At 57.3% G+C, this 115343-nt stretch carries 104 protein-coding genes, 1 tRNA gene and 3 pseudogenes (2 of these 108 running past the window's edge); 71 read left to right on the top strand and 37 right to left on the bottom strand.

Annotated elements, in window-relative coordinates; all coding sequences use genetic code 11:
- Positions 1-414, top strand: the 3' end of a protein-coding gene (rpsA, locus tag ACYZTK_RS07180) for a 30S ribosomal protein S1 (protein ID WP_162436111.1). 1281 nt of this gene lie to the left of the window's left edge; the window shows 414 of its 1695 coding nt (coding positions 1282-1695); its start codon lies beyond the left edge, outside the window; its stop codon occupies positions 412-414.
- A 122-nt stretch (positions 415-536) separates the two neighbouring features.
- Here the strand turns inward: rpsA and tnpC are convergent, their stop codons facing one another.
- Genes tnpC through tnpA form a run of 3 tightly spaced genes read right to left on the bottom strand, consistent with a single transcriptional unit; the run spans position 537 to position 2800 of the window.
- On the bottom strand, positions 537-2093 hold the full coding sequence (gene tnpC / locus ACYZTK_RS07175) for an IS66 family transposase (RefSeq protein ID WP_462013796.1): 1557 nt from the start codon (positions 2091-2093) through the stop codon (positions 537-539).
- 48 nt (positions 2094-2141) lie between these two features.
- Positions 2142-2477: an IS66 family insertion sequence element accessory protein TnpB gene (gene tnpB, locus ACYZTK_RS07170; protein WP_462013795.1), complete on the bottom strand. Its 336-nt coding sequence runs from the start codon at positions 2475-2477 to the stop codon at positions 2142-2144.
- Positions 2474-2800 carry an IS66-like element accessory protein TnpA gene (gene tnpA, locus ACYZTK_RS07165; protein WP_462013794.1) on the bottom strand — a complete coding sequence of 109 codons (327 nt, stop codon included), beginning with the start codon at positions 2798-2800 and terminating at the stop codon, positions 2474-2476. Before tnpA ends, tnpB begins: the two co-directional genes overlap by 4 nt.
- 345 nt (positions 2801-3145) lie before the next feature.
- On the opposite strand from tnpA, the gene ACYZTK_RS07160 reads away from it, so the two are divergent.
- The 16 genes from ACYZTK_RS07160 (at position 3146) to ACYZTK_RS07085 (ending at position 20084) form a co-directional block, all read left to right on the top strand.
- Positions 3146-3424: a hypothetical protein gene (locus tag ACYZTK_RS07160; protein ID WP_462013793.1), complete on the top strand. Its 279-nt coding sequence runs from the start codon at positions 3146-3148 to the stop codon at positions 3422-3424.
- A gap of 151 nt (positions 3425-3575) precedes the next feature.
- On the top strand, positions 3576-3872 hold the full coding sequence (gene ihfB, locus ACYZTK_RS07155) for an integration host factor subunit beta (protein WP_407004131.1): 297 nt from the start codon (positions 3576-3578) through the stop codon (positions 3870-3872).
- A gap of 27 nt (positions 3873-3899) precedes the next feature.
- Positions 3900-4136: a lipopolysaccharide assembly protein LapA domain-containing protein gene (locus tag ACYZTK_RS07150; RefSeq protein WP_462013792.1), complete on the top strand. Its 237-nt coding sequence runs from the start codon at positions 3900-3902 to the stop codon at positions 4134-4136.
- Between the two features lie 227 nt (positions 4137-4363).
- A complete protein-coding gene (gene rfbB, locus ACYZTK_RS07145; protein WP_462013791.1) occupies positions 4364-5440 on the top strand; it encodes a dTDP-glucose 4,6-dehydratase in 1077 nt (358 codons plus the stop codon).
- On the top strand, positions 5437-6330 hold the full coding sequence (rfbD, locus tag ACYZTK_RS07140; RefSeq protein WP_462013790.1) for a dTDP-4-dehydrorhamnose reductase: 894 nt from the start codon (positions 5437-5439) through the stop codon (positions 6328-6330). The genes rfbB and rfbD overlap by 4 nt, the downstream gene beginning before the upstream one ends.
- Positions 6327-7217 (top strand): glucose-1-phosphate thymidylyltransferase RfbA, encoded by an 891-nt coding sequence (gene rfbA, locus ACYZTK_RS07135; RefSeq protein ID WP_462013789.1) that lies wholly within the window; start codon positions 6327-6329, stop codon positions 7215-7217. The genes rfbD and rfbA overlap by 4 nt, the downstream gene beginning before the upstream one ends.
- A gap of 393 nt (positions 7218-7610) precedes the next feature.
- On the top strand, positions 7611-8660 hold the full coding sequence (locus ACYZTK_RS07130) for an LPS O-antigen chain length determinant protein WzzB (RefSeq protein ID WP_462013788.1): 1050 nt from the start codon (positions 7611-7613) through the stop codon (positions 8658-8660).
- 391 nt (positions 8661-9051) lie between these two features.
- Positions 9052-10197 carry a hypothetical protein gene (locus ACYZTK_RS07125; RefSeq protein ID WP_462013787.1) on the top strand — a complete coding sequence of 382 codons (1146 nt, stop codon included), beginning with the start codon at positions 9052-9054 and terminating at the stop codon, positions 10195-10197.
- 327 nt (positions 10198-10524) lie between these two features.
- Positions 10525-11238 (top strand): glycosyltransferase, encoded by a 714-nt coding sequence (locus ACYZTK_RS07120; protein ID WP_462013786.1) that lies wholly within the window; start codon positions 10525-10527, stop codon positions 11236-11238.
- A 15-nt stretch (positions 11239-11253) separates the two neighbouring features.
- Positions 11254-12288, top strand: coding sequence for a polysaccharide biosynthesis protein (locus ACYZTK_RS07115; RefSeq protein WP_462013785.1), 1035 nt, complete (start codon positions 11254-11256; stop codon positions 12286-12288).
- Between the two features lie 3 nt (positions 12289-12291).
- The gene (wbjC, locus tag ACYZTK_RS07110; protein ID WP_462013784.1) at positions 12292-13410 is read left to right on the top strand and encodes a UDP-2-acetamido-2,6-beta-L-arabino-hexul-4-ose reductase; all 1119 of its coding nucleotides are present in this window, start codon (positions 12292-12294) and stop codon (positions 13408-13410) included.
- Positions 13411-13432: 22 nt separating this feature from the next.
- Positions 13433-14563, top strand: a complete 1131-nt coding sequence (gene wecB / locus ACYZTK_RS07105; protein WP_462013783.1) for a non-hydrolyzing UDP-N-acetylglucosamine 2-epimerase — start codon at positions 13433-13435, stop codon at positions 14561-14563.
- A gap of 5 nt (positions 14564-14568) precedes the next feature.
- Positions 14569-15789 (top strand): glycosyltransferase family 4 protein, encoded by a 1221-nt coding sequence (locus ACYZTK_RS07100; protein WP_462013782.1) that lies wholly within the window; start codon positions 14569-14571, stop codon positions 15787-15789.
- Between the two features lie 45 nt (positions 15790-15834).
- Positions 15835-16431 (top strand): sugar transferase, encoded by a 597-nt coding sequence (locus tag ACYZTK_RS07095; RefSeq protein WP_462013781.1) that lies wholly within the window; start codon positions 15835-15837, stop codon positions 16429-16431.
- Positions 16432-16606: 175 nt separating this feature from the next.
- Entirely contained in the window at positions 16607-17785 is a 1179-nt protein-coding gene (locus tag ACYZTK_RS07090; RefSeq protein WP_462014870.1) for a DegT/DnrJ/EryC1/StrS family aminotransferase, read from the top strand.
- A gap of 304 nt (positions 17786-18089) precedes the next feature.
- A complete protein-coding gene (locus ACYZTK_RS07085) occupies positions 18090-20084 on the top strand; it encodes a polysaccharide biosynthesis protein (protein WP_462013780.1) in 1995 nt (664 codons plus the stop codon).
- A 502-nt stretch (positions 20085-20586) separates the two neighbouring features.
- Here the strand turns inward: ACYZTK_RS07085 and ACYZTK_RS07080 are convergent.
- Positions 20587-23652 carry a family 78 glycoside hydrolase catalytic domain gene (locus ACYZTK_RS07080; RefSeq protein WP_462013779.1) on the bottom strand — a complete coding sequence of 1022 codons (3066 nt, stop codon included), beginning with the start codon at positions 23650-23652 and terminating at the stop codon, positions 20587-20589.
- Positions 23653-25107: 1455 nt separating this feature from the next.
- Here ACYZTK_RS07080 and ACYZTK_RS07075 point away from each other — a divergent pair.
- Positions 25108-26184, top strand: a complete 1077-nt coding sequence (locus tag ACYZTK_RS07075; protein ID WP_462013778.1) for an EpsG family protein — start codon at positions 25108-25110, stop codon at positions 26182-26184.
- Between the two features lie 350 nt (positions 26185-26534).
- Here ACYZTK_RS07075 and ACYZTK_RS07070 read toward each other — a convergent pair whose 3' ends face one another.
- Positions 26535-27206: an aspartyl/asparaginyl beta-hydroxylase domain-containing protein gene (locus tag ACYZTK_RS07070; RefSeq protein ID WP_462013777.1), complete on the bottom strand. Its 672-nt coding sequence runs from the start codon at positions 27204-27206 to the stop codon at positions 26535-26537.
- Positions 27207-28863: 1657 nt separating this feature from the next.
- On the opposite strand from ACYZTK_RS07070, the gene ACYZTK_RS07065 reads away from it, so the two are divergent.
- Together ACYZTK_RS07065 and ACYZTK_RS07060 are read left to right on the top strand one after the other, a co-directional pair.
- Entirely contained in the window at positions 28864-29898 is a 1035-nt protein-coding gene (locus ACYZTK_RS07065; RefSeq protein ID WP_462013776.1) for an MraY family glycosyltransferase, read from the top strand.
- 32 nt (positions 29899-29930) lie between these two features.
- Positions 29931-30312 (top strand): annotated as a pseudogene (locus tag ACYZTK_RS07060) (polysaccharide biosynthesis protein); the annotation flags it as partial.
- Between the two features lie 306 nt (positions 30313-30618).
- Here the strand turns inward: ACYZTK_RS07060 and ACYZTK_RS07055 are convergent.
- Positions 30619-31050 carry a MaoC family dehydratase gene (locus ACYZTK_RS07055; protein ID WP_462013775.1) on the bottom strand — a complete coding sequence of 144 codons (432 nt, stop codon included), beginning with the start codon at positions 31048-31050 and terminating at the stop codon, positions 30619-30621.
- Positions 31050-31712 (bottom strand): acetyltransferase, encoded by a 663-nt coding sequence (locus tag ACYZTK_RS07050; protein WP_462013774.1) that lies wholly within the window; start codon positions 31710-31712, stop codon positions 31050-31052. Before ACYZTK_RS07050 ends, ACYZTK_RS07055 begins: the two co-directional genes overlap by 1 nt.
- A gap of 303 nt (positions 31713-32015) precedes the next feature.
- Between ACYZTK_RS07050 and ACYZTK_RS07045 the strand changes: the two genes are divergently transcribed.
- The 3 genes from ACYZTK_RS07045 (at position 32016) to fabF (ending at position 34656) form a co-directional block, all read left to right on the top strand.
- The gene (locus tag ACYZTK_RS07045; RefSeq protein WP_462013773.1) at positions 32016-32351 is read left to right on the top strand and encodes a ComEA family DNA-binding protein; all 336 of its coding nucleotides are present in this window, start codon (positions 32016-32018) and stop codon (positions 32349-32351) included.
- A gap of 213 nt (positions 32352-32564) precedes the next feature.
- Positions 32565-33359, top strand: coding sequence for an SDR family NAD(P)-dependent oxidoreductase (locus tag ACYZTK_RS07040; RefSeq protein ID WP_462013772.1), 795 nt, complete (start codon positions 32565-32567; stop codon positions 33357-33359).
- Positions 33360-33381: 22 nt separating this feature from the next.
- Positions 33382-34656 (top strand): beta-ketoacyl-ACP synthase II, encoded by a 1275-nt coding sequence (fabF, locus tag ACYZTK_RS07035; protein ID WP_462013771.1) that lies wholly within the window; start codon positions 33382-33384, stop codon positions 34654-34656.
- Here the strand turns inward: fabF and ACYZTK_RS07030 are convergent.
- Positions 34653-35210 (bottom strand): TetR/AcrR family transcriptional regulator, encoded by a 558-nt coding sequence (locus ACYZTK_RS07030; RefSeq protein WP_462013770.1) that lies wholly within the window; start codon positions 35208-35210, stop codon positions 34653-34655. The genes fabF and ACYZTK_RS07030 overlap by 4 nt on opposite strands.
- Before the next feature lie 204 nt (positions 35211-35414).
- Between ACYZTK_RS07030 and ACYZTK_RS07025 the strand changes: the two genes are divergently transcribed.
- Complete coding sequence (locus ACYZTK_RS07025) at positions 35415-36266, top strand: urea carboxylase-associated family protein (protein ID WP_462013769.1); 852 nt, start codon at positions 35415-35417, stop codon at positions 36264-36266.
- A gap of 64 nt (positions 36267-36330) precedes the next feature.
- On the opposite strand, the gene ACYZTK_RS07020 is transcribed toward ACYZTK_RS07025, so the two are convergent.
- The 3 genes from ACYZTK_RS07020 to rfbC all read right to left on the bottom strand — a co-directional run bounded on the left by ACYZTK_RS07020 (position 36331) and on the right by rfbC (position 38872).
- Positions 36331-36498: a DUF2897 family protein gene (locus ACYZTK_RS07020; RefSeq protein ID WP_462013768.1), complete on the bottom strand. Its 168-nt coding sequence runs from the start codon at positions 36496-36498 to the stop codon at positions 36331-36333.
- A gap of 220 nt (positions 36499-36718) precedes the next feature.
- Positions 36719-38083 carry an ethanolamine permease gene (eat, locus tag ACYZTK_RS07015; protein ID WP_462013767.1) on the bottom strand — a complete coding sequence of 455 codons (1365 nt, stop codon included), beginning with the start codon at positions 38081-38083 and terminating at the stop codon, positions 36719-36721.
- A gap of 243 nt (positions 38084-38326) precedes the next feature.
- The gene (gene rfbC / locus ACYZTK_RS07010) at positions 38327-38872 is read right to left on the bottom strand and encodes a dTDP-4-dehydrorhamnose 3,5-epimerase (protein WP_462014869.1); all 546 of its coding nucleotides are present in this window, start codon (positions 38870-38872) and stop codon (positions 38327-38329) included.
- Between the two features lie 331 nt (positions 38873-39203).
- Between rfbC and kdpF the strand changes: the two genes are divergently transcribed.
- The 6 genes from kdpF to ACYZTK_RS06980 all read left to right on the top strand — a co-directional run bounded on the left by kdpF (position 39204) and on the right by ACYZTK_RS06980 (position 47281).
- Positions 39204-39293: a K(+)-transporting ATPase subunit F gene (gene kdpF / locus ACYZTK_RS07005; RefSeq protein WP_007899818.1), complete on the top strand. Its 90-nt coding sequence runs from the start codon at positions 39204-39206 to the stop codon at positions 39291-39293.
- 8 nt (positions 39294-39301) lie between these two features.
- Positions 39302-40996 (top strand): potassium-transporting ATPase subunit KdpA, encoded by a 1695-nt coding sequence (gene kdpA / locus ACYZTK_RS07000; RefSeq protein WP_462013766.1) that lies wholly within the window; start codon positions 39302-39304, stop codon positions 40994-40996.
- A 10-nt stretch (positions 40997-41006) separates the two neighbouring features.
- Complete coding sequence (gene kdpB / locus ACYZTK_RS06995) at positions 41007-43064, top strand: potassium-transporting ATPase subunit KdpB (RefSeq protein WP_462013765.1); 2058 nt, start codon at positions 41007-41009, stop codon at positions 43062-43064.
- A gap of 163 nt (positions 43065-43227) precedes the next feature.
- The gene (gene kdpC / locus ACYZTK_RS06990) at positions 43228-43773 is read left to right on the top strand and encodes a potassium-transporting ATPase subunit KdpC (RefSeq protein WP_462013764.1); all 546 of its coding nucleotides are present in this window, start codon (positions 43228-43230) and stop codon (positions 43771-43773) included.
- Between the two features lie 121 nt (positions 43774-43894).
- Entirely contained in the window at positions 43895-46546 is a 2652-nt protein-coding gene (locus ACYZTK_RS06985) for a DUF4118 domain-containing protein (RefSeq protein ID WP_462013763.1), read from the top strand.
- A gap of 36 nt (positions 46547-46582) precedes the next feature.
- A complete protein-coding gene (locus tag ACYZTK_RS06980) occupies positions 46583-47281 on the top strand; it encodes a response regulator (RefSeq protein WP_462014868.1) in 699 nt (232 codons plus the stop codon).
- Positions 47282-47404: 123 nt separating this feature from the next.
- On the opposite strand, the gene ACYZTK_RS06975 is transcribed toward ACYZTK_RS06980, so the two are convergent.
- Entirely contained in the window at positions 47405-48451 is a 1047-nt protein-coding gene (locus ACYZTK_RS06975) for a patatin-like phospholipase family protein (protein ID WP_462013762.1), read from the bottom strand.
- Between the two features lie 222 nt (positions 48452-48673).
- Between ACYZTK_RS06975 and ACYZTK_RS06970 the strand changes: the two genes are divergently transcribed.
- From ACYZTK_RS06970 to ACYZTK_RS06960, 3 genes are all read left to right on the top strand, one after another.
- Entirely contained in the window at positions 48674-48952 is a 279-nt protein-coding gene (locus ACYZTK_RS06970; protein WP_462013761.1) for a hypothetical protein, read from the top strand.
- Between the two features lie 46 nt (positions 48953-48998).
- Positions 48999-49766, top strand: coding sequence for a CHAD domain-containing protein (locus ACYZTK_RS06965; RefSeq protein ID WP_462013760.1), 768 nt, complete (start codon positions 48999-49001; stop codon positions 49764-49766).
- 432 nt (positions 49767-50198) lie between these two features.
- On the top strand, positions 50199-50996 hold the full coding sequence (locus ACYZTK_RS06960; protein WP_462013759.1) for an acyl-CoA thioesterase: 798 nt from the start codon (positions 50199-50201) through the stop codon (positions 50994-50996).
- A 15-nt stretch (positions 50997-51011) separates the two neighbouring features.
- Here ACYZTK_RS06960 and ACYZTK_RS06955 read toward each other — a convergent pair whose 3' ends face one another.
- Both ACYZTK_RS06955 and ACYZTK_RS06950 read right to left on the bottom strand, forming a co-directional pair.
- Complete coding sequence (locus ACYZTK_RS06955; protein WP_462013758.1) at positions 51012-51377, bottom strand: terminase; 366 nt, start codon at positions 51375-51377, stop codon at positions 51012-51014.
- 200 nt (positions 51378-51577) lie between these two features.
- A complete protein-coding gene (locus ACYZTK_RS06950; protein WP_462013757.1) occupies positions 51578-53059 on the bottom strand; it encodes a methyl-accepting chemotaxis protein in 1482 nt (493 codons plus the stop codon).
- A 177-nt stretch (positions 53060-53236) separates the two neighbouring features.
- Here ACYZTK_RS06950 and ACYZTK_RS06945 point away from each other — a divergent pair, with 177 nt between their 5' ends.
- From ACYZTK_RS06945 to ACYZTK_RS06910, 8 genes are all read left to right on the top strand, one after another.
- The gene (locus ACYZTK_RS06945; protein WP_462013756.1) at positions 53237-53767 is read left to right on the top strand and encodes a hypothetical protein; all 531 of its coding nucleotides are present in this window, start codon (positions 53237-53239) and stop codon (positions 53765-53767) included.
- 70 nt (positions 53768-53837) lie between these two features.
- On the top strand, positions 53838-54029 hold the full coding sequence (locus ACYZTK_RS06940; RefSeq protein WP_028622263.1) for a PLDc N-terminal domain-containing protein: 192 nt from the start codon (positions 53838-53840) through the stop codon (positions 54027-54029).
- Between the two features lie 282 nt (positions 54030-54311).
- A complete protein-coding gene (gene speE, locus ACYZTK_RS06935; RefSeq protein ID WP_462013755.1) occupies positions 54312-55187 on the top strand; it encodes a polyamine aminopropyltransferase in 876 nt (291 codons plus the stop codon).
- A 219-nt stretch (positions 55188-55406) separates the two neighbouring features.
- The gene (locus ACYZTK_RS06930) at positions 55407-55640 is read left to right on the top strand and encodes a hypothetical protein (RefSeq protein WP_462013754.1); all 234 of its coding nucleotides are present in this window, start codon (positions 55407-55409) and stop codon (positions 55638-55640) included.
- 213 nt (positions 55641-55853) lie between these two features.
- Positions 55854-56195 carry a ribonuclease E inhibitor RraB gene (locus tag ACYZTK_RS06925; protein WP_045058964.1) on the top strand — a complete coding sequence of 114 codons (342 nt, stop codon included), beginning with the start codon at positions 55854-55856 and terminating at the stop codon, positions 56193-56195.
- A gap of 427 nt (positions 56196-56622) precedes the next feature.
- Positions 56623-58032: a circularly permuted type 2 ATP-grasp protein gene (locus tag ACYZTK_RS06920; protein WP_462013753.1), complete on the top strand. Its 1410-nt coding sequence runs from the start codon at positions 56623-56625 to the stop codon at positions 58030-58032.
- A 12-nt stretch (positions 58033-58044) separates the two neighbouring features.
- Positions 58045-58995, top strand: a complete 951-nt coding sequence (locus ACYZTK_RS06915; protein WP_247294345.1) for an alpha-E domain-containing protein — start codon at positions 58045-58047, stop codon at positions 58993-58995.
- Complete coding sequence (locus ACYZTK_RS06910; RefSeq protein WP_462013752.1) at positions 58992-59801, top strand: transglutaminase family protein; 810 nt, start codon at positions 58992-58994, stop codon at positions 59799-59801. The genes ACYZTK_RS06915 and ACYZTK_RS06910 overlap by 4 nt, the downstream gene beginning before the upstream one ends.
- 186 nt (positions 59802-59987) lie before the next feature.
- On the opposite strand, the gene ACYZTK_RS06905 is transcribed toward ACYZTK_RS06910, so the two are convergent.
- A complete protein-coding gene (locus ACYZTK_RS06905) occupies positions 59988-60809 on the bottom strand; it encodes a c-type cytochrome (RefSeq protein ID WP_462013751.1) in 822 nt (273 codons plus the stop codon).
- Positions 60810-60904: 95 nt separating this feature from the next.
- Positions 60905-61117 carry a hypothetical protein gene (locus ACYZTK_RS06900; protein WP_462015009.1) on the bottom strand — a complete coding sequence of 71 codons (213 nt, stop codon included), beginning with the start codon at positions 61115-61117 and terminating at the stop codon, positions 60905-60907.
- Positions 61118-61476: 359 nt separating this feature from the next.
- Here ACYZTK_RS06900 and ACYZTK_RS06895 point away from each other — a divergent pair, with 359 nt between their 5' ends.
- The 3 genes from ACYZTK_RS06895 to ACYZTK_RS06885 all read left to right on the top strand — a co-directional run bounded on the left by ACYZTK_RS06895 (position 61477) and on the right by ACYZTK_RS06885 (position 65674).
- Positions 61477-62682 carry an acetyl-CoA C-acetyltransferase gene (locus ACYZTK_RS06895; protein ID WP_462013750.1) on the top strand — a complete coding sequence of 402 codons (1206 nt, stop codon included), beginning with the start codon at positions 61477-61479 and terminating at the stop codon, positions 62680-62682.
- Positions 62683-62707: 25 nt separating this feature from the next.
- Complete coding sequence (locus ACYZTK_RS06890) at positions 62708-64852, top strand: 3-hydroxyacyl-CoA dehydrogenase NAD-binding domain-containing protein (RefSeq protein WP_462013749.1); 2145 nt, start codon at positions 62708-62710, stop codon at positions 64850-64852.
- A gap of 93 nt (positions 64853-64945) precedes the next feature.
- Positions 64946-65674: an amidotransferase gene (locus ACYZTK_RS06885; RefSeq protein WP_462013748.1), complete on the top strand. Its 729-nt coding sequence runs from the start codon at positions 64946-64948 to the stop codon at positions 65672-65674.
- A 125-nt stretch (positions 65675-65799) separates the two neighbouring features.
- Here the strand turns inward: ACYZTK_RS06885 and ACYZTK_RS06880 are convergent, their stop codons facing one another.
- The 3 genes from ACYZTK_RS06880 to ACYZTK_RS06870 form a co-directional block, all read right to left on the bottom strand.
- Positions 65800-66774 carry a magnesium and cobalt transport protein CorA gene (locus ACYZTK_RS06880; protein WP_462013747.1) on the bottom strand — a complete coding sequence of 325 codons (975 nt, stop codon included), beginning with the start codon at positions 66772-66774 and terminating at the stop codon, positions 65800-65802.
- A 145-nt stretch (positions 66775-66919) separates the two neighbouring features.
- Entirely contained in the window at positions 66920-67642 is a 723-nt protein-coding gene (locus tag ACYZTK_RS06875) for a 1-acylglycerol-3-phosphate O-acyltransferase (protein ID WP_462013746.1), read from the bottom strand.
- A gap of 215 nt (positions 67643-67857) precedes the next feature.
- Entirely contained in the window at positions 67858-68547 is a 690-nt protein-coding gene (locus ACYZTK_RS06870; RefSeq protein ID WP_462013745.1) for a crotonase/enoyl-CoA hydratase family protein, read from the bottom strand.
- 308 nt (positions 68548-68855) lie between these two features.
- Here ACYZTK_RS06870 and ACYZTK_RS06865 point away from each other — a divergent pair.
- A tRNA-Ser gene (locus tag ACYZTK_RS06865) sits at positions 68856-68945 on the top strand.
- Between the two features lie 126 nt (positions 68946-69071).
- On the opposite strand, the gene ACYZTK_RS06860 is transcribed toward ACYZTK_RS06865, so the two are convergent.
- Positions 69072-69491, bottom strand: a complete 420-nt coding sequence (locus ACYZTK_RS06860; RefSeq protein WP_462013744.1) for a type II toxin-antitoxin system YafO family toxin — start codon at positions 69489-69491, stop codon at positions 69072-69074.
- A 6-nt stretch (positions 69492-69497) separates the two neighbouring features.
- Entirely contained in the window at positions 69498-69644 is a 147-nt protein-coding gene (locus tag ACYZTK_RS06855; protein WP_462013743.1) for a hypothetical protein, read from the bottom strand.
- A gap of 161 nt (positions 69645-69805) precedes the next feature.
- Between ACYZTK_RS06855 and ACYZTK_RS06850 the strand changes: the two genes are divergently transcribed.
- The 6 genes from ACYZTK_RS06850 (at position 69806) to ACYZTK_RS06825 (ending at position 73789) form a co-directional block, all read left to right on the top strand.
- Positions 69806-71137 (top strand): serine hydrolase domain-containing protein, encoded by a 1332-nt coding sequence (locus ACYZTK_RS06850; protein WP_462013742.1) that lies wholly within the window; start codon positions 69806-69808, stop codon positions 71135-71137.
- 143 nt (positions 71138-71280) lie between these two features.
- Positions 71281-71469, top strand: a complete 189-nt coding sequence (locus tag ACYZTK_RS06845; protein WP_462013741.1) for a hypothetical protein — start codon at positions 71281-71283, stop codon at positions 71467-71469.
- Positions 71470-71780: 311 nt separating this feature from the next.
- A complete protein-coding gene (locus ACYZTK_RS06840) occupies positions 71781-72152 on the top strand; it encodes a hypothetical protein (RefSeq protein ID WP_045058977.1) in 372 nt (123 codons plus the stop codon).
- Between the two features lie 109 nt (positions 72153-72261).
- Positions 72262-72732: a glycine zipper domain-containing protein gene (locus ACYZTK_RS06835; RefSeq protein ID WP_462013740.1), complete on the top strand. Its 471-nt coding sequence runs from the start codon at positions 72262-72264 to the stop codon at positions 72730-72732.
- Between the two features lie 28 nt (positions 72733-72760).
- Positions 72761-72928: a hypothetical protein gene (locus ACYZTK_RS06830; protein ID WP_163005296.1), complete on the top strand. Its 168-nt coding sequence runs from the start codon at positions 72761-72763 to the stop codon at positions 72926-72928.
- 165 nt (positions 72929-73093) lie between these two features.
- Entirely contained in the window at positions 73094-73789 is a 696-nt protein-coding gene (locus ACYZTK_RS06825) for an HAD-IA family hydrolase (protein ID WP_462013739.1), read from the top strand.
- Positions 73790-73850: 61 nt separating this feature from the next.
- On the opposite strand, the gene ACYZTK_RS06820 is transcribed toward ACYZTK_RS06825, so the two are convergent.
- On the bottom strand, positions 73851-74597 hold the full coding sequence (locus ACYZTK_RS06820; RefSeq protein WP_462013738.1) for a 3-oxoacyl-ACP reductase family protein: 747 nt from the start codon (positions 74595-74597) through the stop codon (positions 73851-73853).
- Between the two features lie 126 nt (positions 74598-74723).
- On the opposite strand from ACYZTK_RS06820, the gene ACYZTK_RS06815 reads away from it, so the two are divergent.
- The gene (locus tag ACYZTK_RS06815) at positions 74724-75647 is read left to right on the top strand and encodes a LysR family transcriptional regulator (RefSeq protein ID WP_462014867.1); all 924 of its coding nucleotides are present in this window, start codon (positions 74724-74726) and stop codon (positions 75645-75647) included.
- 127 nt (positions 75648-75774) lie between these two features.
- Here ACYZTK_RS06815 and ACYZTK_RS06810 read toward each other — a convergent pair whose 3' ends face one another.
- Together ACYZTK_RS06810 and ACYZTK_RS06805 are read right to left on the bottom strand one after the other, a co-directional pair.
- Positions 75775-76503 (bottom strand): aspartate/glutamate racemase family protein, encoded by a 729-nt coding sequence (locus ACYZTK_RS06810; RefSeq protein WP_462013737.1) that lies wholly within the window; start codon positions 76501-76503, stop codon positions 75775-75777.
- Positions 76504-76557: 54 nt separating this feature from the next.
- Positions 76558-77298: a phosphoadenylyl-sulfate reductase gene (locus ACYZTK_RS06805; protein ID WP_462013736.1), complete on the bottom strand. Its 741-nt coding sequence runs from the start codon at positions 77296-77298 to the stop codon at positions 76558-76560.
- 173 nt (positions 77299-77471) lie between these two features.
- On the opposite strand from ACYZTK_RS06805, the gene thrH reads away from it, so the two are divergent.
- Entirely contained in the window at positions 77472-78089 is a 618-nt protein-coding gene (gene thrH, locus ACYZTK_RS06800; protein ID WP_462013735.1) for a bifunctional phosphoserine phosphatase/homoserine phosphotransferase ThrH, read from the top strand.
- 111 nt (positions 78090-78200) lie between these two features.
- Here thrH and pabB read toward each other — a convergent pair whose 3' ends face one another.
- From pabB to rloA, 4 genes are read right to left on the bottom strand one after another with little or no spacing between them, the layout of a single operon-like run.
- A complete protein-coding gene (pabB, locus tag ACYZTK_RS06795) occupies positions 78201-79538 on the bottom strand; it encodes an aminodeoxychorismate synthase component I (RefSeq protein WP_462013734.1) in 1338 nt (445 codons plus the stop codon).
- 7 nt (positions 79539-79545) lie between these two features.
- A complete protein-coding gene (locus ACYZTK_RS06790) occupies positions 79546-80532 on the bottom strand; it encodes an alpha-L-glutamate ligase-like protein (protein ID WP_462013733.1) in 987 nt (328 codons plus the stop codon).
- Positions 80532-82067: an osmotic stress tolerance membrane protein RloB gene (gene rloB / locus ACYZTK_RS06785; RefSeq protein ID WP_462013732.1), complete on the bottom strand. Its 1536-nt coding sequence runs from the start codon at positions 82065-82067 to the stop codon at positions 80532-80534. The genes ACYZTK_RS06790 and rloB overlap by 1 nt, the downstream gene beginning before the upstream one ends.
- A gap of 5 nt (positions 82068-82072) precedes the next feature.
- Entirely contained in the window at positions 82073-82609 is a 537-nt protein-coding gene (gene rloA / locus ACYZTK_RS06780) for a retropepsin-like aspartic peptidase RloA (RefSeq protein WP_462013731.1), read from the bottom strand.
- 302 nt (positions 82610-82911) lie between these two features.
- Here rloA and ACYZTK_RS06775 point away from each other — a divergent pair, with 302 nt between their 5' ends.
- The 6 genes from ACYZTK_RS06775 (at position 82912) to prpD (ending at position 91472) form a co-directional block, all read left to right on the top strand.
- The gene (locus tag ACYZTK_RS06775) at positions 82912-83631 is read left to right on the top strand and encodes a GntR family transcriptional regulator (RefSeq protein ID WP_462014866.1); all 720 of its coding nucleotides are present in this window, start codon (positions 82912-82914) and stop codon (positions 83629-83631) included.
- Positions 83628-84518 carry a methylisocitrate lyase gene (gene prpB / locus ACYZTK_RS06770; protein ID WP_462013730.1) on the top strand — a complete coding sequence of 297 codons (891 nt, stop codon included), beginning with the start codon at positions 83628-83630 and terminating at the stop codon, positions 84516-84518. The genes ACYZTK_RS06775 and prpB overlap by 4 nt, the downstream gene beginning before the upstream one ends.
- 150 nt (positions 84519-84668) lie before the next feature.
- Positions 84669-85796 carry a bifunctional 2-methylcitrate synthase/citrate synthase gene (prpC, locus tag ACYZTK_RS06765; RefSeq protein WP_462013729.1) on the top strand — a complete coding sequence of 376 codons (1128 nt, stop codon included), beginning with the start codon at positions 84669-84671 and terminating at the stop codon, positions 85794-85796.
- 171 nt (positions 85797-85967) lie between these two features.
- Positions 85968-88562 carry a Fe/S-dependent 2-methylisocitrate dehydratase AcnD gene (gene acnD / locus ACYZTK_RS06760; protein WP_462013728.1) on the top strand — a complete coding sequence of 865 codons (2595 nt, stop codon included), beginning with the start codon at positions 85968-85970 and terminating at the stop codon, positions 88560-88562.
- Between the two features lie 56 nt (positions 88563-88618).
- Positions 88619-89809 carry a 2-methylaconitate cis-trans isomerase PrpF gene (gene prpF / locus ACYZTK_RS06755; RefSeq protein ID WP_462013727.1) on the top strand — a complete coding sequence of 397 codons (1191 nt, stop codon included), beginning with the start codon at positions 88619-88621 and terminating at the stop codon, positions 89807-89809.
- A gap of 178 nt (positions 89810-89987) precedes the next feature.
- Positions 89988-91472 carry a 2-methylcitrate dehydratase gene (gene prpD / locus ACYZTK_RS06750; RefSeq protein ID WP_462013726.1) on the top strand — a complete coding sequence of 495 codons (1485 nt, stop codon included), beginning with the start codon at positions 89988-89990 and terminating at the stop codon, positions 91470-91472.
- Between the two features lie 223 nt (positions 91473-91695).
- On the opposite strand, the gene ppsR is transcribed toward prpD, so the two are convergent.
- A complete protein-coding gene (gene ppsR / locus ACYZTK_RS06745) occupies positions 91696-92514 on the bottom strand; it encodes a posphoenolpyruvate synthetase regulatory kinase/phosphorylase PpsR (protein WP_462013725.1) in 819 nt (272 codons plus the stop codon).
- Positions 92515-92688: 174 nt separating this feature from the next.
- Here ppsR and ppsA point away from each other — a divergent pair, with 174 nt between their 5' ends.
- From ppsA to ACYZTK_RS06705, 8 genes are all read left to right on the top strand, one after another.
- Positions 92689-95064: a phosphoenolpyruvate synthase gene (ppsA, locus tag ACYZTK_RS06740; RefSeq protein ID WP_462013724.1), complete on the top strand. Its 2376-nt coding sequence runs from the start codon at positions 92689-92691 to the stop codon at positions 95062-95064.
- Between the two features lie 291 nt (positions 95065-95355).
- Positions 95356-96345 (top strand): alpha/beta fold hydrolase, encoded by a 990-nt coding sequence (locus tag ACYZTK_RS06735; RefSeq protein WP_462013723.1) that lies wholly within the window; start codon positions 95356-95358, stop codon positions 96343-96345.
- A 121-nt stretch (positions 96346-96466) separates the two neighbouring features.
- Positions 96467-96958: a ribonuclease E activity regulator RraA gene (rraA, locus tag ACYZTK_RS06730; RefSeq protein ID WP_462013722.1), complete on the top strand. Its 492-nt coding sequence runs from the start codon at positions 96467-96469 to the stop codon at positions 96956-96958.
- A 27-nt stretch (positions 96959-96985) separates the two neighbouring features.
- Entirely contained in the window at positions 96986-97981 is a 996-nt protein-coding gene (locus ACYZTK_RS06725) for a zinc transporter ZntB (RefSeq protein ID WP_462013721.1), read from the top strand.
- A gap of 63 nt (positions 97982-98044) precedes the next feature.
- Positions 98045-98293, top strand: coding sequence for a CrfX protein (locus ACYZTK_RS06720; protein ID WP_462013720.1), 249 nt, complete (start codon positions 98045-98047; stop codon positions 98291-98293).
- A gap of 2 nt (positions 98294-98295) precedes the next feature.
- A complete protein-coding gene (locus ACYZTK_RS06715; RefSeq protein WP_007916401.1) occupies positions 98296-99120 on the top strand; it encodes a mechanosensitive ion channel family protein in 825 nt (274 codons plus the stop codon).
- An 88-nt stretch (positions 99121-99208) separates the two neighbouring features.
- Positions 99209-99799: an RNA polymerase sigma factor SigX gene (gene sigX, locus ACYZTK_RS06710; RefSeq protein WP_045060998.1), complete on the top strand. Its 591-nt coding sequence runs from the start codon at positions 99209-99211 to the stop codon at positions 99797-99799.
- Positions 99800-99906: 107 nt separating this feature from the next.
- The gene (locus ACYZTK_RS06705; protein WP_462013719.1) at positions 99907-100941 is read left to right on the top strand and encodes an OmpA family protein; all 1035 of its coding nucleotides are present in this window, start codon (positions 99907-99909) and stop codon (positions 100939-100941) included.
- A gap of 112 nt (positions 100942-101053) precedes the next feature.
- Here the strand turns inward: ACYZTK_RS06705 and cobA are convergent, their stop codons facing one another.
- The 7 genes and pseudogenes from cobA to ACYZTK_RS06670 form a co-directional block, all read right to left on the bottom strand.
- A complete protein-coding gene (gene cobA, locus ACYZTK_RS06700) occupies positions 101054-101827 on the bottom strand; it encodes a uroporphyrinogen-III C-methyltransferase (RefSeq protein WP_462013718.1) in 774 nt (257 codons plus the stop codon).
- Between the two features lie 10 nt (positions 101828-101837).
- A complete protein-coding gene (locus ACYZTK_RS06695; RefSeq protein ID WP_462013717.1) occupies positions 101838-104552 on the bottom strand; it encodes a nitrate reductase in 2715 nt (904 codons plus the stop codon).
- A gap of 23 nt (positions 104553-104575) precedes the next feature.
- Positions 104576-105784, bottom strand: a pseudogene (locus tag ACYZTK_RS06690) (NAD(P)/FAD-dependent oxidoreductase); the annotation flags it as partial.
- Between the two features lie 363 nt (positions 105785-106147).
- On the bottom strand, positions 106148-107818 hold the full coding sequence (locus ACYZTK_RS06685; RefSeq protein ID WP_462013716.1) for a protein kinase domain-containing protein: 1671 nt from the start codon (positions 107816-107818) through the stop codon (positions 106148-106150).
- A gap of 7 nt (positions 107819-107825) precedes the next feature.
- Positions 107826-109037, bottom strand: a complete 1212-nt coding sequence (locus ACYZTK_RS06680; protein WP_462013715.1) for a nitrate/nitrite transporter — start codon at positions 109035-109037, stop codon at positions 107826-107828.
- Between the two features lie 327 nt (positions 109038-109364).
- A complete protein-coding gene (locus ACYZTK_RS06675) occupies positions 109365-109940 on the bottom strand; it encodes an ANTAR domain-containing response regulator (RefSeq protein WP_045061004.1) in 576 nt (191 codons plus the stop codon).
- A gap of 16 nt (positions 109941-109956) precedes the next feature.
- Positions 109957-111168, bottom strand: a complete 1212-nt coding sequence (locus ACYZTK_RS06670) for a CmpA/NrtA family ABC transporter substrate-binding protein (RefSeq protein WP_462013714.1) — start codon at positions 111166-111168, stop codon at positions 109957-109959.
- 237 nt (positions 111169-111405) lie between these two features.
- On the opposite strand from ACYZTK_RS06670, the gene ACYZTK_RS06665 reads away from it, so the two are divergent.
- The 3 genes and pseudogenes from ACYZTK_RS06665 (at position 111406) to ACYZTK_RS06655 (ending at position 113390) form a co-directional block, all read left to right on the top strand.
- Positions 111406-111813, top strand: a complete 408-nt coding sequence (locus tag ACYZTK_RS06665) for an InvB/SpaK family type III secretion system chaperone (protein WP_462013713.1) — start codon at positions 111406-111408, stop codon at positions 111811-111813.
- A gap of 140 nt (positions 111814-111953) precedes the next feature.
- A pseudogene (locus ACYZTK_RS06660) lies at positions 111954-112283 on the top strand (winged helix-turn-helix domain-containing protein); the annotation flags it as partial.
- A gap of 87 nt (positions 112284-112370) precedes the next feature.
- Positions 112371-113390 carry a quinone-dependent dihydroorotate dehydrogenase gene (locus ACYZTK_RS06655; protein WP_462013712.1) on the top strand — a complete coding sequence of 340 codons (1020 nt, stop codon included), beginning with the start codon at positions 112371-112373 and terminating at the stop codon, positions 113388-113390.
- 296 nt (positions 113391-113686) lie between these two features.
- On the opposite strand, the gene rmf is transcribed toward ACYZTK_RS06655, so the two are convergent.
- Positions 113687-113902, bottom strand: a complete 216-nt coding sequence (gene rmf, locus ACYZTK_RS06650; protein ID WP_003223300.1) for a ribosome modulation factor — start codon at positions 113900-113902, stop codon at positions 113687-113689.
- A 529-nt stretch (positions 113903-114431) separates the two neighbouring features.
- On the opposite strand from rmf, the gene rlmKL reads away from it, so the two are divergent.
- Positions 114432-115343, top strand: partial view of a bifunctional 23S rRNA (guanine(2069)-N(7))-methyltransferase RlmK/23S rRNA (guanine(2445)-N(2))-methyltransferase RlmL gene (gene rlmKL, locus ACYZTK_RS06645; RefSeq protein WP_462013711.1) — the 5' portion only. It continues 1359 nt past the right edge of the window; only the first 912 of its 2271 coding nucleotides appear in the window; it begins with the start codon at positions 114432-114434; its stop codon lies off the right edge, out of view.

Below are 115343 nucleotides of genomic sequence, written 5' to 3'. Positions count from 1 at the left end.
CGCGAGCGCATCTCCCTGGGCATCAAGCAACTGGAAAGCGATCCGTTCTCCGAGTACGTTCAAGAGAACGACAAAGGCGCAATCGTTAAAGGCATCGTGAAAGAAGTTGACGCTAAAGGCGCCATCATCACTCTGGCCGACGATATCGAAGCGACTCTGAAAGCCTCCGAAATCAGCCGTGACCGCGTTGAAGACGCGCGTAACGTTCTGAAAGAAGGCCAGGAAGTAGAAGCCAAGATCATCAGCGTTGACCGCAAGAGCCGCGTAATCCAGCTCTCCATCAAGTCGAAAGACGATGCTGAAGAGAAAGAAGCAATCCAAAGCCTGCGCGACAAGCCAGCGACTTCGGAACCTGCTGCTGGTCCTACCACTCTGGGCGACCTGTTGCGTGCACAAATGGAAAAACAGAACTAAGTTCTGTCCTACCATAGAAAAAGGGCGACTTCGGTCGCCCTTTTTTGTGCCTGCGATTTGGTGAGGCGCGCGATCCCCAGAACATCCCCGACCCCTGTCAATCCTCTGTAAGCGAACGGGCATCACACCTTACAAACCGGTTCCCAGTTATGCAGCAGTAGCTCGGCAATCGCGCTCATCTTCTGTGTCGGCAACCGCTCCAGCACATCCTTCAGATATTCATACGGATCATGCTCATTAAGCTTGGCCGACTGAATCAAACTCATCAGCGCAGCCGCGCGCTTGCCGCTGCGCAGCGAGCCGGCAAACAGCCAGTTTTTGCGACCGAGCGCCCACGGGCGTATCTGGTTTTCGCACCAGTTATTGTCGATGGGCACGTCCCCATCATCGAGGTAGCGCGTCAGCGCCGCCCAGCGTTTGAGGCTGTAATCCAACGCTTTGGCGATGGCTGAGCCGATAGGTACCAGCTGGCGTTTTTCGCTCATCCAGGCATGTAACGCATCCGCGATGGGCGCTGCTGTTTGCTGGCGTATTCGCTGGCGTTCAACCGCCTCCAACCCCTGCACCTCGCGCTCGATGTCATATAGTTGTGCGAAGTAGTGCAGCGATTCCTCGGCGATCTGGCTTTTGTGCGTTGCGTGCAAGTCATAAAACTTGCGGCGTGCGTGAGCCATGCAGCCCAGCTCGGTCACACCGCCTTCAAAACTGGCCTTGTAACCGCCGAAATCATCACACACCAACTTGCCTTTCCAGTCCTGCAAGAAGGCACGAGCGTGTTCGCCAGCGCGGCTGGGACTGAAGTCGTACACCACGGCGCTAATGTCGGCGAACGAGGTGGTCGCGTAGGCCCAGACGTAAGCGCGGTGGGTTTTTTTAGCGCCTGGCGCGAGCATTTGTACCGGCGTTTCGTCGGCGTGCACGACGTTGTGATCCAGCAGTACTTCACGCAGGGCATCAACCAGTGGCTGCAGTTGCACGCCGCAGGCGCCGACCCAGCTGGCCAGGGTTGAGCGCGGGATAGCGAGCCCGGCACGGGCGAAGATTTTTTCCTGGCGATACAGCGGCAAATGATCGGCATACTTGGCGATCATCACTTGGGCCAACAGCCCGGCAGTCGGGATGCCTTTGTCGATGACGTGAGCCGGAACGGGTGCCTGGATCAAGGTTTCGCACTGGTTGCAGACCCATTTCCCGCGGACATGGCGTTCGACGGTGAATACGCCGGGCGTGTAATCGAGCTTTTCGCTGACGTCTTCGCCGATGCGCTTGAGGGCGCAACCGCATGGGCATTGAGTGTTTTCGGGTTCGTGATGGATCAGCGTGCGCGGAAATTCGGCAGGCAAGGCGGCGCGCTTGGGTGGCTGACGCTTGGGTGCAGGCTCAGCTTCGGGTGTCAGCGTTTCAAGCTCGGTCTCGATGGCGGCCAGATCGGTTTCCAGCAAATCATCCAGCAAACTGGCCTGAGCCGGACTGAACGACTCGGCACGCTTGGCGAACCGGTGGCGTTTGAGTAAGGCGATTTCGTGAGTGAGCTGCTGGTTGCGGGTTTTGTGGTGCAGCAGCGCTTTATCGAGTGTTTCAACCTGCTTATCCAGATGCTCGACGCGCTGGAACAACTGCGCAGCCAGGCTGCGCAGTTGTTCGGGGTTAAGTTGAGCAAGAGAATTGGCAGAAATCATGGGCTGATTCTGACCAAAATACTGTTGAGTGTATGTCAGGCATTTCCTTTAAATCATTCGGATTGCTCCGTCAGACCCGAGCCGCTGCCAAGGCAAACCGATCACCAACGCCTGCAGCTGCTCGGAATTGAGCTCCAGCTGCGAACCGTGCCGAGTGCCAGGCCAGACAAATCGGCCCTGGTGCAGGCGGCGTGCCGCCAGCCAAATGCCCTGACCGTCGTGCACCAGCACTTTCATGCGGTTGCCGCGCCGATTGGCAAACAGATACGCGCAGTGCGGCTGCGCCGCACCAAACACCGCCACGACGCGGGCCAGCGCTGTATCAGTGCCGGCGCGCATGTCCATGGGCTCGGTGGCCAACCAGATTGAATCGACGCGGATCATTGCAGCAGATCTCGCAGAAAAGCAGAGCATGCCGCTGCGTTTTCTGCCGGCCAACTGACAACAACTGAGCCTTTTGTATGAGGTATTTCGATCCTGATCATGGCAGGAAGGACTTGAGGTGCCGATGGCGATGCTCTGACCGGGATGAACGCGGTTTGCAGCGCCAGAGATTTTTGCGTCTGCACGCGAATCCATTTATGGACGAGGTTGGCATTGAGGTTGTGGGTCAACGCGACATTGGCAATTGAGTTGTCGGGCTGGGCGCACTCGGCAATGACTTGGGTCTTGAAGGATTTGGAATAGGAACGGCGTTGTTGTGGCATGGGCGTCCGCTTAAAAAGGCTAAAGATGGTGTCCACTTAAATTTAGGTGGACACCATCGCCTTAAGCGACGGCGTCAGAAAGGTGTGTTGGCCGGACGGTTACAATCCTCTTTCGATCTAATCCTATTCTCCGAAATCTCCCCGATCCCCCGTAGGAGCTGCCGAAGGTTCGGGCCGCGTTCGGACGATCTTTTGATCTTAACCGTCCTTGGCGTAACTGCGGCTGAACCAACACTATCCCCAAATTGTCTCTTTCTTTAACAGGATCAATCGCTTATTTGCAGCTACTCTGAAGCACAAGGCGCAAGCGCCCTCCGGTAGGGTGCCTGACTAAAAAGGAAGTGCATGAACAAGCTCATGGTCGCCATAGCAGTACTGGCACTGGCAGGCTGCACCACCAGCGCCAAGACCCACGCAGTACGGGGAGTCAGCGGTATCGAGATTGACTGCTCCGGCCTGGGTTCCGGCTGGGAAAAATGCCGCAAGCGCGCCGACAAGGAATGCAAAGCTTCAGGCTACAAGGTAATCGTAAGGTCCGATGACGCCAAAGACGAGGACGAATACCCATTCGGCTTCAACCCGGCAGGCTACCTGACACGCACCATGCTGGTGATCTGCAGGTAACCGACCAGAGCTCCAGTCAGCTGTAGATGCCCGGAAACAGGGCGACTCCAAGCCGGTAAAGATATGTCAAACCTTGGACTGTTCAAATAGCTCCGAGCATGCTAAAACCTTTGAAGCGCTGATCTAGCTGCTTGAAAAAGAAGGGAAAAATATGACGAAGTCGGAGTTGATCGAACGAATTGTCACCCATCAAGGGCTGCTCTCATCCAAGGATGTGGAGCTGGCCATCAAGACCATGCTTGAACAAATGTCCCAATGCCTGGCTACCGGGGATCGTATTGAAATCCGGGGTTTTGGTAGCTTCTCTCTGCATTACCGTGCGCCAAGGGTAGGGCGCAATCCGAAGACCGGGCAGTCGGTTAGCCTGGATGGCAAGTTCGTTCCGCATTTCAAGCCGGGGAAGGAGCTGCGGGATCGGGTTAATGAGGATGAGGAGGAGGGGGGTTGACGGTCTTTGATTTTCAAGGAGTTGCTGATGCGTAACTTGAAGCGAGTGGTTCTGGCAGTATTTTGCCTGTTGCTGGTTCTGGCAATTCTCGCGTTCGTGCTGGAGAATCAGCAATCTGTTTCCTTGTTGTTCCTAGGCTGGTCAGGTCCGCAATTGCCCGTTTCACTGGCGATGCTTTCTGCCCTCCTGCTGGGAATGTTGATCGGCCCCTTCCTGGGTTGGTTCATCAAGCGAAAATCCATACGTGCCAAATATCCTGGTTAGCACGTCTCGTGTCGAAATATGTGTTTTCCTTTAGCCACTGCTTGTCTACATCCATTAGTAAAAACGTCATTAAGCTGTAAAATGCTTCGCTTGTCCGAAAGCGGCTGGTTCCGAGGTCGGGCGGACTGACTCTGCAAGTAGCCTCGGGTCATTGCCGGCTTTTGCATTCATGGATTAGACAGTGCTCGGTTGGCGGCCCTGTCAGTAACTCAAGGGTATGTTTTCGCGTGAAAATTCTAGTAACCGGCGGCGCCGGATTCATTGGTTCGGCGGTAATCCGTCATATCATCTCCAACACTTCCGATTCTGTCGTGAATGTGGATAAGCTCACTTATGCGGGCAACCTTGAATCCTTGGCAGGGGTCAGCCAAGACTCCCGGTATGTGTTTGAGCGCGTTGATATCTGCGACCGTGAAGAAGTCGACCGGGTTTTGCGCGAGCACCAGCCGGACGCCATCATGCACCTGGCCGCAGAATCTCACGTCGATCGTTCCATCTCCGGTCCGTCTGAATTCATCCAGACCAATATCATCGGCACGTATACCTTGCTGGAAGCCGCGCGGCACTACTGGATGTCGCTAGAAGACACGCGTAAAGCCAGTTTCCGGTTCCATCATATTTCGACAGATGAGGTATATGGAGACCTGGAAGGCCCCGAAGATCTCTTTACCGAGACGACGCCCTACCAGCCAAGCTCGCCGTACTCCGCCAGCAAGGCCAGCTCCGATCACCTGGTCCGTGCATGGGCGCGCACCTACGGTTTGCCAACACTGGTGACCAATTGCTCGAACAATTACGGCCCTTGCCACTTCCCTGAGAAGTTGATCCCGCTGATCATCCTCAATGCGCTGGAAGGCAAACCGCTGCCTGTGTACGGTAAAGGTAACCAGGTCCGTGACTGGCTATACGTCGAGGATCACGCGCGCGCACTGTACAAAGTCGTCACCGAAGGTGTGATTGGCGAGACGTACAACATTGGCGGGCATAACGAAAAGCAGAATATCGAAGTGGTGCACACCTTGTGCGCATTGCTTGATGAACTGCGTCCTGACTCCGCACATCGTCCCCACGCCAGCCTGATCACCTACGTCCAGGATCGGCCTGGCCATGACCAGCGCTATGCAATCGATGCCAGCAAAATCCAGCGCGAGCTGGGCTGGACTCCGGAAGAAACCTTTGAAACCGGCATCCGCAAGACGGTCGAATGGTACCTGGGCAATACCGAATGGGTAGAGCACGTTAAAAGCGGAAGCTACCAGCAGTGGATCGACCAGAACTACACGGACCGCTCGAGCAAAGCATGAAGATCCTTCTTTTGGGCAAAAATGGCCAAGTCGGATGGGAGTTACAACGCTCCCTCGCTCCACTGGGTGAGCTGATCGCACTGGATCGCCAAACGCATGATGGTTTGTCGGGAGACCTGTCTCATCTCGACGCATTGCGCGCGACTATTCGGCAGGTCAAACCTGACTTCATCGTCAATGCGGCCGCGTACACCGCCGTGGACAAGGCAGAGACCGAAACCGAATTGGCGGACACAGTGAATGGTCTCGCGACCCGGGTCATGGCTGAAGAAGCCGCGGCCATGGGCGCCTGGCTTATTCACTATTCCACGGATTACGTCTTTAACGGGGACGGCTCAACTCCCTGGCTGGAAACAGATGCTGTCGCTCCCGTGAATCATTACGGATCCAGCAAGTTGTCGGGAGAGCAGGCGATCACAGCTTCCGGATGCAAGCACCTGATTTTCCGTACCAGCTGGGTCTACGGCGCTCGCGGAAACAACTTCGCCAAGACTATGCTGCGTTTGGCTAAAGATCGCGAGACGCTGAATGTAATCGCGGACCAGATCGGCGCACCCACGGGTGCCGATTTGATTGCAGATGTGACGGCGTTGGCTATTCAGAAGGTTGTTCAGCGCCCTGAGCTGTCAGGCCTTTATCATTTGGCCGCTGCTGGTGAAGTGTCATGGCACGGCTACGCACGTTATGTGATCGATTTCGCGAAAGCCAATGAGCAGGAGCTTGTTGTCAAGTCGGTGGGTCCTATCGACACGATCGCCTACCCAACACGCGCGCGTCGGCCTTTGAATTCACGACTGAACACTCAGAAGCTGCGTGATAATTTTTCTCTACACTTGCCGGATTGGCAAAGTGGTGTAACTCGAATGCTTAGGGAAGTTCTGAACAAATGACCACGATAAATCGTAAAGGCATCATCCTCGCTGGCGGCTCGGGAACCCGATTGCACCCCCTGACGCTTGGTGTTTCCAAGCAGATGTTGCCAATCTACGACAAGCCGATGATTTTCTATCCATTGTCGGTGCTGATGCTTGCAGGGATGCGGGAAATCTTGATCATTTCAACGCCTGAAGATTTGCCCTGCTTTCGTAAGTTACTGGGTGATGGCAGCCAGTATGGCGTTCAGTTGACCTACGCTGAACAGCCTAGCCCGGACGGGTTGGCACAAGCGTTCATTATCGGTGAAGAGTTCATCGGCAAAGACCCTTGCTGCTTGATCCTCGGCGATAATATTTTTTATGGTCAGCATTTCTCGGACAATCTTCGTTCGGCCAGTACCCAGCAAGTCGGCGCGACTGTATTCGGTTATCACGTGTCGGATCCGGAGCGTTTTGGGGTGGTGGAGTTTGACGCTTCAGGCAAAGCCCTCAGCATCGAAGAGAAGCCGCTCAAGCCAAAATCCAAATATGCGGTAACAGGCTTGTATTTCTACGACAACGATGTCGTTGAAATCGCCAAGAACATTAAGCCCTCCGAGCGTGGTGAGCTGGAAATCACTGACGTCAACCGTGCTTATCTCGAACGCAAGACACTTAAGGTTGAAATGCTCGGTCGTGGCTTCGCCTGGCTGGATACCGGCACCCATGACTCCTTGCTGGAGGCCAGTCACTTTGTGCATACCATTGAGCAGCGGCAGGGGCTGAAAGTGGCTTGTCTGGAAGAAATTGCTTACAACAGTGGGTGGATCACTTCGGCGCAGCTGGGCGTTCAAGCAGAGGCGCTGAAAAAGACCGGCTATGGCCAGTACTTACAGAAGCTGCTGGATTCGCCTTCTCGATAACTCGAGCGCATAAATTTTCTATGCGTTCGATTGTAGGGGGCATGGCTGGATGTTCTCGAAGGGGAACTTGAAAGATTAAAACAATATTTTGTTTGCGAGTTTCAACCAGCCTTGTCCTCGACAAGCCATCACTTCAGGTAGCGAGCTATGTTGGTGCTGACGATGATGGTCGGCCCAGCTTAGTCCGCTCCAGGTTACCGGTTTGAAGATTCAGCTAGGTGTAGAGTTAAGTGGCGAATAGTGGGCTTCCAAAAGTGACTTTTCACACCCTGCTAATGGCTTGTAGCCTGGCGGAACATTCGGCAGTCGTTGCGATGAAGTGTATGGGTAGAATGCTGAGAGATAGAAGTTCGCGTCTAGTCCACTATGAAAATAAAATAGGTTAAGTTTGGTATGACTAATACTCACGAATCGACGCAACGTACGAATGAGCTTGATCTTTTTGATCTGGTTGCGGCGTTATGGGCTCAAAAAGCCTTGATCATCGGCTTTGCGCTGATCGGTGCCGTTGCAGCAGGCACGTTTGCTTTTTTGACCAAACCGGTTTATGAAGCGCGCGGTTATCTGCTGCCACCTACCGCGAATGGTATCGCGAATTTTAACTATGGCCGAACAATCGGGGCAGAGCTAGTACCTTATTCGATTAAAGATGTGTACGAGGTATTCGTTCGTAACCTGCAGAGCGAGGCGCTACGACGAAGCTTTTTCTACGAAGTTTATTTGCCCTCGCTGCCGGAGGCTGAGCGTGCCGGATCGCAAGACCTGCTTTATGCCGAGTTTTCAAAAACGTTCACCGTTGCGCTTCCGAGCAAAGAACAACCAGATCGGTATTCGGTCACCGTTCAGGGCGAAGATCCCGCTTTAGTAACCGGTTGGGTCAGCGATTTTTCAGCTCGGGCAGGTGCCGCTGCAAAAATGGAAATGATCAGCAACGTTACCCGCGAAGCGGAAGTCCGAGCACGTAATCTTGGTCAGCAGATCGCCACTTTGCAGGAGACCGAAGGTCGAATCCGACAGGATTCCATCAGCCGATTGCGCGAAGCGTTAACAATTGCTGAGGCCATTGGTTTGCAAAATCCGCCCATCATCTCTGGTGATCTATCTGCTGAAGTTTCTGCTGGGATGGATGGTAAATTGACTTACATGCGTGGCAGCAAAGCGTTGAGGGCAGAAATTGAAAATCTGGAAACACGCAAGTCGGATGATCCATTCATCGGAAACTTGAGATCACTGCAAATCAAAAAAAGCTTTTATGAGGATTTGAAGGTAAGTCCTGATGCTGTTTCTGTGTACCGCCAGGATGGCCCTATTGAACGCCCGGATAGCCCGATAAAACCGAAAAAGAAGTACATCATCTTGCTAGGTGTTGTCTTGGGTGGTGCACTAGGGTTGATGGTAGCGTTGGTTCGCAATTTCATGCTTGTTCGCAGGGGGCGGGTTTAACTCTGCTGAGTTCATCCGGGTATAACGCAACGAAATTCGTGGCAGTTGGAGTGATGGAGGGGATGAGTATCATGTCGCCGAAGTCACTCCACTCGGGGTTCGAAAAGGACTGTTGCCTGAAGCATTGAGAGGCACTCAGCGCGTTAACGGTAGATCTTTAGGCGGTGGGGTGTTACGAGAAATATAAGCCCGTTTCAAGTTACTGGTAATCACAGCACAAAATTTAATATGCATGATGTTCTATCCATATTGCCGTGTGTAGATACTCGGATTTTTTATCCTAAATTCCGAAATGGTGTTTGAAATGATAGTCATTTATAAAAATGGTAGTAATCAGTGCTAAGTATATTTGCAAGGTGTATTGGTGCTAAAGCCGCTCGCGTGGCCACATATGATTAATTTTATATATGCATTTCTCACAAATGTTTTTTTTAGTGCGCCTTCCATATTTTTGGTAATGGTTACCTCACACTTTGGAAGTTACAGCGACGCAGCTTTGTTAGGGGTCTCTTTCTCTATTTGTGCGCCTGTACAACTGTTTTTTTCCATGCAGCACAATGTTTCAATACTGAGTGGCCAACTAAATTTTAGAGACTCATTGCGCACACGTTTTTTGCTGATAATCCCATTTTTGCTATTGGGATTGGTCGGCTCTTTTTATTTTTCGACGCAAATTATTTTTTGTTTTTTTCTTTATAGGTGCGCAGAATTTATATACGAGCCAATTCTTTGCGAGGGTCTCAGGAAGGGCAGCTATAATGATGTGTTTAAACAGACGCTTTTCAGGTTTGTGCTATTTTCTTCTATAATATTTTCCATTCTATACGCTGGGATGGCTCTAAATGTCGCGCTGTTCATAGTTAGTGTGGTGTTTGCCATCCTCACTTTGAAATATGTTTCAGTGGCTTTCACTGGGAGTGTGGCGTCTTTTAGTGGATATGCTTTAGGCGCAGCTGCATTTCTTTCGAGTGTTATCGTGAATATACCTAGGTATTTCGTCGCCACAGCAGATCCTTCGTTTGCAGCTTTCTATTCGAATATGTTGACTTTGGTTTTGGGCGGAGGGCTTCTGTACGGTGCATTCAACAACTATTTCTTCCCTAGATTAATTGCATCAGGTTGTAAGGGCGCAGTGAGGTTTTTGAACCTTTCAGCTGCGATGTTTGCTGTTGGTGTCTTGGTGTCGTGGCTGATGTTTTCCGGTGCCGTTGTCCCTAAACTATTCTTAAATGTCTTTTTAGGTGAAAAATATCTAATTTATTATGAGTTGGTTATCGGTTTCGCATTTTTTTATTTTGTTATGTACTTTCATGCGGTTTTAAATTTCCTGTTCGTATACCTTGGTTTGGCAAAAACCTATATGGCTTCTCTAACTGTGTATGGCATATGTATGACATCTTTCATTTTTGCCGCTAATAAGTTTCACTTTTTTGATTTTAGTGGGTTAGTTTGGATAGTTGTTGGGTTTGGTGTTTTCTATGCGGTCATTTGTTACGTGTTTCTGATTGTCAGGCTTCAGAGTAAGAGTCAGGCTTGATGAAGGTTTTTTGACTCGGCTTTCCGGTGATGTCAAAAGGCTTTCCTGTTGGATTGCTTTATTTGTTAGCGTGATGAAGCGTGAGATCCATGGGGCCTGAGCCATAGTGGCGGTTATGCCGGGTGAGGAAAAGCCTTGCATTGGCTTCTGGGTTTGTGTTTATGCTTTTTATAGCTATAATGTTAGTAACTAACGAGTTTTTCCCCAGGTGGCGAATGTGATCAGAATAGTGTAGCCAAATTTAGAAAGGGCGCTCTTCCGGACCGGCTCATTACGTTGATAATTGGGTGTTCTGGTTTCTTTATTGGGTGTTAACTAGGAATAAATATGTTTTCGGTTAGCGTTTGCTTAGCTACTTACAATGGGGCTGAATTCATCAGGGATCAGCTAAGTTCAATACTTGAACAAATTCCGGAAAATTCTGAAGTTCTGATTGGTGATGATGGTTCGAAGGATGACACACTTCGTATTGTTGAAGAGTTTGATGATTCAAGAATCAGGATTATCAGAAATACAAAGAATCTTGGGTATATAGGTAATTTTGAAAATTTGATTGGTGAAGCATCGGGTGATTATATTTTTTTGAGTGATCAAGACGATCTATGGCCGGTGGGTAGGGTCGACAAAATGATTTCTGCAATGAAAAATTCGAATAGCTTGCTGGTTGTGGGCTGTCTGGAATCATTTGTAGATGATGTTCACTCACGTGAGTTTTTTTGTGGCTTTGACCATACGAGAAATTGTACTCCTTACAAGAATATATTTGAGGTTTTTATCGGGCGTAGCGCTCCGTATTTCGGTTGTGCCATGCTGTTGTCGAAAAAAATTAAACCCTTTCTGATCCCTTTTCATTCTAAGGTGATCAGTCATGATATTTGGATAGCTTTTGTTGCAAATAGACGTAATTCAGTCGTTCATTTGAACGAAACGGTTACGTTAAGACGTATTCACGGTACTAATCTGACCAATAATAATCGTGGTTTTTTTGATAAAATCAAAATCCGGTTTGTCTGGTTAGTAGCTATTTTTCATATCATTTAATAAAGAGGGTAGGCCGTGTTTGACAATAAGACACTACTGATAACCGGCGGAACAGGTTCTTTTGGCAACGCTGTGCTCAAGCGATTTTTAGATACCGACATCACTGAAATTCGTATTTTCAGCCGCGACGAGAAAAAGCAGGATGACATGCGCAAGCGCTATGCCAGTCCGAAACTGAAATTTTACATCGGCGATGTGCGGGATTATCAGAGTATATTGAATGCTAGTCGTGGCGTGGACTTCATTTTTCATGCCGCGGCGCTCAAGCAGGTGCCATCCTGCGAATTTCATCCGATGGAGGCTGTCAAAACCAATGTTCTTGGTACGGAGAATGTTCTTGAGGCGGCGATCCAGAATCAAGTTAAACGGGTAGTTTGTCTGAGTACTGACAAGGCTGTGTACCCGATCAATGCTATGGGTATTTCCAAAGCCATGATGGAAAAGGTCATGGTTGCCAAATCCCGTAACGTGGATGAAACCAAAACGGTGATTTGTGGGACGCGCTACGGCAATGTCATGGCTTCGCGTGGGTCCGTTATTCCTTTGTTCATTGGTCAAATTCGTGCTGGCCAACCGCTATCCATTACAGATCCAAGCATGACGCGCTTCATGATGACTCTCGCGGATGCCGTCGATTTGGTTCTGTATGCGTTTGAGCATGGCAACAACGGGGATCTATTCGTTCAGAAGGCTCCCGCCGCGACTGTTGAGACTCTTGCTCTCGCTCTTACATCCATGCTGGGCCAGCCTGAACATCCTATTCAGATTATCGGTACCCGCCACGGCGAGAAACTTTACGAGGCGCTTTTGAGTCGGGAAGAAATGGCCTGCGCAGAGGATATGGGCGAGTACTTCCGAGTGCCGCCGGATCTTCGGGATCTGAATTACAGTAAATTTGTCGAGCAAGGCGAAGAGAGAATTTCTACCATGGTGGATTACAACTCGCATAACACTGAGCGCCTGGACGTTCAGGGGATGCAGAGTCTGTTGCTGAAACTTGATTTCATGCGTGCAATTCAGCGCGGCGAATTCGCGACACCCGAGGAATAAAGCATGAAAGTATTGATCACCGGTGCCAATGGTTTCGTTGGTAAGAACCTAATAGCTCATCTGCGTGAGCGAGAAGACGTCGAGGTGCTGCGATTCTGTCGCGAAGATAATATCGCCAGTCTGCATTCGCTCGTATCAGAGGTGGATTTCGTTTTCCACCTAGCCGGTGTCAATCGCCCTCGGGATGTTGAAGAGTTCAAAATTGGGAACGCCGATCTCACTCAGGCGTTATGCGCAGCGGTCGCCGCGAGTGGGCGTAAAATTCCACTGCTTTACACCTCCTCAATTCAAGCTGAATCGGCCAATGCTTACGGGGATAGTAAGCGCGAAGCTGAAGATGCTCTGCTGAATCTTTCTAACACATTAGGCAGTAGTGTGCATCTTTACAGGCTGCCAAACGTATTTGGAAAGTGGGCTCGACCCAACTACAATTCGGCCGTGGCGACTTTTTGTTACAATATTGCAAATGGTTTGCCTGTCACTATCAACGACGCGAACGCTGAAATTTCACTTGTTTATATCGATGACGTTGTAAGCAGTTTTATTTCTGTAATGGACGGACGGTTGTCCGGTAACCCTTTTGTAAATATAAAATCAAAATACTCTATAACTGTTGGTGATCTATCGGCACAAATTTATGCCTTTAAAGAGAGTCGGCAGTCTATGATAGCCGAGCGGGTCGGCACTGGCCTAGTGCGAGCTTTGTATTCAACCTATCTCAGTTATTTGCCGCCCGAAGAGTTTACTTATGAGGTTCCCAAGCACGGAGATGCCCGAGGCGTTTTCGTGGAGATGCTCAAGACCAAGGATTCCGGTCAGTTTTCTTATTTTACTGCGCACCCGGGTATTACTCGGGGCGGCCATTATCATCATACCAAAACAGAAAAGTTTCTGGTTATCTTCGGCAAGGCCTGCTTTCGATTTCGCCATATAATATCAGGTGAATTCTATGAGTTGTTCACCGATGGAGAAATACCTAAAGTTGTAGAGACCGTGCCCGGTTGGAGTCATGACATTACCAACGTTGGTGATAGTGAAATGATTGTCATGTTGTGGGCAAACGAGATTTTTAATCGTGAGTTTCCGGACACCTACACTATGCCAGTGGGCACCGAAGTCTGATCGTATTTGGATGAGAATTACAATGAAAAAGTTGAAAGTCGTCACTGTCGTAGGCACCCGCCCCGAAATCATTCGCTTGTCGCGTGTCATCGCTTCGCTAGACAAGTATTGCGATCATGTGCTGGTCCATACAGGTCAAAATTACGATTACGAGTTGAATGAGATATTTTTTCATGACCTCGGGATCCGCAAACCGGATCATTTCCTTAACGCTGCGGGCAATACCGGGGCAGAGACCATAGGCAATGTGATTATTAGTGTCGACCGCGTCCTGGCCGAGATTGAACCAGAGGCTCTTTTGGTTTTGGGAGATACAAATAGCTGCATGGCAGTCATTCCTGCCAAGCGCCGCAAGATTCCGACTTTTCATATGGAAGCGGGTAATCGTTGTTTTGACATGCGTGTTCCTGAAGAAATCAACCGGCGTATTGTTGATCACACTGCGGATATCAATCTCACTTACAGCACGATCGCTCGGGATTATTTGCTGCGCGAAGGTCTTTCGCCTGACATGGTCATTAAGACCGGTAGCCCGATGTTTGAAGTGCTCAATTATTACCGTGAAGGCATTGAAGCGTCGGATGTACTGGTTCGTCTAGGCTTGGAGAAGAGCAAGTTTTTTGTCGTTAGTGCACACCGCGAGGAAAATATCGACTCCGATAAAAACTTTGGCAAGCTAGTCGAGGTTTTGAATTCGGTGGCTGAGCATTACGGCTATCCCGTGATTGTTTCAACCCACCCACGAACTCAAAAACGAGTCGATGCCTTGGGTGCCAAGTTCCATGAGAATGTTCGCTTGCTAAAACCACTCGGATTCAAAGATTACAACAAGTTGCAACTTGACTCCAAGGCAGTCCTTTCTGACAGCGGTACGATCAACGAAGAATCCTCCATTCTCAACTTCCCTGCCCTGAATATTCGGGAAGCTCATGAACGTCCAGAGGGCATGGAAGAGGCTGCAGTAATGATGGTTGGACTTGAGGTCGAGCGGGTGATGCAGGGTTTGCAGGTGCTGGAAAGCCAGGATCGTGGCGAAGAACGTACGCTTCGACTAGTAGCGGACTACAGCATGCCCAATGTAGCTGAGAAAGTGGTTAGAATCATTCACAGCTATCGTGATTATATCATGCGGACTGTTTGGAGAAGGTACTGATACGAATGGCTATTCGTGTTTTAATGTTCACTCAGTGGTTTGATCCTGAGCCCACATTCAAGGGGCTTGTTTTTGCTCGTGAGTTGGTTGCGCAGGGTTTTGAGGTAGAGGTTGTCACCGGGTTTCCAAATTATCCCGGTGGTAAGTTGTACCCTGACTATAAGATGAAACTCTTACAGCGCGAAGTCATTGACGGCGTCCAAGTGACGCGCGTACCACTTTACCCTAGCCATGGGCAGAGTGGTGTCGGCCGACTTCTCAACTACATCAGCTTTGCAGCCAGTATTTTGCTTTATGGCCTCTTTCGAGCTAAAAAACCGGATGTCATTTATGCCTACCATCCTCCATTGACGGTAGGTATTGCAACTGCGCTAGTCCGTTTTTTTCGACGCGTGCCCGTGGTATACGATGTTCAGGATATGTGGCCGGACACGCTCAAAGCCACAGGGATGTTTTCCAACGAAAAGCTCCTGAAAGTCGTCTCCCGCGTCTGCGATTGGGTATATGCTCACGTTGATCAGATTGTTGTATTGTCACCTGGTTTCAAACGGCTATTGATCGAGCGAGGAGTGCCTTCGCAAAAAATCGATGTCATATATAACTGGTGTGCCGAAGATTTGGTTTGTTCCTCCTCTAGTAATCCACCGGCCAATTTTCCAGAGACTTCGGCGTTTCGAATTCTGTTCGCTGGAAATATGGGTAAGGCGCAGTCGCTTGATACTGTCATTGCAACGGCGGAATTGTTGCAGGAAAAAGGGAGTGAAGTAGCGTTTATTTTTTTGGGTGGGGGAGTTGAAACCGCTAGGCTGGCAGCACTTGCGAAAAGCAGGAGGCTTGATAATGTGTTCTTCCTGCCTGCTGTTCCGATGTCCGAAGTGGGAGGATATCTATCCAGCGCCGATGCGTTGCTGGTGCATTTGAAGAAGGATCCGTTATTCACTATCACTATTCCTTCTAAAACTCAGGCGTACATGGCGGCCGGTAAGCCGATATTGATGGCGGTAGATGGTGATGCCGCCGATCTTGTACGCGACGCCGAATGCGGAGTTGTCAGCGAATCAGACAATCCGCAGGCGCTTGCGGGAGCGGTCCAGGACTTGATAGATGTATCGGTACAAGGTCACAAGCAAATGGCTGAAAACGGATTGGAATTTTATCATAGAGAGCTGTCCCTTAAAGTTGGTGTCAAGCGTTTTGGTGAACACTTCAAGCGTTTATCGAAATGAACTCCAAAGCTTTCGTCCCAACAACTTTTCTTTCAAGGACCTCTGATGTCAAAACGCTTCTTTGATATTGTGGCTTCGGTAGCCGGGTTGATTGTCTTGTCTCCCGTGATCGCGATCGTCGCATACCTGATTCGCAAGCGATTGGGATCACCGATTTTGTTTCGACAGGTCAGACCGGGGCTCGATGGCGAACCTTTTGAGATGGTTAAGTTTCGCACTATGCGGGATGCGTTTGACGCCAACGGCAACTCGTTACCCGATTCTGAGCGAATGACAGATTTTGGGAGATTTCTTCGATCCAGCAGTTTGGATGAGTTGCCAGAACTGTGGAACGTCATCAAAGGGGATATGAGTTTAGTAGGGCCTCGCCCACTATTGATGGAGTATTTGCCTCTGTACGATGAAGTGCAGATTCGCAGACATAATGCGCGGCCCGGGGTTACCGGATGGGCACAAATAAATGGTCGTAATGCATTGTCTTGGGAAGAGAAATTCAAACTTGACGTTTGGTATGTAGAAAATCAATCGCTGTGGCTCGACCTGAAAATAATTTTCCTCACTGTCAAAAAAGTCTTGATCAGGGATGGCATCAGCGCTGAGGGGGAAGTGACAATGACTCGGTTCACCGGTTCAAAAAAATGAAGAGGCTGTACGCTGAGGCTGGAGCCGGGTTGATCTGCGATATCTCTGATAACATGACGGTCGCCGCTCGACAGATTGGAAGATCCTGAGTGATTGGCTATCGGATGCACGTGACTGATTGGCTGTCGTCGATTGCCGACGATTCATTAATAATTATGGCTGGCAGGTAAAAACCGTGTTGAATACCCCATTTTCTCCTTGGCCTTCGTTCACTGAGGAAGAGGCCGATGCCGTCCGCGACGTTGTGCTTTCCAATAAGGTCAACTACTGGACGGGGCAAGAGTGCCGCGAGTTTGAGAAAGAATTCGCCACGTGGGCAGGCACTGAATATTCCGTCGCACTGGCGAATGGCACTGTCGCACTTGACCTCGCACTGATTGCGCTGGGAATTGGGCAGGGTGACGAAGTCATCGTCACGCCTCGCACTTTCCTCGCCTCGGTTTCCAGCATTGTCAATGCCGGTGCTATCCCTGTCTTCGCCGAGGTCGACCGCGATACCCAAAACATTACTGCTCAGACTATCCAGGCCGTATTGACCCCCCGTACTCGGGGTATTATTTGTGTTCATTTGGCCGGCTGGCCGTGTGATATGGATCCAATCATGGAGTTGGCAGCACTTCATGATATCAAGGTAATCGAAGATTGCGCCCAGGCTCATGGCGCGAAGTACAAGGGACGCCCTGTAGGTTCCATTGGTCATATAGGTGCTTGGTCGTTCTGCCAGGACAAAATTATGACAACAGGGGGGGAGGGGGGGATGGTGACAACCAGCAACCGCGATCTCTGGTTGAAAATGTGGGCATTCAAAGATCATGGCAAGAGTTGGGAGGCTATTTACGAACGAGAGCATCGACCAGGCTTCCGCTGGTTGCATGAGAGTTTCGGCACAAACTGGCGGATGCTGGAAGTGCAAGGGGTCATAGGCCGGATACAGCTTCGTCGCATGGCGCAGTGGCGTGTTGGGCGAATCGGTTACGCTGAACGTATTTGGTCGCAGGCTCGCAAGCTTAAGGGTCTGCGTGTTCCAGTGGTTTCCGAAGACTTTGAACACGCTGCCTATAAATGTTATGTGTTCGTAGAGCTGCAGCATTTAAAAGCTGACTGGAACCGAGACCGTATCCTGTCCGAGATTACTGCTCTCGGCGTTCCATGTTTTTCAGGTTCTTGCTCGGAGGTTTACCTCGAGAAAGCGTTCGACGATACGGGCTGGCGTCCAGAAGTAAGCCTACCCATTGCGAAAGAGCTGGGTGAGACAAGCTTGATGTTTTTGGTACATCCGACGCTGACTGAGGCCGAAATAGAAAAGACCTGCGAGGTGATTCGCATTGTTATGCAGCAAGCCGTGAAACCGTAGCCTGTTTGTGGTCTCACAATTCTATTATGGTGTGAGTCGGTTCTGGTAGGAGGGAAAGGGGTATGGCGAAAATTTGTCTGATATTCGCACAATCTGACCCCCTCCTCACGTTTCCGTATTTCCAGTAGCGGCGGTCGAGGTCTGTATTCCTTGCGCCCCCTCATGAAGTGATTTGGTTCTCTTGTGGTGTTACCGGTATCAGTGCTCTGAAGCAGATAAGATTTTTCCACGTTACGAGTGCGTCGGAGACGTACACTCGTCAATACGATCAATAGGTGAGCGGTTCGAGGTGGACGACGGGGTTATGGATAAATTGCGCAAACTGTTGCTTGGACTGCCACGGCGTCAAAAACGGCTCCTTCAGGTTACGGTCGACGTCGTTCTAGTATGGGCCGCGTTGTGGTTGGCATTTCTGGTTCGCCTTGGTGTTGATGACATGGTTAATCCACTGATCGTCCATTCCTGGCTTTTCTTATGTACCCCGCTAGTCACAATCCCCTTGTTTATCCGGTTTGGCATGTATCGCGCTGTAATGCGGTACTTCGGCAACGATGCGCTTATCGCGATCATCAAGGCGGTCAGCTTATCGTCATTAATTCTTGGCGTAGTTGTTTATTGGTATAGTAACCACCAAAATGTAGTCCCGCGCTCGATCATTTTCAACTATTGGTGGTTGAGTCTGATCATGATCGGTGGACTTCGCATGGCAATGCGCCAGTATTTCTTGGGCGACTGGTTCAGTGCGGCTCAGCATGTCCCGTTTACCAATCGGGACGATGGCTTGCCAAGAGTTGCCATTTATGGCGCGGGCTCAGCCGGTAACCAGTTGGTCGCTGCCTTGCGTATGGGGCGTATCATGCGTCCGGTCGCATTTATCGATGACGATAGCGGGATTGCCGATAGAGTCATCTCCGGATTGCAGGTCTATAAACCTAAGCATATCCAGCAGATGATCGATACCACTGGGGCTCAGGAAATCCTGTTGGCTATCCCGTCTACTAACCGAGGCCGGCGTCGCGAAATTCTTGGGTTCCTTGAAGGTTTCCCACTCCACGTCCGGAGCGTTCCCGGTTTCATGGACCTGGCCAGCGGACGGGTAAAGGTTGATGATATCCAGGAAGTAGATGTTGCGGACCTTCTGGGCCGGGATGCGGTTCCGGCTCGGAGTGACTTACTAGAACACTGCATCAAGGGGCAGTGCGTGCTTGTTACCGGGGCCGGGGGCTCAATCGGTTCAGAGTTATGTCGGCAGATTCTAGCTCTGAAACCAACAACGCTCCTGATGTTCGAGCATAGTGAGTTCAATCTGTACAGCATCATGTCCGAACTAGAACAACGGATTGCCAGGGAGTCCTTGTCGGTACGTTTACTTCCCATTCTCGGTTCTGTGCGCAATCCGGAGAAGTTGCTGGATGTGATGAAGACTTGGCATGTAGACACTGTTTACCATGCCGCCGCGTACAAACACGTACCGATGGTAGAGCACAACATTGCCGAGGGTGTTTTGAACAATGTTATTGGTACGCTCAACACCGCCCAAGCTGCGCTGAAAGCAGGCGTTGCGAATTTTGTCCTCATCTCGACAGACAAGGCGGTGCGACCTACCAATGTCATGGGCAGCACCAAACGCTTGGCTGAATTAACCCTGCAAGCACTCAGTCGAGAACTGGCCCCGGCATTGTATGGTGAAACCTCCAATATCTCGCATGTGAATAAGACGCGCTTCACTATGGTCCGTTTCGGTAATGTACTGGGTTCGTCTGGCTCGGTCATACCGTTGTTTCACAAGCAGATAAAGTCCGGGGGGCCGCTGACCGTCACCCATCCGAAGATTACTCGCTATTTTATGACCATTCCTGAGGCAGCGCAGTTGGTCATTCAAGCGGGTTCCATGGGGCAGGGCGGTGATGTTTTTGTCTTGGATATGGGTGAGCCCGTGAGGATCGCCGAGCTTGCCGAAAAGATGATTCATTTGTCCGGCCTGAGCGTTCGCTCGGAGAAAAACCAGCATGGCGACATCGCTATCGAGTTCACTGGACTGCGTCCGGGCGAGAAGCTCTACGAAGAGCTGTTGATAGGCGATAACGTGGCGGCCACACAGCACCCGATGATCATGACTGCCAATGAGGATCACCTCTCTTGGGATTTACTCAAGATCAAGTTGACCGAATTGGTCGCTGCAGTGGATCAGGATGACTATGCGCGCGTTCGCCAACTCCTGCGCGATACGGTCAGCGGCTACACCCCCGACGGGGAAATTGTCGACTGGATCTACCAGCAACGCCGCCTCGAACCCTGATAGTTTCACATCGAAAAACCGACACACTTGTGCCGGTATCATCTCATCGGCTCACTTTAAACGCATTTTCGCAAGGTTGATTACCCCATGCGGCAAGCACCAGCAACGATCGCTGATCAGAGGCGTGATCGGTTGCTGGGGAACGCGGGCGTCCACTGCGAAGGGGGGCTCAAGAGCCAGGTTGGGAGTCGGCAAGCCAGTCCTGGGGTTGGGTGCAAGCCAGTGGGCATTAATTCAACGGCGGGCTGCCACCAACTGTCGGCGAGGAAACGCTAGACGCGCTTGCAGGCCTGCAGATCTTTGACGGACGTCATGCCATCAGTGCTGGTGACCCGTCGGGGACCTCGCTCAGAAAGACGAAATCCCGGTATAGGCTGCATCCTTGGCACCGACCCGATCCGGTCTTTTTGTACTTGCCTGGCAGTGGCCTGCTTCGGTAAGCCTGATCAGGCTAGCTAGAACTAAGGAGTTCTGAAGCAGCGCCTGTCAAAGCCCTGGTTACTCAATGCATGGTAAAATGGTAGTCTCCGGAACCCGCCTCATAGACCGAATATCCCGGCTCAGTACGGACGAAGTTTGCGCCGTCGCTTTGAACGGTTCCTCCTTTGTTTGGTACCCAGATTTCCGCGCTTGTGTTCACCGGGACACTGACAAAAAGCCTCCCGTGATCACTTCTTTTCCAGCGCACGGCAATCGTCCCGAAACCCGACTCATAACGGACATTGGCTGAACGCAACTCGCCCCCTGGGACAGGTTTGACAATAAAACGTCGAAAGCCGGGCGCAGTGGGACGTATACCGGCAATGTTCTGGTACATCCATTCTCCAATCGACCCGTAGGCGTAGTGGTTGAATGAGTTCATTGCCTTGTCTTGAAAGCTGCCATCTGGCCGAATTCCGTCCCAACGTTCCCACATCGTGGTAGCACCTTTGCTTATCTGATAACCCCACGATGGATAGCTATTTTGAAGCAGCAGGCGGTACGCCACGTCGGCATGCCCTGCTTCCGATAGTGCGGGTAGCAGACGAGGTGTACCGAGGAAACCGGTAGACAGATGCCAGTCCCTGTCCTTGATCAATTGAACCAATCGATCTGCAGCAGACTTCCGTGATTCCGCCGGCAAGAGATCCATCGTCAGCGCTAGTGCGTAGGCCGTTTGCGTGTCAGACTTCAATCTGCCGTCTGCAAGGACAAACTCACGATTAAATGCATTTCGAATATTCGCATAAAGATCTGCATAACGACGAGAATCCTTGTTAAGCGCGCTGGCAACTTTTTCGAGGGTGTGAGCGCTTTCAGCGAAGAATGCTGTCGCAATCAGATCTTTCGACGTCTCATCATCTACGTTCATCCAGTCACCGTACCCGTTACTGGGACGAACATAGTCCGTACTGTTATTTTTGAGATACGAAAGCCAACTGTCCATTGCTTTGTAGTTTTGCTCGAGTATACGCAGGTCTCCATATCGCTCATACAAGGTCCATGGTACTGATATACCGGCGTCACCCCAACCTGCGTCAGCGTTTTTTATTCCCTGAAGAGTAGGTGCAATATCGGCAAAAGCTCCGCTAGTCGATTGAGTATCACGCAAATCAGTCAGCCATTTTTCCAGAAAGGATAACGTGTGCATATTGTATGCGGCTGTGCCAACAAATGCTCCGAGGTCCCCCGTCCACCCTAAGCGCTCATCTCGTGCAGGTGTGTCCATTGGAACCGAAAGAAAGTTCCCACGCTGACTCCATACGACGTTCCGTTGCAATTGATTCAGCATCGGCACACTCGTATCAAAGGAGAAAGTCAATGGCATTGCTGTGCGCAGCACACGACCGACTATTTCAGGCTGAGACGTTGCTCCGCCAACTTCGACATATCGGAAGCCATGAAACGTAAATGTAGGTTCAAATTTCTCCTTCCCCTTCCCGTTCATGATGTACTGGTCTGTTGACTTCGCAGTGCGAAGGTTTTCCGTATACAAGGTACCGTCGGTATTTAAAACCTCACTGTACCGAAGCGTAATAACTTGCCCAGCCTTCCCGCGGCCGCGGAATCTTACGACACCCACCATGTTTTGACCCATATCGTAAATGTAGGTGCCGGGCTTGGTTTGCGTAACCTTTACAGGCTTTATCTCATGATCGACGCGAATCGGAGGGTCGACCTGCGCCACCAGGGAGGCTGCCGAATTTGGACCTACCAGGACCTGTTTCCAGTTTTCGTCATCGTAGTTCGGTAAATTCCAGCCTGGTGTCGTCAATCGGGCATCGTAATTCTCGCCCATTATCAGATCGGAGTTAACAATTGGCCCAAGTGAGCTCTTCCAACTGTTATCTGTCACGATTTTTTCGCTGCTACCGTCCGTATATTGCAATTCGAGTTGCGCGAGCAGGTAAGGCAATTGGCCGTACTGGTTTGGACCCAATGATCCAACATGCCCGGCGTACCAACCGGGACCCAGATCGACTCCGATAGCATTCCGGCCCGCGTGGACCAAGTTTGTCACGTCGTAGGTTTGATATTGAACTCTCTTTCGATAGTCGGTCCAGCCAGGTGCGAAATAATCAGTGCTTACAAATTTTCCATTTATCTGAGCTCGATAAAGCCCGAGGGCAGTGATATACAACCTGGCTTGTTTAACTTCCTTACGGGCATCAAAATCTCGGCGCAGTTGAGATGTCAGCCCATCAGGTTCTCGCGAACCACTGATTTCCCATTTTGTCTTGCGGTCTCCTGCAATTTCAATTGCATTAGCATAGGCTTCTCCAAACGCATAAGTGCTGTCTGGATAGGTGTACCAACCCGCGTCGCCTACTAATTCAGATTGTTCGAGATAAAATTTCCCAGGTGGAAGGGGGTTGTCGAGCTTCAGGGTTGCCCATTCATTATCCGTGTGGTTGACAATGCGGCGCTTGACCACTACTTCACCTTGGGGACCGTTTTTTCTTAGCACGAGAGTAAAGCTGGTATTTTTGGTCTTGAAGGTCGAGACCTCTGCGCTTACTGACGCGATTGAATGATCGGTAGTAAAACTCTGGCCTTGACTTTCCCCTGGCTTGAGTTGGGACGCAGTCGCGGGAAGTTGAGATTTTATGAGATCCGGGGGTACGGGTAACAGGCCACCACGGCTGATCCATTGTGCCTTCCAATCGGTAGCGGTCAACAGCCCCATTTCCCACCACGAGGGTTCGCTCCACTTAGATGGCTGGCCCTGAGCGTCCCAGATGCGAACTGTCCAAGAGTACTTCGTCCGTGAATTCAGTGGGGGGCCGGCATACGGAACAAACTGCGACTGCTCGTCGGCGATCTTGCCACTGTCCCACACATCTGCGTCACTTAGTTTCTCCGGGCTTGATGCAACTCGGATTTGATAGAAGGTCTGTTTCTGGTTACGCTCTTTCGACGTAATAACCCAACTGAATCTTGGGGTCGGCGTGTCAACACCAAGCGAAGTTTTGGCATTTTCGATAGAAATCCGTTCGACTTTCACAGACTGTGTGGCGCTCAAAGAAATACTACAAAACCACAGAGTGGTTGCGAGTAGTGAGACGGAAACAAGTATTCTATTTTTCATTTGCTAAAAAGTTATCTCGACCGCCGACCTGATTGATGCGCCTGGTACCAGACGCGCTGTGGAATGCGAGGAATGGCCTTTGAGTACATTGAGGTTTTCCAGAACCGCAAGTGCTTGAGTTCGACCAGAGGCTCCCGCTCCCCCTGTCAGTTGCTCATTGGCTGGCGCCTTGGGCAACAGAGCAGAGAAAAGAGTAGCACGACCGTCGCCCGTTGGCGGGCGAAAACCCGTTCGGGCTCAAGTGGGCCAAACGAGGCGGCCTTGAGGCAGGCATGTACTACTGATCGATCACATATGGACTTAGCTTGTAGTAGGTTGGTGAATTTCGACAATAGATGTATCCATATGTCCTGGGTAACTCGCCCGCAATCTTCAAAGTGCTCATTCAACAGGAGTTATGGTCGACCAACCCGGACACTGGATTTAGTCTTTCCTCGGCAACAGCGAAGGCAACCCGTCGTTCAATTGAGGCAGCTCTTTCCTGCGAAAGGTGGCATGAAAAGCTGATTAATGTCGAGCGGTGCCCGGCCGGTAGCGTTCCGTTTTATGATTGCGAGAGAAGCGTTCCATTGGCTCACTGTCGTGGCAGTACCCTCTTCGACTCATGCTCTGGTTGAAGCAGAGCGCCACCGTCGATGGAAGCTAAATTCGACCGGCAAATTGACTGACCCCTGGCCTGGGTGAAAGAGTGCGTACCGAGGACGGTTCTGCCCATCCAATTTTGCGTGGATGCCATCAACGCGCTGATCCCTAGTCATGACAGGGTTCAACATGTGAGTCCTGTACCTTTTGGGAAAAAGAAACTAAATCGGGTCATTGCGAGCCGAGCTCAAGCAGTTGGTTGCCGCCGATAGCATCAGGCGCATTGAAGACGGTCCCTCCATCTGACAGAAACCGCTCGCCCAGCTTCCGTTAGGACAGGGACCTGAATGTGGAGAAGCGGTCTGATCGTCAATTTTGTGATAGTCATGCTGAACGACCTGCGACACAATGTCCTCCGAGCTCGGGTTACCGAGCCCAAACCATACTCGGTCCGACCATTCAAGCTTACGGCAAGAGAGGTAGTTGCGTGGAGCTACACAAACAACCTATGCCAGGCGAGCACAAATCCATACCATGGTCACTGCTACCCGGTCCGGTTAGTAAAGCAGCTCATATTTTAAATAAACAGACACGAAGAAGAAAAAATGTAGATGAAAATCTTAGTTACAGGTGGAGCTGCTTTTAATGGTTCTGTGGTCACTCGTCATGTCAGTGTGGCACTAGTGACCGCGTGGTCTCTCTTGGAAAAAGACCTATACCGGCAAGAGAGAATTATGGGCTCCAGTCAATAACAAATTGCTGAATTTTTATATTTGTTTTTATTTGTTGACTTTTTATTATCAGGTTTAAGGTGGGGCAAGTGAAGTGATTGCATATTTTTCAATTAGCTTGACGTTGTGGATTCTGTTTTTGATGTCTATAAGCTTGGGGCGGGATAGTCGAGCTTTAGATTTTTTTGCGTTGTTGCTGTTTGTTTTATTTGCGGGTCTCAGGTTTGAAACTGGTAATGATTGGCTTATTTACAAGCAGGATTACGAACTGATTCAAGTTTCTGATTTTTTCGCATATGCTAAAGCGTCTACATTTGAGCCGCTATATTTGGCCGCTACATTCGTGAGCAGCCAGATTGTAAGCTTTCAAGTTTTTTTGTTTTTAGTATCTGTCTTTAACGGCTTTGTTCTTCAAAGGTTTTGTAGGTTTTTTGGTGCTGGATTCTCTGGCGTTGGAGCTATTTGTTTTTGTTGGACGTACTTGGCAACAAATATGGCGACATTAAGGTTTTCGCTGTCGACTTCAATGGTGCTGCTTGCGGTGTTATTTTGGCTTGAAAGGCATAGGTTTAAATCTATATTTATCAGTTTTTTGTCTGTTGGTTTTCATACTTTTTCGGTTGTATTTGTGCCTTTATTGCTGTTGTCCGAAGTTAAGTTAAAGGCGGGCCTAGCTTTTCTAACTTTGTCGGCTGGCGTTCTCTTTGGTTTGAGCTTTAATTATCTAGTGGGTTCGGGGCTGTTTTCTTACATTCCTTTCTCTGAGAAGTTGTTGTTGTATACTGAAAATCAATCTCCGATGTCCATCGGTTCGTTGTTATATGTGGTGTTAAATGGTTTTTTTATGATTTGCTTATTTAGGGATAGAATTGAGTCAGAATTGTTGAATCTGGTAAGGTGGAGCACACTTATACTGCTTTCCCTTCAGGTTGGTATGTGGTTTTTACCCGTCTTTTGGAATAGATATCAGGTTATCACCGTTGCAATTCAGGCGGTTTATGTTTCATTCAAGTTTGTAAAGCGTGGGTTTATGTTGGAAACCTTTATTCTAATGGTTATATCGTTAGCGGTTTTGGCGAAAAACTTTCTGGATCCTGCTTTTATCGCATATGTGCCTTATCAGAATGTGATCTCCCAAACTTTGAGTGCTACTAAGGGGGATGGAGAGCAACGATTTAATGAGGCTCTCGATGCTCATATAGAAAGAAATATAAAATGATTGTGCAAAAGTGGCAAAGGAGTTTAAGTTTTTTATTAAGAGGGAGGGGGTTATGAGTTGCATTTGTATTTCATAATTATATGACAGAATTGGCTAGTTATTTGAATCAGGATTGAGGTCGTCACGGAATTCATCGAAACGATCGTAATTTTGTTCAGCCGACAACTCTCTGATGCCGGAGGGACGGCTAGGTTTGAGCACTGAGAGCAAGTTTTGATGAGTTGTGTGGGGTGCTTGCTGGAATTAAGGTCGTTGAAAAAATCCGACCCTATTTGCATCGAGGCGGATCATTCGATCAGAAATGATCCGTATTGATTAAGTCATGTGGTACAGCAAGCAGGTGGCGCTGTTTACTCTACCTTCTGTTTTCCAAGAAATTTCCATTTTACAAACTTCTTAAGCATCCTCATCTGTGCCATAAAGTACTTCGGGTCTTTCCAGATATTTATGCCAACGGATTTTAGTAAGTTTATACCAAGGATGGCAAAGAAATAAACGTCGTGAAGCTTTCCGCGAATGTTTTTTTCCGGGAGTTTGGTTTTTACAGATTCATTGATGTTGCATTCAATGACGATGTGAACTCTCGTTTGGCTGCTCTCATTTCTTACTTCGTGCAAGTAAGATGTGTCAAGCGCCCACAGTTCATCATGAGACATCATCACTCGTTTTTTTGAAACGTTGAAAAAAACTTTGTCATTGGTAATGATCGGAACGTGGAAGCGTATCCTCGCGTTGCTCGACGCTCCGGTTAGATCGCGGTGGGCATGTAGCACGGCTCCGGGAGACAAGTAATAAAATACGCAAACTCCACTCTGATCTGCACCAAGAAAATCATATATTTTTTGCATGAAGGTATGAGTTTTCGGGTCTAGATCTATTTTATGCCATTGTATGCCTGCGTACTTTCCTTCAGCGTGTACATTCGCTTTGTTTATTTCCAATTCTTGGGCGATTTTTTGAATTTCTAACAGTTTTTCTTCGCCAAAGAAATTTTTCGCTATAAGGAAACTTCCGGAATTCATGCTCTGTCCTTTCCGCGTTCTACATGTAAGTGGTTGTTACGTTTGCGAATGTATGTTGATGTTTTCTAAGCTTAGTTTACTTGCAGGTGGCTTGCAGATCTTGTGTTGTGAACAGTAAAATCCTGCTTTCCATCGGAAGTAACCTAAGGCTACTGAATTATTGCCATAATGCAAGCCATTGTGCTATACGGTTCATCATCCCGGCACGACTGCCCTCGTAATGATCGGTGATGCATTGCCTCAACCTCCAATGACATTTTCCTATCAACCTCTGGACGTGACCCGTTCCACTCATATCTCTGGGGCGATAGTGCCTGGCTCCCAGGCGTAAGGCCGCTTACGGGTACCAGATGTCCTCTGTCGAGTGGGTCTGAGCAACGCGCTCGAGGAATAGTTCGCGAATTCCTGCTTTGCATCATGCTGGTACTGACTCATTCGGCTTCACCATGATGCGACCTCCCCACGAGTTGCTGAGTGAGCGTGCTAAACCGCGCGGGACGCGCATCAAAGCAGGCAATACCGTTATGCAGGTCCCAGTCAGTTAAGGGTCAGTCGGCAAACGTCAAGATTTCTGAGTGGTCTGTTGCCGTTGGATCGATTTCCTATGGACGCTACCTCATGCTTTTGATTGAGCATGGATGTTGGTCTGCCTGAAGACAAATGATATGTTCGAGAAAATAGTTTTTGATATGAACCCGCTGAGTAGGCCGTGGCCTATCCAGTTTCGGGTACAAACTACGTGCTGACTAGGTCAACGGCAGCGCTTTGCGGATAGCGAAGGCCACAGGGGATTTTCTGGCACTATGGGCTACTCCGGAGTTGGTCATTGCACTGCTGTTCTGCATGGAGCATAGTGCCTGTCAGTCCAGATATTGGCGGTATTGATGGTGCCACGCCTTGGAGGAGCGCACTCGCCGGTATGGAAATTTTTATACATGCCCTCGCTCGAGCTCATGTAATCAATGAAACAGAAGTTGACCCCTTGGCGGTTTACATAAAGATCAACGTATAGGGGACTTTGAATCTCGCACACCAAGCAGCTTGTGCGGGTGTCCGGCGCTTCATTTAGGTCAATGGAGAGAGTACTGATTACGGTATTGCCTACACATCCAGGGGATGTACCAGCCCCTGCGGAGCCATACGTTCCGAGAAGGAAGCCGAAGCGCAGTTGCGTGAACGTCTGTCGAGTCAAGATGGATGTCGTGCTTATTAGGTCCGTACTGGTGTATGGACCTAGAGTCAAGCCTAACATTTGGAGTATTCTGCACTGCTTGGATAAAGGCAATTCGCTGCATTTCGGGGCGATTGATACTCGCAGTTTTGTCGCTTTGGAGGATCTAGTGGATTTGATTTTCACATGTAGTGGTCACCCAACGGCTGCTAACCAAACAGTCCTGGTCAGCGATGGTGAAGATATTCCCACAACCGAATTGCTACGCAAGGCAGCGTTTGCCCCTGACAGGGAGGCTCGTCTTGCGCCAATTCCTTCCTTCCTTCCTTCCTTTGTTGTTCGTGGAGTCGAAGGGGTGCTGGGTCGGGAGGTTTTCAAGCCGATTATGTGGCTCTCTACATGTAGACATATACGAAACGCGCTACTTGCTGGGATAGTCGCCGTTAATCTCTGCTCAGCGAAATATGTTCGGGAAAGAAAAAAACTATGATGTATTGGTGGTTAATTCCTGTGGTTACGAGTTGTTCTCTAATATTAACAGCTGTATTTCGAACGTACGCCTTGGCTCGAAGCATTGTGGATGTTCCCAACGCTCGCAGTTCTCATTTAATATCTACCCCGCGGGGTGGCGGCGTTGCTATTGTAATCACATTTTTGTTGGTTCTTTCGTTTCTCTCCCCGACTCAGCTGGTGGATTTTCCACTATTAATCGCCATCGGTGGCGCCGGGGGGTTGGTTGCTGTTGTAGGTTTTATGGATGATTACCGTCATGTCGCTGTAGCTTGGCGACTATCAGCGCATTTTTGCGCGGCCGCCTGGTCATTATTCTGGCTGGGAGGTTTTCCTCCCATCAATGTCTTCGGATTCGTTGTGGATTTGGGGTGGCCGGGGCTGATTCTGGGGGCGTTCTATCTCGTTTGGATGCTCAATCTTTACAATTTCATGGATGGAATTGATGGAATTGCCAGTATTGAGGCGATTTCGGTATGTTCGGGTGCATGCCTCCTGTATTGGCTAATGGGGTTCGAGAACCTAATTTGGGTTCCCGGCATATTAGCTTCGGCGGTTGGAGGGTTTCTGTTCTGGAATTTTCCCAAGGCCCACATTTTCATGGGGGACGCAGGAAGCGGTTTCCTGGGGGTCGTATTTGGTATCATCTCCATTCAGGCTGCATGGATTGCTCCGCAGTTTTGGTGGGCTTGGCTTATTTTGTTAGGAGTGTTTGTTGTCGACGCAACCTTCACGTTAATTCGTCGCTTGGTCTGCGGTGACAAGATTTACCAAGCCCATCGTAGTCATGTCTATCAAATTGCATCGCGCAGGTATGGAAAGCATGTACCAGTCTCTCTCGCTGTTGGAATTATCAATATTGTCTGGCTACTGCCCATTGCGCTTTGCGTAGCTTACTTTCGATTAGAAGGTGTACTGGCGCTTATAGTCGCCTACACACCTCTTCTGATATTGGCAATAAAATTTCACTCGGACGAAAAATCGGAAAACAACCAGTCCCTTGAAAACTGATTTATCTGGCAGTAATTGGTGCAGTCGCAGAGTTTGTCTTCGACGCGGGGGAGTCCGTCAAAATTGTTGAACTTGCTAAAAAGATGATCTCTTTATCGTTTTATCGTTTTATCGTTTTATCATTTGTTAGAAAAAAGCCAGCACGGTTATATTTCTATCGAGCTCGCTGAGTTGTGTCTTGGTAACAAGCTCGACGAAGAGTTGTTGCTCGGCGACAACGTCAGCGATACTTAGCATCCAATGATCAACGGTGCAAACGAGGATCATCGGGCATGGGATGTGATCAAAGTGAAGTTGGCAGAGTTGCTTGAGGCCTTGGGGCCGGACGATTGTTCACGTATCAGGAAAATCCTTCGCGATACCGTTAGCGGTTATACACCCGATGAAGATATTGTTGACTGGATCTACCAATAGCGGCGACTCGAACCCTGATTTGTAATTGAGCAATAGACTCCCGATTCCAGGGGGGCATGTGCGTGCGGTATCACTATGGTCAGGAATAGAGTTATGTTAGTAACGAATATATTAGGTATGTATGGCACGTATTATATTAATCAGGCCAGCCAAACGGTTGTTGAACTCGATAGTAGCTTTCAGGTTATATCTTCCAAAAAAATTGTCAGAAAGTTCCGCCAAGCTGGTGTTGGTTAGCGTTGCCTGGTCTTTATAAAAGTGTAGAAGCGATATTTGAAATAGACACCCCGCGTTCGCGGGGTGTTATCATTTAATTGGAATGAAGATTTCTGCAGAGCCAGTAATTACCTTTTTTCCTTTGACCCTGCAAGTCGTTTCAAAGAATACGCGTCTTTTCTCTTGGTCAACCCTCGTTACAATAACTTCTGCCGTCACGGTGTCATCTATATAAACGGGTCTTAAAAAGTTAAGGTTTTGTGATACGTATACACAGCCAGGGCCGGGAATCCTCATTCCGAATATTGCGGAAAAAAAGCCGGCAGACATTAAACCATGTGCAATTCGTTTTCCAAATCGGGATCCAGCAGCATATTCGCTGTCAACGTGTACCGGGTTATGGTCGCCACTGATCCCGGCGTAGGCCTTGATGTCAGCATCTGTTATCGTCTGGGAATAGCTAGCTTTCATCCCTACTTCTATTTCATTGATGGGAACCGAAGCTAAAGTGAAGTCTGCCATTAGCTGCCGAGCCCCTTGCGGAGTGGTTTTGCTGGGTTCCCTACCATTACGGCTCCGGCGGGGACACTCTTGGTCACAACCGCCCCCATACCAACCACCGCGCCTTCGCCTATCACTATGGGCTTTTCTGGCGTGCCTTGTTTAATTATGGCTCCTGTGCCTATGTATGCGTGGTCTTCAATGATTACGTTACCGTTGCACTTTACCCCAGGTGCGAAAGTTACGAAATCGCCAATTACACAGTCGTGGGCAACGTAGGAATAGATATTGGCGTGGAAAAATCTACCAATTTTAGCGTTCGAGGTAACTGTGGTGAATGGGCACAAAATTACGCCGTCATCGATTGTGTTTTCGTCGAGGACTACACTATAGATTGAGGTTATCGCAAAGGGTTTTATACCGCTAGAGATCATATCTGTAGCTATTTCTTCACGAACTTTACTGTTGCCGATAGCGATGTTGAAAAATTTATCTACAGCGGGAGTCGCTTTAAACTCCTCTGTGGTCATAACTTCAATGCCATTAACATTGGTTACGTTTGAGCCGTCATCGACAAATACAATTCGGCATTTGTCACTGGGCGCAGTGCGAATGAGCTCACGAGCAAGCGGCAGCACTTCACGACCAAAACCTCCGGCCCCAATAATTGCGTAAATAATCATGTATTCTCCTATTTTGATAGCTTACAACTGACGGCCCGCTTTCAGAACCCTGCAAATATACACGAACCGGATCATGATGGTCTCTCGGGACGAGGGAATCGCTGAATCTTGTCGTTCGGTATCGGTGGCTCTGGAGGGAATCGGGTATTAAAAACGCAATCTCCATTTTTGGTTCATTAGAACACTCGCGATTGTTTCACATCCCGCAACAGACACATTTTTGACAGCTTCCGTACATCGCCTAAATTTGGGAGGCAGCTTCGGAAAAGCTGCTTTCTTAATCGATCACATGGAGCTTCAACTATGCGTACTGGCTACCTTTCCTCCCTGGTTTTTGCCCTGCTCACCAGCATCTCCCTCAATACCAATGCTGCTCCGGCACCTAAGGCCGAGACTAGCGCCACCCCCGCGATTCAGGAGGTATCCTCCAAGCCACAGGCCGTAAAAGTCGATCTGAACAAAGCAGATGCGACGACTCTTCAGCGCGACCTGGTCGGGGTAGGCGAAGCAAAGGCACAAGAGATTGTTGCGTATCGTGATATGAATGGCCCTTTCGCTGCGGTGGACGAATTGCTGGAGGTCAAGGGCATCGGGAAGGCAATTCTGGATAAGAACCGCGAGAGGCTGGTGGTGAACTAAGCTAATAAGTCCCCATTGAAGGCCGGTCGTTGACCGGCCTTTTTGCATCTGGTCACTGGGAGAAATTGTCTCCTTCCGCCCGTCTGCTTATTTAAGATTGCGGCTATCATACTAACATAAAATTATGCCTATAATAAAATGCCGGGCCACATAAAAACGTTCGTCGTGGGCCTCTCCCTAGTCACTCTTGAATCCCTCCACAGGAGCAAACCGATGACATCTCCCCAACCCCAAGGAAAAGCCCTAATCACCGGAGCCTCTTCCGGCATCGGTGCCATCTACGCCGAGCGCCTAGCCGCCCGTGGCTTCGATCTGCTGTTGGTTGCCCGCGACCTGGAACGCCTCGAAGCCGCGGCCACCAAGCTACGCGATGCCCACGGCATTCAGGTCGAAGTCCTTAAGGCGGATCTCACGCAAAAAGACGACGTCTTAAAACTCGAACAGCGCCTGCGCAGCGACTCCAGCATCACCCTTCTGCTAAACAATGCCGGCGTCGCAGCGGATGGCCTGCTCGCCAATTCCGACCTGGACCAGCTAGAGCGCCTCATCCAGCTCAACATCACGACCGTCACCCGCCTGGCTTCAGCGGCAGCCGCCGGTTTCGCCAAGGCAGGCCGCGGCACGATCATCAACATCGCCTCCGTCGTCGCGCTGTTCCCCGAGCGCTTCAACGCGACCTACAGCGCCAGCAAGGCTTATGTGTTAAGTCTGACCCAGTCCCTTAACGCTGAATTAGATGGTACCGGCGTCAAGGTCCAAGCCGTATTGCCAGGCGTAACCCGCACTGAAATCTGGGAACGTTCCGGTATCGACGCATCGCAGATTCCTACGGATATGGTGATGGAAGCGGGGGAGATGGTCGACGCGGCGCTGTCCGGGTTGGACCAGGGCGAACTCATCACCATCCCTTCGTTGCCGAATGCGGCCGATTGGGATGCCTTTGTAGCGGCGCGTCATGTGATGGCGCCGAATTTGTCCAAGAGCAAAGCTGCCGCACGTTACAAGTGAGGCGACTTGAGGTGTTTGCGGTATGAATGATCGTCGAGTTGTTGTGACAGGAATGGGGCTGGTGTCGCCTTTGGGCACTGGCGTCGAAGCGGTATGGGCGCGTCTGTTGGCAGGGCGTTCGGGACTGCGCAATTTGCCGGAAGGTGTGGTTGCCGATTTGCCGACCCGGGTCGGTGGTGTGGTGCCGTTGCTGGCGGATGATGCCGAGGCGGGGTTCGATCCGGATCGCGCGACGCCGCCCAAGGAGCAGAAGAAGATGGACCGCTTTATCGTGTTCGCGATGGAAGCGGCGCGTCAGGCGCTGGAGCAGGCGGGGTGGCAGGCGTTGGATGCCACTGCGCAGGAGCGCACGGCAACCATTATTGGCTCGGGTGTTGGTGGTTTCGGCGCGATTGCCGATGCGGTTCGCACCACTGACAGTCGCGGTCCTCGGCGGTTATCGCCGTTCACCATTCCGTCGTTCCTGGTCAATCTTGCTGCAGGTCATGTGTCGATTCAGCATGGCTTCAAGGGGCCCTTGGGTGCTCCGGTGACAGCGTGTGCGGCCGGGGTGCAGGCGATTGGTGATGCGGCGCGGCTGATTCGCAGTGGTGAGGCAGATATTGCGGTGTGTGGCGGGGCGGAGGCGGCGATTGATCGGGTGAGTCTCGCTGGTTTTGCCGCCGCGCGGGCCTTGTCGAGCGGTTATAACGATACGCCTGAACGTGCATCGCGGCCGTTCGACAGTGGCCGTGATGGTTTTGTGATGGGTGAGGGGGCGGGTCTGCTGGTAATCGAGTCCCTGGAGCATGCGTTGGCCCGTGGGGCCAAGCCGCTGGCGGAGCTGGTCGGTTATGGCACCAGCGCGGATGCTTATCACCTGACCGCCGGCCCTGAAGACGGTAGCGGTGCGCGCCGAGCGATGTCCCTGGCGTTGGCGCAAGCCGGAATTTTACCGGAGCAGGTGCAGCACCTGAATGCTCATGCGACTTCGACTCCGGTGGGGGATCTTGGGGAGCTGGCGGCGATCAAGTCTTTGTTTGGTACCGAGAACAGGATAGCTGTGACTGCGACCAAGTCCGCGACTGGGCATTTGCTCGGCGCGGCAGGCGGCATCGAGGCGATCTTCACGTTATTGGCGATTCGTGATCAGGTGGCGCCGGCGACGTTGAATTTCGATAACCCGGACCCGGCCACTGAAGGGGTGGACATCGTTCATGGAGAGGCGCGGCCGATGGCCATTGAATACGCATTGTCCAACGGCTTCGGATTCGGTGGAGTGAATGCCAGCGTGCTGTTCAAGCGCTGGCAGGATTAGTCCTGGGACTGTTTCAGGTGATCGCGTGTGACGTCGAGGATCCGCTGCGCCAGCTGTGGATTTTCGACGCTACGCGATAGTAGGAGTGCGCCGACCAGCGTCGACATGATGACGATGCTGCGAGCATCGACGTGCTCGCCTTCCAGGGTGCCTTGTACCTGTTCAAGCCGGGCATTGAGCACGGCATCGGTAGTCGGGCTTGGCTGTCCACGCAAGCCCAGTTCCGAGGACATGGTCGGCAGCGGGCAGCCCTGATGCGGCGAGGACTGGTGCCACTCGGACAGGTAGCTGTCGATGAACGCATCCAGTGGTCTTTCCTTGGCAAACAACATGGCGCAATGCGCGTCGAGTTCTGCGCCAGCAGCCTGCAAGGCTTTTTCGACCAGTTCGTCCTTGGAAGCGAAGTGTGAGTAGAAGCCGCCGTGAGTCAGTCCCAGTGCTTTCATCAGCGGTTGCAGGCCGGTTGCGCCAATGCCGTCACGTCGGAAGCGGGCGGCGGCTTCCTTGATGATGCGTTGATGGGTTTGGGCTTTGTGATCCTGCGAGTAACGCATCTGAAATCTCCACGGCAATGCGTCATCTTAACCAAGGAAGCTTAGATGGTGACTGTACTTCTATTTCTAAAAAAGCACGCAGATGCTTCGAAGCATGTGCGAAGTGTCGGTAACTTGGCATGAATAGTGATTACTCGGCTGCAGACTTGTAACCACTCTGGACCGCCAAACGTGCGCGGTTCTTCTTGATCGAGGATTCGTGCCATGTACAAAGATTACCCGGCGGCCTATCAGGTCAGTAAAGGCGCGGCTTTGCAGGTGGACACCACCTTTTACAATCGAATCCGCGAGGCCAGGGACGGTCGAACGCTGATCGAGCAGTTTGAAGTACCGATTCGCACTGGGCGTGCTTGGCATGTGCCTGCCGGGCATGTGTTTCGAGTTACCACACCAGTCGGGCCGCAAGTGGGTGATTTTAACGTCTGGAACGCCAACGATCCGCGCGAACGGCTGTGGGCGGCGCGGACTCGGCAGTTGCAAGGTGCACATGTCAGTACGCATGACCGCTTGTGGTCGAACCTGCCTTTTTTACGGCCATTGGTGACCATCACCGATGACAGCCTGGCTGGTTACGGCGTCGACGAACACGGTGGTCGTTTGCACGACTTGCTCGGCACGCGCTGTGATCCTTATGTGAACAAGATGCTCACGGGCGAAGACTTCCACCACCACTGCCACTCGAACCTGACTCGCGCAGTGTTACCCCATGGGCTGACCGAGTTTGACGTGCATGACGTGTTGAATATTTTCCAGTGCACTGGTCTCAATCATGACGATATGTATTTTATGAAAGCCTGTCCGGCGCAGAAGGGTGACTACCTGGAGTTCTTCGCGGAAATTGATCTGCTGTGCGCGTTATCTACTTGCCCGGGTGGCGATCTGTCGCTGGCGATGTGGGGGCCGGATGCGCAGGATCCACTAAGCGTGTGTCGCCCGCTTGGGGTTGAGATTTATCGTTTGGACGATGAGTTACATGAGGGCTGGAGTCAGCCGGAGCGGGCGTCCTACAACGGGATGCACGGGTTGCATATCGCCAAGGCAGATTGGGAAAAGTAGCTTAAAAAAGATCGCATCCCCCGGGTAGGAGCTGCCGAAGGCTGCGATCTTTTGATCTGTCGATTCAGCGGTCCTGCGCATCCTTCGCATCCATTTCCGCATTCCGCTCAGCGACGCGTTTACGTTGCTCTTCGGTTAGATCGACCTTGTTGGCGGTGTCACGCAACATCATCAAACCGCCGACGATCGAGCCGATTGCAACGACCAGAATCAACCAGGCATACCAGGGCATAGGGCTCTCCTTGAGGGGCAGGCCGGCAGGCGGATTTCGCCGGCCGATCGTGCATACCACTTTGAGCGATTTATATTCGCAGTGGTTCCATTGTATGCCTGTTATGGCCGGTACATATCCCGTAGGAGCTGCCGCAGGCTGCGATCTTTTGATCTTAAGTGCCTGTGACGATGCCAAGATCAAAAGATCGCAGCCTTCGGCAGCTCCTACAGGGGTTGCGTTAGAGCCCGGTTAGCATCGCGTCGGCAGGCGCATCGGCGCGCAGTTGCGCGGTCAGCATGAAGTACACGAACCCAACCGCCATGAAGCCCAAGAAGATCATCCCGATCAAGGTGTTGAACCACGCCATCGCCACCAGGCACACCACCGCCAGCAACAGCGCAATCATCGGCACCAACGGATAGCACGGCGCGCGGAATGTGCGCTCAAGGTTGGGCTCGGTTTTGCGTAGTTTGAACAGGCTGAGCATGCTCATGATGTACATCACGATAGCGCCGAACACCGCCATGGTGATCATCGCGGCCGTCAGCGTCATGCCGCCGAGGTTGATCAGGCCGTCGCTGTAGATCGCCGCGATGCCGATCACGCCGCCGGCGATGATGGCGCGGTGGGGTGTCTGGAAGCGCGACAGTTTCGCCAGGGATTTTGGCAGGTATCCGGCTCGTGCCAGGGCGAAGAATTGCCGCGAGTAACCAAGGATGATCCCGTGGAAACTCGCCACCAGGCCGAACAGGCCAATCCACACCAGCATGTGCAGCCAGCCGGAGCTTTCGCCGACTACGGTTTTCATGGCCTGGGGCAGCGGATCGTTGATGTTGGACAAGGTGCGCCAGTCGCCCACGCCGCCGGCGAAGAACATCACGCCCATCGCCAGCACCACCAGGGTCAGGATGCCGCTGATGTAAGCTTTGGGAATCGTGCGTTTGGGGTCCTTGGCTTCTTCGGCAGCCATCGCGGCGCCTTCAATCGCGAGAAAAAACCAGATGGCGAAAGGGATTGCCGCGAACATGCCGGCGATGGCTGGGGCGCCGAAGACATCGGAACCTGCCCAGCCATTGAGTGCGAAGTTGCTGAAGCTGAAAGCGGGCGCGACGACTCCCATGAACACCAGCAATTCGGCGACCGCCAGTACGCAGACGACCAGTTCAAAGGTCGCGGCCAGTTTGACGCCTAAGATGTTCAGCCCCATGAATACGATGTACGCACCGACTGCGGCGTGTTTTGGATCAAGCGCGGGAAATTGCACATTCAGGTAGGCGCCAATTGCCAGGGCAATGGCCGGTGGCGCGAAGACGAATTCGATCAGCGTCGCCAGCCCGGCGATCAAACCGCCTTTTTCACCGAAAGCACGCCGGCTATAGGCAAATGGCCCACCGGCGTGGGGAATGGCGGTGGTCAGCTCGGTGAAACTGAAGATGAAGCAGGTGTACATGGTGGCGACCATGAAGGAGGTCACCAGGAAACCCAGCGTACCCGCCACGCCCCAGCCGTAGCTCCAGCCGAAGTACTCGCCGGAAATCACCAGCCCGACTGCGATGCCCCACAGGTGCAGCGTGCCGAGTGTGGGTTTGAGTTGTATGTTCATGCGCTTGCTCCCTGAACGGTTTGGAAAGCTCGGGGGAGTGCGTGTGCAGTGGGCGTGCCATTGGCGCAAAAGCGGTCGTAAAATGCCGAAAGCTGTCGTATTGGGTATGTTGGGGAGGTGTGAGTGCGCCAGTGGAGGGCATTGGGGGGCTTTTATGCCGCCTTGTTGAGCGGGTTCGTATTCAGGGGCAGATCGATAAATTCGAAGCGCCCGACAGGATCGGGCGCATTTGGTCGCAGGAATTTAGGAAAAGACTTCCGCTTCGTTGAAAAAGGCTGCTGCCTGATCTTTGGCCGACAGCTGTGGTGTTTCATCCAGCTGCCAGTCAATGGCTAAATCCGGGTCATCCCAACGGATACTGCGCTCGGCGGATGGAGTGTAGTAGTCGGTAGTCTTATAAAGAAACTCGGCGAATTCACTCAGTACTACAAACCCGTGGGCGAAACCCTCTGGAACCCAAAGCTGGCGGTGGTTCTCTGCGGACAGGCGAACAGCGACCCATTTTCCAAAATGCGCTGAGCTACGGCGAATATCCACGGCAACGTCGAGTACTTCACCCACGGTCACGCGAACCAATTTGCCCTGGGTGTTCTCCAGTTGGTAATGCAGGCCACGTAACACGCCCTTTTGAGAGCGTGAATGGTTGTCTTGAACAAATTGCTTATCCACACCGGTTGCTGCTGTAAAAGCTTTGGCGTTAAAGCTCTCGTAAAAGAAACCCCGCTCATCACCGAAAACCCTCGGTTCGATGATGACTACACCAGGTAGATCGGTGGTAACTACATTCAAGTTATTTCCCCTGCAAATACGTTGATGGTCGACATTCTCACCCAAAATGCCGGTCGTGCGCGAGCGGAAGTGCAGACAGTCCATCGCTCATCCCCACAGTCCCGAAGCTTCCGGCTGCAGCTCGTTGAATGCTCCAGCGGCGAGGGAAGACTGCTACCGCATGCGTGGCTTTAGTGCTCCAGTGAGTTCATTGCCTGGCTGTAACGCCGCCATAACCCCACTCTTTACACTTTCTTTATCCCCCACAACCCCCCTCGATCTCGTTCCTTTACGCCCTCCCTGCCGACAATACCTCCACACGCGGCAATACGCCGTAACACGGAGAACTTCCATGAGCGTTCTGGATGGAGTGTCACTGCTGCTGGCAGTGGGGCTGTTCATTTATCTGTTGGTTGCGCTGTTGCGCGCGGACCGGAACTAGGAGCGGGTATGCACAGTTATGACTATTGGCTGATCCTCGCGTTCTTCGCCGTGGTACTTATCCCGGCGCCGTTTCTCGGGCGATTCTATTACAAGGTGATGGAAGGGCAGCGCACCTGGCTGAGTCCGGTGCTCGGGCCGGTGGAGCGTGGTTGTTATCGGGTGGCGGGGGTGGATCCGCAGGTCGAGCAGAGCTGGCAGAAGTATGCGCTGGCGCTGTTGGCGTTCAACCTGGCGGGTTTTGTGCTGTTGTTCGCGATCCTGTTGTTCCAGGACTATCTGCCGCTCAATCCGCAGCAGTTGCCGGGCCAGGAGTGGACTCAGGCGTTTAATACTGCCGTGAGCTTCATGACCAATACCAACTGGCAGTCGTACAGCGGCGAAGCGACGCTCAGTTACCTGAGCCAGATGGTCGGCCTCACGGTGCAGAACTTTGTCAGTGCCGCCACTGGCCTGGCGGTGCTGGTGGCCTTGTGTCGCGGCATTGGGCGCAAGTCGACGAAAACCCTGGGTAACTTCTGGGTCGACATGACCCGTGCCACCCTCTATGGCTTGCTGCCGTTGTGCCTGCTGCTGGCGCTATTCCTGGTGTGGCAGGGTGTGCCGCAAACCTTCGCTCACTATGTGAATGCGCTGACGATGCAGGGTGTCGATCAGGTCATCCCGCTGGGTCCGGCGGCCAGCCAGATTGCGATCAAGCAGTTGGGCACCAACGGCGGTGGCTTCTTCGGGGTCAACTCGGCGCATCCTTTCGAGAACCCGACGGCGTGGAGCAACCTGTTCGAGATGGCTTCGATCATCCTGATTCCGGTGGCCTTGGTGTTCACTTTCGGCCATTACGTGAAGGACCTGCGTCAGAGCCGCGCGATCATTGCCTGCATGCTGGCGCTGTTCCTGATCGGTGGCGCCACTTCGATGTGGGCTGAGTATCAGCCGAACCCGAGCCTTAACAACGCTGCGGTCGAACAGACCGCTCCGTTGGAAGGCAAGGAAGCACGTTTCGGCACCACGGCGACAGTGCTCTGGTCGGTGACCACCACTGCGGCGTCCAACGGCTCGGTCAACGGGATGCACGACAGCCTCAATCCGTTGAGCGGCATGGTTGCGCTGGTCAACATGATGGTGGGCGAGGTGATTTTCGGTGGAGTCGGTGCCGGGCTTTACGGCATGTTGTTGAACGTGCTGATCGCGGTGTTTTTGGCGGGGCTGATGATCGGCCGCACGCCGGAATACCTCGGCAAGAAACTGCAGGCGCGGGAAGTGCAGTTGCTGGTGGTGACCTTGCTGGTGATGCCGGTCGGCGTGCTGGTGCTGGGCGCAATTGCGGCCAGCCTGCCAGGGCCGGTGGCAGCGGTGAGCAACCCGGGGCCGCACGGTTTCAGCCAGTTGCTGTACGCCTACACCTCGGCGAGTGCCAACAACGGCTCGGCCTTTGCCGGCTTCGGTGCCAACACGCCATTTCATAACCTGATGCTGGGTCTTGGCATGTTGATCGGTCGCTTCGGCTACATCCTGCCGGTGCTGGCACTGGCTGGCAGCCTGGCGATGAAGAAATCCGCGCCGGTCAGCCCGAACAGTTTTCCGACCCATGGCCCACTGTTCGTGACCCTGTTGACGGTGACCATTTTGCTGGTCGGCGGCCTGACCTTTTTGCCGACCCTGGCGCTAGGGCCGATTGCTGAACATTTGAGCCTGGGTTTCTAAGGAGCTGATGATGAATATGCCCGCAACCAAACCGGCTGCCGTGAAGGCACCGGAACAACCGAAAACCGCGATCTCGGCGCTCTGGCGCCCGGCGCTGGTGCAAGCTTTCGTCAAGCTCGACCCTCGGCAATTGCAGCGTGCGCCGGTGATGCTGGTGGTCGAACTGACCGCGATTCTGACCACCGTGCTGTGCTTCATTCCGGATCCGGCGGTGCCGACTTTTGTCGCCGCGCAGATTGCCCTGTGGCTGTGGTTCACCGTGCTGTTTGCCAACTTCGCCGAAGCTTTGGCCGAAGGTCGCGGCAAGGCTCGGGCCGACAGCCTGAAGGCCGGTAGCGAAGGCCTGAGTGCCCGGCGCAAAACTGCCGATGGCAGCTTTCAAATAGTGCCCGCCACCAGCCTGCGCAAGGACGACGTGGTGCGTGTCGAAGCCGGGGAAATGATCCCCGGTGACGGTGAAGTCATCGAAGGCATTGCGGCGGTCAACGAGGCGGCGATTACCGGTGAATCCGCGCCGGTGATTCGCGAGTCTGGCGGTGATCGTTCGGCAGTGACTGGCAACACGCGGCTGGTGTCGGACTGGTTGCTGGTGCGCATTACTGCCAATCCAGGGGAGTCGACACTGGACCGCATGATCGCCCTGGTCGAAGGCGCCAAGCGCCAGAAGACTCCAAACGAAGTGGCGCTCGACATCCTGCTGATCGGCCTGACGCTGATCTTCCTGCTGGTGGTCGTGACCTTGCAGCCGTTCGCCCACTTTGCCAACGGCAGCCTGCCGCTGGTGTTCCTGGTGGCGCTGTTGGTGACGCTGATTCCCACCACCATCGGCGGCCTGTTGTCGGCCATCGGCATCGCTGGCATGGACCGCCTGGTGCGCTTGAATGTGATCGCCAAGTCCGGTCGCGCGGTGGAAGCGGCGGGGGACGTGCACGTTTTGCTGCTGGACAAGACCGGCACCATCACCTTCGGCAACCGTCGCTGCACCGCTGTTTATGCGGCACCTGGGGTGAGCAGCAGGGAGTTGGCCGAGGGCGCGCTCTTCGCTTCGCTGGCCGATGACACGGCGGAAGGCAAGTCCATCGTCGAGTACCTGCGTGGCCTGCATGCGCAACCGGAGCCCGCGGCCGAGACGCTGACTGGCGTGCCGTTCAGTGCTGAAACGCGGCTGTCCGGCGTTGACTATCAGGGTCGTGTTTACCGCAAGGGTGCGGTGGATTCGTTGCTGGCGTTCGTTGGCCTGCAACGCGCCGACCTGGCACCGGCACTGTCCCGGGAAATCGACAAGATTGCGCAGAGCGGTGGCACGCCATTGCTTGTCTGCGCCGACGGCAAGTTGCTCGGTGCGATTCACCTCAAGGACGTGGTCAAGCCCGGCATCCGCGAGCGGTTTGCCGAGCTGCGCAAGCTGGGGATCCGCACGGTCATGGTCACCGGCGACAACCCGCTGACGGCGGCGGCGATTGCGGCCGAGGCCGGCGTCGATGATGTGCTGGCTGAAGCCACGCCGGAGAAAAAACTGGCGCGCATCCGCCATGAGCAGAACGACGGTCGACTGGTGGCGATGTGTGGCGACGGCGCCAACGACGCCCCGGCGCTGGCCCAGGCCGACGTCGGCATGGCGATGAACGATGGCACCCAGGCGGCACGCGAGGCGGCGAACATGGTCGACCTCGACAGCGATCCGACCAAGCTGCTGGACGTGGTGCAGATCGGCAAGGAACTGCTGGTGACCCGCGGTGCGCTGACGACCTTTTCCATCGCCAACGACGTGGCCAAGTACTTCGCGATTCTGCCGGCGCTGTTCGCCACGATCTACCCGCAGTTGGGCGTGCTGAACATCATGCACCTGAGCAGTCCGCAGAGCGCGATTCTCTCGGCGATTGTGTTTAACGCGTTGATCATTGTGGTGCTGATTCCGCTGGCGCTGCGCGGTGTGCGGGTGCAGGCGGCGAGTGCGGCGGCGTTGTTGCGGCGCAATCTGTTGATCTATGGGTTGGGCGGGATTGTGGTGCCGTTTGTGGGGATCAAGGCGATCGACATGCTGTTGACGGCGTTGCATCTGGTTTGACCGCTCCTGTGGGAGCCAGCCTGCTGGCGATGGAAGTCAACGATGACGCGTTTTGTCTGGATGGACGCGTCGTCCTCTGGTTTTTCGCGAGCAGGCTCGCTCCTACAGGGGGTAGTTGGCTTGCGAACCACATATTTTGTTATCCGAATTCGAGGATTTAGAAATGTCCACAATGATCCGCCCGGCCCTGAGCCTGCTTGTCCTCATGACCCTGATCACAGGCGTCGCCTACCCCTTGGTGGTCACCGGTGTAGCCCAGGTCGCATTTCCCGACCAGGCCAACGGCAGCCTGATCCAGGACGCCAGCGGCAAGGTGCGGGGCTCTGCACTGATCGCCCAGGATTTCACCGGTGACGCCTGGTTCCATCCACGACCTTCCGCCGGGGCCTTTGCCACGGTATCGAGCGGCGCCAGCAACCTTTCGCCGAGTAACCCGGCGCTGGCTGCGCGGGTGATCGAGGAGGCGAACAAACTGTTGGTGCCCGGCCAGGGGCCGGTGCCCCTGGCGCAGCTGACCACTTCCGGCAGCGGCCTCGATCCGCACTTGCCTCCGGCGGCGATTGCCTATCAACTGGCGCGAGTTGCGGCGGCGCGTAATTTGCCGGTGTCCACGGTTCAACAGTTGCTGGAGGCGCATATCGAGCAGCCGCTGATTGGGCCGCCGGTGGTGAATGTGTTGGCGCTGAATATTGCGTTGGATAACCTGTAGATCAAAAGATCGCAGCCTGCGGCAGCTCCTACAGTGATCGTGGCGGTCCCTGTAGGAGCTGCCGCAGGCTGCGATCTTTTCAAGGCAACCCCCCATTCCAAGTCGAACAAGGCAATCACAGATGAGCAACTCCGGCCGAGCCGACGCACTGTTAGCCGATCTACCCCGCGATGGCCGTGGCCGGCTCAAGGTTTTCCTCGGCGCCGCCCCCGGTGTCGGCAAGACCTACGCCATGCTGCAAGCCGCGCACACTCAGCTGCGCCAGGGAGTAAAGGTGCTCGCCGGGGTGGTCGAGACCCACGGTCGCGCCGAAACCGAGGCGCTGCTCGGTGGTTTGCCCCAGCAGCCCCTGGTGCGCTCGGAATACCGCGGCGTCCTGCTTGAGGAAATGGACCTCGACGGCCTGCTCGCGGCCAAACCCAAGCTGGTGCTGGTGGACGAACTGGCCCACAGCAACGCCCCCGGCAGCCGGCACGCCAAGCGCTGGCAGGACATCCAGGAACTGCTCGCCGCCGGCATCGACGTGTACACCACGGTCAACGTCCAGCACCTGGAAAGCCTCAATGATCAGGTGCGCGGCATCACCGGCGTGCAAGTGCGCGAGACCTTGCCGGACTGGGTGCTGCAGGAAGCCTATGAGCTGTTGCTGATCGACTTGCCGCCACGGGAACTGCTCGAGCGTCTGCGCGACGGCAAGGTCTATGTGCCGGAGCAGGCGCGGGCGGCCATCGATGCTTTTTTCACCCAGACCAACCTCACCGCCCTGCGCGAACTGGCGATGCAAACCGCTGCCGCCCAGGTCGACAACGACCTCGCCCAGGGCTATCGCCAACTGGGCCAGGATGCGCCAGCCGTGCGCGGGCGCTTGCTGGTCGGGGTCGATGGCGATGAGCAGGCCGAGCGCCTGGTGCGACATGCCAGCCGCGTTGCTCAGCGGCGCCATCTGCCCTGGAGCCTGGTGCATGTGGACAATGGCAGCGCGCGCGACGAGCAGGCACGCCTGCGCTTGCAAAGTGCCCAGCAACTGGCGGAGCGCCTGGGCGGCGAGGTGGTGTTGCTGCGTGCCGGCGAGGTGGCGAAGACCTTGATCCAACACGCGGGCGAACGCCGCGCCAGCCTGGTGCTGGTCGGTCAATCCCGGCAGCGTTGGCGGCGGCGCATGCTCGGTGGGGGCCTGGCTTCACGCCTGCTGCGCAATGCGCGCGGGCTGGAAATCAACGTCCTCGACAGCGAGCATGCGCTGCATTCGCCACGCCCGCGTTCGACCCCGCCACTGGTGTGGTTCGACTATGCGTTGGCGCTGGTCGCGACGCTGCTCGCCAGTGCCCTGGCCTGGGCTGTGGCGAGCGTCCTGCCGCTGCCGAACATCTCGCTGGTGTTCCTCGCGGCGGTGTTGCTGGTGGCGGTGCGCAGCAGTCTCGGCCCGGCGCTGGCCTGCGCGGCGATGTCGTTCCTGACCTATGATTTCCTGTTCATTCCGCCGAATTTTTCCTTCAATATCCAGCGCGAAGAAGACGTGCTGACCCTGCTGTTCTTTCTGCTGATGGCGGCGCTTACCGGCAACCTTGCGGCGCGTCAACGTCAGCAATTGCAGGCGCTGCGCGATACCCAGGAAGAGACCAGCGAACTGCTCGATCTGTCGCGCAAACTCACTGCCGCTACCGACCGCCAGGCAGTGGTCAGCGCAGCGGCGCAGCACCTCAATGGCTGGAGCGATGTGCAACTGTGCCTGCTCAATCGTGATGGAACGGCGGGCTGGAAAGTCGAAACCGGCGGCCCGCTGAGCTTTTCCGAAGCCGAACGCGCCGCTGCCGACTGGGCCTGGCAACACGATCAACCGGCGGGCGCCGGCACTGGCACGTTGCCGTCCGGGCGCTGGTGGTGGTGGCCGCTGTCGGTCGAGGACGGACCTCTGGCGCTGCTCGGCGTCTGTGCCAAAGAGGGGCACACCCTGAGTGGCCAGCGCCGACGCCTGCTGACAGCCTTGAGCCAGCCACTCGCTCAGGCGCTGGCCCGGGCGCAACTGGTTGAAGACCTGGAAGCCGCGCGCCTGCATGGCGAAACCGAGCAGCTGCGCAGTGCCTTGCTTGCATCGGTGTCCCACGATCTGCGCACGCCGCTGACCTCGATGCGCGGCAGCATCGACAGTCTGCTGGCATTGGGCGAAGCGATCCCGGTGGACGATCGCCGCGAACTGCTCGAAGGCACTCGCGACGAAGCCGAACGCCTGGATCGATACATTCAGAACCTGCTGGACATGACGCGCCTGGGTCACGGTGCCTTGAAGCTGGCGCGGGACTGGGTGTCGCCGGCAGACATCGTCGGTAGTTCGCTCAATCGCCTGCGCGCGGTGCTGGCGCCGCTGCAGGTGAGCATCGATGTGGCGCCGGAGTTGCCGTTGCTGTACGTCCACGCCGCGCTCATCGAACAGGCACTGGTCAATGTGCTGGAAAACGCCGCGCGTTTTTCCCCGGTTCACGGCCGCCTGCAATTACGCGCTGGCGTGGTCGACAGCGAACTGTTCTTCTCGGTCAGCGATGAGGGGCCGGGCATCCCGGAAGAGGAACGAACGAAGATTTTCGACATGTTCTACACCGCTGCGCGCGGTGATCGGGGCGGGCAGGGCACCGGGCTCGGCCTGGCGATCTGCCAGGGCATGGTAGGCGCCCATGGTGGTCGGATCAGTGTCACGGACGGCATCGAAGGGCGTGGAACCTGCATTACCCTGCATCTGCCGCTGCAAGATCAACCGGATGTTGAAAGTGAAGCCTGATAACCTCTGGATTTTCCCATGCCGCGATCAGAATTCATGAGCCAGACCACGACCATTTTGGTCATCGATGACGAACCGCAGATCCGCAAGTTCCTGCGCATCAGCCTGGTGTCCCAGGGCTATAAAGTACTGGAGGCCGGGACCGGCACCGAGGGCCTGGCGCAGGCCGCGTTGAGCAAGCCGGACTTGCTGGTGCTCGACCTGGGGCTGCCGGACATGGATGGCCAACAGGTGCTGCGCGAGTTTCGTGAGTGGTCGACGGTGCCGGTGCTGGTGCTGTCGGTGCGTGCCAGCGAGGGGCAGAAAGTCGAGGCGCTGGATGGTGGCGCCAACGACTACGTGACCAAGCCGTTTGGCATCCAGGAGTTCCTTGCACGAGTGCGCGCGCTGTTGCGCCAGGCGCCGGCGGGAGAAGCGCAGCAGGCGGCGCTGAGTTTCGGGCCGCTGACCGTGGACCTGGCTTATCGTCGGGTGCTGCTCGATGGCGCCGAAGTTGCGTTGACCCGCAAGGAATACGCGGTGCTGGCGCAACTGGCTCGGCATCCAGGGCGGGTCATTACCCAGCAGCAGTTGTTGAAGGATATCTGGGGGCCGACCCATACCGAGGACAGTCACTATTTGCGCATTGTGGTGGGGCATCTGCGGCAGAAGCTGGCGGATGACCCGACCCGGCCGCGGTTTATATTGACCGAGGCTGGGGTTGGGTATCGGTTGTTGGGTGGGGACAGCCTTTGATGTCTGTGTTGGATTTTCAGGCCCCATCGCGAGCAGGCTCACTCCTACAGGGGTAAAGGGCACACACCTCTGTAGGAGTGAGCCTGCTCGCGATGAGGCCCTTTGCTTCACTGCAGAAACAACTCAGGGCTCCCGCGACTGCTCAGCTTCATAGCGATCCAGCGTATCGCGCGCAATCTCCCTTCCCAGCGCGATCAACTCCGGCGCCTTGTAGAACTCGAAAAACCGGCACACCCGCTTCGGCACGTTGATCAGGATGTCCGGCGGATACCCGGCGATCTTGTACTGCGCCAACGAAGTCTGCATCACCTCGAAACTCTGGTTGATCAGATCCAGCAGCGACGCCGGCCCGACGTTGTCGATGATGAACGAACCCGTGGCGGACTTTGGGGCCCCTCCGGCTTCCGGCGCGGCGGCCGGTTGCTGCGCCTCAGGCTCGGCGGATTCGATCCAGGGGTTGATGTCCGCCGCTTGCGCTTTCAGCGCTTGCTCTTCCAGCACCAGCAGTTGTTCGGCCTGCTTGCGCCGGAACGGCAACTTCGAACCCAGCGAGTTCACCAGGCTGTCGAATCGGCTCTTGAACGCCGGCGGACGCGGGATCACCGGCAGCTGATAATGCCGCTGGTTAGTCGAATTGAGGTTGACCGCGATGATCAGGTCGCAATGGCTCGACACCACCGGCACGATCGGCAGCGGGTTGAGTATCCCGCCGTCGACCAGTACGCGGTTGCCCTGCATCACCGGGGTGAACAGGCTGGGGATCGCTGCCGAGGCGCGCATGGCCTGGTGCAGGCAGCCTTCCTGGAACCAGATTTCCTGCTGGTTGGTCAGGTCGGTGGCCACTGCCGTGTAGGGAATTCGCAGGTCCTCGATATTGATCTCACCGACGATCTTGCGGATCTGCCCGAAGACCTTTTCGCCGCGAATTGCCCCCAGGCGGAAACTGACGTCCACCAGGCGCAACACGTCGAGGTAATCCAGGCTCTCGATCCAGTCGCGATAATCATTGAGTTTGCCCGCAGCATAGATCCCGCCCACCACCGCGCCCATGGAACAACCGGCGATGCAGGCGATGTCGTAACCCCGCCGCTCGATCTCCTCGATGACACCGATATGGGCATAGCCCCGGGCGCCACCTGACCCCAGTACCAGTGCGACACGCTTTTTCATGAATCGCCCTCGTCTGACAAGGTTCAACAATGCACCCAACGAGGGGCGTGCTTCAATCGGCAAAGTCGCTCTGGCAGGCGAAGACGTCGTTTTTTCGACACTCAATGGCGGCGCAGGGTTATCTTCACCAGCGCGGCAGTTTCAACAAGCCGGTCAAGGCACTTTTCAAGCGCCAGACCGTCTTACCTGCACGACTGTTTTTCTATTTTTGAGGTGTGAGTGATGAAAGCCTGGATCTGTGTACCCTTGATTGCCCTGGCACTGGCCGGTTGCGCCGGCAAGACCGCTTACCGCGACAGCTGCGGTAGCGGCATCGACGCGGCGTGGCACGAGCTGGACTTGGCCAAGGCGGAAGGGTTTGCCGGCACCGTCAGTTACTCCAAGGCGCTGTCGCTGTTGACCGGTGCGAAGACTCAGCAGCAGTTTGAAGCGTTCGAAGGCTGCACGCAGAAAGCCGAGAAGGCGCGCTTTTATATTCGTGAGTCTCGCGCCGGGCGTTGAGGCATGATGCACGGCACAGGCAGTATTCGATAAAAAGGAGCAAGCGATGTCTGGGTTGGTTGATCGGTTGGTGGCTCATGTCATGGGCCTGGAAGTCGGTTTGATGGCGAGTCAGGCGCGCCTGGAAGCGCGCACCGACCCGGAGGCCCTGCACGAACTGCGCACCACGGTTCGCCGTCTGCGCAGCCTGCTGCGGCCGTTGCGTGGTTTGCCGGGCGTCGAGCAGCTGGAAGCGGCGGCGTCGCGGGTCGGCGACCTGACCACGCCGATGCGTGATCGCGAGGTGCTGGCGGCGTACCTGCTCGCGCACGATCAACCTGAAGCGGCGCAACGGCGCATGGCGCAAATGGCCCAGGCTTATCCGGCCGTGGCCGCCAGCACCGAGCTGGCGCAGCTGCTGCAGATGCTCGACGCCTTTCCGCGTTTCTTGCGCGCGTCCCAGCGCCAGGGCCTGCTCAAGGGCTTGCGCCAGCGCATCGAAAAACGCCTGGCGAAGCAGTGGGAGAAACTCGATACCGCCCTGCACGATCCCGCTCACGACCGCCATCGGCTGCGGCTGCTGATCAAGCGGGTGCGTTATGGCATCGAGGCCTATCCGGAACTGGACCGCCTGCCCAAGGCTGCGCTGCCGCGCTTGAAAGCGGCGCAAGGTGCGCTGGGCGACTGGCACGATTGCTGGCAGTGGCTGGCGCGGGCAGAGCAGGAAGCGGATCTGCAGCCATGCGTTGCCACCTGGCAGACCACCATGGCCAAGGCCGAAAGCCGTGCGGACCGGGTGCTCGACAAGCTGAGTGGGGCCTGCTTCAAGTCCTGAGCTCCACACGCCGCGCTACGCTGTGATATCTCGCTTATGTTGCACTGCACTGCACTGCACTGCACTGCACTGCACTGCACCGCACCGCTCTGCGCTGTGATATGTCGTTGACGTTGCACTGCACCGCTCTGCGCTGTGATATGTCGTTGACGTTGCACCGCACCGCACCGCTCTGCGCTGTGATATGTCGTTGACGTTGCACTGCACCGCTCTGCGTAGGAGCTGCCGAAGGCTGCGATCTTTTGATTTTAATCTTTTGATCTTCGGCGTTATTAACGGCGTCGAAGATCAAAAGATCGCAGCCTTCGGCAGCTCCTACGGGGGGACTGCGTGTATCCGGCTTATCTGTCAGGGGATTTGGCTGGAATAAGCGCTGTATCGCCGCCCACCTCTGGTTAAGATCCCTGCATCCCCATCTGCTCCGAGGTCTTCATGCGCTTTTCCGATCTGCTCGACGCTGTTCGCAGCCAACCTCTGGAGCTGTCCATTCCGGCCGAATGGGCCCAGGGCCGGGCCAGTTTCGGTGGCCTGGTTGCCGCTTTGCAGTACGAGGCCATGCGCGCTCAGGTGCCGGCCGATCGCCCGGTGCGTTCGCTGGCGATCACCTTTGTCGGGCCGGTGGAGCCGGATGTACCGGTGAGTTTTGAAGTCGACGTGTTGCGCGAAGGTAAGGCCGTCAGCCAGGTGCTCGGTCGGGCCATGCAGAGAGGTCAGGTGGTAACACTCGTCCAAGGCAGCTTCGGCGGATCGCGCCCATCGGAGGTGGCGATTAATGCACAGCCGGCACCCGAGATGAAACACTGGGATGACTGCCAGGAGCTGCCGTACATCAAGGGCATTACCCCGGAGTTCATGCGCCACCTGGCGATGCGCTGGAGCGTCGGCGGGCTACCGTTCACCGGCAATACCTCGCGCCAGATGGGTGGTTGGGTACGCCTGCGCGGGGACGTCAAGGAAGAGCCGATCACCGAGTCGCACATCCTGGCATTGGTCGATGCCTGGCCGCCAGCGCTGCTGCCGCACTTGAAGAAACCGGCGATGGGCAGCACGCTGACCTGGACCATCGAATTCGTCCAGCCGCTGCTGGAACTGAGCACGCTGGACTGGTGCAAGTACCTGGTGGAGATCGAGTACGCGGCAGACGGCTATGGTCATGCGGCGGCCAAGCTGTGGAGCAATGACGGTCAATTGATCGCCATGAGCCGGCAGACAGTCACGATTTTCGCCTGATCGACTTTCGCCGAATCAATGCCGACGGTGGCGCTCCCGCCAGGCGCGCCACCAGCCCCCGCTGAGGAAGAACCGCGGAAAAGTCACGAACTGCTCGACCAGCAGGCGCGACATGGCGTCTTTGCGATCGGTGAAGGGTTCAGATGCCTGTTCTTCCAGGGTATGGCCATGGCGCTGCAATGCCAGGGCGGCGAGCAAGCCGACGACGCCGATGGCGAAGTTGACGAAGCTCAGGCCGAACACTCCCGTCACAATCAGCAGGAACGCGAGGATGAACAGCGGGACCGCGATCAGGTGCAGCACCAGATTGGTCGGGTGCTGATGATTCCCGGGGTACGCCCGCCATTGCCAGGCGGGGAGATTGGGGTGACGTTTGCCCATGATGCTGATCCTCGATCCGTGTTGAACACATGATTGAAGGATAGGCCTGGCGGAGCGGGGCGGCGAATGGAGGTTGGCTATCAGGGTGATAGGGGAAGGTTCAAGATGTGTATTGATCATGATGCCGCCATCGCGAGCAGGCTCACTCCTACAGGGGAATGCGATCCTCTGTAGGAGTGAGCCTGCTCGCGATGGGTCCCTCAAAGTTTCAACTGCCCGATAGCCTTGCTCAAAGCCCCAGCCAGTTCAGCCAACTCATTACTGGTAGTCGCCGAACTCACCGTCTGCTGCACCGTGTTCTCCGTCACATCACGAATACTCACCACCGCCCGATTCATCTCCTCGGCCACCTGACTCTGCTGCTCCGCCGCCACCGCAATCTGCGTGTTGCTCTCGCGCATCTGCGCCACCGCGCTGGTGATCTGCGCCAGCGCCGCGCCGGCTTCCTGGGCCTGCTGCACACAATCGTCGGCCTTGATCGAGCTGTCCTGCATGAAGTCCACCGCGTCCCGCGTCCCGGCCTGCAACGCCGAGACCATCACTGTGATCTCATCGGTCGATGCCTGGACACGCTTGGCCAGGTTGCGCACCTCATCCGCCACCACCGCAAAACCCCGGCCCATTTCCCCGGCCCGTGCCGCTTCGATGGCCGCGTTGAGCGCCAGCAGATTGGTCTGCTCGGCGATGCTGTGGATCACCCCAACCACGCCGTTGATCTTCTGGCTGTCCTCGGCCAGGCGTTGAATCATCTCGGCGGTCTGCTGCACACCGCTGGACAACCCGGCAATCGACAGCTGCACGCGGCTGACAACCTGCTGGCCACTACCGGCCAGGGTGTCGGCGGTTTGCGAGAGGTCGCGGGTAGCGCCGGCGTGCTGGGCGATGTGATAGACCGTCGCAGTCATCTGGTTGATGGCGGTGGCGGCCTGATCGGTTTCGCTTTGTTGGCCGAGCATGCCGTGGCGGACTTCGTCCATGCTCGATGCCAGCCGCGCTGCACCGTCATCCAGTTGGCGGGCGGTGCTGGCGACGGTGTTGACCACTCGCTGGTAACCGGCCTGCATCGCATTGAACGCGCTGGCCATCTGCCCGACCTCATCGGTACAGGCCAAGGGCACGCGGGCCGACAGGTCGCCGGTTTTTTCCACATGCAGCATCACGTCTTTCAAGGTGTTGAGCTGGCTGAGCAGAAAGCGGATCAACAATTGCGAGGCGCCGAGCATGGCCAGCATCAGGATCAACACCGCCACCGCGTAGTTGGCAAAACGCTCACCGAACACTTGGGTCAGGCTCGGGCCATGGACGATGACTGCGACTTTCTGGCCGTCGCTGCGGCTGAAGACTTCGGCGCCCATCAGCGGGTTATCGCCGAACACTGGCATCGAATTGATCTCGACCCAGCCATTGGCATCGGCCAGCGCCGTCAGCGGTTGCTGGTCGAGCACCGGTGCCTGTCCGCGCTTAAAGGTCAGCAGGTTATCGGCAGTCGGCAACGGCTGCCCGGCGGGCCAGGCATTTAACAGGCGTACCTGGGACTGGGCCGATTCCTGGGCCGCATGGCTGCGCGCCTGCTGTTCCAGTTGCACGGCGTACAGCACCAGCAACAAAGTGGTGACGAAGGCGACGGCATTCACCGCCCAGAATTTGTATTTCAACGAGATGTTGCTAAGCCAGGCACCCATGGAGGTCTTCTCTGATAGCGGAAACAATTATGGCAAGGTGCCATTATTGTGCCGTGATCGGGCAGGGCGGAACTTGATGTGGGTCAAGGTTCGTGGCCAGCCCGAAGACAGCCATTGCCCGGCGGAATGCGCTATCCTGCGCGCCTTAAAATTTCCCTCGCTACAGGATTCCGCCCCATGAAAGCCGCACTCGTCGAACTCATCAGCAAAATCAGCTCCGGGTGCATGAGCGATGACGAAATCCTCAAGGTGGCGGACGAAGCGGCCCAGGCCTACGCCGACCCGCAGGCATTCCTGGCGGCCAATCCGGACATCAACTACGACGACACCTTCCCGATTGCCTTGGGTGAGTGGGTAGTCGTCGGCAGCCTGCCGGAGACCGTGCTGTTCCAGGCGGACACCTACATGGACCTGTTCGCCCAGATCGTCGCCTCGTTCGGCCCGGGTGTGGATTTCAACATCAAGCCCAAGCAGCTGGCCAAGACCGAAGCCCTGACCGCACTCAATCGTATCCAGGTACAGATGGGCGCCATGAACAAGGAAAACGGCGGCTACACGCTGCTGAACTTCAGCCAGTTGCTCGACGACGAGATGCAGGTGGTGCTGGTCTACGGCAATGACCTGCCGCGTGTCCTCGAGTTGTGCGCCGAGGTGGGCATTGCGGCGGCACCGTCCCTGGAAGCCCTGAAAGTTGCTATCCACGTTTAACGCAATAATACGGAACCCTGGCGAAGGCCGACTATCCTAAGAGTGCATACCACTCTTAGGGAGCGTCACCATGGGTTCCACGTTCAACGGCCTGATTGGCCTGATTATTCTCGCCCTGGACATCTGGGCCATCATCAACGTGCTGAAAAGTGGCGCCAGCACCGGCATGAAAATTGTCTGGGTGTTGTTGATCCTGCTGTTGCCGGTCCTCGGCCTGATCATCTGGGCCATCGCCGGGCCGCGGGGTAATGTGCGGATCTGACCTGGTTTCGAACTCCACACCTCTACCCTGTGGGAGCGGGCTTGCTCGCGAAGGCGGTGTGTCAGCCGATGATAATGTCGACTGACACACCGCCTTCGCGAGCAAGCCCGCTCCCACATGGGTCCCGGTTTGTGTTCAAAAATGTTCTCTTCCTGAGGAAGGTTCGACCTGTCATCTCCCGCGTCGTAGAATGCGCGCCTTTCCCGGGCAATCGAGTACCTCGATTGGCCATCATGGGCGGGTAACCGTCCGTTGCCACCCGCATTCATCGGAGCACTTCCCATGAGCACCACCCCTACCAGCGAATACCTGGAAACCCTCTACGAAGGCTACGGCCAGCGTTTTCGCATGGAAAAACTGCTGCACGAAGTGCGCACCGAACACCAGCACCTGGTGATCTTTGAAAACCCGCGCATGGGCCGGGTGATGGCGCTGGACGGCGTAATCCAGACCACCGAAGCCGACGAATTCATCTACCACGAAATGCTCACCCACGTGCCGATCCTGGCCCATGGCACCGCCAAGCGCGTGCTGATCATCGGTGGCGGCGACGGCGGCATGTTGCGTGAAGTGGCCAAGCACCGTAGCGTCGAGCACATCACCATGGTCGAGATCGACGGCACCGTGGTGGAGATGTGCAAGGAATTCCTGCCGAACCACTCCAAGGGTTCGTTCGATGATCCACGCCTGAACCTGGTGATCGATGACGGCATGCGCTTTGTCGCGACCACCACCGAAAAGTTCGACGTGATCATTTCCGACTCCACCGACCCGATCGGTCCCGGTGAAGTGCTGTTCTCGGAAAACTTCTACCAGGCTTGCCGTCGCTGCCTGAACGAAGGCGGCATCCTGGTGACGCAGAACGGCACCCCGTTCATGCAGATTGAAGAAGTCAAAACCACTGCCGGGCGCCTGCGCAGCCTGTTCCCGGACTGGCATTTCTATCAGGCCGCCGTTCCAACCTACATTGGCGGCTCGATGACCTTCGCCTGGGGCGCGACCGATACCCGCTATCGCAAACTCTCCCGTGAAACCCTGCAGCAGCGCTTCGCCGGCAGCGGCATCATCACCCGCTACTACAACCCGGAAATCCACATCGGCGCGTTCGCCTTGCCACAGTACGTGCTGCAGGCGATCAACAAGCCAAGCAACGATTAAAGATCACCCATAATTCCTGTGGGAGCAAAGCTTGCTCGCGATAGCGGTCTTTCAGTCGACATTGATATTGACTGGGAAGACGCTATCGCGAACAAGCTTTGCTCTCACAAGGTTTTGTGTTGTTTTTCATAGCCCGTGCAGTAATTCGTTGAACGATCACCCCATGCAAAAGTCCAGATAGATGTAAGCCCACTTGCGGGTTTTATCGAGGAGGCACTGATGCAAAAGTGGAAAATCACTTTCGTGGATGATCACGGTGAAACAGTCGACGAAGTCTTCGAGTGCGAGGAATGCCCGGACAACGAGCATGCCGCCAAACTCATTAAGGCTCGTTTGCTGCCTGTCGCCGCCGAACTGGATCTGAATGATCTGGAAGGGCGCACCGATGATGCGAGCGTCAAAAGTCTCAAGGCACAGAACAGCATACAAATCCTCGGCATCACTCCCGTCTGATACAACTCCTGTCACATTCAAACCAGGCCTTGGCAGCTGCTCGGTCAAAGGGCTACTCTGCAAGCGAGATCAGCGATTGGATCGCTAAGGTCTGGTCTTGTCAGCTACATGCTTGTATCCCACCGGCAACCTGGTTGCCGCATCGCCCTCACCATTCGGCTGAGGGCGTCGGGAGTACGGAAAGTCTATCCAGCGGATCGAGGAGGACGTTTCATGAGCACAGCCTATCAAGAAGACATCAGCAGCAGCGTGCTGCGCCGCATGAAAGAGGGCGGTTTCGACTTTTCAAAATTTCATCCCATCGAGTTCTACGCGATTTTCCCCGACGAGGAGCGGGCCCGCAGGGCAGCAGGTCATTACCGTGGTGAGTCCTTGAACGCGCAGATCAGTGTGCGCGACGACGGCGCCTGGGCGCTGGAACTGAGCAAGGTCATGTACGCCACCTACGATGACATCGGCGATTTCGAGCAGGGTTTTGAGGCAGTGGTCGAGCCTCTGGGCGGCATCATCGAAGGATGGGGCGTGAAGCAGGAGGTACGAGGGCGACTCGCATAACATTATGAACAGCAACAACACTCAGCAACGGCTGACCCTTGGGTTGGCCGTTTTTCGTTGGGTGGAATGCGTTCCCCGTAGGAGCTGCCGTAGGCAGCGATCTTTTGATCTATTTTTGATTCACAACATTTCACAACGCAAAAAAAAGCCGCCAAAACAGGCGACCAAAAGGGAAGTTCGATGAGCTTTTCAGCGAATGTGCCAATTATCCTTATCGACAGCCGGGCAGTGAAATCAACTCTGACTATGCTGGTGATAGCGACAGCATTGCTTCGCAATGGAGCGGGGGCGATCGGGTTGGAGCGTTTGCCGCACAGGATTGGTGCGGTGTTTTCACAGCAAATATCCAACTGATTGATATCAAAGCGTTTATGCCGATGGCACGGGCCTTGCGATGCCTAGATGTCCGGGTGACAAGGAGTACGGCATGATCCGCACCTATTTTGATGAAATGTACGATGCCGACGGCCAGGTCCGTCCGCATTACCGGGAGTTTGCCCGGTGGTTGGCGGAGACGCCTGACGAGCTGCTGGCCCAACGCCGACGCGAGGCCGATCTGCTGTTCCATCGAGCCGGAATCACCTTCACCCTCTACGGTGATGAGCAGGGAACAGAGCGCCTGATTCCTTTTGACACTATTCCGCGCAGCATCCCCGCCAGTGAGTGGCGGATTGTCGAGCGCGGCTGTATCCAGCGGGTCAAGGCGTTGAACATGTTCCTCGCCGACCTCTATCACGAACAGCGCATCATCAAGGCCGGGATTATTCCGGCGGAGCAGGTGCTGGCCAACGAGCAATACCAGTTGGCGATGCAGGGGCTCGATCTGCACCGGGATATCTATTCCCACATCTCCGGCGTCGATCTGGTGCGCGACGGCGACGGCACGTACTACGTGCTCGAAGACAATCTTCGTACACCGAGCGGCGTCAGCTACATGCTCGAAGACCGCAAGATGATGATGCGACTGTTCCCCGAGTTGTTCTCGGCCCAGCGCATAGCGCCCATTGACCACTATCCGAACCTGCTGCTCGACACCCTGAAAAGCTCCAGCCCGATCGATAACCCGAGCGTGGTGGTGCTAACCCCTGGGCGCTTTAACAGTGCGTTCTTCGAGCATGCGTTCCTGGCCCGGGAAATGGGGGTTGAGCTGGTGGAAGGTGCAGACTTGTTCGTGCGCGACGACAAGGTGTTCATGCGCACCACCGACGGGCCCAAGGCAGTGGATGTGATCTACCGTCGCCTCGACGATGCGTTTCTCGATCCGCTGGCGTTCAATCCGGATTCGATGCTCGGCGTGCCAGGGCTGTTGTCGTCCTACCGCTCGGGCAATGTAGTGCTGGCGAATGCCATCGGCACCGGAGTGGCGGACGACAAGTCGGTGTACCCGTTTGTCACCGACATGATTCGCTTCTACCTGGATGAAGAGCCGATCTTGAAGAACGTTCCGACATTCCAGTGTCGTAATCCCTCGGAACTTTCCCACGTGCTGGCCAATCTTCCAGACCTGGTCGTCAAGGAAACCCAAGGCTCCGGCGGCTACGGAATGCTGGTCGGGCCGGCCGCGACGGCGGCGGAGATCGAGTCGTTCCGCGCACGCATCAAGGCCAAGCCCCACGCCTACATCGCGCAACCGACCCTGTCGCTGTCGACCTGTCCGACCTTTGTCGAAAACGGCATTGCGCCACGCCACATCGACCTGCGTCCGTTTGTCCTGTCCGGCCGCGAAACCCGGGTGGTACCCGGTGGCTTGACCCGTGTAGCGCTGCGCGAAGGTTCCCTGGTGGTGAATTCCTCCCAGGGCGGTGGAACCAAGGACACCTGGGTAGTCGAGGATTGAAGGAAGCTTGCCATGTTAAGTAGAACTGCCTCGGATCTGTACTGGATGTCGCGTTACCTGGAGCGGGCGGAAAACCTCGCACGGATGCTCGACATCAGTTATTCGCTGTCGCTGATGCCCCAGGATGGTCGCGGCGACGGCCTGCACGAACTGGCCATGCCGCTGCTGATCACCGGCACCCTGGAAGATTACCTGGAGCGCCACGGCGAGCTGCATGCCGAACGGCTGCTGCATTTCTTCGCCCTGGACGCCGCCAACCCGGCCAGTATCTACAGTTGCCTGGGCGCTGCGCGGGCCAGTGCCCATGCGGTGCGTGGACGAATCACCGCCGACATGTGGGAAAACATCAACGCCACCTGGCTGGAAATTCGCGGTATCGCCGACCAGGGTTTGAGTCGCTATGGCATGAGCCGTTTCTGCGAGTGGATCAAGGAACGTTCCCACCTGTTTCGCGGCGCGTCCTACGGCACGATCATGCGCAACGACGCCTTTCGTTTCATTCGTTTGGGCACCTTTATCGAGCGGGCTGACAACACCCTGCGCCTGCTCGACGCGCGATACGAAATGGCTGGCGATCAGGCGGAAGCGGTCAGCGATGGCACGGCGCACGCCTACTACCAGTGGAGTGCGCTGTTGCGGGCCTTGTCTTCATTCGAAGCCTACACCGAGATTTACCGCGACGCGCCCGGCGCCCGGCATGTCGCCGAGTTGCTGCTGTTGCGCGCCGATGTGCCGCGCTCCCTGCGCGCCTGCACCGAAGAGATCGACCAGATTCTTGCCCAGCTGCCGGGCGCCAATGGCCGACCGGCACAACGCCTGGCCGCCGAAATGGACGCGCGCCTGCGCTACACCGGCATCAACGAAATTCTCGACGAGGGCTTGCACGCCTGGCTGACCGAGTTCATCCCGCTGGTGCGCCAGTTGGGCAACGCCATTCACAGTTCCTACCTGGAGGCTGCATGAGACTTTCCATTAGCCACGAGACCACCTATCACTACGAAGATCAGGTGCGGGCGAGCATCCAGTACCTGCGGCTGACTCCTCACGACAGCGAGCGCCAGCACGTGCTCAGCTGGCAACTCGACCTGCCGCGCCCGGTGCGCGCGCAACTCGATCCGTTCGGCAATATCCTGCATGTGCTGACCATGGACGAACCCCATGAAGCCATCATCATCGGCGCCCGTGGCCAGGTCGACATCGACGAGCTGCGCGAAGCCGAACATGAAAGCCAGTCGGCGCTGCCGTTCCTGCGGTTCACTCGCCTGACCGAACCCGATGAAGCCTTGCGCGCGTTCGCGGAAAAACAATGTAAGAAGCGTCGCGATCGCACGGCGTTGATCGACCTGATGCACGGCCTTAATTCACACATGACTTACACCCCGGGTTCGACCGAAGTCGATACCTGTGCAGCCACGGCCTTCGCCGGGCGCTCGGGCGTGTGCCAGGATCACACCCACGCCTTCCTCGCCTGTGCTCGCAGCCTGGGGATTCCGTCGCGTTATGTGTCAGGTTATTTGTACAGCGAGAACAGCGAGCACCTGGCCAGTCACGCCTGGGCCGAAGCCTGGCTTGACGACGCCTGGTACAGCTTCGACGTGACCAACGAATTGGCACGGCCCGAGCGTCATCTGAAGCTGGCGGTAGGCCTGGACTACCTCGACGCCTGCCCGGTACGCGGGATGCGCCGGGGCGGGGGCAGTGAACAGATGCACGCGAAGGTGTTCGTCTCACCGACGCCGCTGCCGCTGTTTTCGGTTCAGGAGCAGTAAGCCGGAACACCAACAACCAACTGTGGGAGCGGGCTTGCTCGCGAATGCGGTCTATCATTCAATACCAATGGCGACTGACACACCGCTTTCGCGAGCAAGCCCGCTCCCACATTGTGTTCAGCATTGAACATCGATCCCTGTAGGAGTGAGCCTGCTCGCGATCACGCCGGCCCAGGCTCCACAACGCTAAGGCTTAACCTTGCGCCCAGCCATATGCCTCAAATACCCCACCAGCATCTGCAGATCCCCATCCGGCAGCACCTGCGCACTAAACCCCGGCATCTTCGCCTGAGGCCACTGGCGCAAACTCTGCGGATCACGGATATAGCGCAGCAGAAAATCCGCCCCGAAATACTCAGTCGGATTAAACGGAATATTCAGGTCCGGCCCGAACTGCGCATCCCCCGCACCGTTCAACCGGTGGCACGCCAGGCAATTCTTCTGAAATAGCGCAAACCCCAGGTTCACCGGATCGTCCGCCTTCAGTCCTGGATCGGGTAACAGAGCAGGGAAGCGCTTGGCCACGGGTGCCAGCTGCTTGATGCTCGCCACTTGAAATGGCCATTGCTCGGGGCTGATGTTGCCCGCTTGCGGATCCGTCCACACCAGGTAAAACGGTCCCGCGCTGTGCTTGCCCGCCGATAGCCCGGGCCACGGTTGAGTCGGGTCTTCGATCGCCAGCCAGGCTCTTGCGCCCTGTTGATTGAGCAGCGGTGCGGCGGCCAGCTCGGCGGCAAAACCATCCAGCGCCACTGCCTGCAGATGGTCGTCAGGCTTGATCCCGGTCAGCAACGCAGCCAGGGGCACCGCTTGATAGCTCATATCGCGCTTGTAGGAAACGTCATTTTTGATAGTGATGGTCTGGACCAGCGGGTGCTTGAGCAACTCCTCGGTCAGCCAGGTGCGCGGGTTCGCGCCCAGCTGCAGATCCAGCTGTGCGGCGTAGAGAGGCGTGCTGAGCAGCAAGGCCCCGAGCAGAATGAGCGTTCTCAAATGATCGCCGTCCATGTCGTGGAGAGTGGTGCAAAGGTTGGCACACCCCGGCTGGCCCGGGTAGCGAGTCAGTCACATTTTAACGACGGCGATAATACATGGCGCTTAAGTCAGCCGATCACCTTGGTCAGGTTCGGCAAAATCAACAACAGCGTGGTGGCGAAAAGAATGAGTCCGGCTTGACGTACTTTCGATTGTTTGAACATGGCTTGACCGCCTTTATTGTTATTTCCTGATGCCTGCCTGCAAATATCCATGACGGCAGACGCTGCACTTCCTGTCCGACGAGCGCCTCGGCAAAACCCGACGACAACTTCGTACATGTTCACCTTAGGGCCCGCGTGGGCTGTGGCTTAGATCTATTTCATATGGTGTTCTGTTAATCAGCTATGAAAAATGCATGAGGCCTATTGCCAGCTTCTTCGGCGCCCGTTTGCTAGACGGTTCGCTGACCTGAATCGGTTAATCCAGTAGCTGACTACCGTTCGTCTGAGCGTGTGGGTCAATGCGGGTGAGCGATGTGGTCATTGAATCTGCTGGCGCTCGGCATATGGTTGTGGCTGACAAAAGATCAAAAGATCGCAGCCTTCGGCAGCTCCTACAGTTTGAATGCGGTCCCCATGTAGGAGCTGCCGAAGGCTGCGATCTTTTGATCTACCAAACCGTAACCAGCGAGGACGCCATGACCGAAGCTCTGATTTTCGAAGCGTTACGCACGCCCCGGGGCAAAGGCAAGGCGGATGGCGCCTTGCACAGCGTCAAGCCGGTCAACCTGGTGGCTGGGCTGATGACGGCATTGCAACGACGCACGTCCCTGGACACCAGCCAGGTCGATGACGTGGTACTGGGTTGCGTGACGCCCATCGGTGATCAAGGTTCGGACATCGCCAAGACTGCAGCGCTGGTGGCGGATTGGGATATCAGCGTGTCCGGGGTACAGATCAACCGGTTCTGCGCATCGGGCCTGGAGGCGGTCAATCTCGGAGCGATGAAAGTGCGTTCCGGTTTTGAAGACCTGGTAGTGGTAGGCGGCGTCGAATCCATGTCCCGGGTGCCCATGGGCAGCGACGGTGGCGCCTGGGCACTGGACCCGCAAACCAACTTGCACACGCATTTCACTCCGCAAGGCGTCGGCGCCGATCTGATTGCCACCCTGGAAGGATTCAGTCGTGAACAGATCGACGCCTACGCGCTGCACTCCCAGCAAAAGGCGGCGCGGGCCCGGGGCGATGGTTCGTTCAGCAGATCCCTGGTGCCGGTGCAGGATCAGAACGGCATCGTCTTGCTCGACCACGACGAATTCATTCGCGCCGATTCGACTCTGGAAGGCCTGGGCAAGCTCAAGCCGAGCTTCGAAATGATCGGTCAGATGGGCTTCGATGCTACGGCGCTGCGGGTTTATAGCCATGTGGAGCGGATCAACCATGTGCATACCCCGGGCAACAGCTCGGGCATCGTCGATGGTGCGGCGCTGATGCTTATCGGCTCTGAAGCCAAGGGCCGGGCGCTGGGCTTGCAGCCCCGGGCGCGGATCGTCGCCACAGCGGTGACCAGCACCGACCCGACCATCATGCTCACTGGCCCCGCGCCTGCCACCCGCAAGGCGCTGGCGAAGGCCGGGTTGCGGGTCGAGGACATCGATCTGTTCGAGGTCAACGAAGCGTTCGCCTCCGTGGTGCTGAAGTTCATCAAGGACATGGCCATCGACCCGGACAAGGTCAACGTCAATGGCGGCTCCATCGCCATGGGCCACCCGTTGGGCGCCACTGGCTGCGCGATTCTCGGCACCTTGCTCGACGAACTGGAAGCCCGCCGGTTGCGCTACGGCCTCGCGACCCTGTGCGTCGGCGGCGGCATGGGCATTGCCACCATCATCGAACGCCTCTGAGCCCCCGACTTCAAGGAAACCCGTCATGACCGAAGCGATTCGTTACGAAAAGGGCCAGGACCAGATCGTCGTCCTGACCATCGATATGCCGGGCCAGAGCGCCAACACCATGAACGCGGTGTACCGCGCGGCCATGGCCAGCTGCGTCGAACGCCTTGTCGAAGATAAAGCGTCGATTGCCGGCGTGATCATCACCTCGGCGAAGAAGACCTTCTTCGCCGGCGGCGACCTTAATGAACTGATCAAGGTCGGCAAACCTGAGGCCAAGGCCTTCTACGACAGGGTGCTGACCCTCAAGGCGCAGCTGCGCACCCTGGAAACCCTCGGCAAACCGGTGGTCGCGGCGATCAATGGCGCAGCGCTGGGTGGCGGTTGGGAAATCTGCCTGGCGTGCCATCACCGTGTGGCGCTGGATAATCCCTCGGTGCAACTCGGCCTGCCCGAAGTGACCCTGGGTCTGCTGCCGGGCGGCGGCGGAGTGGTGCGCATGGTGCGCATGCTCGGGATTGAGAAAGCCTTGCCCTATCTGCTGGAAGGCAAGAAGGTGCGGCCGCAACAGGCGTTGCAGGCGGGTCTGGTCGATGAGCTGGCGCAAAGTCTGGAAGAGCTGCTGAGCAAATCCCGGGCGTGGATCCTGGCCAATCCGACGGTCGTACAGCGCTGGGATGTGAAGGGCTACCAGATTCCCGGCGGCACACCCTCCAACCCGAAAGTCGCGCAGATGCTGGCGATTGCGCCATCGATCCTGCGCAGTAAAACCCAGGGCTGCATGCCCGCACCGGAAAAAATCCTCTGCGCGGCAGTGGAAGGCGCGCAGGTGGACTTCGATACCGCGCACCTGATCGAAACCCGCTACTTCACCGAATTGACCACCGGCCAGGTGTCGAAGAACCTGATCGGCACCTTCTGGTTCCAGCTCAACGAGATCAATGCCGGCGGCTCCCGGCCACAAGGTTATGCAGCCGTCACCACGCACAAGGTCGGCGTCCTCGGCGCGGGGATGATGGGCGCGGGTATTGCCTTTGTCAGCGCATCGGCAGGCATCGAGGTGGTGCTCAAGGACATCAGCCTGGCGGCGGCGCAGAAGGGCAAGGCGCACTCGGTTGCGTTGCTCGACAAGAAAGTCGCTCGCGGACAGATGGCGTCCGAGCAGCGTGAAGCAATTCTGGCGCGGATTCACCCGACCGAATCAGATGCCGATCTGACCGGTTGCGACCTGATCATCGAAGCGGTGTTCGAGGATCGTGAGCTGAAAGCCAAAGTGTCCTCGGCGGCGCAGAAAATCGTCGGCGCCGAGGCGGTGATTGCTTCCAACACTTCGACCTTGCCAATCAGTGGCCTTGCCACCGCAGTGCCCGACCAGACCAAATTTATCGGCCTGCATTTCTTCAGCCCGGTGGAGAAAATGCCCCTGGTGGAAATCATCAAGGGCGCCCGCACCAGCGATGCAACCTTGGCGCGGGGGTTCGACTTCGTCCTGCAAATCAACAAAACCCCGATTGTCGTCAACGACAGCCGTGGCTTCTTCACCTCGCGGGTGTTCGGCACCTTTACCAATGAAGGCATCGCCATGCTAGGCGAGGGCGTCAGCGCGCCGATGATCGAAACCGAGGCGCGCAAGGCGGGCATGCCGATCGGCCCGCTGGCGATTTCCGACGAAGTCTCCCTGAGCCTGATGAGCCATATCCGCCAGCAAACTGCCAAGGATCTGCAAGCGGAAGGCAAACCGTTGCCCGAGCATCCGGCGTTCGCGGTAATAGACCTGCTGCTCAATGAGTACAAGCGTCCTGGCAAAGCTGCCGGCGGCGGTTTCTACGAGTACCCAAGCGGCGGCCAGAAGTATCTGTGGCCCGAGCTCAAAACCCGCTTTGAAAAAGTCGACGGGCAGATTTCACCCAAGGACGTGCGTGACCGGCTGCTGTTCGTGCAGGCGATCGAAACTGTTCGCTGCGTGGAGGAGGGCGTGCTGACTTCAACGGCGGATGCCAACATCGGCTCGATCTTCGGCATCGGCTTTGCGGCCTGGACCGGTGGTGCGTTGCAGTTCATCAATCAGTACGGCGTGCAGGATTTCGTCGCCCGCGCGCAGTACCTTACCGAACAATATGGCGAGCGATTCGCGCCGCCGGCACTGTTGCTGGAAAAAGCAGCTCGCGGGGAGACGTTTTAGGGGACCGATCACGCCTATGGGGCTTGCCTTGTCACGGTGTTTCGAGGCAGGCTCTGGGTGTGCATTATTCCCATCACGTGTCAGGTATTTTTTATGTCGTTACGCATCTGCATTCTGGAAACCGACATCCTGCGTCCGGAACTGGTCGATCAATATCAGGGTTACGGGCAGATGTTCCAGCGTCTGTTTACTCAGCAACCGATCGCCGCCGAGTTCACCGTCTACAACGTGATGCAGGGCGAGTATCCGGTGGATGATCAGACTTTCGATGCTTATCTGGTCACCGGCAGTAAAGCCGATTCATTTGGCACCGACCCCTGGATTGAAACCCTCAAGGCTTATCTGCTGAAGCTGTACGAGCGCGGCGACAAGTTGCTCGGCGTGTGCTTCGGTCATCAACTGCTGGCGTTGCTGCTGGGTGGCAAAAGCGAGCGAGCCACTCAGGGTTGGGGAGTCGGCACCCACAACTACAAACTGGCGGCCAAGGCGCCGTGGATGAGCCCGGTAGTGGAAGAGCTGACGTTGCTGATCAGCCACCAGGACCAGGTCACCGCGCTACCGGAAAACGCCACGGTCATCGCCTCCAGCGATTTCTGCCCGTTTGCCGCGTATCACATCAACGATCAGGTGCTGTGCTTCCAGGGGCATCCGGAATTCATCCACGATTACTCGCGGGCGCTGCTGGATATTCGCCAGCAGGCACTGGGTGAGCAGATTTATCAGAAGGGTGTAGCGAGCCTTGAGCATCAGCACCACGGCGCCACAGTGGCGGAGTGGATGATGCGGTTTGTGGCGCATAAGCCGCAGGCGAAGGCGGTTTAAAGAGTAGTCCGCTCCCACATTGATCATCATTGTGGGAGCAGGGCTTCACACCAATCTTTACTGTGGAGCAAGGACTGTGGGAGCAAGGCTTGCCCGCGATCGAGTGCGCAGCACTCGCCTTGCCCCTACAACCATCCCGACTTCTTGAAACTCGCCCACAAACTCACACACCCCACCGCAATAAACCCCAGCACCGCAAAATACCCGTAGTGCCAGGTCAGCTCCGGCATGTTCTGGAAGTTCATCCCGTATATCCCGGCCACCGCCGTCGGAAACGCCAGAATCGCTGCCCAGCCGGCAAACTTGCGCTGCACCACACTCTGACGCGACGCCTCCAGCAACACCCCGACCTCGATGGTCTGGCTGGCAATGTCTGCCAGGGTCGACAGGTCTTCCATCTGCCGCGTGACGTGGATCTGCACGTCGCGAAAATAGGGACGCATGTTCTTGTCGATAAACGGGAAGCTCAGTCGCTGCAGCTCCTCGCCAATCTCCACCATCGGCGCTGCATAACGCCGCAGGCGCACTACATCGCGACGCAGGCCATGGAGCTTCTGGATATCGCGTTCATTCAGCGCGCTGCACAACACATTGCGCTCCAGCTCATCGATCTCGGCATGAATCGCTTCGCCCACCGGCTGGTAGTTTTCGATCACGAAGTCGAGGAGGGCGTAGAGGACGAAATCTTCCCCGTGTTCCAGCAGCAACGGACGTGCCTCACAGCGTTGCCGGACGTAGGCGTAGGACGCCGAATGGCCGTTGCGTGCGGTGATGATGTAGCCGTTGCCGGCGAAGATGTGGGTCTCGATGAATTCGAGCTTGCCCTGTTCATCGCGGATGGGCGAATAGGTGACGATAAACAGCGCATCGCCGAAGGTTTCGAGCTTGGGCCGGCTGTGTTTTTCCAGGGCGTCTTCAATGGCCAGTTCGTGCAGGTTGAACTGGCGTTGCAGGTTGGCCAATTCCTGGGCGTCGGGTTCTTCCAGCCCGATCCACACGAAGTGGTCAGGTTTCGCAGCCCAGGCTGCCCCTTCGTCGAGGGTGATGTTGGTAACTTTTTTCCCGGCGCTGTAAACCGCAGCAGCAACAACTCTACCCATGGTGTTGGTTCACTTTTGGTTGGCAGGCAGTGGGCAGCTTAGCCTGTAGGAGCTGTCGAGTGAAACGAGGCTGCGATCTTTTGATCTTGCTGTGTACATATCCATTCCTGCGGTAACGGATATGTACCCCAAAAAGTCAGCCAAATCACCCCGCCAAAATCTGCCGATCCATCACAGCAATACACTCGCGCATCTGCTCCCGACATTGCTCAATCAACGCCGGCATATCATCCAGACTCAATCCTGCCGTAGGAATCGCCGGCAAAGAGCGAATCAAAATCTTCCCGCTATTCCAGCGATTCAAGCGCATATGCTTCACATAAGTGCTCACACATACCGGAACAATTGGCACCCCAGCCGCAATCGCCATCTGAAAGGCGCCTTTCTTGAAAGGCAACAAATCCTCCCCCAGATTGCGCGTGCCTTCCGGAAACACCCAAATAGAAGTGTCTTCATTCTGCAGAGTGTGAGTAGTCTTCAGCATCGACTGCCGCGCCTTCTGCGCGTTGCCGCGGTCGATCAGCACATTCCCGGCCAGCCAGAACAACTGACCGAACAGCGGCACCCACTTCAGGCTCTTCTTGCCAATGCACACCGTACGGTGCGGCACCACGTTACCGAACACGAACAGATCGTAGTTGGACTGATGATTGGCAATGATCACGCAGCTCGCCGGCTTGTCCATCAACGGGCCGACTTCAGCCTTGACCCGCAGACGCAGGATGCACATCGCCGGCCATGCATAGAGGCGGGCGCACAAGCGGCTGTTGTCCGGGTTGAACGGTCGGCACAGGCCGAGGAGCACACCCAGCACACCGGCGAGAACAAAGTGCAGACCCATCAATAACATACGAAACACGAACAGCATTTAAAGGCCCCACCGGGACAAAAGGTGGCGCAGTGTACGGATGTGCACTGTTTTCGGCAATTGCTGCTATAGAGGAGGTAGATAGGCGATGTTTGAGCGCATGTTTCCGACTTGGACGTCAGACGCGATCTAGAGCCGTTGTAGGATTTTTAACAGACAAAGTAAGAAAAACCCGACACGAGGGTCGGGCTTTTCAGTCACACAGATTCAGGGGGTTAACCCATATGTTGCTGATCCAGGACGATCGCGTTGTCCAAAGTCTCCAGCAACGCTTTGCGCACTTTCAGCTTGGTGTTCTTGTGGGCGGTCATGTTGATCTTCTTCAACTGCCGCGCTGCGGCGAGCGCAGCACCTTGCAACTCATCGGCAGAAACCACCACGTCAAGGAAACCGGCGTCAACGGCACTTTGCGGATTGAACATCTCGCCATTGATCACCGAGCGGTGGAACGCCGACTTGCGCAAGCGATCACGAGCCAGCTCAATACCGGCATGGTGCATGGTCATGCCGATCTGCACTTCGTTGAGGCCGATGCTGAATGCACCCTCGACACCAATGCGGTAATCCACCGACAGCAACAGGAAAGCGCCCTTGGCCACCGCATGTCCAGGGCACGCTACGATCACCGGGAAAGGGTGGGCCAACAGGCGGCGAGCCAGCGTCGAGCCCGCTGTCACCAACGCCACGGCTTCCTTGGGACCGGAGGTCATGACCTTCAAGTCATAACCGCCCGAAAGAATCCCCGGCGTGCCCGTGATGATCACCACCGCGCGATCAGTCACCGCCTGATCCAGCGCAGTGTTGAAAGCGGCAATCACGTCTGGCGAGATCGCATTGACCTTGCCATTGCTAAGGGTCAGGGTCGCGATACCGTCTTCGAGGTGGTAGGAGATCAACTCACTCATGACGCTATTCCTTGTATGAAAGATGAAGCAGACGTTACCCACCGCCGTAGGCCAGGTAAAGCGCCGTGACTGACCGGCCGGTCACCCTGGCGTGGAGCGCAACGCTTGGCCAGCCACTGCTGCCACACCTTTGCCTCTATATAGAAGGGTGCACGAAGCCAGAGATTGGCAGGTTTGCCATGGCCTGCCAGCCGTCAGGACAACTAAATCCCTAAGCGCATGAAAATTCTGAAAAAAATATTTGCCATCGGAAAAGCTTTCGACTACATTAGCGCGCCTCGACAGACAGAACATGTTTGAAGAGATACGGTGAAGTGTCCGAGTGGCTTAAGGAGCACGCCTGGAAAGTGTGTATACAAGAAATTGTATCGAGAGTTCGAATCTCTCCTTCACCGCCACATTCGATGTAACCAAGACCCCTGATTTTCCTTGAGAAAGTCGGGGGTTTTGGGTTTTTAGCGTCCGGAAAAAGACCAGCGAGGAGAGGGCGCTCGCTCGTGCGGAGGAGTTTGCGGCCGCTTCAGTCAGGCATCATCAAGATCCGGGCAGATCAATTTACCCAGAATCCACGGCTCAACGATCTGACTATGGATATTGCGCAGATAAGATCCCCACTCCACCCTGCTGTGGGCGTCCGGGCCGAGCACGGTCAGAAGCAGATACTCATCGCGGAAATCGTCGTACGCGTATAACAGCCAAAAATCATTATCGGGATCATTCACCAGAGTGGTGCGATGGTACTGGCTGCGTGCCTTGGCCCAGCTTTTCTGCATTTCCAGGCTGCTAGCCAGATGGATGTGATGCATGTCGGTCAGATCGAGCGCTTCGTCTCTACCGAAGATGATCGGAAGCTCTCCGTATACTTTGTAATTGTAGAAGTGCGCGGAGTAGTTTTGCCAATTGCCGATTTGCTGGAATAGTGCGGAGACCTTTACCGACGACATCCAGGCTTACTTGGAGACCGGCAGCTTGCCAGTGACGACGAACGCCTCAAAGGCTTTCTGCCCGTCACGTGCGGCCTGTCGGACGTCCAGATACGTCAGCTCGCGGCTGACTACCTTTTTGCGCGGTTTGTCGGCTTTTTTTGTGGTGGCCATGGAAGCCTCCGGGGTGGGTGTATTCATGCCTGAAAGCTTATGTGATTAATCATTCCTGAGCAAACAGGTCAGTTGTATCTGGTTGCATCTGATGCCAATCGCGATTCCACAGATGTGCTGTTAACATCCAAAGGCCCACCTTTCGAATGGACTCGACACTCATGTTTTTCCCCAACACCATCCACCCGAAGATCGGCAAGTCCGCAGCGGCATTGCTGATCTCGATCCTCCCAGCCCTGGCCGTCGCATCCCCGCCAACCCAATTCCCTGACGCCGCCGCCAGCGACCCCGCCAAGCTCGGCTGGATGGTCGGCTCGCCGCCCCCTGCGGATCGCACCGTACGCTTTGCCGATGGCAGTTACTTCCAGTTCCCGGCGATGCGCTGGAGTGTTTCGAACTTCCGGCAGCTCATGCCCACCGTCAATGTATCCCGCGGGCCTGGCGCACCGGTTGCGCTGGAGTCGGCATTGCGCCAGGACATCGATGCGCTGAGCTTCAGCCCGCTCGGTACGCAGGAGTCGATGACCTGGGAGCAGTCGTTGGCGGCCACTTATACCGATGGGATCGTGGTGCTGCAGCGCGGCAAAATTGTCTACGAGCGCTATTTTGGCGTGCTCGACTCGCAAGGCCAGCATGCGGCGATGTCGGTGACCAAGTCCGTGGTCGGCACACTCGGCGCCACTCTGGTGTCCGAGGGACAGATTGATGAAGACAGGCGCGTGGTCGAATACGTGCCTGAGCTGGCGGGTTCCGCATTTGCCAATGCAACGGTGCGGCAAGTCCTCGACATGACCACCGGGCTCAAATTCAGTGAGGATTATGCCGACCCGAAGGCTGATGTCTGGGCGCATGGCCGGGCGGGCAGCCCGTTGCCTTTTGCCAAGGAGTACACCGGGCCGCGCAGTTACTTCGAGTTCCTGCAGACGGTGCAGCCGCAGGGCGAGCACGGCGCAGCATTTGCCTACAAAACGGTTAATACCGATGTGCTGGGCTGGATCATCGCTCGGGCGACCGGTCGTAACGTGGCGCAACTTTTATCCGAGCGCATCTGGAGCCGTCTGGGCGCGGAGCAGGATGCGTATTTTACCGTGGACTCCATTGGCACCCCGTTTGCGGGCGGGGGATTAAACACCGGGCTGCGTGATCTGGCCCGATTTGGCGAGATGTTGCGCAACGACGGCCGCTTCAACGGGCAACAGATCGTGCCCAAGGCGGTGATCGATGACATCCGCCGCGGCGGCGACAAACAGGCGTTTGCCAAGGCCGGTTATGACTTGCTCAAGGGCTGGAGCTATCGCTCGATGTGGTGGGTGACGGACAAGCAGGGTGGGGCGTTCATGGCGCGCGGGGTTTATGGCCAGCGCATTTATGTCGACCCGAAGGCCGAGCTGGTGATTGTGCGTTACGCCTCCCATCCGGTGGCGGCCAACGCTGCCAATGATCCGGTGACGCTGCCGGCGTTCGAGGCGCTGGCTCGGCATTTGACCCGTTAGGCCGTTGGTCCATTCGTCGGGCGTAGTGTGATCTGAATGACAAGTCCAGTCGTGACCGACTAGTCTCAAAATCCTTGGTGATCGATATGTTTCGGGCAAATAGGGCTTGCCGGTGTCGATCCCGCTTTTGAAGGGGCGAAGTTATGACTGAACCGTATCTTGAAGACGACGGGGCCGAGTTTCCGATCAACAATTGCGTGCAGTGTGGCCAGACCGAATACGTGGCCAGCTTTGGTGAAGACAAACTCAAGGTTGGCAAGATGAAATCCATGGTGAGCCAAGGCCCCAAGGCCAAGTTTTTACCCAAGGTTGCGGCATCCTCCAAAAAATAACTGACCCTCTTGCAAGCCCCGCAATAGCGGGGTTTTTTACGGCCGCGAAAAACTTTTGTGCAGACGTGTTTAACCGCAAAAACTTTCACAAGTTTTTCACAAGGGCTTACGTACTCTCAGCTCATCCGTTAGAAAGCAACTCCTGGCCCGTCTCCCCAGCGGGCTTTTTTTTGCCTGTCATAAAACCTTTTGCAAAATCGCTGTCCAACCGTCGCTATTTCAAAGAACGGAGGGATATGTGTGGACGTTTCCTCCGCTGGGGCATTCAATGCCCGGGTTTCGGTTTCTCCCTATTTTTTGAGGTTTTTGTCATGCGTTTAACACTGCCTGCTTTGGTTCTAGGTCTTTTCGTTGCTCAAGGTGCAATGGCGGCCGGCGACGGCACTGCTGCAATCGGTGGCGGCCTGGGCGGCGCGTTGGGTAACGTGGTCGGGCAGAGCATGGGCGGCAGCACCGGCGCAGCAGTTGGCGCCGGCGTCGCAGGCGCAGCGGGCAGTGCAGTGGCCGCACGTAAAGGCAGCCGCACCAAGGCCGCGATCGGCGGTGGTGTTGGCGCGGCGGGCGGCTCGGTGATCGGCAACAGCCTGGGCGGCAAGACCGGTTCGACGATTGGTGCAGGCCTGGGTGGCGCATTGGGCGGCGGCGTAGGCAGCAACCTTGGTAAAGGTCACAAGCGTCACTGATCCTCGTTGATCAGCTAAAAAGCCCGGCTAAATGCCGGGCTTTGCGTTATGAACGTTTCTCTCTGAAATGGCTCAAATCCGTTACAACCCCCAATAAGCGAGGTGCACCATGACATCGAAATCCGCAAGCAAAGTGAGCGACTGTCGTCGTCAAGGTTTGACGTTGTCTGCATTGGTACTGGGATTGATGGTCACCCACGGAGCCCAAGCGGCTGGCGACGGCACTGCCGCGGTCGGCGGCGGACTCGGTGGTGCGCTGGGTAATGTTGTGGGGCAGCAAATGGGCGGCAGCACCGGCGCCGCAATTGGCGCTGGCGTGGGTGGCGCGGCCGGTAGTGCGGTGGGTGCACCCAAGGGCAGTCGCACAGAAGCTGCGATTGGCGGTGGTCTGGGTTCTGCTGGCGGCTCGGTGATCGGTAACAGTCTGGGCGGCTCGACCGGCTCGACCATCGGCGCGGGCCTTGGTGGCGCGGCGGGTGGTGCCGTCGGCAACAATCTCGGTACCGACGACGGTGGTTCCCATTCCAATAACAGCCATAAGCACAAGAACAAGAACAAACATAAGAACAAACATCGCTAATCCACCCGGCCCATGCGAGGTATGACCCATGACTCCTGAAACCGAAGGCAAGGAAGAAAAAGGCCCAAGCGGACTGCCGTTTATCAATGATCCGGGGAATGAAGACCCCGGCTCGCTGATGGACGACGCTACGGTACCGCTCAATGATTCAGATGAGGCGGACATGGAGTACGAAGAGGACGAAGACGAGCAGTAGCCCTTCGACCGGTTAACGGCCTCCAAAGAATAATTTGGAGGCCTGGTACGTGCCGAAGACAGGCCCGTGCAACATTGCTGAACCCTTTAATCCGCCGCAGTTAAAGTGATACCGTATTGTTCCATGATGTTTGTGAATAAAGCCCCTGAATACGGATCAGATGCGATGAATGCACCGCTGAACGAATTCGGCCCGATCAAGGCCGTGATCTTCGATATGGACGGCTTGTTGCTGGACACCGAGGGCATCTACACCGAAGTGACGTCGATCATCGCCCAGCGCTATGGGCGTACTTTTGATTGGAGCATCAAACAGCACATCATCGGGCGCGGCGCGGGCGATCTGGCGCGTTATGTGGTTGAGGCGCTGGACTTGCCGATCACCGCCGAAGAGTTCCTGCGGGTTCGCGAACCCCTGATGCGCGAGCGTTTTCCAGGGGCGTTGGCGATGCCGGGCGCCCAAGAGCTGGTTCGGCATTTGAACGCGAACAACATCCCGATTGCGGTAGGCACCAGTTCTTCGCGTCAGTCGTTCGGTCAGAAAACCACCCTGCACCGGGAGTGGTTTGATCTGTTCGATTTCATCGTGACGGCAGACGATCCGGAAGTCGGCGCGGCCAAACCGGCGCCGGACATCTTCCTGACTGCAGAGCGGCGCCTGGGTGTCGATCCGGCCGATTGCCTGGTGTTCGAAGATTCGCCATTCGGCGTTACGGCGGCAAAGGCGGCGGGCATGACGGCGATCGCCATTCCCGATGCGGCAATGGCTGACGAAAAATACGCACATGCCGACGGGATTCTTCGCACACTGAAAGCGTTCACGCCGAGTGCCTGCGGTTTGCCGGCGTTGCAATGGGCGTAAATCTACACGCATGAAAAAGCCGGCCCCCTGTTCAAGGGTTGCCGGCTTTTTTCTGCCTCTATCAGGCGCCAAAACCGCCGTCGATGGTCAGGCTGGCACCAGTGATGTAGCCGGCTTCGGAGCTCACCAGGTAGGCAACGAAACTGGCGATTTCATCAGCTTCACCGTAACGGCCTACCGCCATCAACGGGATCAGGCTGTCGGCAAAGTCGCCCTGGGCAGGGTTCATGTCGGTGTCGACCGGGCCTGGCTGTACGTTGTTGACGGTGATCCCGCGTGGGCCGAGATCACGCGCCAGGCCTTTGGTCAGGCCGACCAGTGCAGACTTGCTCATGGCGTATGGGCCGCCACCGGCGAAGGGCATGCGATCGGCGTTGGTGCTGCCGATGTTGATGATGCGACCGCCTTCGGTCATGTGTCTGGCGGCGGCCTGGGTGGCGATGAACACGCTGCGCACGTTGATGGCCAAAGTTTGGTCGAAATCTTCAAGCTTGAAGTCTTCCAGCGGCGCAACGGCCAGTACACCCGCATTGTTGACCAGGATATCCAGGCTACCGAAGGCTTCGACGGTGGCGGTCACGGCGTTGCGAATGGCCTCGGCGTCGGCACTGTCAGCCTTGATGGCCAGGGCCTTGCCGCCTTTGGCAGTGATGCTGTTCTGCAGTTCTTCGGCTTTTGCGGTGGAGCTTACGTAGGTGAAGGCAACGGCTGCGCCTTCAGCGGCCAGGCGTTTGACGATGGCAGCGCCGATGCCGCGAGACCCGCCTTGAATCAACGCCACTTTGCCGCTGAGGTTCTGAGTAGTCATGTCTATCTCCAAAGTCGCCGTGGCGAGATGCCCCGGTTGATGGAGCCTAGTATCGGATCAGGATTGCACACTGAGTAGCCGGTAATTGCGATAGTCTGTGTAAACCAGAAGTTTATAATGGTTCCTATGGAAACCTTCAGCAGTATCGAATGCTTCGTGCGCAGCGCCGAAGTCGGCAGCTTCGCCGAGGCCGCGCGGCGCCTGAGCCTGACACCGGCTGCGGTGGGCAAGAGTGTCGCCAAGCTGGAAGCACGGCTGGGCGTGCGTCTGTTTCAGCGCAGCACGCGCAGCCTGACGTTGACCGAGGCCGGCCAGCTGTTTCTCGGTGAGGTCAGCTCCAGCCTGCACACTATCCAGAATGCGGTGGCCAACCTGGCCAGTGCCGAGGGGCGTCCGGCGGGCACGCTGAAAGTCAGCATGGGCACGATGTTCGGTCGGCTGTACGTGGTACCCATGCTCGGCGAGTTTCTGCGGCGGTTTCCGGCCATTAACCCGGATTGGCATTTCGATAACCGTCAGGTGGACCTGATCGCTCAAGGGTTCGATGCGGCAATTGGCGGGGGTTTTGATCTGCCTCAGGGCGTGGTCGCCCGCAAGCTGACGCCGGCGCATCGGGTGTTGGTGGCGTCGGCTGACTACCTGGCGAGCCGGGCGCCGATTATGGAGCCTGAAGATCTCGGGCCTCACGAGGGCATTCTGATCCGCTCACCGCAAACCGGTCGGGTGCGCTCCTGGCAGTTGACCAGTCGCACCCGGCAGCACAGTCCCTTGGTGCTCAAGGCGCGGATGACCATGAGCGATTCGGAAGCGGCCTGCGCGACGGCAGTTCAGGGTTTGGGCATTGCCCTGGTGAGCATGCCATTCGCGGCGGGGTATCTGGAGGCGGGGACTTTGCAGCGGGTGTTGCCGGATTGGTACGTGGATGATGGCAATATTTCCATCTATTACGCGGAGCATAAATTGTTGCCGGGCAAGACCCGGGCGTTTGTAGATTATGTGATTGAGCAGTTTTTGGAGCAGGGGTTGGTGGGGCGGTTTAGTGCTGTTTGAGCAAGGCTTGCGACCGAGGTGTGGCTATCGCGGGCAAGCCTTGCTCCCACAGAGGCTCGAACGGCTGCTCCCACAGAGGCGCATCATTTGTGGGAGCAAGGCTTGCCCGCGATGGGGTCAACTTGGTCTACCGACCAAGCCGCCCCGGCCAGCCAATGATCTTCTTCGGCCGCGGAGTCGCATAGGTCCGCACCTTGGAAGTCGACAGCCCCAGCCGCACCAGGGATTCGGCGATGGTCACCGCTGCGGTCACACCATCCACCACTGGCACCCCGGTGCGCTGGCGGATCTGCTCGTCCAGCCCGGCCATCCCGCCGCAACCCAGGCAAATCACTTCGGCCTTGTCCTCAAGCACCGCCAGTTCCGCCTGGCGCACAATCGCTTCCAGTGCGCGCTGCGGGTCCGCTTCCAGGTCCAGCACTGCCAGCCCGCTGGCTCGCACCGACGCGCAGCGGTCCCACAAGCCAGAGAGCTTCAGGCGATCCTCGATCAGCGGCACCGTGCGATCCAGAGTAGTCACTACTGAATAGGCATGGCCGAGGAACATCGCGGTACTCGCCGCTGCGTCAGTGATGTCCACCACCGGCACATTGAGCAGCTCTTGCAGCCCTTCGCGGCCGTGCTCGCCGTAACCGGCCTGGATCACTGCATCGAAAGGCTGATCGTAGGACATCACCCGGTCCATCACGGCGATGGCAGCCAGGTAACTTTCGAAATTACCCTCCACCGACTCGGCGCCAAAGTACGGGGTCAGCCCGATGATTTCAGTGCCCGGGGCGGCAACCGCCTGGGCCGAGCGAGCGATTGCCTCGGTGATGGACTCGGTGGTGTTGACGTTGACCACGAGAATGCGCATGGGAAATCCTTATAGCAGGTGGTTCTGCGGTCCGATCTTCGTCAAGGCTTGGGGTCAGTCCTTGGATTTACCAATGATATTCCCCGCATGCAATCCGCATTCTTTCTGCGTCGCCTCTTCCCACCACCAACGCCCCTCGCGCTCATGCTGGTTCGGCAGCACTGGGCGGGTGCAGGGTTCGCAGCCGATGCTGATAAAGCCGCGCTCGTGCAGGCTGTTGTACGGCAGTTCAAGCATGCGGATGTAGCCCCAGATCTCTTCGCTGGTCATCTGCGCCAGCGGGTTAAATTTGTACAGGGTGCGTTCCGGGGTGGAGAACGCAGTATCGATCTCCATTACGGCCACGGCGCTGCGGGTGCCGGGGCTCTGGTCGCGACGCTGGCCGGTGGCCCAGGCACTGACGCCGGACAACTTGCGCCGCAGCGGTTCGATCTTGCGGATGCCGCAGCATTCGCCATGGCCATCCTTGTAGAAACTGAACAGGCCTTTTTCCTTCACGAAGGGTTCCAGTTTCGTGTAGTCCGGCGACACCAGTTCGATCTCGATCTTGTAGTGTTCACGCACCTGATCGATGAAACGATAGGTTTCCGGATGCAGGCGGCCGGTGTCGAGGCTGAACACCTTGACGTTCTTGTTCAGCTTCCAGGCCATGTCCACCAGCACCACGTCCTCGGCGCCGCTGAAGGATATCCACAGGTCATCGCCGAACTCGGCGAACGCGAGTTTCAGGATGTCCTGGGCGGATTTGTTGGCATAGGTCGTGGCGAGTTCCACGACATCGAACGATGGGCTCATCAGGGCGGCTTCCTACAGGTCGGTGGCGCTGGGCGCTCTATATGGGGCTGATGGTAACAAAATCCGGCAAGTACTGGCGCGCCCTGTGCGTTGCACAGCCCCGTGCGAGTGGTTAGAGTTCGGCAGTCTTTTTGCTCGCTCGACTCAATAATCACTACAAATCGGAGTGTCTTGTGGAAATTGCATGCCTGGATCTTGAAGGGGTACTGGTTCCGGAAATCTGGATCGCCTTCGCCGAAAAAACCGGGATCGAATCCCTCAAGGCCACCACTCGGGACATTCCCGACTACGACGTGCTGATGAAGCAGCGCCTGCGGATTCTCGACGAGAATGGCCTGAAGCTGTCCGACATCCAGGAAGTGATCGCCACGTTGAAGCCGCTGGAAGGCGCAGTGGAGTTCGTCAATTGGTTGCGTGAACGTTTTCAGGTGGTGATCCTGTCGGATACGTTCTACGAGTTCTCCCAGCCGCTGATGCGGCAGTTGGGTTTCCCCACGCTGCTGTGCCATCGCCTGATTACCGATGATTCCGGGCGGGTGACGAGCTACCAGCTGCGCCAGAGAGACCCCAAGCGCCAGTCGGTGCTGGCGTTCAAGAGCCTCTACTATCGGGTGATCGCGGCGGGGGATTCGTATAACGATACGACGATGCTGGGCGAGGCCGATGCGGGAATCTTGTTCCATGCGCCGGACAATGTGATCCGCGAGTTCCCGCAGTTCCCGGCGGTGCATACGTTTGAGGAGTTGAAGCAGGAGTTTATCAAGGCTTCCAACCGGGCCCTGAGCCTGTAGTCGACTGTCCGGACGCCCTCGCGGGCAAGCCTTGCTCCCACAGATCTTGGGGCGGACCACAGCTGTATGTTCAGCACAAAACTGTGGGAGCAAAGCTTGCTCGCGATGCTTCTAGAGGTTTTGCAGGGTATCGAGCAGCACTTTCACCTTGGTTATCGACTCCGCATACTCGCCCTGCCACTGCGAGTCCGCGACGATCCCGCCGCCGCCCCAGCAACACACCTGCCCGTCTTTGACCAGCAAACTGCGAATCGCGATGGAGCTGTCCATCTCGCCGCGCACGTCCAGGTACAGCAGCGAGCCGCAATACAAGCCACGCCGGGTCGGTTCCAGCTCGTCGATGATCTGCATCGCGCGGATTTTTGGAGCGCCGGTGATCGAGCCGCCGGGGAAGCTGCCGGCGATCAGGTCCAGGGCGTCGCGGTCTGCGGCCAACTCCCCGGTGACGCTGCTCACCAGATGGTGCACGTTCGGGTAGCTTTCCAGGCTGAACAGCTCCGGGACCCGCACCGAGCCGATGCGACAGGTGCGCCCGAGGTCGTTGCGCAGCAGGTCGACGATCATCAGGTTTTCCGCGCGGTCCTTTGGGCTGGCGAGCAGTTCGGCCGCATTCGCCAGGTCTTCGGCTTCAGTCTGGCCGCGGGGGCGAGTGCCTTTGATCGGTCGGGTTTCAACCTGGCCCTGGCTCACTTTGACGAAGCGCTCGGGTGAGAGGCTCAGCACCGCACCGCCGTCAGGCAGGCTCTGGAAACCGGAAAATGGCGTCGGGCACGCCCCGCGCAGTGCGCAGTAAGCCGCCCAGGGATCGCCCTCGTATCCGGCGCGGAAGCGCTGGGCGAAGTTGACCTGATAACAATCGCCGGCCTGGATGTACTGCTGGATGCGTTCCAAGGCCTGGCGATATTGCTCTTCGCTCAAGTCCGCTTGCATCGGCGCGGTCAGTTTGAATGGAGCGACCGGTTCGGCAGCAGGCTGGTTGAACAGTTCGATCAGGCGCAGGCGTTCACTGTCGGCCAGCGAGGGGTGGAACACCAGTTGGCTGGTCGACAGCTGATGGTCACTGATCAGCGCCCAGGCATACAGGCCGAAACGCGCATCGGGCAATTGCAGGTCGTCCAGGGCCTTGCTCGGCAGCTGTTCAAGGTGTCGGCCGAAATCGTAGCTCAGGTAGCCGATCAGTCCGCCGGCGAAAGGCAGGTCGAGCGGCGTTGATGCTTTGCCCAGGTGTGTGAGGTTATCGCGCAGGCGTTGCAGGAAATCGTTGCCGTTTTCCTCAGGCAGGACTGCCAGTTGTTCCAGCGGCCAGGCGCTGAGCAGGTCATAGCGACCTCGATCGGCAGTGGGTCGGCCGCTGTCGAGCAGCACCGCGCCCGGGGCATGACGAATGGCCGCGAAGTAGTCGGCGGGATTGGCGCGATAGGGTAATGGGTGTACGGAGCAGGTCAGCATGGGGGGATCAGCCCTCGACCGGTGGAATATGCCCAAACATCTCCTGCACAAACGCCACGCGCTCTTCGACCGTCTCGGTCACGCCGCGGGCCTTCAAGTCTGCCAGCCGTGCCTCGACCGCATGGGTGCGCAACGTCAGCCCGCAATCGTTGGCGATCTGGATGTTCAAACCCGGTCGGGCATTGAGCTCGAGAATCAGCGGGCCTTTTTCCTGGTCGAGCACCATGTCGACGCCGATGTAACCCAGCCCGCACAGCTCATAACAACCCGCCGCGAGTTTCATGAAGCCATCCCAGTAGGGCAACTGCACGCCATCGACCGCGTTGGTGGTGTCGGGGTGTTTGGTGATGATGTTGTTCAGCCAGGTGCCGCGCAGCGTCAGGCCGGTGGCCAGGTCGACACCCACGCCGATGGCGCCCTGGTGCAGGTTGGCCTTGCCGCCAGACTGGCGGGTCGGCAGGCGCAGCATGGCCATTACCGGGTATCCCATCAACACGATGATGCGGATGTCCGGCACGCCTTCGTAGCTGATGCTCTTGAAGATCTGGTCCGGGATCACCCGGTATTCGATCAGCGCCCGGTCGCGGTGACCGCCCAGGGAGTACAGGCCGGTGAGGATGCTGGAGATATGGTGCTCGATTTCCTCATGGCTGATGATCTTGCCGGACACCGTGCGATAGCGCCCCTCGAAACGGTCGGCAACCACAATAATGCCGTCACCGCCGGCGCCCTGTGCCGGTTTCACCACGAAGTCGGTGCGCCCGCCGATGATCTCGTCGAGCTTGTCGATTTCCTTCTCGGTGGAGATCACGCCATACAGCTCCGGTACGTGAATGCCGGCAGCGATCGCACGTTCCTTGGTGATGATCTTGTCATCGACAATCGGGTACAGGCTGCGCTTGTTGTACTTGAGCACGTAGTCCGCGTTGCGCCGATTGATGCCCATGATGCCCCGGGCTTCCAGGGCCTTCCAGGTCTTCCAGAAACCGAACATCAGGCGTCAGCCTTCTTCAGGAACGCCTTGAAGCGCACCAGTTCGGTCAGGCGGTAGCCGCGATAACGACCCATGGCCAGCATGAAGCCCACCAGAATCAGCAGGATCGCCGGGAAGGTGAACACGAAGTACACCAGCTCCGGCACGCTCATGATCAGGTGCGCCAGGGAGGCGGCGAACAGGGTACCAATCGCCACTTTCATGGCATGGCCGCCACCACGTTCTTCCCAGGTGATCGACAGGCGTTCGATGGTCATGGTCAGGATCACCATCGGGAACAGCGCGACCGACAGCCCGCGTTCCAGGCCGAGCTTGTGGCTGAACAGGCTGATTGCTGCAATCAGCACCACCACGAACGTCAGCACCACCGACAGCCTCGGCAGCATCTGCAGCTTCAGGTGTTCAAGGTAGGATCGAAGTGACAGCCCCAGTGCGGTGATGATGGTGAACAGGACGATGCCGAAGCCCAGCTGCGTCTCCCGGAAGGCCAGGGCGATCAGCACCGGGGTGAAGGTGCCGAGGGTCTGCAGGCCGATCAGGTTGCGCAGGATCAGGATCACCAGCACGCCGATCGGGATCATCACCATGATCATGAAGGTTTGCTGGGTCTGCAGCGGCAGGCCGTACAGCGAGTATTCGAGGAAGTTGGCGTCGGTGTTTTCATCCGTCAGCTTGGCCAGGCGAATGGCGTTCATTTCGCTGTTGTTCAGGCTGAAGGTGACGTTGGCTTTCTTGCCGCCATCGACGGTGATCAGGTTTTCATCGCCGGTCCACCACAGCAGGCGGTCGGTCGGCAGGCCCTGTTCGCCGGTTTCCGGGTTGAAGTACAGCCAGTCGGTGCCGTTGAAGCTGCGCAGCCACAATTCAGGGGTTTGCGGCTGGTCGGCCACCAGGCGGATGGTGTGCACCTTCTCGATCGGCACGTGGGCGATGGACAGCAGCGTTTCGACGATCCGCGCCTTGTGCACGGTGGACGGATCGCCGCCCAGCAGCAGTTTCACGTTGTCGTCGTTAACGTTGTTGACGCGCTTGATTGCCTCGCCAATAAAGGTCTCGACGTCCGCCGAATGCTGGCGAATCGGCGCGAGCAGGGCTTCAACGGCGATTTTTTCCGGGCCTTCGACGACGATGCTGTCGCGGAAAGTCGGGCCCTTGATCTTGGCTTTCTCACCGGTATAACGCTTGGTCAGCACCAGGCGGTAGTAAAGCGTCTGGTTGCCCTTGGCCCGGCGCGCAGACCAGGTGACCTTGCGGTTGCCGTCAACGCGGTTGACCGCCACGCCATAGTTGTTGGAGATGAAACTCTCGTTGAGGCTCACGTAGTCGCGGCTCAGCGGTGGCACGAACATCTGGATCTTGACCGGATCCTTGGCACTGGCGACGAACTCGACTTTGGCGTCGATGTTCCACAAGTCGTCGGTGGCGTCTTCGGTCACAGGAATGCCGAGCACGAAAATCTGATAGGCCGTAACTGAAATGCCCAGCACCACCAGGATGGCGATCAGGATTTTCAGATGGAGGGTAAGAGCGCGCATTGGAATTACTCTGCGGTATGTGCGTCGGTGGCGCAGGCGGGTTTGCCAGCAGCGTATTTAAGACTGGGATCGACCAGCGCGTCGAAGCGTTTCAGTGCTTCGGAGCCGATCAGGAGCGGGAATTGGAACGCACTTCGGTCGGTTAGGTTCACTTCGATGCTGCGTAAAGCCGAACCCATGCAGATATCCAGCTCGATCACCGGACGTGCAGTGTAGTTCTTGCCCTCTTCGGGGTCGAAGTCGCCAGCGCGACGCTTGATCTTGCTGACGCGGGCCAGTGGCCGTTCGATCGGATGCGAGTGCGCGGTGTCGATGGCCAGGTAAAAGCGTACCCAGGATTCACCGTTGCGCTTGAAGCGCTTGATGTCGCGGGCACTCAACGAGGCAGTCTTCGCGCCGGTGTCGAGCTTGGCCGCCACTTCGAGGTCGATGCCATTGAGGGACGCGTATTCGTTGAGGCCGTAAACGGTCTTTTCCCCCGCGACGGCAGCGCCGGGCAGGCAAAGTAGACAAAGAAAGGTGGAGAAGGGCTTGAGTCTCATAAATCCTGGGGCGCAGCGGTCCGTGTATCGATTCTAGGCCCTGGCATCGCTGCGCAAGCTCCCTCGTACGCCCACCATCTTTTGATGACAGGCAGTGCAGATGTCACAAACAAATGCGGGCGGCATTCTAGCACGGTGGTTTTATGGCGCCAGCGCTGGCAGGGGGCTATAACCTTTAGTGCCGCTTCAGAGTGTTACGAGCGCTTATTAGACGATTGTCGACAATATCCATATTTCCTTTGACTGTTACTGCGCTATTCGCTAGTTTTTGCGGCATCAGCTTTCAAGGTGTCGACAATATGCTGGATCAACTCGATCCCCCGGTCATAACGCAGGACGATTCGGAGACATTGTCCGAGAACGTCTTCCGGCGTATCCAGGCGGCCATCGTCAAGGGTGAGATCGCCCCGGGCAGCAAGATCTCCGAGCCGGAGCTGGCGCGCACCTATGGCATCAGCCGCGGTCCGCTGCGCGAGGCGATCCATCGCCTGGAAGGCCAACGCCTGCTGGTGCGCGTGCCGCACGTCGGTGCGCGAGTCGTTTCGCTTAATCACGCCGAGTTGCTGGAACTCTACGAAATTCGCGAGTCTCTCGAAGGCATGGCCTGCCGCCTGGCAGCTGAACGCATGACCCTGGAAGAAATCGACGAGCTGCGCCGGGTCCTCGAAACCCATGAGCGCGACGAAGCGTTCCAGGCCGGTATCGGTTACTACCAGCAGGAAGGCGATTTCGATTTCCACTACCGGATCATCCAGGGCAGTGGTAACCGCACCCTGACGCAGATGCTCTGCGGCGAGTTGTATCAACTGGTGCGCATGTACCGCATGAAGTTCTCCACCACGCCCAACCGCCCGCACCAGGCGTTCGCCGAACACCACCGAATTCTCGATGCCATCGCCGACCGTGACGGTGAACTGGCCGAGTTGTTGATGCGTCGTCACATCGGCGCCTCCAAACGCAATATCGCCCGTCACTACCAGGACGGCGCCAATAAGACAGCCACTGAACGAGGTGAGTCATGAGTTCCAACAAGAGCACTCCAGGCCAGCGTTTCCGCGATGCGGTCGCCAGCGAGCATCCGCTGCAAGTCGTCGGCGCGATCAACGCCAACCATGCATTGCTGGCCAAGCGCGCCGGTTTCAAGGCCATCTACCTGTCGGGTGGCGGGGTAGCGGCTGGCTCCCTCGGTGTGCCGGATCTGGGTATTACCGGCCTGGATGACGTGCTGACCGACGTGCGCCGCATCACCGACGTCTGCGACCTGCCGCTGCTGGTGGACGTGGACACCGGTTTCGGTTCCTCGGCGTTCAACGTCGCCCGTACCGTCAAGTCGATGATCAAGTTCGGCGCCGCAGCGATTCATATCGAGGACCAGGTCGGCGCCAAGCGCTGCGGCCATCGTCCTAACAAGGAGATCGTGTCGCTGCAGGAAATGGTCGACCGGATCAAGGCCGCCGTCGATGCCCGCACCGATGACAGCTTCGTGATCATGGCGCGCACCGACGCCCTGGCCGTCGAGGGCCTGGAGTCAGCTCTGGATCGCGCTGCGGCGTGCGTCGAGGCGGGCGCCGACATGATCTTCCCCGAAGCCATCACCGAACTGGAGATGTACAAGGTGTTCGCCAACCGCGTGAAAGCGCCGATCCTGGCCAACATCACCGAATTCGGCGCAACGCCGCTGTACACCACCGAGCAGTTGGCCGGCGCGGATGTATCGCTGGTGCTGTATCCGCTGTCGGCGTTCCGTGCGATGAACAAGGCGGCGGAAAATGTCTACACCGCGATCCGTCGCGACGGCACGCAACAGAACGTCATCGACACCATGCAGACTCGCATGGAGCTCTACGATCGCATCGATTACCACACGTTCGAGCAGAAGCTTGATGCGTTGTTTGCTGCTAAAAAATGAAGATCAAAAGATCGCAGCCTCGTTTCACTTGGCAGCTCCTACGGGAATGTCGTCGAACGTGGTCGATGTAGGAGCTGCCGAAGGCTGCGATCTTTTTGGCATTAACCAAATTTGCCGATTCCCTAACAAATTCAAAAATTGGAGACAGCAATGGCCGAAGCAAAAGTACTCAGTGGCGCCGGGCTCCGTGGTCAGGTTGCCGGGCAAACCGCACTGTCCACCGTAGGCCAGTCGGGCGCTGGCCTGACCTATCGCGGCTACGACGTTCGCGAACTGGCAGCTGACGCGCAATTCGAAGAAGTGGCGTACCTGCTGCTTTACGGCGAACTGCCGACCCAGGCACAGCTCAATGCTTACCAGGACAAGCTGGGCAAGCTGCGTGACCTGCCGCAAGCGCTGAAAGAAGTGCTGGAACGCATCCCCGCCGACGCCCACCCGATGGACGTGATGCGCACCGGCTGCTCGTTCCTGGGCAACCTCGAACCGGAGCAAGACTTCTCCGAGCAGCACGACAAGACCGACCGCCTGCTGGCCGCTTTCCCGGCGATCATGTGCTACTGGTATCGCTACAGCCACGACGGCAAGCGCATTAGCTGCGTGAGCGACGAGCCTTCCATCGGCGGGCACTTCCTGCACCTGCTGCACAGCAAGAAGCCGAGCGAACTGCACGTCAAGGTGATGAACGTGTCGCTGATCCTCTACGCGGAACACGAGTTCAACGCCTCGACCTTCACTGCGCGGGTGTGTGCTTCGACCCTGTCCGATCTGTACTCGTGCATCACTGCCGCCATCGGTTCGCTGCGCGGCCCGCTGCACGGTGGTGCCAACGAAGCGGCGATGGAAATGATCGAGCGCTTCAGCTCGCCGGAAGAGGCAATCAAGGGCACCCTCGGCATGCTCGAGCGCAAGGACAAGATCATGGGCTTCGGTCATGCGATCTATAAGGACAACGATCCGCGCAACGAGGTGATCAAGGGCTGGTCGAAAAAGCTCGCCGAAGAAGTCGGTGACACCGTGTTGTTCCCGGTTTCCGAAGCGATCGACAAGACCATGTGGGAGCAGAAGAAACTGTTTCCGAACGCCGACTTCTACCATGCGTCGACGTACCACTTCATGGGCATCCCGACCAAGTTGTTCACGCCGATCTTCGTCTGTTCGCGCCTGACCGGCTGGGCGGCGCACGTGTTCGAGCAACGCGCCAACAACCGCATCATCCGCCCGAGCGCCGAGTACACCGGCGTCGAACAGCGCAAGTTCGTGCCAATCGAACAACGCTGAATGGTGGGGGGCAGCCCCGATCCGCAATCCCTGTAGGAGCTGCCGCAGGCTGCGATCTTTTGATCTTGATCTCAAGAAAACAAAGTCAAAAGATCGCAGCCTGCGGCAGCTCCTACAGGGGATCGGCATGAAAACCCACCTTCTGAAAATACCGTGACCGAGTCCCTGACGATGAACACTGAATTCCGCAAACAGCTGCCCGGCAGCCATCTGGATTACTTCGACGTCCGTGCGGCTGTCGAGGCCATCCAGCCTGGTGCCTACGACACCCTGCCATACACCTCCCGCGTCCTCGCCGAAAACCTGGTGCGTCGCTGCGACCCGGCCACGCTTACCGAATCCCTCAAGCAGTTCATCGAGCGCAAACGCGACCTCGACTTCCCGTGGTTTCCCGCCCGCGTGGTGTGCCACGACATTCTCGGCCAGACTGCACTGGTCGACCTCGCCGGCCTGCGCGACGCCATCGCCCTGCAAGGCGGTGACCCGGCGCAAGTCAACCCGGTGGTGCCGACTCAATTGATCGTCGACCACTCCCTGGCGGTCGAGCGCGGTGGTTTCGATCCGGAGGCGTTTGAGAAGAACCGCGCCATCGAAGACCGGCGCAACGAAGACCGTTTCCACTTCATCAACTGGACCAAAAAAGCCTTCAAGAACGTTGATGTGATCCCGCCTGGCAACGGCATCATGCACCAGATCAACCTGGAGAAAATGTCTCCGGTGATCCAGGTGCGCGACGGTGTAGCGTTCCCCGATACCTGCGTCGGCACCGACAGTCACACCCCGCACGTCGATGCGCTGGGCGTGATCGCCATCGGCGTCGGTGGCCTGGAAGCCGAGAGCGTCATGCTCGGACGTGCGTCGTGGATGCGCCTGCCGGAAAGCGTTGGCGTCGAGCTCACCGGCAAGCTGCAACCGGGCATCACCGCCACCGACATGGTGCTGGCCCTGACCGAGTTCCTGCGCAAGCAGAAAGTGGTCGGCGCCTGGCTGGAATTCTTCGGTGAAGGCGCATCGAGGCTGACCCTCGGCGACCGTGCAACCATCTCTAACATGGCCCCGGAATACGGCGCCACCGCAGCGATGTTCTACATCGACCAGCAGACCATCGACTACCTCAAACTCACCGGTCGTGAAGACGAGCAGGTGCAGTTGGTCGAGCACTACGCCAAGACTACCGGTCTGTGGGCGGACAGCCTCAAGCACGCCCAATACGAGCGCGGCCTGAGCTTCGACCTGTCGTCGGTGGTGCGCAACATGGCCGGCCCGAGCAACCCGCACGCGCGGGTTGCCACATCGGATCTGGCTGCCCAAGGCATCTCTGGCCAGTGGACCGAAGTGCCTGGCCAGATGCCAGACGGCGCAGTGATCATCGCCGCCATCACCAGCTGCACCAACACCAGCAACCCGCGCAACGTGATCGCCGCCGGCCTGTTGGCGCGCAACGCGAACAAGCTCGGATTGACCCGCAAGCCATGGGTCAAATCGTCCCTGGCCCCGGGTTCGAAAACCGTCGCGCTGTACCTCGACGAAGCCGGGCTGACCAGTGAACTGGAGCAACTTGGTTTCGGCATCGTCGCCTTCGCCTGCACCACCTGCAACGGTATGTCTGGCGCACTCGATCCGGTGATCCAGCAAGAGATCATCGACCGTGATTTGTATGCGACCGCTGTGCTCTCCGGCAACCGCAACTTCGACGGGCGGATTCACCCGTACGCCAAGAATGCGTTCCTCGCTTCGCCACCTTTGGTGGTTGCTTACGCCATCGCCGGGACCATTCGTTTCGACATCGAAAAAGATGTGCTGGGCGTGGTCGACGGCAAGGAAATCCGCTTGAAGGACATCTGGCCAAGCGACGAAGAAATCGACGCAGTGGTGAAAGCCTCGGTCAAGCCGGAGCAGTTCCGCCAGGTCTACATCCCGATGTTTGCCATCCACGAAGACACCGGCCCGAAAGTAACGCCGCTGTACGACTGGCGCGAGATGAGCACCTACATTCGTCGCCCGCCGTATTGGGAAGGTGCGCTGGCCGGCGCGCGTCCGCTCAAGGGCATGCGCCCGCTGGCGGTGCTGCCGGACAACATCACCACCGATCACCTGTCGCCATCGAACGCGATCATGCTCGACAGCGCCGCCGGCGAATACCTGGCAAAAATGGGCTTGCCGGAAGAAGACTTCAACTCTTACGCGACTCATAGGGGCGACCATTTAACTGCGCAACGTGCAACCTTCGCCAACCCGAAACTGTTCAACGAAATGGTCCGGGAAAACGGCAAGGTCAAGCAGGGTTCCCTGGCGCGCGTCGAGCCCGAAGGCCAGGTGATGCGCATGTGGGAAGCGATCGAAACCTACATGGAGCGCAAACAGCCGCTGATCATTATTGCCGGTGCCGACTACGGCCAGGGTTCGTCCAGGGACTGGGCGGCCAAGGGCGTGCGCCTGGCCGGAGTGGAGGCGATTGCCGCTGAAGGTTTCGAGCGCATTCACCGCACTAACCTGGTGGGCATGGGCGTGTTGCCGCTGGAGTTCAAGCCGGGCACCGACCGTCACACCCTGGCGATCGATGGCAGCGAAACCTATGACGTGCTTGGCGAGCGCACACCGCGTGCCGAGCTGACGCTGGTGATTCATCGCAAGAACGGCGAGCGCGTCGATGTGCCGGTGACTTGCCGCCTTGATACCGCTGAAGAAGTGTCGATCTACGAGGCCGGGGGCGTGCTGCAACGCTTCGCCCAGGACTTCCTCGAAGAATCGGCAGTCGCCGTCTAAAACACGCTGTGCGGGCCGGGGATTTTCAGTCCTCGGCCCGCCTTACAGGAGCACCAATGGCTCACGTACCGCAAATTAAAATCCCTGCCACGTACATGCGCGGCGGCACCAGCAAAGGCGTGTTTTTCAGCCTCAAGGACCTGCCCGAAGTCGCACAGATTGCGGGCCCCGCTCGTGATGCCTTGCTGCTACGGGTGATCGGCAGCCCCGATCCGTACGACAAGCAGATCGACGGCATGGGCGGCGCCACTTCCAGCACCAGCAAAACCGTGATCCTGTCGAAAAGCATCAAGGCTGATCATGACGTCGATTACCTGTTCGGTCAGGTGTCGATCGACAAGCCTTTTGTCGACTGGAGCGGCAACTGCGGCAACCTGTCGGCAGCGGTCGGTTCGTTCGCCATCAGCAACGGCCTGGTCGACGCCAGCCGCATCCCGCACAACGGCGTGGCGGTGGTGCGCGTGTGGCAAGCCAACATCGGCAAGACCATCATCGCCCATGTGCCGATCACCAACGGCGAAGTCCAGGAAACCGGCGATTTCGAACTCGACGGGGTGACCTTTCCGGCCGCTGAAGTGCAGGTCGAATTCATCGATCCGGCAGCGGAAGAAGAGGGCGGCGGCGGTTCGATGTTCCCTACCGGCAACCTGGTGGACGACCTCGAAGTACCCGGCGTCGGGACGTTCAAGGCGACCATGATCAACGCCGGCATCCCGACCATTTTCGTCAACGCGCAAGACATCGGCTACACCGGCACCGAGTTGCAGGGTGCGATCAATGGCGAGCCGAAAGCCCTGGCGATGTTCGAGACCATTCGTGCCTACGGTGCACTGCGCATGGGCCTGATCAAGGACCTGAGTGAAGCGGCCACCCGGCAGCACACCCCCAAGGTCGCCTTCGTTGCACCGCCGGCGGACTACGTGGCGTCCAGCGGCAAGGCGATCAAGGCGGGCGATGTCGACCTGCTGGTGCGTGCGTTGTCGATGGGCAAGTTGCACCACGCGATGATGGGCACGGCGGCGGTGGCCATCGGTACGGCGGCGGCGATTTCCGGCACGTTAGTGAACCTCGCTGCGGGCGGCACCGAACGCAATGCCGTGCGCTTCGGCCATCCGTCCGGCACCTTGCGCGTCGGCGCCGAGGCCAGCCAGGTCAACGGCGCATGGACCGTCAACAAAGCCATCATGAGCCGCAGCGCGCGGGTGTTGATGGAAGGTTTCGTTCGCGTGCCGGGTGATTGTTTCTAGATGCACACCCCCCCGTAGGAGCTGCCGAAGGCTGCGATCTTTTGATCTTGCTCTTAAAAAACAAGATCAAAAGATCGCAGCCTTCGGCAGCTCCTACGGGGAACGCATTCCAAAAATAGTAAAATTTAGTCCTGAACAGACGTCCCCATCAACGAACCACCTCACGAGTGAATCGAACATGAGCGCCAACGTCGACCAGAACAACCGCCCCGACTACGACAGCGTCCTGCAGGACATCGCCGACTACGTCCTCAACTTCAGGATCGAATCCCCGGAAGCCCTCGACACCGCCCGCAACTGCCTGATCGACACCCTCGGCTGCGGTCTCCTGGCCCTGCGTTTCCCCGAATGCACCAAGCACCTTGGCCCAATTGTCGAAGGCACCGTTGTGCCGTTCGGCGCCCGGGTGCCGGGCACCAGCTACCGTCTCGATCCCGTCAAGGCCGCCTGGGACATCGGCTGCATCGTGCGCTGGCTCGACTACAACGACACCTGGCTCGCCGCCGAGTGGGGTCATCCGTCCGATAATCTCGGCGGCATCCTCGCGGTCGCCGATCACCTTTCGCAAAAGCGCCAGGCCAATGGCGATGCACCTCTGACCATGCGCGCAGTCCTCGAGGCCATGATCATGGCCCACGAAATCCAGGGCGTGATCGCCCTGGAAAACTCCTTCAATCGAGTCGGCCTCGATCACGTCATCCTAGTCAAAGTCGCCTCGACCGCCGTCACTGCCAAACTCATGGGCGCCAATCGCGAGGAACTGTTGTCCGCCTTGTCCCACGCCTTCGCCGATGGCCAGACGCTGCGCACCTACCGGCATGCGCCAAATGCCGGATCGCGCAAATCCTGGGCCGCAGGCGATGCCAGCAGTCGCGGAGTGCGCCTGGCGGATATCGCCATGCGCGGCGAGATGGGCATTCCCGGAGTGCTGACGGCCAAACAGTGGGGTTTCTACGACGTACTGTTCAGCCACACCAACAACGATCTGGCGCTGAAACCCGAAGACAGGCGCGCTTTCAGTTTCTCGCAGCCCTACGGCAGCTACGTCATGGAAAACGTCCTGTTCAAGATCAGTTTTCCCGCCGAATTCCACGCGCAAACCGCCTGCGAAGCGGCGGTGACCCTGCATCCCCAAGTGCGAAATCGCCTGCACGAAATCGACCGCATCGTCATCACCACCCATGAATCGGCGATCCGCATCATCTCCAAGGTCGGCCCGCTGGCCAATGCCGCCGATCGCGATCACTGCATCCAGTACATGACCGCCGTACCCCTGGCATTTGGCAATCTGGTGGCGGAGCAATACGAAGACGATTTCCACGCGGCGCATCCGATCATTGATGTGCTGCGCGAGAAAATGGTTATCGTCGAAAACCCGCAGTACACCCGTGAATACCTGGAGGCCGACAAGCGTTCCATCGCCAATGCGATCCAGGTGTTTTTCAAGGACGCAACCAGCACGCCGAACGTGGTGGTGGAGTACCCGATCGGCCATCGTCGTCGACGTGTCGAAGGTATTCCGTTGCTGGAGGACAAATTCAAGGCCAATCTGGCGACCCGGTTCACTGGGCAACGCAGCGAAGAGATTTTCGCGTTGTGCAAGGATCAGGTAAAGCTGGAAGCGACACCGGTGAACCGGTTTGTGGATTTGTTTGTTATCTGATGGACCGCGTTATCGTTCATCGCGGGCAAGCCTTGCTCCCACAGGGTTTAGTGGTGCAAGCCTTGTTCCCACAGGGCTTAGTGGTGCAAGCCTTGTTCCCACAGGGTTTAGTGGTGCAAGCCTTGCTCCCACGGGGTTTTGTAGTGAATGCAAAGTCTGCGAACAACAATACTCTGTGGGAGCAAGGCTTGCCCGCGATGGCAATAGAGCAGGCGCCACAAGGTTATTTGAAACGCCGCTCAACCCCTTTCTCCACGAGGATCTTCGCGGAGATCTCTTCAACGGAAAAGTGCGTGGAATTGATGTGCGCAATATTTTCGCGACGGAATAGGTTCTCCACCTCGCGCACTTCGAATTCGCACTGGGCGTAACTCGAATAACGGCTGTTGGGCTTGCGCTCGTTGCGGATCGCGGTGAGGCGGTCGGGGTCAATGGTCAGGCCGAACAGTTTGTGCTGGTGGGCGCGCAGCGCGGCGGGCAGCTTCAGGGCTTCCATGTCGTCTTCGGTCAGCGGGTAGTTGGCCGCGCGGATGCCGAATTGCATTGCCATGTACAAGCAGGTCGGAGTCTTGCCGCAGCGCGAAACGCCTACCAGGATCAGGTCGGCCTTGTCGTAATAGTGCGTGCGGGCGCCGTCGTCGTTGTCCAGGGCGAAGTTGACCGCCTCGATGCGTTCCATGTAATTGGAGTTGGTGCCGATCGAATGGGATTTGCCGACGGTGTAGGAAGAATGCTCGGTCAGTTCCTGTTCCAGAGGCGCCAGGAAGGTCGAGAAAATGTCGATCATGAAACCATTGGAGGTCGCGAGGATCTCACGAATGTCCTGATTGACGATGGTGTCGAAGATGATCGGCCGGAAGCCGTCAGTTTCGGCGGCTTTGTTGATTTGTTGTACCATGGCCCGCGCTTTATCCACGTTGTCGATGTACGGTCGCGTGAATTTGCTGAAGGTAATGTTTTCGAACTGCGCCAGGAGGCTTTGGCCCAGGGTTTCGGCTGTGATGCCGGTGCCGTCGGAAATAAAGAAAGCAGATCGTTTCATTTGCACCTTGGGCCTTAAGCTCGTGACGATTCTTGGATATGATAGGCGCGATTTGTCGGCCGCCAATGGCCCGCATTCTCACTTATTTTCCAGGTCCAGGCCATACAGCTGGCAAACGCTCCTCTGAGCAGCCGGCTTCTGAGCTTTTCCAACACAGTTAGTGGAGAGATCACCTTGGTAGAGTACGTAGTTTCCCTCGATAAGCTCGGCAAACACGATGTTGAGCATGTGGGGGGCAAGAACGCATCCCTGGGCGAGATGATCAGCAACCTTGCAGGTGCCGGTGTATCGGTGCCCGGTGGCTTCGCCACGACAGCTCAGGCTTATCGTGATTTTCTGGAACTGAGCGGCCTGAACGAGCAGATCCATGCCGCCCTCGACGCCCTGGACGTCGACGATGTCAACGCGCTCGCCAAGACCGGCGCACAGATCCGTCAGTGGATCATGGAAGCCGAGTTCCCCGAGAAGCTCAACGCCGAGATCCGCACCGCGTTCGCCGCGCTGTCGGCCGGCAACCCTGACATGGCCGTGGCCGTGCGCTCTTCCGCTACCGCCGAAGACTTGCCCGATGCCTCCTTTGCCGGTCAGCAGGAAACCTTCCTGAACATCCGTGGCGTCGAAAACGTCATTCGCGCCGCCAAAGAGGTGTTCGCTTCGCTGTTCAACGACCGTGCGATCTCCTACCGCGTGCACCAGGGCTTCGACCACAAGCTGGTTGCCCTGTCGGCCGGCGTGCAGCGTATGGTCCGCTCCGAAACCGGCACTGCCGGCGTGATGTTCACCCTCGATACCGAATCGGGCTTCCGTGACGTGGTGTTCATCACCGGCGCCTACGGCCTGGGTGAAACCGTCGTGCAAGGCGCGGTGAACCCGGATGAGTTCTACGTCCACAAGGGCACGCTGGAGGCCGGTCGTCCGGCCATCCTGCGTCGCAACCTGGGCAGCAAGGCCATCAAGATGATTTACGGCGAAGTCGCCACGGCCGGCAAGTCGGTGAAAACCATCGACGTCGACAAGGCTGATCGCGCGCGTTTCTGCCTGAGCGACGCCGAAGTCAGCGAGCTGGCTAAACAAGCGATGATCATCGAGAAGCACTACCAGTGCCCGATGGACATCGAATGGGCCAAAGACGGTGACGACGGCAAGCTGTACATCGTGCAGGCGCGTCCGGAAACCGTGAAGAGCCGCACCCAGGCCAACGTCATGGAACGTTACCTGTTGAAAGAGACCGGCACCGTGCTGGTGGAAGGTCGTGCCATCGGCCAGCGCATCGGCGCCGGCAAAGTACGCATCATCAAGGACGTGTCCGAGATGGACAAGGTCCAGCCAGGTGACGTACTGGTTTCCGACATGACCGACCCCGATTGGGAACCGGTGATGAAGCGCGCCAGCGCCATCGTCACCAACCGTGGCGGTCGTACCTGCCACGCCGCGATCATCGCTCGCGAGCTGGGCATTCCGGCCGTGGTCGGTTGCGGCAACGCCACCCAACTGTTGAAAGACGGCCAGGGTGTGACTGTTTCCTGCGCCGAAGGCGATACCGGCTACATCTTCGAAGGCGAGCTGGGTTTCGACATCAAGAAAAACTCCGTTGATGCCATGCCTGACCTGCCGTTCAAGATCATGATGAACGTCGGCAACCCGGACCGCGCATTCGACTTCGCGCAACTGCCGAACGCCGGTGTGGGCCTGGCCCGTCTGGAATTCATCATCAACCGCATGATCGGCGTGCACCCTAAAGCACTGCTGAACTACGACGGCCTGCCACAGGACATCAAGGACAGCGTCGACAAGCGCATCGCCGGTTACGACGATCCGGTTGGCTTCTATGTCGATAAACTGGTTGAAGGCATCAGCACCCTGGCCGCTGCGTTCACCCCGAAGAAGGTCATCGTGCGTCTGTCGGACTTCAAGTCCAACGAATACGCGAACCTGATCGGCGGCAAGCTCTACGAGCCGGAAGAGGAAAACCCGATGCTGGGCTTCCGTGGCGCCTCGCGTTACATCAGCGAAGCGTTCCGCGATTGCTTCGAGCTTGAGTGCCGCGCGCTCAAGCGCGTGCGCAACGAGATGGGCCTGACCAACGTCGAAATCATGGTGCCATTCGTCCGTACCCTGGGCGAAGCGAGCCAGGTGATCGATCTGCTGGCCGAAAACGGCCTGGCCCGCGGCGAGAACGGTCTGCGCATCATCATGATGTGCGAACTGCCCTCCAACGCGATCCTCGCTGAAGAGTTCCTTGAGTTCTTCGACGGCTTCTCCATCGGTTCCAACGACCTGACCCAGCTGACCCTGGGCCTGGACCGTGACTCCGGGATCATCGCGCACCTGTTCGACGAGCGTAACCCGGCGGTGAAGAAGCTGCTGGCCAACGCCATTGCCGCCTGTAACAAGGCCGGCAAGTACATCGGCATTTGCGGTCAGGGCCCTTCGGACCACCCGGACCTGGCCAAGTGGCTGATGGAGCAGGGCATCGAAAGCGTCTCGCTGAATCCGGACTCTGTATTGGAAACCTGGTTCTTCCTGGCGGAAGGGCAAGCCCAGGCGTGATGGTGTGAACAGGTAGCTCTGTGGGAGCAAGGCCTGTGGGAGCAAGGGTTGTGAGAGCAAGGTCTGGGAGTACAGCCTGTGGGAGCAAGGCTTGCCCGCGATGGCTTCTTCAAAGTCGCCATCGCCAGCAAGCTGTGCTCCCACAGGGCTTGCCCCCACAGAATGTGCTCCCACAGGGCTTGCTCCAACAGAATTTGTTCCCACAGGCTTTGCACCCACAGGGGGAGCCTGTTTTTAGATTCATGTAGGGCGGGCTCCTCTGGAAGCCGCCCTTTTTTGTGCAAGAGCATTATGCAAAGCAGCAGCAACCTATTTCCTGTCGCCCTGATCAGCGCCGAACGACGCGGTGATCTGAGCGAAGACGTCTACCGTGTAAAGCCCGGCAACAGCCCTGACGGCACCGTCGAGCTGGCCGTGACGCGTCTCGGCATGGCCGATGAACCTGCGTTGCGCGGGGTGCCGGTGATTTTGTTGCACGGCAGTTTTTCCAACCGCCGATTCTGGTTTTCCCCGAAAGGCCTGGGGTTGGGTGCTTATCTGACTCGCCTGGGTTTTGATGTGTGGATCCCGGAAATGCGCGGCCACGGCCTGTCGCAGCGCAATCAGGGTTATCGCCAAAACCGCGTGGCCGACTACGCCCGCTACGACTTGCCGGCCATCGGTGCCTTCGTGCGCGAGCAGAGCGGCCAGGCGCCGCACTGGATCGGCCACTCCCTGGGTGGCATCACCCTGGCCGCAGCGTTGGGTGGTCAATACATCGACGAGTCCGTCGTGGCGTCTGCGGCATTCTTCGGAACCCAGGTCAGCCGCACGTACTGGCCATTGAAGATTCCGCCGGTGGAGTGGAGCGGGCGCTTCATTCTCAAGCGTTTTGCCCAGCTGTCCGGATCCAGGCTCAAGCGCGGCCCGGAGGACGAGCCGATCGGCCTGGCCCTGGAGAGCATGCGCTGGTACGGCCTGTTCGGACGTTTCGGCGATGCGGACAAGGATTGGTGGGCTGGCCTGGCCGACGTGCAGTTGCCGGTGCTGGCCGTCAGCGCAGCAGGCGATCATCAGGACCCGGCGTGGGCCTGTCGCAAGTTGTTCGACCAGATCGGCTCGGCACAGAAACAGTTCGTCAATCTGGGACGCGACCAGGGTTTTGCCGATAATTTCGGTCACGTCGAAATGCTCGTCAGCAAAGCGGCGCAGGTTGAGGTGTGGCCGCTGGTGGCACGCTGGCTGGCTGATCAGCAGGTCCCGCTACAGGGTGACAACCCGGATTTCGCCGCAGCGGTCTGAGCCCGATGCTCTATCAAGGGCATTTCGCTTGCTTCGGGTTGCGGCTAAGATATGACGCATCAAGCTTTTCTGGTCACTTTGCGACATCCTCGATTGTCTTCCTCTTTACAGGAGTTTCTCGATGAACCATTACCTTACGCCTGACTTGTGCGACGCCTATCCGGAACTGGTCCAGGTGCTGGAACCGATGTTCAGCAATTTCGGTGGCCGTGATTCCTTCGGCGGCGAGATCGTGACCGTCAAGTGCTTCGAAGATAACTCCCGGGTTAAAGAGCAGGTCGAGCTGGACGGGAAGGGCAAGGTGATGGTGGTCGACGGTGGCGGCTCCCTGCGACATGCATTGCTGGGTGACATGCTGGCCGAGAAAGCCGCGAAAAACGGTTGGGAAGGGCTGGTGATCTACGGCTGCATCCGCGACGTGGATATCATTGCGCAGACCGATCTGGGCGTTCAGGCGCTCGCCAGTCACCCACGCAAATCCGACCGGCGAGGAGTCGGCGAAATCAACGTCCCGGTGACCTTTGCTGGTGTGACGTTCCGACCGGGCGAATACATCTATGCGGACAACAACGGCGTGATCATCTCGCCAAGCCCGCTGCAGATGCCTGAGTAACCGCGCACGACCAACATAGGGGTGAGGATGTTCGAGGAAGAAAACGCGCAGTGGGGGCTGGTACACGCCCTGGTGCTGGATGGAAAAGGCGGTGCGCGTTCGATAGCCCGGACTGAACTCGATGACTTGCAGCTGCAGGCCCATGAAAGCCTGTGGCTGCACTGGGACCGCAGTCACCCGCAAACCCAGACCTGGCTGCGCAAATACAGCGGCCTGACCGAGTTCAGCTGCGATCTGCTGCTGGAGGAGAACACCCGACCGCGCCTGTTGCCGCTGCCGGACTCCGAACTGCTGTTGTTCCTGCGCGGCATCAACCTCAACCCCGGAGCAGAGCCGGAAGACATGGTCTCGGTGCGCATTTTCGGCTCGGCGCAGCGGGTCATTTCCCTGCGCCTGCGGCCGTTGCGCGCCACCGATGAGCTGCTGGTGCAACTCGACGAAGGCAAGGGGCCGAAAACCGCTTCCGAACTCATCCTTTATATGGCCCAGTTCCTCACCAACAAAGTGCAGGATCTGGTCAGTTGCCTCTCCGAAGTCGTCGATGAGGAAGAAGAAAAGCTGGATGCCGACGAACGGTATACACCCGAGCACGGGGCCATTTTGCAGATCCGCCGCCGGGCTGCCGCGCTGAAACGATTCCTGGCGCCGCAGCGGGATATTTTTGGTCAGCTGACTCGGATAAAATTGCCCTGGTTTGTCGATGACGATGCCGATTACTGGAACGAATTGAACAACAGCCTGACCCGCTATCTAGAGGAGCTGGAGTTGACTCGGGAGCGGGTGGGGCTGGTCCTCGAGGCCGAAGATAGACGTTTGAGCGTGCGCATGAATCGCACGATGTACCGCTTCGGGATCATCACCGGGATCTTTTTGCCGATGAGTTTCCTGGCTGGCCTGCTGGGGATAAACGTTGGTGGAATTCCGTTCTCCGATAGCCCGTATGGCTTCCTGGTTGCCTGCCTGATGATGGTCTCGGTGGCGCTCGGGCAATGGTGGTTATTTCGTCGTTTGCGTTGGGTGTGACGATGCTTCATGTGACCCGGGCAAATTTGATCGCGTCTTTCACAGACATCACGAGAGGTGCGTATGCACGATCCGTTTGAACAGTCTTTGCGCGACATGCTCAACGCCTCACCGTCCACCCGGGACGACGATGCGTGCCTTGGGCGTGTATTGAAAACCGCCAACCGCCAGGTCGGCGCCGGTGATCTGTTCAGTCTGCTGGGCCGCTGGTTGCCCGCGCTGATGATCGCCTTGAATAACGGATCGGCGCATGTCTCGCCGGTTTCCCGTCACCGTAAACCTAGCGTTCGCACTGCTGATAAGGCTGATTGAATATGGAACTTGATCTCTGGACTCAGAGCCTCGTCACTGCAATGACTGCGTTATGGACCAAGGTTGCAAACTTCATCCCGAACCTGTTTGGCGCACTGGTTGTGCTGCTTCTGGGGTTCGTGGTGGCGAAGTTGTTGGATACGCTGCTCTCCAAATTGCTCGCCAAGCTGGGCCTCGATCGCCTGATGGGCGGCACCGGCCTGACCAAGCTGATGTCCCGTGCCGGGCTGCAGGTGCCGATCTCCACGCTGATCGGTAAAATAGTCTATTGGTTCGTCCTGCTAATATTTCTTGTCTCGGCTGCGGAATCTCTTGGACTTGAGCGAGTCTCAGCTACGCTGGATATGCTTGCGCTGTATTTGCCGAAAGTTTTTGGCGCCGCGCTGGTGTTGCTGGTGGGTGTGTTGCTGGCGCAACTGGCCAATGGGCTGGTGCGCGGCGCCGCTGAAGGTGTGGGGCTGGATTACGCATCGGGCCTGGGGCGGATCGCCCAAGGCCTGGTGATCATCATCAGTATCTCGGTGGCAATCAGCCAGTTGGAGGTCAAGACTGACCTGCTCAACCATGTGATTGTGATCGTTTTGATTACCGTTGGTCTGGCTGTAGCGCTGGCCATGGGCTTGGGAAGCCGGGAAATTGCCGGTCAGATTCTTGCTGGAATCTATGTGCGTGAGTTGTATCAGGTTGGGCAACAAGTGCGTGTTGGCGAGGTCGAAGGCCAGATCGAAGAGATCGGCACGGTTAAAACCACATTGCTGACCGACGAGGGTGAGCTAGTCTCTCTCTCCAATCGGATCCTCCTGGAGCAGCATGTGAGTAGCCGCTAACCCGGCAAACCCTGCTAATGTATGCCGCCGCAAATTGCCCTGGAAAGGGCTGCGGCGGACATTGACCTGACTGTCGGCCCGACTTGTTTTGAATAAAGCTCAATCGCTCTCCACGCGCTACGACCCCCGCGAGCTCTCTGATGAGGAGTTGGTCGCGCGCTCGCACACCGAGCTGTTTCACGTGACGCGCGCCTATGAAGAACTGATGCGGCGTTACCAACGAACATTATTTAACGTCTGTGCACGATATCTTGGGAACGATCGCGACGCAGACGATGTCTGTCAGGAAGTGATGTTGAAGGTGTTGTATGGCCTGAAGAACTTCGAGGGGAAATCGAAGTTCAAGACATGGCTCTACAGCATCACGTACAACGAATGCATCACGCAGTATCGCAAGGAACGGCGTAAGCGTCGCTTGATGGACGCGTTGAGTCTGGACCCCCTCGAGGAGGCATCTGAAGAAAAGATGCCCAAAGCCGAGGAAAAGGGTGGACTCGATCGCTGGCTGGTGTATGTGAACCCGATTGACCGTGAAATTCTGGTGCTACGATTTGTCGCAGAGCTTGAATTTCAGGAGATCGCAGACATCATGCACATGGGTTTGAGTGCAACAAAAATGCGTTACAAACGTGCTCTAGATAAATTGCGTGAGAAATTTGCAGGCGTGGCTGAAACTTAGTTCGACGCAAATATCTCTTACGTGTAGGCAAGTTCTGATAGACTTGCCGCCGAGTTGTCCCCCGGTTTGCGGGACTGCTTCACAATCACCAGATGGGGATTTAACGGATGAAACTGAAAAACACCTTGGGCTTGGCCATTGGTTCTCTTATTGCTGCCACTTCGTTCGGCGCTCTGGCACAAGGCCAAGGCGCAGTTGAAATCGAAGGCTTCGCTAAGAAAGAACAATTCGACAGCGCTCGTAACTTCAAGAACGACGGCAACCTGTTCGGCGGTTCCGTTGGTTACTTCCTGACTGACGACGTTGAACTGCGTCTGGCCTACGACGAAGTGCACAACGTACGCGCCAACGATGGCAAGAACGTAAAAGGCGCTAACACCGCTCTGGACGCTCTGTACCACTTCAACAACCCAGGCGACATGCTGCGCCCTTACGTTTCGGCCGGTTTCTCCGACCAGAGCATCGACCAGAACGGTTCGAACGGTCGTAACCGTTCCACCTTCGCCAACGTTGGCGGCGGTGCAAAACTGTACTTCACCGAGAACTTCTACGCCCGTGCCGGCGTTGAAGCTCAGTACAACATCGACCAGGGCGACACCGAGTGGGCTCCAAGCGTCGGTATCGGTGTGAACTTCGGTGGCGGCTCCAAGCCTGCTGCTGCTCCAGTTCCAGCACCAGCTGAAGTCTGCTCCGACAGCGACAACGATGGCGTTTGCGACAACGTTGACAAGTGCCCGGACACCCCAGCCAACGTAACTGTTGACGCTGACGGCTGCCCAGCAGTTGCTGAAGTTGTTCGTGTAGAGCTGGACGTTAAGTTCGATTTCGACAAATCTGTTGTTAAAACCAACAGCTACGGCGACATCAAGAACCTGGCTGACTTCATGAAGCAGTACCCATCCACCAGCACCACTGTTGAAGGTCACACTGACTCCGTCGGTCCTGACGCTTACAACCAGAAACTGTCCGAGCGTCGTGCAAACGCCGTTAAGCAAGTTCTGACCAACCAGTACGGTGTTGAGTCGTCCCGCGTTCAGTCCGTTGGCTACGGCGAATCCCGCCCAGTTGCTGACAACGCTACTGACGCTGGCCGCGCTGTAAACCGTCGCGTAGAAGCGCAGGTTGAAGCTAACGCTAAGTAATTAGCGCGTAGCTCTGAGGAAAGCCCGGCTTAGGCCGGGCTTTTCTTTGTCTGCGATTTGGGTTGATCCGGATTCTGCGATGCTCCTAAAAGATCGCAGCCTTCGGCAGCTCCTACAGGATTGGGTGACCACGCGAGGTACGCAGGCCCTCGTAGGAGCTGCCGAAGGCTGCGATCTTTTGATCTTTCGCCACAGCACCGATCACCAGAATCGCCGGGCTCTTCAATTCGAACGCACTGGCGTCCCGTTCCATGGCGCCCAGGTCGCTGCGGCACTCACGTTGATGCGCCAGGGAAGCGTTTTCGATCATGGCCACCGGCGTATGCGCCGTCATGCCGCCGGCGAGCAGCTGCTCACGGATCTCACTTAGTTTCGCCACCCCCATGTACACCACCAGGGTCGTGCCGCCTTGGGCCAAGGCCTGCCAATTCAGGTTGCTGCCATCCTGGGTATGCGCCGTCACCAGCGTCACTCCGCGCGCAACCCCGCGCAGGGTCAGCGGAATATCGCACTGCGTTGCTCCAGCCAGCCCGGCGGTGATGCCGTTTACCAGCTCGACCTCTACCCCGCGCTCGCGCAACCACTGCGCTTCCTCACCTCCACGTCCAAAAATGCACGGGTCGCCGCCCTTGAGCCGCACCACGCACTTGCCCTGGCGCGCGTAACGCAGCATCAGCCGATGGATAAACGCCTGTGGCGTGGAGCGACAGCCGCCGCGTTTGCCCACGGGGATGATTCGCGCTTGCGGGCAATGTTCGAGGACGGCGTCGTTGACCAGGTCATCGATCATCACCACATCCGCTTCGCGCAAGGCGCGTACCGCCTTGAGGGTCAGCAACTCCGGGTCGCCGGGACCTGCACCCACCAGCCAGACTTTTGCGCTCATCGTGTTTTCCTCAAGAGATAAGTGCGATCGGCTGCGCCGTGGCGGCCAGCAGTCGCTTGATTTCCGGGACGCACGAACCGCACTGCGTGCCGCAACCCAATTGCTGTTTAAGGCCCTGCAGATCGAGGCCGCGACTGATCCCGGCGCAAACAGCGTCGTGGCTGACGTTGCGGCAGTTGCACAGGGTTTTGCTGCCAGTGCCAGTGCCAGCGCTGCCAGGAGGTGCGCTCAAAGGCGCAAGCATCCAGCGCCTTAGTTGTTCATCGGCGCGACCTTCAAGCCACAGGTTTTGCAGCCAGTGCTGAGCCCGGGTTTCCCCGGCCAGACGAATTGCGGTGATCCTGCCGTTTTCGAGGCGTACCCGTTTGCCGATCGCGCGCCGCATGTCGTCGTAGGCCAGCACAGGGCCCTCGTCCAGGCCCAGGTGTTTATCGAAGTCACGCAATAACTGCGCGTCGGGCGCTGAGGCGCTGGCAGCGCGTATGAGCAGTGCTGGGCGTTCACGGCCGGCCAAGCTCAGGCTGGCGTAGGAAAATTCCTCACAGAGGGGTCGCAGGCGCTCAAATTGCTGCTGAACGTTACCTTCCACCAGCGCAAATAGTTGCCACGGCAGTACAACCGGTTCCAGTCGCACCGCGCTGTGTTTCAACTCAGGCTGTTTCGACAAAGGGTCGAAGGCCGGTTGAGTCAGGGTATTTACTCCGCCTTTAAGGAACCGGTCGCCCCAGTGCATGGGCAGGAACGCCTGTCCGGGCCGCACACTCTCGTCGCTGGCGACCGGTAGAATCACCGCACCGCGGCGACTTTTCAGGCTGATCAGGTCACCGGCCTGCAAGCGATGACGGCGCAGCTCATCCGGGTTCAGGCTCAGCACCGCTTCAGTGACGTGACCAAACAACTGCGCGGCGGTGCCGGTGCGGCTCATGCCGTGCCATTGGTCGCGCAGGCGACCAGTGATCAGGGTCAGCGGAAACTGTGCGTCACGCTGTTCTTTGGCGGCGCAAAAAGGGTCGGCGACGAACCGGGCGCGGCCATCGACGGTCGGGAAGATACCATCGCCGTACAGCCGGGTCGTACCTTGGCTGGCGCCGGGCGGGAAGGGCCATTGCTGCGGGCCGATCTGGTCGATCAAGGCATGGCTGAGCCCGGAAAGATCCAGGTCGCGGCCGTGGGTCAGCTGTTTGTACTCATCAAAAATCTGCGCCGGGCTATCGAAGGCGAACAGACTGGCATGCTCCGGACGCAGATGCTTTTCCAGGCGGCGAGCGAAATCCACGGTGATTGCCCAGTCCGGCCGCGCTTCGCCAGGTGCGAAAACGGCCTGGCGCACGTGGGAAATGCGCCGTTCGGAGTTGGTCACCGTGCCATCCTTTTCGCCCCAGCTGGCGGCAGGCAGTAGAAGGTCGGCGAAGGCTGCGGTCTCGGTGGTGCGAAAAGCTTCCTGCAACACTACAAACGGGCACGCTTGCAGGGCCTCGCGCACGGAGGTCTGATCGGGCATCGATTGCGCGGGGTTGGTGCAGGCGATCCACAACGCCTTGATGCGGCCGCTGCGCACCTGCTCGAACAACTCGATCGCGGTCAACCCGGTGCTGTGGGGCAGTTGCTCAACGCCCCAGTAGGCCGCCACTTCCTCGCGATGCCCGGCATTGGCGGCGTCACGATGACCCGGCAGCAGGTTCGCCAGGCTGCCGGTTTCCCGCCCGCCCATGGCATTTGGCTGACCCGTCAGCGAGAAAGGTCCTGCACCTGGCCGGCCGATTTGCCCGGTGGCCAGGTGCAGATTGATCAGCGCGCTGTTTTTGGCGCTGCCGGCAGTGGACTGATTCAGCCCCATGCACCACAACGACAGGAAACTCCCCGAGGTGCCAACCCACCGCGCGCATTGCTGCAGCTGTTCGACGCGGATCCCGCACAACTGCGAGGCCATCTGCGGGGTGTAGTCGCGCACCAGGTTTTCCAGCTCTGGCAGGCCCCGTGTATGCGCCCGGATGAAGTCGCGGTCGACCCGGTCTTCCAGCAGCAACAGGTGCAAAATTCCGTGGAACAGCGCGACATCGGTGCCCGGCAAAATCGCCAGGTGCAGGTCAGCGAGGTCGCAGGTGTCGGTGCGACGCGGGTCGATGACGATGACTTTCATCTGCGGGCGGCGGGATTTGGCTTGTTCCAGGCGTCGGAACAGTACCGGGTGGGCGTAGGCCATGTTACTGCCGACGATCATCACGCAGTCACTCGACTCCAGGTCTTCGTAGCTGCACGGCGGTGCGTCTGCGCCCAGGCTGCGCTTGTAGCCGACCACCGCCGAAGACATGCACAGCCGTGAGTTGCTGTCGATGTTGTTGGTGCCCACCAGCGCCCGCGCCAGTTTGTTGAAGCAGTAGTAATCCTCGGTGAGCAATTGCCCGGAGATGTAGAACGCCACGCTGTCCGGGCCGTGTTCAGCAATGGTGCTGGCAAATACGTTAGCGGCATGATCAAGGGCGCTGTCCCAGTCCGTGCGGCTGCGCGCCAGGGTTTTGCCCAGGCGCAGTTCCGGATACAGCGCCCGTGCCGTCAGGTCGCCCGTCAGGTGCAGGGTCGAACCCTTGCTGCACAATTTGCCGAAGTTGGCCGGGTGCGCCGGGTCGCCGCTGACGCCGAGGATCCGCTCGCCGTCATGCTCGATCAGCACGCCGCAGCCGACTCCGCAGTAGCAGCAGGTTGAAGCGGTGATCTGGCGGTCCATCAGCTTGCTTCCCGCAGGGCCGGCAAACAGGAGTCGCCGAACATCAAATGGTCACGGATGTGTTCGATGTCGTGATGTTCACGGATCTGGCAGAAATACCAGCCACCGTCGGCGGTGTCGCCGTACAGGCAGGCGCCGACCAGCACGTCGTCCTTGATCACCAGCTTCTTGTAGACCCCGCCGATCGGGTCGGACAGGGTGATGGTCTCGGTGCCTTCGCCACCCATGAAGTCGCCGGCGGAAAACAGATCAATGCCGGTAACCTTGAGCTTGGTCGAGGTCACCGAGCCTTTGTAGGTGGCGAATCCCAGCTGGGCCAGGTGGTTGGCGCAGACCTTGGCCTGTTCGAACAGTGGCGCGACCAGGCCGTAGGCGATGCCGCGATGGCTGGCGCATTCGCCGATCGCGTAGATGCGCGGGTCGTAGGTTTGCAGGGTGTCGTTGACCAGAATCCCGCGGTTGCACGGGATGCCGGATTTTTCCGCCAGTTCGGTGCAGGGCCGGATGCCCGCCGCCATCACCACAAGGTCGGCGGGGATCACGTCACCGTTGTTGAATTGCACCGAGCCGACCCGACCATTACCGGCGTCGTGCAGTGCCTCGGTCTGTTCGCGCAGGCGAAAGTGCAGGCCACGAGCTTCGAGGGCGGCTTGCAGCAGCAGGCCGCTGGTTTTGTCCAGCTGGCGCTCCAGCAGCCACTCGCCATTGTGCACCACGGTGACGTGCATGCCGCGCAGCATCAGGCCGTTGGCCGCTTCGAGGCCAAGCAGGCCGCCACCGATGACTACGGCGTGGGTGTGGGTTTTGGCGGTGGTGATCATCGCCTGGGTGTCGGCGATGTCCCGGTAGCCGATCACCCCCTGCAGGGTATTGCCAGGAATGGGCAGGATGAAGGGCGTCGAGCCAGTGGCGATCAGCAGGCGGTCGTACTCGGCTTCGGTGCCGTCGTCGGCGATCACCCGGCGCTTGATCCGGTCGATCCGCACCACTTTGCGGTTGAGCAGCAGCTTGATGTCGTTGTCCAGGTACCAGTCCAGGTCGTTGAGCACGATCTCTTCGAACGACTGTTCGCCCGCCAGCACCGGGGACAAAAGGATGCGGTTGTAGTTGGTATGGGGTTCTGCGCCGAAGACGGTGATGTCGTACAGCTCGCTGCTCAGCTTGAGCAATTCCTCCAGGGTGCGAACCCCGGCCATGCCATTGCCGATCATCACCAGTTTCAGTTTTTTCATCAGGTTCTCCGGCGTGTTCGAGAAATTTCGCGCAAACAAAAAAAGGCGTCCCGCCAGTTGCCTAGCGAGGACGCCTTTGTCCTTGTCCCGTTCTGTCGGGAAGCGCAGCCCTCATCGTTGAGGGTGGGCTTTATGTCTGTTGGGGGAGGTAATGCAGTGGTTGTGCCAAGTCTTGAAACAGGCGAACTCATTGCTTCAGAGGTCAGTAGTGAGCGTTCGTACCACGGTTGTTGCACCGAATCGAAGCGTGTTGCCCGATAATATGGCATGACCTTCAGACCGCCATCGCGAGCAGGCTCACTCCTACAGGATGGCGGTGAACCCTGTAGGAGTGAGCCTGCTCGCGATGGGCGCGACTCCGTATCAGCCATGAACCACCAAACCCAACAGCACCACATTCACCACCAACATCACCAACGCCACGGTCCGCCACACCTTCATCGGCTCACGCTCCAGCAGCGGTCTGGGCCGCACACTCAAACTGCGCCGCTCGCCCTGTTCCAGCACCAGCAACCATTCCTCCGCCGTCTCAAACCGATGTGCCGGATCCACCGCAACCGCGCGCTCCAGACTCTGCGCGATCCATTCCGCCAAGTCCGGCCGGTAGCGACTGGCATTGACCGCAACGCCAAAGCGAGGGCGCTGGAACGCTTCGATCTCGCCATGGGGATAGTGCCCGGTCAGCAGGAAATACAAGGTCACACCCACCGAGTAGAGGTCCTGTTGCGCGCTCGGCGCAGCACCGCCAAAGGCTTCCGGCGCAATAAAGCTCGGCGTTCCAGGCAGGGCCGAAAACTGGTCTTCGGACAAACCTGGACAGTACGCCAGGCCGAAATCCAGCAGGCGCAACTCGCCATCGTCGCCCAGCAGCAGATTTTCCGGCTTGATATCTCGATGCAAAATCTGCCGTCGATGCAGCATGCCGACGGCACGCAACAGGCGCTCGGCCAGGTCCAGCCATTGAGCCAGCGGCAGCGGTCCGACCTCGGCGTACAGTGCGGCGAGTGTCGAGCCGGAATATTCCCGCATCACATAGTACAAATGCTGACGCTGACTGGCAGGATGCACTTCAGGAAAATGCCGCCCGGCGACGCGCTTGAGAAACCATTCCTCTGCCAGCAATGCCTGCCCGGCCCGGTGATCGTCGTGCAGCCGCCCGGGCAGGGTTTTCAGCAGCCAGGGCTGCTGTTGCCCGTCATGCACCCGATACAGCAGCGACTGCTGGCTCAGGCCAAGTATGCCGTCCACTTGCCAGCCCTCAAAGATTTGGCCCGGCTTCAGCGCGGGCGGCAGCGGCCATTGCTGCAAGTGCACCAGCGCATCGCCGATGCTGGTTTCCCCGAGGCCATCGACCCTTACCAGCAACGCACTGGCATTGTCCTGACTGCCTGCCAGGTGCGCGGCGCTGACCAGGGTTTGCGCGGCGCTGTGCAGATCCGGTTGATCGCGCAGGATCGCCGCGATAGCCGTGTCGCCCAGTACCGCCCAGACGCCATCGCTGAGCAGCACAAAACTCTCATCCAGGCGCAACTCGCCATCGAGGAAATCCAGCACCAGATGCTGGTCCAGACCCATCGCGCGCTTGAGCACATGTTGCATGCCGGGCTGGTCCCAGACGTGATCCTCGCTGATGCGCTGCAACTCGCCGGCATGCCAGCGATACACCCGGCAGTCGCCCACATGCGCCAGGGTGAATCGCCGGCCGCGCACCACCAGGGCACTGACAGTGGTCAGCAGTGGTTGTCCGCCGCCGTTGGCCTGCAGCCAGCGGTTTTGCGCGAGCAGCAGGCGGTCCAGTGCCTGGGCCACCGCCCAGGTTTCCGGGGTCGCGTAGTAATCCAGCGCCAGTGCCTGCAGGGTCGAACGGGCTGCCAGCCCGCCATCGGCGCATTGGCTCACGCCGTCGGCGATGGCGAACAGGTAACCCTTGCTCGCCGCCAGGGCGGGGGTTGGCGTCACCAGGCGCAAGGCGTCCTGATTCTCCTCGCGCGGCCCGGTGGCGCTGGCTTCGGCGAAACTCAGCTGCAGGCTCATGGCCGGTTCAGACCCGTGCGGCGGTAACGGCGGCCGAACCCCAGGTGGTTCTCCAGCGACGTTTGACGCCGTGCAGGCCGAACCAGGCCAGCACGCCCAGGCTGGCGAACAACCACAACGCCAGCTGGTAACTGCCGGTACTTTGCTTGATGGCGCCCATGCCGGCCGCCAGCGCGAAGCCGCCGATACCGCCGGCCATGCCGATCAAACCGGTCATCACGCCGATCTCCCGACGGAAACGCTGGGGCACCAGCTGGAAAACCGCGCCATTACCCGCGCCCAAACCCAGCATCGTGCAGACGAAAAGTGCCAGGGCGGCGTAGGAACTTGGCAAGTTGAAACCCACCGCCGCGATACATACCGCAGCCACGGTATACATCGCCAGCAGCGTGCGAATTCCGCCGAACCGGTCGGCCAGCGCGCCACCCAGGGGTCGCATCAGGCTGCCGCCAAATACGCAGGCGGCGGTGTAGTAACCGGCAGTGACTGCGCTCAGCCCGTACTGGTCGTTGAAGTAGCCGGGCAGGGCGCTGGCCAGGCCGATGAAGCCGCCAAACGTCACGCTGTAGAAGAACATGAACCACCAGCTGTCACGATCGCCCAGAGCCTTGAAATAGTCGGCCACGGCTTTGGCTTTCGGGCGTTCCGGAGCGTTTTTCGCCAGCCAGGTGAAGACGACCAGGGTCAGGATCAACGGAATCACGGCGAAGCCGAACACGTTGCTCCAGCCGAACGCGGCGGCCAGTACCGGGGCGATCAGTGCGGCCAGCACGGTGCCGGAATTGCCCGCACCGGCGATGCCCATGGCTTTGCCCTGGTGCTGCGGCGGGTACCATTGCGATGCCAGTGGCAAGGCGACCGCAAACGACGCACCGGCCATGCCGAGGAACAGTCCGAGCAACAACGCCTGCTCGTAGGTGTGAATCCCGTGCTTCCAGGCGACGAACAGGGCGCAGATGACGATGACCTGGCCAATGATCCCGGCCGTTTTCGGCGACAGCCGATCCGCCAGCATGCCCATGATAAATCGCAGGATGGCGCCTGCCAGAATCGGCGTGGCGACCATCAGGCCGCGCTGCTGGGTGGTCAGCTGCAGGTCGGCGGCGATTTGGATCGCCAGCGGGCCGAGCAGGTACCAGACCATGAAGCTCAGGTCGAAGTAGAGGAAGGCCGCGAACAGAGTCGGGGTATGACCGGATTTCCAGAAGCTTGAATTCATCGCGCACCTCAGCTGTGAAGAGTCTCGAGTGGGAGTCGTGAGCTAGCAGATGGGGCGCCTTGCCGGCCGCACCACCGACCCCGTGCTGTGGGGCCAAAACGAAAAAACGCCGCTACCGGATTCGCCAGGGGCAAATGAGGTGAGCGACGTCTTTGTCGTAGGTGGGGCAACCGGCGTTGGTTACCTGTGGTGATTACTTAGCCAGATCTGTGCCAACCATTGGGAACCGAGTTGTGGCCATCGCGAGCAGGCTCACTCCTACAGAGGGAGGTGAACCCTGTAGGAGTGAGCCTGCTCGCGATGACGTCCTCCAGAACATCACACATCTCAACCCAACAACTCACTCATCGCAATAATCTGCTCCGCCACCTGAATCAGCTTCTGCTGCCGGCTCATCGCCTGGCGGCGCATCAGGGTGTAGGCCTCTTCCTCGTTGCAGTCCTTCATCTTCATCAGCAGCCCCTTGGCCAGCTCGATACGCTTGCGTTCGGCCAGTTGCTGGTCGCGGGCGTGCAGTTGCGCACGCAAGGCCTGGTCGCTCTCGAAGCGCGCCATGGCCACGTCGAGAATCGGCTGCAGACGCTGGGCGTGAATGCCTTCGACGATGTAGGCACTGACGCCGGACTTGATTGCCTGGCGCATTACAACCGGGTCGTGCTCGTCGGTAAACATCACGATCGGCCGCGGCTGATCACGGCTGACAAGCACCACTTGCTCCATGACATCGCGGCTCGGTGACTCGGTATCGATCAGGATCACGTCCGGGCGCACCGTTTCGACGCGTGCCGGCAGGTCGATGGTCAGGCCGGATTCGTCGATCACCTCGAAGCCAGCCTCGGTCAAGGCGGCCTTGAGGCGTCCGACCTTCTTCGCGGTGTCGTTGATCAGCAGGATACGCAACATGTTCGCAGTCTCCTGTTCAGCGGCTGGCGAGAAGGGCTGGGCGGTCGTTCAGGGCATGCAGCTTGAAACTGCGCGCATACCCGGCCGGATCCGAGCCGTCCCAGATTTTTCCATCGATGAGTTGGCTGCGGCGCATATCCTCGGGCTGGCTGGCGACTCCGACGGCGCTGGCCGCTTGCCGGTACAGGTCCAGTTGCTGCACCTGGCGGGCGACCGCGAGGTAATCCGGATCGTCGCGCAACAAACCCCAGCGGCGAAATTGGGTCATGAACCACAGTCCATCGGACAGATACGGCAGATTGACCTCACCGGCGCCGTGAAAACGCAGGGCGTGCGGGTCCTGCCAGTGATTGCCGAGCCCGTCGGCGTAGTCGCCCAGCAGGCGTGGTTCGATGCAGTCGAGCGGCGCATCCAGATACTGTTTGGCACTGAGCAATTGCGCGGTGCTGCGGCGGTTTTCGTGGCTGGCCTCGATAAAACGACTGGCTTCGAGAATCGCCATTACCAGGGCCCGGGCGGTATTGGGATGCTGCTCGACAAAAGCCCGAGTGCAGCCCAGGACCTTTTCCGGGTGGTCGGGCCAGATCGCCTGGGACGTGGCCAGGGTGAAGCCCAGATTCTGGTTCACCGCACTGGCAGACCACGGCTCGCCGACACAGAAACCGTCGATGCGTCCCGCCTGCAGGTGCGCGACCATTTGCGGCGGCGGCACCACCACACTGTCGACGTCCTGCAGCGGATGAACACCCTGGCTGGCCAGCCAGTAATACAGCCACATGGCGTGGGTACCGGTGGGAAACGTCTGGGCAAAAGTCAGTCTTGGGCGCCTTTGGTGCACGTGGCGATCCAGTGCCTCAGGATTGGTCACGCCCAGGGCCTGTAAACCGGGTGACAGGTTGATGCTCTGGCCATTCTGGTTCAGGCCCATCAGCACGGCCATGTCAGTAGCGGCGATGCCGCCGATGCCCAGGTGAACTGCATACACCAGGCCGTACAGGCTGTGGGCGGCGTCCAGTTCGCCGCTGACCAGCTTGTCGCGCAAGTTGGCCCAGGACGATTGGCGCTTGAGATTCAAGGTCAGCCCGTAAGGCTGGGCGAAGCCTTGGGTGGCGGCGACGACCACGGACGCGCAGTCGCTCAGGGCCATGAAGCCGAGGTTGATTTCGGTCTTTTCCGGAGCGTCGCTGCCATTGACCCAGGCCAACGGGCCGGCGGAGGGTTCATTCATTGACTGTGCACCTTTAAAAAAAGACGTCGCCCCTGGCCATGCGCGAGCAGAGCCGGGTAGCGACGTCATTGTCCTTGCGCCCATGGCCAACGTTGGTCCGAGCGCTGATGGATGTATTGGTGCAAGGCATATGCCATCAGCCTTCCATCAGCCTTCCATCAGACTTTCATCAGGATTCAACCCGCTGCGTGATCCATCCTGCCGCGATCATCCAATTGCTAAAAGGATAAGCGCTGAATGAGACACGCGGAGATTGCCCGACTGCTGAACGAAGCGCTGTTGTATTGCACCTGCGCGGGCAGGTCGCCGATGCACTTCGACCACCACAGCACCCTCGACCTGCAGATGGCCGACCTGCCCAGTATCAATGTGGCGGACGTGCAGGGCGACGTGGTGGTGTGGTCCCGAGTCATGGACGTCAGGCCTGAGCTGCTCAGGCATTCAGCAGTCGAGTTGCTGCAGATCCTGTTGCAGGGCTTTCCCTGGTCACGCAGCGGCCAATTGCACTTGCGCGAGGTGGAGGGGCAGCTGGAACTGCGGCTGCTGACCAATGAGCAAGCCCTGAGCACTGCCCGGCATTTCGGCCAGGCCCTCGACCACTTCATGGCGGTGCAGGAAGAACTGTGCACCATTCTTCGTCCCTGAAGCAGCGGTTCAGGAATGGGAGAAAAATCCTACAGGCCTGATCGATATTTCCCCTGACTGGAACTGCGGGAGTCCTACGGAAGCGTCTCACTCGATTCTCTATAGTCGCGCCACTCATCTTTGAGCCTGGATGCGAGCCAATGAACTGTGCCACTGATCAATCCCCGCCCGGGTCATTCGTTTTTGACCGGTGGCGGCTGCAGAGCGATGGAACCCTGCAGCATGCAGGCAAAGTCGTCCACGTCCCGCCGAAAGAGTTGTGCGTGCTGCGCCTGCTGCTCGGGTCGGCGGGTTGGGTAGTCAGCAAGGACCGCCTGCTGGGCACCGTCTGGCCGGAGACAGATGCCGCCGAGGAGTCGTTGACCCGCTGCATCTACGTACTTCGCCGGCTGTTAAAGGACAACCGGGGCTTTATTGCGACGGTCTACGGCCAGGGCTATCGATTCGACTGCCCGGTTGTGCGGCTCGACACATAAGACGCGTCGGTCTCTCGCACGCTACCCCGCACCCCGGCTATAATCGCTGCCACTTTTCGCCGCCCAGAGTCAAAGCCGCCCATGTACACCCTGGCCCGTCAGCTGTTGTTCAAACTTTCCCCGGAGACCTCCCACGATCTGTCCCTGGACCTGATCGGCGCGGGCGGACGCCTGGGGCTCAACGGCATGCTGTGCAAGGCGCCGGCGAAAAAGCCGGTGACCGTCATGGGCCTCGACTTTCCCAACCCGGTAGGCCTGGCAGCGGGCCTGGATAAAAACGGCGCGGCCATCGACGGTTTCGCCCAGCTGGGTTTCGGCTTTGTCGAAATCGGCACCATTACCCCGCGCCCGCAGCCGGGCAATCCGAAACCGCGGATTTTCCGCCTGCCGGAAGCCGAGGCGATCATCAATCGCATGGGTTTTAACAACCTGGGCGTCGATCACCTGCTGGCCCGGGTGGCGGCAGCGAAGTACAAGGGCGTGCTGGGGATCAATATCGGCAAGAATTTCGATACCCCGGTTGAACGCGCGGTAGACGATTACCTGATCTGCCTGGACAAGGTGTATGCCCACGCCAGCTATATAACAGTCAACGTCAGCTCGCCGAACACACCGGGCCTGCGCAGCCTGCAGTTTGGTGATTCGCTCAAGCAGCTGCTCGCCGACCTGGCCACGCGCCGCGCCGAGCTGGCCTTGCGTCATGGCAAACATGTACCGCTGGCCATCAAGATCGCCCCGGACATGACCGACGAAGAAACGGCCCAGGTGGCCCAGGCGCTGGTTGAAACCGGGATGGATGCGGTCATCGCCACCAACACCACCCTGAGCCGCGTCGGCGTCGAAGGCATGGAACACGGTGACGAGGCGGGCGGCCTGTCCGGCGCCCCGGTTCGGGAGAAGAGCACGCACACGGTCAAGGTGCTGGCGGCAGAGCTGGCGGGCCGTTTGCCGATCATCGCTGTGGGCGGGATTACCGAGGGCAAGCACGCCGCGGAGAAAATCGCTGCGGGTGCGAGCCTGGTGCAAATCTACTCGGGTTTCATCTATAAGGGCCCGGCGTTGATTCGTGAGTCTGTAGACGCGATCGCCGCCCTGAGATAAACATCAATGGTCCGGTGATCTCCATGTAGGAGCTGCCGAAGGCTGCGATCTTTTGATCTTTGATTTTTGTTTCCACCTGACAGCCGAGAAGCCAAGATCAAAAGATCGCAGCCTTCGGCAGCTCCTACAGGGAAAGTGTTCAGCCAATGCCGATGCCGTTGCCAGCTGGAAAGCAGGCATAAAAAAGGGCTCCTCGAAGGAGCCCCTGGGCCGAAGCCCGCCGCCCGGATGGGGCGTGCGTGGTTAATTTCAAGCAGTATTCAAATTGTCGTGTCGGAGTGTTAGGCCCTGTAAAATTAGCCGACGGCGTGAAGTTCGTTGAGTCTGTGGATTCCCGCAGTGCCGGTCATACCGTCCCAGTTGTCGCCGCGTCCTTCTCGCCAGCCGTTAATCCAGGCTTGACGTACCGACGGTAGAGTAAATGGGCAAAGCTCACGGGATTTGCCACCAACGCCATATTGATATCCGCGCAAAAATGCTCTTTCCAACGGATCACGCTTAAGTCTTCTCATAGGGTGTTGCCCTCACTTGTTGACTGTAGGTAACGCGTTGACCTCAATCGAGGTCTGGCAGAAATAACCTGCCGTTGGCGGCTCGCTGCCGGCGTCGCGAGCCAAGTTGTTGACGTCGTTGCGGCGTCAACCTGTGTTGAGTTCTAACCAATGCGTCACATCGAGGGAATGATCGTTTTGTCATAAGGACGTAACCATTAAGGTGGTATGGCCATAAGTAACACGATATTTGCCAGCGTTTGTTGGTCAAACCCCGGTATGATCGGCACCTTGCAGGATGATGACGTTAATCCCTTAGTGAGAATGCCTCGCGTTGCTTCAGCGCATTATTCGACGAAGGGTCGGTTTATGACATTTTGTTGCATCAACTTTTTTACCTGTCTTTGCATCTAAGCTCCTTTACACCGAGCAGCAAAGGTGGGTCGGCACACCTTCGTGCCACGCGGGCGTTCTTTAAGAAAAGCGCCTGATTGAAAACCGGACCGGCAATGCGTTGCCCGTTCACTCAGCTAAAGGTTCTGGAATTCCCATGTCCGATCGTTTCGAACTCTTCCTCACTTGCCCAAAAGGCCTTGAAGGCCTGCTCATCGAGGAAGCCGTCGGGCTTGGCCTTGAAGAAGCACGTGAGCACACCTCTGCCGTGCGCGGCATGGCGACCATGGAAACTGCCTACCGCCTGTGCCTGTGGTCGCGCCTGGCGAACCGGGTACTGTTGGTACTCAAGCGTTTCCCGATGAAGGACGCCGAGGACCTGTACCACGGCGTGCTCGACATCGAATGGCAGGACCACATGCTCAACGACGGCACCCTGGCCGTCGAGTTCAGCGGTCACGGCTCGGGCATCGACAACACCCATTTCGGCGCCTTGAAGGTCAAGGATGCCATCGTCGACAAATTGCGCACCCCGCAAGGTGACCGTCCGTCGATCGACAAACTCAACCCGGACCTGCGCATCCACCTGCGCCTGGACCGTGGCGAGGCGATCCTGTCCCTCGACCTGTCCGGCCATAGCCTGCACCAGCGCGGCTACCGCCTGCAGCAAGGTGCGGCACCGCTGAAGGAAAACCTCGCGGCGGCGATTCTGATCCGTTCCGGCTGGCCACGTATTGCGGCCGAAGGCGGCGCGCTGGCTGACCCGATGTGCGGTGTGGGGACCTTCCTGGTCGAAGCGGCGATGATCGCCGCCGACATGGCGCCCAACCTGCGTCGCGAGCAGTGGGGCTTCACCGCTTGGCTCGGTCATGTCCCGGCCTTGTGGAAAAAACTCCACGAAGAAGCCACCGAGCGTTGCGCCGCTGGCCTGGCCAAGCCACCGTTGTGGATTCGCGGTTACGAAGCTGACCCACGGCTGATCCAGCCGGGCCGCAACAACGTCGAACGTGCTGGCCTGAGCGAGTGGATCAAGATCTATCAAGGCGAAGTCGGCACCTTCGAGCCGCGC

The organism is Pseudomonas sp. LB3P31 (assembly GCF_054897945.1).
This window is presented reverse-complemented; position numbering and strand designations above follow the sequence as displayed.

Bases quoted from the DNA above. Each gene is read 5' to 3' on its own strand.
- ACYZTK_RS06670 (WP_462013714.1), bottom strand. From the start codon at position 111,168: ATGAATGAACCCTCCGCCGGCCCGTTGGCCTGGGTCAATGGCAGCGAC.
- prpB (WP_462013730.1), top strand. From the start codon at position 83,628: ATGAGTTCCAACAAGAGCACTCCAGGCCAGCGTTTCCGCGATGCGGTC.
- rloA (WP_462013731.1), bottom strand. From the start codon at position 82,609: ATGAGACTCAAGCCCTTCTCCACCTTTCTTTGTCTACTTTGCCTGCCC.
- ACYZTK_RS06900 (WP_462015009.1), bottom strand. From the start codon at position 61,117: ATGTACGAAGTTGTCGTCGGGTTTTGCCGAGGCGCTCGTCGGACAGGA.
- ihfB (WP_407004131.1), top strand. From the start codon at position 3,576: ATGACGAAGTCGGAGTTGATCGAACGAATTGTCACCCATCAAGGGCTG.
- ACYZTK_RS06715 (WP_007916401.1), top strand. From the start codon at position 98,296: ATGGAACTTGATCTCTGGACTCAGAGCCTCGTCACTGCAATGACTGCG.
- ACYZTK_RS06665 (WP_462013713.1), top strand. From the start codon at position 111,406: ATGAGACACGCGGAGATTGCCCGACTGCTGAACGAAGCGCTGTTGTAT.
- kdpC (WP_462013764.1), top strand. From the start codon at position 43,228: ATGTCCACAATGATCCGCCCGGCCCTGAGCCTGCTTGTCCTCATGACC.
- ACYZTK_RS06975 (WP_462013762.1), bottom strand. From the start codon at position 48,451: ATGAAAAAGCGTGTCGCACTGGTACTGGGGTCAGGTGGCGCCCGGGGC.
- ACYZTK_RS06855 (WP_462013743.1), bottom strand. From the start codon at position 69,644: ATGGCCACCACAAAAAAAGCCGACAAACCGCGCAAAAAGGTAGTCAGC.
- ACYZTK_RS07125 (WP_462013787.1), top strand. From the start codon at position 9,052: ATGATTAATTTTATATATGCATTTCTCACAAATGTTTTTTTTAGTGCG.
- ACYZTK_RS06695 (WP_462013717.1), bottom strand. From the start codon at position 104,552: ATGGACCGCCAGATCACCGCTTCAACCTGCTGCTACTGCGGAGTCGGC.
- ACYZTK_RS06910 (WP_462013752.1), top strand. From the start codon at position 58,992: ATGAGACTTTCCATTAGCCACGAGACCACCTATCACTACGAAGATCAG.
- ACYZTK_RS06825 (WP_462013739.1), top strand. From the start codon at position 73,094: ATGAATGCACCGCTGAACGAATTCGGCCCGATCAAGGCCGTGATCTTC.
- ACYZTK_RS06830 (WP_163005296.1), top strand. From the start codon at position 72,761: ATGACTCCTGAAACCGAAGGCAAGGAAGAAAAAGGCCCAAGCGGACTG.
- ACYZTK_RS06985 (WP_462013763.1), top strand. From the start codon at position 43,895: ATGAGCAACTCCGGCCGAGCCGACGCACTGTTAGCCGATCTACCCCGC.
- ACYZTK_RS07130 (WP_462013788.1), top strand. From the start codon at position 7,611: ATGACTAATACTCACGAATCGACGCAACGTACGAATGAGCTTGATCTT.
- tnpA (WP_462013794.1), bottom strand. From the start codon at position 2,800: ATGCCACAACAACGCCGTTCCTATTCCAAATCCTTCAAGACCCAAGTC.
- fabF (WP_462013771.1), top strand. From the start codon at position 33,382: ATGAATGATCGTCGAGTTGTTGTGACAGGAATGGGGCTGGTGTCGCCT.
- wbjC (WP_462013784.1), top strand. From the start codon at position 12,292: ATGAAAGTATTGATCACCGGTGCCAATGGTTTCGTTGGTAAGAACCTA.
- cobA (WP_462013718.1), bottom strand. From the start codon at position 101,827: ATGAGCGCAAAAGTCTGGCTGGTGGGTGCAGGTCCCGGCGACCCGGAG.
- ACYZTK_RS07030 (WP_462013770.1), bottom strand. From the start codon at position 35,210: ATGCGTTACTCGCAGGATCACAAAGCCCAAACCCATCAACGCATCATC.
- ACYZTK_RS06860 (WP_462013744.1), bottom strand. From the start codon at position 69,491: ATGTCGTCGGTAAAGGTCTCCGCACTATTCCAGCAAATCGGCAATTGG.
- ACYZTK_RS06810 (WP_462013737.1), bottom strand. From the start codon at position 76,503: ATGCGCATTCTCGTGGTCAACGTCAACACCACCGAGTCCATCACCGAG.
- ACYZTK_RS06680 (WP_462013715.1), bottom strand. From the start codon at position 109,037: ATGAATTCAAGCTTCTGGAAATCCGGTCATACCCCGACTCTGTTCGCG.
- prpF (WP_462013727.1), top strand. From the start codon at position 88,619: ATGGCTCACGTACCGCAAATTAAAATCCCTGCCACGTACATGCGCGGC.
- prpC (WP_462013729.1), top strand. From the start codon at position 84,669: ATGGCCGAAGCAAAAGTACTCAGTGGCGCCGGGCTCCGTGGTCAGGTT.
- ACYZTK_RS06950 (WP_462013757.1), bottom strand. From the start codon at position 53,059: ATGGGTGCCTGGCTTAGCAACATCTCGTTGAAATACAAATTCTGGGCG.
- ACYZTK_RS06875 (WP_462013746.1), bottom strand. From the start codon at position 67,642: ATGCTGTTCGTGTTTCGTATGTTATTGATGGGTCTGCACTTTGTTCTC.
- ACYZTK_RS07120 (WP_462013786.1), top strand. From the start codon at position 10,525: ATGTTTTCGGTTAGCGTTTGCTTAGCTACTTACAATGGGGCTGAATTC.
- ACYZTK_RS07160 (WP_462013793.1), top strand. From the start codon at position 3,146: ATGAACAAGCTCATGGTCGCCATAGCAGTACTGGCACTGGCAGGCTGC.
- ACYZTK_RS06945 (WP_462013756.1), top strand. From the start codon at position 53,237: ATGAAAGCCGCACTCGTCGAACTCATCAGCAAAATCAGCTCCGGGTGC.
- ACYZTK_RS06675 (WP_045061004.1), bottom strand. From the start codon at position 109,940: ATGTTGCGTATCCTGCTGATCAACGACACCGCGAAGAAGGTCGGACGC.
- rloB (WP_462013732.1), bottom strand. From the start codon at position 82,067: ATGCGCGCTCTTACCCTCCATCTGAAAATCCTGATCGCCATCCTGGTG.
- ACYZTK_RS06820 (WP_462013738.1), bottom strand. From the start codon at position 74,597: ATGACTACTCAGAACCTCAGCGGCAAAGTGGCGTTGATTCAAGGCGGG.
- ACYZTK_RS06890 (WP_462013749.1), top strand. From the start codon at position 62,708: ATGACCGAAGCGATTCGTTACGAAAAGGGCCAGGACCAGATCGTCGTC.
- tnpB (WP_462013795.1), bottom strand. From the start codon at position 2,477: ATGATCCGCGTCGATTCAATCTGGTTGGCCACCGAGCCCATGGACATG.
- ACYZTK_RS07055 (WP_462013775.1), bottom strand. From the start codon at position 31,050: ATGGCAGACTTCACTTTAGCTTCGGTTCCCATCAATGAAATAGAAGTA.
- kdpB (WP_462013765.1), top strand. From the start codon at position 41,007: ATGAATATGCCCGCAACCAAACCGGCTGCCGTGAAGGCACCGGAACAA.
- ACYZTK_RS07100 (WP_462013782.1), top strand. From the start codon at position 14,569: ATGGCTATTCGTGTTTTAATGTTCACTCAGTGGTTTGATCCTGAGCCC.
- ACYZTK_RS06915 (WP_247294345.1), top strand. From the start codon at position 58,045: ATGTTAAGTAGAACTGCCTCGGATCTGTACTGGATGTCGCGTTACCTG.
- ACYZTK_RS06720 (WP_462013720.1), top strand. From the start codon at position 98,045: ATGCACGATCCGTTTGAACAGTCTTTGCGCGACATGCTCAACGCCTCA.
- ACYZTK_RS06805 (WP_462013736.1), bottom strand. From the start codon at position 77,298: ATGAGCCCATCGTTCGATGTCGTGGAACTCGCCACGACCTATGCCAAC.
- ACYZTK_RS06705 (WP_462013719.1), top strand. From the start codon at position 99,907: ATGAAACTGAAAAACACCTTGGGCTTGGCCATTGGTTCTCTTATTGCT.
- ACYZTK_RS06870 (WP_462013745.1), bottom strand. From the start codon at position 68,547: ATGAGTGAGTTGATCTCCTACCACCTCGAAGACGGTATCGCGACCCTG.
- eat (WP_462013767.1), bottom strand. From the start codon at position 38,083: ATGAACATACAACTCAAACCCACACTCGGCACGCTGCACCTGTGGGGC.
- ACYZTK_RS06840 (WP_045058977.1), top strand. From the start codon at position 71,781: ATGCGTTTAACACTGCCTGCTTTGGTTCTAGGTCTTTTCGTTGCTCAA.
- ACYZTK_RS07025 (WP_462013769.1), top strand. From the start codon at position 35,415: ATGTACAAAGATTACCCGGCGGCCTATCAGGTCAGTAAAGGCGCGGCT.
- ACYZTK_RS06790 (WP_462013733.1), bottom strand. From the start codon at position 80,532: ATGTTCGGTTTCTGGAAGACCTGGAAGGCCCTGGAAGCCCGGGGCATC.
- ACYZTK_RS06835 (WP_462013740.1), top strand. From the start codon at position 72,262: ATGACATCGAAATCCGCAAGCAAAGTGAGCGACTGTCGTCGTCAAGGT.
- wecB (WP_462013783.1), top strand. From the start codon at position 13,433: ATGAAAAAGTTGAAAGTCGTCACTGTCGTAGGCACCCGCCCCGAAATC.
- ACYZTK_RS07040 (WP_462013772.1), top strand. From the start codon at position 32,565: ATGACATCTCCCCAACCCCAAGGAAAAGCCCTAATCACCGGAGCCTCT.
- ACYZTK_RS06980 (WP_462014868.1), top strand. From the start codon at position 46,583: ATGAGCCAGACCACGACCATTTTGGTCATCGATGACGAACCGCAGATC.
- ACYZTK_RS07075 (WP_462013778.1), top strand. From the start codon at position 25,108: ATGTCTATAAGCTTGGGGCGGGATAGTCGAGCTTTAGATTTTTTTGCG.
- ACYZTK_RS07045 (WP_462013773.1), top strand. From the start codon at position 32,016: ATGCGTACTGGCTACCTTTCCTCCCTGGTTTTTGCCCTGCTCACCAGC.
- acnD (WP_462013728.1), top strand. From the start codon at position 85,968: ATGAACACTGAATTCCGCAAACAGCTGCCCGGCAGCCATCTGGATTAC.
- ACYZTK_RS06965 (WP_462013760.1), top strand. From the start codon at position 48,999: ATGTCTGGGTTGGTTGATCGGTTGGTGGCTCATGTCATGGGCCTGGAA.
- ACYZTK_RS07150 (WP_462013792.1), top strand. From the start codon at position 3,900: ATGCGTAACTTGAAGCGAGTGGTTCTGGCAGTATTTTGCCTGTTGCTG.
- ACYZTK_RS06815 (WP_462014867.1), top strand. From the start codon at position 74,724: ATGGAAACCTTCAGCAGTATCGAATGCTTCGTGCGCAGCGCCGAAGTC.
- ACYZTK_RS06970 (WP_462013761.1), top strand. From the start codon at position 48,674: ATGAAAGCCTGGATCTGTGTACCCTTGATTGCCCTGGCACTGGCCGGT.
- ACYZTK_RS06960 (WP_462013759.1), top strand. From the start codon at position 50,199: ATGCGCTTTTCCGATCTGCTCGACGCTGTTCGCAGCCAACCTCTGGAG.
- ACYZTK_RS06955 (WP_462013758.1), bottom strand. From the start codon at position 51,377: ATGGGCAAACGTCACCCCAATCTCCCCGCCTGGCAATGGCGGGCGTAC.
- ACYZTK_RS06735 (WP_462013723.1), top strand. From the start codon at position 95,356: ATGCAAAGCAGCAGCAACCTATTTCCTGTCGCCCTGATCAGCGCCGAA.
- rmf (WP_003223300.1), bottom strand. From the start codon at position 113,902: ATGAGAAGACTTAAGCGTGATCCGTTGGAAAGAGCATTTTTGCGCGGA.
- rfbD (WP_462013790.1), top strand. From the start codon at position 5,437: ATGAAGATCCTTCTTTTGGGCAAAAATGGCCAAGTCGGATGGGAGTTA.
- ACYZTK_RS07065 (WP_462013776.1), top strand. From the start codon at position 28,864: ATGATGTATTGGTGGTTAATTCCTGTGGTTACGAGTTGTTCTCTAATA.
- ACYZTK_RS06655 (WP_462013712.1), top strand. From the start codon at position 112,371: ATGTACACCCTGGCCCGTCAGCTGTTGTTCAAACTTTCCCCGGAGACC.
- ACYZTK_RS07085 (WP_462013780.1), top strand. From the start codon at position 18,090: ATGGATAAATTGCGCAAACTGTTGCTTGGACTGCCACGGCGTCAAAAA.
- ACYZTK_RS06885 (WP_462013748.1), top strand. From the start codon at position 64,946: ATGTCGTTACGCATCTGCATTCTGGAAACCGACATCCTGCGTCCGGAA.
- ACYZTK_RS06880 (WP_462013747.1), bottom strand. From the start codon at position 66,774: ATGGGTAGAGTTGTTGCTGCTGCGGTTTACAGCGCCGGGAAAAAAGTT.
- ACYZTK_RS07070 (WP_462013777.1), bottom strand. From the start codon at position 27,206: ATGAATTCCGGAAGTTTCCTTATAGCGAAAAATTTCTTTGGCGAAGAA.
- rfbA (WP_462013789.1), top strand. From the start codon at position 6,327: ATGACCACGATAAATCGTAAAGGCATCATCCTCGCTGGCGGCTCGGGA.
- kdpA (WP_462013766.1), top strand. From the start codon at position 39,302: ATGCACAGTTATGACTATTGGCTGATCCTCGCGTTCTTCGCCGTGGTA.
- ACYZTK_RS06895 (WP_462013750.1), top strand. From the start codon at position 61,477: ATGACCGAAGCTCTGATTTTCGAAGCGTTACGCACGCCCCGGGGCAAA.
- prpD (WP_462013726.1), top strand. From the start codon at position 89,988: ATGAGCGCCAACGTCGACCAGAACAACCGCCCCGACTACGACAGCGTC.
- ACYZTK_RS06845 (WP_462013741.1), top strand. From the start codon at position 71,281: ATGACTGAACCGTATCTTGAAGACGACGGGGCCGAGTTTCCGATCAAC.
- ACYZTK_RS07020 (WP_462013768.1), bottom strand. From the start codon at position 36,498: ATGCCCTGGTATGCCTGGTTGATTCTGGTCGTTGCAATCGGCTCGATC.
- ACYZTK_RS07050 (WP_462013774.1), bottom strand. From the start codon at position 31,712: ATGATTATTTACGCAATTATTGGGGCCGGAGGTTTTGGTCGTGAAGTG.
- rraA (WP_462013722.1), top strand. From the start codon at position 96,467: ATGAACCATTACCTTACGCCTGACTTGTGCGACGCCTATCCGGAACTG.
- ACYZTK_RS06940 (WP_028622263.1), top strand. From the start codon at position 53,838: ATGGGTTCCACGTTCAACGGCCTGATTGGCCTGATTATTCTCGCCCTG.
- ACYZTK_RS06925 (WP_045058964.1), top strand. From the start codon at position 55,854: ATGAGCACAGCCTATCAAGAAGACATCAGCAGCAGCGTGCTGCGCCGC.
- tnpC (WP_462013796.1), bottom strand. From the start codon at position 2,093: ATGATTTCTGCCAATTCTCTTGCTCAACTTAACCCCGAACAACTGCGC.
- ACYZTK_RS06930 (WP_462013754.1), top strand. From the start codon at position 55,407: ATGCAAAAGTGGAAAATCACTTTCGTGGATGATCACGGTGAAACAGTC.
- speE (WP_462013755.1), top strand. From the start codon at position 54,312: ATGAGCACCACCCCTACCAGCGAATACCTGGAAACCCTCTACGAAGGC.
- ACYZTK_RS06685 (WP_462013716.1), bottom strand. From the start codon at position 107,818: ATGAGCCTGCAGCTGAGTTTCGCCGAAGCCAGCGCCACCGGGCCGCGC.
- kdpF (WP_007899818.1), top strand. From the start codon at position 39,204: ATGAGCGTTCTGGATGGAGTGTCACTGCTGCTGGCAGTGGGGCTGTTC.
- ppsR (WP_462013725.1), bottom strand. From the start codon at position 92,514: ATGAAACGATCTGCTTTCTTTATTTCCGACGGCACCGGCATCACAGCC.
- ACYZTK_RS07095 (WP_462013781.1), top strand. From the start codon at position 15,835: ATGTCAAAACGCTTCTTTGATATTGTGGCTTCGGTAGCCGGGTTGATT.
- ACYZTK_RS06850 (WP_462013742.1), top strand. From the start codon at position 69,806: ATGTTTTTCCCCAACACCATCCACCCGAAGATCGGCAAGTCCGCAGCG.
- pabB (WP_462013734.1), bottom strand. From the start codon at position 79,538: ATGCTGACCTGCTCCGTACACCCATTACCCTATCGCGCCAATCCCGCC.
- ACYZTK_RS06905 (WP_462013751.1), bottom strand. From the start codon at position 60,809: ATGGACGGCGATCATTTGAGAACGCTCATTCTGCTCGGGGCCTTGCTG.
- ACYZTK_RS07080 (WP_462013779.1), bottom strand. From the start codon at position 23,652: ATGAAAAATAGAATACTTGTTTCCGTCTCACTACTCGCAACCACTCTG.
- ACYZTK_RS06920 (WP_462013753.1), top strand. From the start codon at position 56,623: ATGATCCGCACCTATTTTGATGAAATGTACGATGCCGACGGCCAGGTC.
- ACYZTK_RS06725 (WP_462013721.1), top strand. From the start codon at position 96,986: ATGTTCGAGGAAGAAAACGCGCAGTGGGGGCTGGTACACGCCCTGGTG.